Origin of the sequence: Pseudomonas sp. NPDC007930, from assembly GCF_042958985.1 — a bacterium.
GTDB lineage: Bacteria > Pseudomonadota > Gammaproteobacteria > Pseudomonadales > Pseudomonadaceae > Aquipseudomonas.
Map to the genome: position 1 here is coordinate 112,925 of NZ_JBIBKC010000004.1, position 110,666 is coordinate 223,590.

The following is a 110,666-nucleotide window of genomic DNA, read 5'->3' on the forward strand; positions in this document are numbered from 1 at the left end:
GGGCTTTGTTCGGACGGGAAGTGTTGGCCATCGGACGTATGCGTTACGACGCGCTTTTCCCTTGCGTGGTTGCGGCAATCGTTGCTGACCAAGTGGGGCAAGCCTGGGGAGTGGTTCATACGCATTACGTCATTGGCGAAGTGGTTCCCGTGCAGCTCTGGAGCGTCATGGCTGTGGTAGCTGCAGGAATTATCTTCGGCCTCACTGGCCTTCTATTCGCGACGGCCACCCATAAGCTCGGAGCTTTCGTTAAACGACTTATCTCCTATTCGCCACTACGCCCCTTCGCCGGAGGCCTGCTGATCGCAGTCGCCGTGTGGGCGCTCAGTGGTAACCATTACATCGACGTCGATAAATACATCGGACTGGGCATTCCGAGCATCGTCCAATCCTTTCACATGCCAATGGATCCTTGGGACTGGCTTGGAAAGATGTTGTTCACCGTTGTCTCCCTGGGGACTGGATTCAAGGGCGGCGAAGTCACTCCGCTGTTTTACATTGGAGCGGCCTTGGGGAACGCGCTAGCGCCCCTCTTACATCTCCCCTTCGGCATGCTGGCTGGTATCGGTTTTGTGGCCGTCTTCGCTGGCGCAGCTAATACGCCACTGGCAACCATTGTCATGGCCATGGAGCTCTTCGGCCCTGAAATTGCTCCGCTTGCAGCCATTGCCTGTATCGCAAGTTACCTCGTATCCGGGCATACCGGGATCTATCACGCCCAGCGCGTGGGTCACAGCAAACATCACCGTCCTCTGCCGGAGGAAATCCGGCTCTCCGATATCAAGCAATTTCATGCTCAAAGTGAATCTGCCAGCGAGCGGAAAGTGGCTCCTATAGGGGAAGAGAAATGACCGGACATCGCCAAGATCGCCTGACAGTTTTGCAGCTCTATGTCCCTGGTGCTAGCCGGGCTCGAGTTACAAATTTCTGGCACCACCTGAGTGTGCCCGCGCTTGCCCAACACCTTCTTAAAGTCGCCCAAAAAGATAAGATTGAGCAGATGATGCTCAAGCCGATTCTGCAGGCTATTTACCGGGCCAAGCATTTCCCATCATTACCCAGAGCTCGGTGATATGCGTCATCACGATGAAACGCTGCGCACCGTTGTGCAACCACGCTGACGAGTTGCGCAGGGTGCGAGCTCCCGCGCTATGACTCGCTCAGATTCAGCATTTTTTGAAAACTGCAAGGGACTGGAGCAAGGTAAACGGGTGAAGATAGGGCGTTGGCGTCACGCAGATGAGGTGCGGGAAGAGATTCGTGAATCGGTAGCGGCGTACAACCTGCAGAGGGAGGCTTCCAAGTAGTGTTACTCAATCAGAAGAGCGCAGATCAGGAAATTTCTCTGAAGGAAAGAGAAGACTTTTTGCTGCTGCCGAAAATTGCTGAATTGACGCGCTGGGTAACGGCCCAGTCAACGGGCGAAAGAACATTACCGTATTTCGATCCGCTGGATGGTGGCGTCTTCGCAAGGGTATTGATTTTGTTGGAATCGCCCGCTCGAACGATCAGTCTTCCACGGTACGTGTCAAGAGACAATGCGGGGCCTGCACAACGCAACCTCAAAGGTTTCATTGAGCAGGTTGGACTGGCACGTCACGAAACCGTCCTTTGGAATTTGTACCCTTGGCTACCAGATCTCGAAAAGCCCAAGGGTGCGCTCCGCAGAGCGCAAATCGACGAAGGTATCGAGATGCTGATCACGCTACTGACGCTTTTCCCTGATCTCGTCACTATCGTATTTGCCGGACGTGTTGCCCAGAAAGCCATACCGCGTGTTCGGCTCGCCTTCCCTGATTTTTCATTGCTGAAAATGCCACACCCCAGTCCCCTTTCTGTTTGCACTCACCCGAATGTTAGGCAGCGCATTTTGTCCACATTGCGTCACGCCAAACAGTCGATCGAGTAGCCAAAGGTTCAGGTTTTGCCCGCCTTGTTCAGTGAGGCAATACACGGCGAGACGAACAAGTTGCCGCGATAGGCACCCGCCAGGGTTTTGGCCGCGACGATCATCCACATGACGGTGAGCATCAACACCAGTGCCACGCCAAAGAAGCTAAAGAACGTGAGGTGCAGCATAGCGCCCAATTTGAGGGTTGTTACGGCGTACACTCCCAGCGGAAAGGTGAAGCCCCACCAGCCGAGGTTGAAAGGGATGCCCTCCCTAAAGTAGCGCCCGGTAATTAGCAGCGCCAATACCATCCACCACAATCCCAGCCCCCAGAACAGCACACCACCGATCAAGCCGATGCCCTCGGCTACGACGCCGATGCTTGCCATTCCATGAGCAGCAAAGATCGCTGGAGCATCGTTGCCCAGCACCAACATCCCCAAAGCTCCGGTACCGATCGGCCCTAAAGACAGCCAGCTCGATGCTGCCATGCTTTCATGAGGTAGTTTGTGCAGCGCCATGCGCAGTAACAGGATCACCAGGATGCTCAAGGCGACGGGCACCGAGTAGGCCCACAGCACGTAGCTGGTGATGAGCATGGTGAACTGTGCGCTAGCGTCAGCGAGGTGCGGAGCCAATAGACCGCCACTCGCGGCAGCCACCTCAGCCGCAACTACTGGCAGCAACCATACCGCTGTCATCTGATCGATGCTGTGCTGCTGGCGGGTAAACATCATGTACGGGATCAGCACCCCACAGGCCAATGCCATGGCGACATCAATCCACCACAACACTTCCGCTAAAGCGACTACCCCATCCCCCCAGCGTGGCAAACCATAAAGGAGAAAACCGTTGATGATGGTCGCCAATCCCATGGGGATGGTTCCAAAAAACATCGATACAGTGGAGTGGCCGAAGATCTGTTTGGCCTCATCGAAGAACAACACCCAACGGCTCGCGTACATCAGCGTGAACAGGCAAAACAGCACGATATTAAAAAACCACAAAGCTTCCCCTAACGCTTTGGGCCACTGCGCAGCAAAAGGCAGTTGGCCCAGAGCCAGAGCCAGAATCCCGGTGCCCATCGTGGCGGCGAACCAGTTGGGTGTGAACTGCCGGATCGCTTCTCGTGGATTGGACAAGGCCGCCAAGGGATGGCTGCCGCCCATGATAGCTGCGAGTCGTGTATCACTCATTTTCGCGCTCCCGCTTCAGTTTGCCGTCAATATGACATGGCTGAAGTATAGGTTGGTGGGCATAGCGGTAAAAACGGATAGTATAGGTTTACATTACCTATTAAGAAGGTAGATCCCTTGAAGCTTAGCCTGCGTCAGCTACAAATTTTCTGCGCCGTCGCGCAACACGGTAGCACCACCAGCGCAGCCATTTCGGTGTCACTGTCCCAATCTGCAACCAGCGCCGCACTCAACGAGTTGGAAAACGCCTTGGATACCAGGCTGTTCGACCGTGTCGGCAAGCGTTTAGTGCTGAACGATAACGGCCATGCCTTACTGCCTCAAGCCAGAAGGATACTTGAGAATGCACAACAGATAGAGGCCAGTTTCTTACCAGGCCATGCCGGTCTGAAAACACGCTTGCGGGTAGGATGCAGTACCACGATAGGCAATTATGTTCTGCCATTGATTCTCGGTGAGCTGCGTCAATCAACACCACATTTGAGGGTCGATGTCGACATGGCCAACAGCATGGCTATCGCAAGAAGAGTCGCTGATTTCGAGATTGATATGGGCCTGATCGAGGGGCCTTGCCACCTGCCCGAACTCAGTGCCGAGCCTTGGCTTGTTGATGAGTTGCTTATTGTCGCAGGCCAACGGCATCCCTTGGCACTAAAGCAGCAGGTCACACTTGATGATCTTCGTACCGCCGAATGGCTACTGCGCGAGCCAGGTTCTGGTACCCGCGAAGAAGTCGAACAATTGCTGCTGCGTCATCTGCACGATCTCGCCGAAACGCGCCAGATTGGCAGTTCAGAGGCTATCAAGCATACCCTCGCACAAGGCATCGGCATGAGTTGCCTGTCCCGCTGGGTCGTTCGGGATCTACTGGCCTCTGAAGTCCTGGTTGAACTGCCGCACGCCTTGCCTGCACTGACTCGACGTTTTTTTCTGATCCGCCACCGGGACAAATTCATATCGCCTGGGCTTGAGCGATTCTGGGAGAGCTGCAGTCAGTTCTTGAGCCAGAAATAGCCAGACCTATTTATAAAACAGGTAAGAGCTACCAAAACAAGTTGTTTCCGGAATTTATCAAATACGCATAAGGTCAACTCATAGCCCTGCAGCGATGAACGAGTTGTCTTTGCCAAGGCGCGAGTGGATGCTTGGCTTACCCTTATGAGGAAACCCTGATGAATGTGATAAAGAAAACCATCACAGCCCTGACGTTGGGTGTTGCGTTGGCCACAACGATGAGCGCGTTGGCCGCGGACGATCGCTGGACGTTCGACGGCGATATTCACAACAACTCGCTGGCTCTCAGCCCTGATGAAACGACGGCGGTGGTCTCTTACAGTCAGCGTCCAGATGTAGTGGTTTATGATTTGAAAACCGGAAAGGTTCGCCAGGTTCTCACCGGCTACGTCACGCCGCGAAATATTGTGTTTTCGCCAACTGGCGATGTGTTCTACCTCTCCGACAGCAGTTTGGGGGTCGTGCGCAAGATTGACACCAAGACTTTGAAAGTGATCGCAGATATTCCGTTGGGCGCAGGTGCTTTTGGTACCACACTCAGCAAGGACGGAAGCCTGCTCTACGTCAACAATGAAGCGGCCAGCACGCTGTCGGTCATTGACCTTGATCACCAGCGGCCAGTAGCTGTGGTACCTGGCTTCTCCCAACCGCGCCAAGGTATCCGGGTAAGCCCTGACGGCAAAACCGTCTATGTCACCAACTTTCTTGGGGACAAAATTACCCTGGTCGACAGCAAGACCAATATGATTGAAGGTGAGATCACTGGCTTCAACAAGTTGCGCGCCATCTCCATATCGGCGGACGGCAATACGCTGTACGCGGCTAACAGCGGCAGTAACAGCATCGCAGTTGTCGACACTCAAAAACGCGCCATTACAACCACCGTCATGGTGGGCAAAGACCCCTACGGCGCAGCACTTACTCCAGACGGGCTGCACGTCTACTCGGGTAACCTCGGTGACAACAGCCTTTCAGTGATCGACACCAAAACGCTGAAAGTGACCACCACTGTGACCGGTTTGAAGGCACCCCGCCAGGCCATTGTCTTCACCAAAGACAAGTCGAAGGCGTATGTCCTCAATGAGGACTTGAGTATCTCCACAGTCGATCTCGCCAGCAACAAGGTGGTGTCGACGCTAAAGCCCGACTGATTGAACAGCGCAGGCCTTCATGGGGGCCTGCTGATACTCCACGACCAAGTGAATAATAATGAGTGAACGTGATGAGTTCTGGATGATGAATCGCCATCGCTCATCGAGATGAGCTAGTGATGCTTGACCGTGAGCGTCGCTTTGCTAAATTGAGTAAAGCACAGGGTCGGGGGAGCTCAGGATTCCAGCAAAAAATGATACCGGGACGTTTTTTCTACAGAGTCGAATAAAACTGTTTGTGGCTCGTCTACTGTCTGATGGCTTGCTGTTTCCAATAGCAGGTGAGCCTTCTAAAAATTAAAAAACACCAAAGGAAATACGTATGTTCAAAAAGATGATTCTCTCCGTCGCTGTTGCCGCCTGCTGCATGTCGGGTTTGGCGTTCGCCGATGCGCCAGTCAAGGTTGCTGAAACGGATAAGGGAAAAGTACTCGTAGATGCGAAAGGAATGACTCTTTATACCTTCGGTAAGGACACCTCGGGCAAGTCGGTCTGCAATGGGCCATGCGCTGCAAACTGGCCACCTTTGCCGGTATCCGCAGATGCGAAAGCGGGTCATGATTACTCTGTCGTCACTCGAGACGATGGCACAAAACAATGGGCATACAAAGGCATGCCACTTTACAGCTGGGTCAAAGATACCAAGCCAGGGGATACAACCGGTGACGGCGTCAACCAAGTCTGGCACGTTGCCAAGCCGTAACGTCAAATAATTAATAGGCTGGCTTGCGCCAATGGCTTTGTCAGTGGCGCAAGCCAGAAGAGTACGCACTTGACATTTTCGCCAAGTTCTACTCGAAAAAATCGAACGTAGGGCAAGCGTGGACACTCTTGCTGCGCTGATCGCTATAGTGGCCGAAGCGGATCATCTGGGTAGAAAAACTGCTGCTATCAAGGCAGCAGCCCTTTTACACTAAGTGCTTCTAATGCTGGCGATGGAGCTTCAGGCGCGCGGTGTTACCGTTGGCCTGATCGATTGGCTAGCGTTGAACGTCTTACCTCGTGTCGTACCTGCCCACTTGCATATCTGGATAAGCAGCGCTGCCTACATCCACGCGTATGCACATCTGAACACCGTGGTTTACCAGCATCCGGAAAAGGGGGGAAAAGTTTTGTCCTGGAAGTCTCCTACCAGACTGATGTGCAAGCTGCTTACCGGAGATATGGGAATTGACGTTTTGCACGCAATGCGTGCCGCAGTTAGAGTTGCGGACGGACATATCGAAGGTTGAGGTTCATTTAAGAAGCAGCGACACCGCAAGATCAGCACTCGCCAGCTTGCATGTGATCGACGATTTGGCGTCTAGTTGTTTCCCATGGACTCCCCATCTGACCCGGCTCCGGTATTGGCGATCCCCCATACGTCGCCAAGTCCGCTTGCGATATGATGCAAAGCACATATCAACACAAGCAGCTTGGGAACAGTTGAAAGGCCGGGGCCTTATGGCTTTTATTTCACAACACAGGAACGTGTTCTATGCCAGTCGGTGCCCCCCCATTTGCCCCTCAACCACGACTGCCTGTAATTCCTCTTCCACCCACGTACGGAGGGCAGCAGGCATATCTTCCACCAGGTGCTAGTGAGTGGATGCCGCTGACAGCTGAGGCTTATCAAGTCCTGAAAGGCGTCGAGCCTGATGATGAAAATGTGATCAGCTCGAACAGGAATAGGCTTAGCGAGATGTTTTCGTCTGCTCTTCAGGTACCTAACTTAGGTTTTTTGCTGGAAGCGGTACATCTTTAGGTAACCCAGGCGGGCCTAGCATGTGGACGCTATGGCAAGACTCGACGTGTGACCCGCAGACCCATGCGCTGACAGCTGCTGGCCAGCAGGTTACTGAGCGTGTCCGTTACGCCGAGCGCGATAATCCGAACATTGAGCATTTCTTGTCACAGTGCGATGCCTACCTGGCGTTCAATGACGACCCAGTCGTTGAAGAGTTTGTCGCACGCGTGAAGGAGCACATCCCACACGCTTGCTCAACGTTCATTACCCTGCCCACTTCAGACATATCGGCATATCGTGAACTCCTCCAGAAGCTGGCTAGGAGGAGGGTTCGTGACCCGCGCCTGAATGTGTTTACGACGAACTATGACATGTGTTTTGAAACGGCAGCGTCGGAACTGGGTATGGTCATTATTGACGGATTTTCTTACACCCGCAGACGCCGGTTTGACGGCAAGCATTTCACGTACGACATCGTACGCAGGGAGGCAGACAGCCACGAGTTTGCTGAAGGCATTTTTCAACTGCTGAAGCTGCACGGATCAGTCAGCTGGAGCCGAGAGGGTCATGAAGTCTATGAGGACAGCCGACCGACGCCGGAAAATGCGTGCCTGATATATCCCGCAAAAGGAAAATACCAGCAAGCGTTTCTTCAACCTCACTTGGAGCTGCTTTCAAGATTTCTGGAGTTTTTGCGTCAACCAAATAGCTGCCTAGTTGTGTCAGGATTCGGGTTTAACGATGACCATCTTTCCGAACCGATCTACTCAGCTTTGCAATCCAACCCAAGCCTGAAGCTGATTCTTTGCGACTACAACGGCATCAGCCATGTCCACAACCGTGGGGATAATGGATCGAGCCCCTACTGGGGAAAATTCCGCGATCTTGCTCAGCGCGGGTGCTGGATCTCAACACAGATATCCGATGATACAGCTTGAGAAATTACTCCGGCCACCTGCATGGGTAACGCTATAAACCATTAGAGGCTGTAGTCTCACCTTATCGCTGACGTAGACTCTGGGGATGACGTCCCACTACCGCGAGATCACAGTCATGGCAACAGACATAACTCCCACAGGAGGCTGCGAGCGCGCGGCAGCTCTGTTAGAGGTCTACGGGCGCACGGCCAACGGGCAATTTCTCCCTCGGCTCGCATTGGCAAACAACCTGCTCAAAAGCGTGAACGTCGGAATCACGAACATTCAGGTCAATGTCGCAAGTCCGCCTGATCTGACTCCAGTGTTTGATGCGTTAAGGGCGCTGCCACAGCTGCTGCAGGACAAAACTCTTCAGAAGAACTACAGGGCTGTGCTCAACCACTACGAAAACTACCTCCATCACGGGGACGAGCTCTATCTCAAGGATGTGCTACTGCGCTGCGCCACCGAGGTTCCAGATTTCGAGTCTGCGCTGGAAGAAACGCTGAAGGCTCTAGCACCAGACCCGTATGATTATCGCTTTGCCCCAAAAAAACTGGAACCGCTTAAAAGCCTCTGCAACTCATACCTCGGCATGCTGGCTTACAACTTCCATGCCGTGACGATCTATCATCCAGACACAGCAACTGACGAGACAGCGATTCAGGTCAAAACCCGACACCATGCAACAGTCCACACCGGCTACTCGCTGCCGAACCGCGCCATCGCCAAATCCACGAAACTGCGAAACATCGGCGTCATGCGCCGATCTTGGGCATACAGGAGATTGGGTGAGCCGGTCAGTATCGCGTACTGAGGCAGTAGCACAGCCAAGGAGCCTTTATTCAGTGCGTCACTGGCCAGCTCTTGGGGCTGGAGCATCACACCAATCCGGGTTCGAAATTAAGCTGATAAAGCGTATACTTCGACTCTCAAAACGAAGCTGAAAAGGCCAAAAGTATACGTTTTCACCTGAGCGTACCGGCTAAGAATTTATGAAATCCCCGTTAACACTGGCCTGTGCGAATGTATACGTAGACCTATATGAATACTATGCCAATAAGGGCTGAGCGGTAGACCAGAGGCGCCTTCGGGCGCCTCTTTTCGTTCATGGCCGGGCTGCTTGATCAGCGGTATACTCAAGGTTCAGCGACGGGGAACACTCACCATGCCTACATCCCTTGAGGCCAAGCGCGCCTACTACGCACGTACTCGCCGGTCCAACTACGAGGCCAGCCTGAGGCTCGAAGGCTTCGATACCAGTGAAGAAGACGCCAGCAAGGCACTGCCCAGCCGGGAAGAAGTGCTCAAGCGTTATCGCCAACACCGCCAAGCGTGACGATCGATAAATACGGCGCAGGCCAGGACCCTTACTGCTACCCCGGCACCGACGTGCTGCGGAATCACCTGGGCCTGAAGGATGCCCTGCTCTTGCAGGAGGCAGAACGCGATCTTTCGCGCATCGCGGCCGCAGAAATCGAATTCCAGCCCCCGCCTTACGGCCGAGGCTATCTGCGAACCTTGCACAAACAGCTGTTTCAGGACCTCTACGACTGGGCGGGCGAATGCCGCTCGGTGGACATCTCGAAAGACACCACGCGTTTTTGTACGGCCAGCCGAATCATTCCAGAAGGGAACAAGCTTTTCGCACAGATGGAACGGGCAGGCTGGTATGAGGGGCAGCCCCGCGAAGCCGTAATTCCGGCCCTAGCCGAGGTGTTTGGCGAACTCAACATGGTGCACCCGTTTCGTGAAGGCAATGGCCGTGCACAACGCTTGCTCTTTGACCACCTGATCATCAATCTCGGCCTTGAGATCAACTGGTGGTCGGCAACCGCCGACGAATGGATTCAAGCCAATATCAGCGCCGTTCACTGCGACTACTCGCCCCTTGCCCGCATCTTCTCGCGTTGCATCGGTGGCAGCATCGATTAACCCCTCCCTTGGCGCTTGTACCTGGCGGCAAAAACACTATATGGTGTGCCCCAAGTCAATAAGCAGCACTACATATTGCCTCACGCTCTACCTGCCGTGATTGCCGGTGGCGCGGTTTTTTACCGAGCCGCACGCGCATTCGAGGAAGCTTTTCCGTATAATAATTGCCCCCGCCCAGGAAGCCCCGAGGGCACCGGGCAACACAATTCCAGGGCGCTTGAACCACCCGGGCATGCCCGGTTCAGGCGCCGACGAACACTCTTTCAAACATCCAACGGTTGCTACCAGGTAACCCTCGAGCAGGAGCACATCACCATGCTGAGCTGGGACGAATTCGACAAAGACGACACCGACACCCCCGCCGCCACCGGCAACGCGCAACAGGCCAAGGCCTCGGCCGCTGGCATCGACAAGCTCGACAGCGCCGGCGATGCCGCCGCCCACGAAGCCCGTGAAATCGCCGCCGACGACAGCGCCGCGGTTGCCCGCGCCAAGGCCGCGCTGAACGACCTCGACATCGCCGAGGGCCTGGCCGAGCTCGAAGGCTCCGCCGCCCGCGTGACCGTCGACTCCAAGCGCATGATCAACTGCCGCGCCGACCTCAACCAGTTGGTGCCGTTCAAGTACGACTGGGCCTGGCAGAAGTACCTCGACGGCTGCGCCAACCACTGGATGCCGCAAGAGGTCAACATGACCGCCGACATCGCCCTGTGGAAAAGCGCCGAAGGCCTGACCGACGACGAACGCCGCATCGTGATGCGCAACCTGGGCTTCTTCTCCACCGCCGACTCGCTGGTGGCGAACAACCTGGCCCTGGCCGTGTACCGCCTGATCACCAACCCGGAGTGCCGCCAGTACATCCTGCGCCAGGCCTTCGAAGAGGCGATCCACACCCACGCCTACCAGTACTGCATCGAGTCGCTGGGCATGGATGAAGGCGAGATCTTCAACATGTACCACGAGATCCCGTCGGTCGCGAAAAAAGCCGCTTGGGGCCTGAAGTACACCCGCGCGATTTCCGACCCCGAGTTCGACACCGGCACCCCGGAAACCGACAAAGAACTGCTGCGCAACCTGATCGCCTACTACTGCGTGCTCGAAGGCGTGTTCTTCTACTGCGGCTTCACCCAGATCCTCTCGATGGGCCGCCGCAACAAGATGACCGGCGTCGCCGAGCAGTTCCAGTACATCCTGCGCGACGAATCCATGCACCTGAACTTCGGCATCGACGTGATCAACCAGATCAAGATCGAAAACCCGCACCTGTGGGATGCCGAGATGAAGGAAGAAGCCACGCAGATGATCCTGCAGGGCACCCAGCTGGAAATCGAATACGCCCGCGACACCATGCCGCGCGGCGTACTGGGCATGAACGCGGCGATGATGGAGGACTACCTCAAGTTCATCGCCAACCGCCGCCTGACCCAGATCGGCCTGAAAGAAGAGTACCCTGGCACCAACAACCCGTTCCCGTGGATGAGCGAGATCATGGACTTGAAGAAAGAGAAAAACTTCTTCGAAACCCGCGTGATCGAGTACCAGACCGGTGGCGCGCTGAGCTGGGATTGATCCCGGCGGCCACGGCCCAGCACTAAAAAACACCCCATGAGGCGCCCGCCCATGGGGTGTTTTTTTATGCGCCGCAACCCGTGCTTCAGAGCACTTTGCCCGGCACGGCCGTGAGGCTGTTCGCTTAAGCAAAAAAGGACACTGTAGGAGCCGCTGGTCCGGCATCCCGGCTTGCGCGCGAGGGCGTACTTCATCACGCCCTCACGATGCCGTTGAAATACCTCATAAACACGCGGTGTTGCGGGTATTCCAATTCATTTTTCGCACCGCCGCGTCGGCCCCCCCCGCGCGCGCAAGCCAGGATACCGGAGGGACCAGCGGCTCCTACAATCATTCCAAATGGCTTAAGTGAACAGCATTACGGCTGTGCCGGGCGAAGGGCCGGTAGCAACTACACTTACCTAGCCCCAATACACGCCCAACCAGGCTTATCCACGGTGACAGATACCTCTCTACTAGCGAAGCTAAAAGCCGAAAACGCCCGCTTGGTCGCTTTGCTCGAGGCTCACGGCATCGACTGGCGCCCGCCTGCCAAACCTGAGCTGATACCGCTCGCGCCAGCAGAACAGCCCGCCCTCGGCACCCAAAGCAAGATCGCCCTGTTTCGCAAACTCTTCAAAGGCCGTAGCGATGTTTACCCCCTGCGTTGGGAAGGCAAGAGCGGCAAGGCGGGCTATGCCCCGGCGTGCGCGAACGAATGGCGCCCCGGCGTCTGCGAGAAACCGCGCATCAAATGCAGTGAATGCAACCAGCGCCAATTGCTCCCGGTGACTGATGAAGTCATTTATCGCCACTTGGCGGGTGCTGCGGTGGTGGGGGTGTATCCACTCTTGGCAGATGACACTTGCCACTTTCTCGCGGCGGATTTCGATGAGGCAGAGTGGCGCGATGATGCACGAGCATTCGTGCAGTCCTGCCAGGTGCTCGGCGTGCCCGTGGCGCTTGAAATCTCACGCTCTGGCAACGGCGCACATGCCTGGGTGTTTTTTGAAAACAAGGTCGCGGCCAGCGACGCCCGCCGGCTGGGCGCGGCCATCATTAGCCACGCCTGTGAGCGTACCCGGCAATTGGCGTTTAGCTCCTACGACAGGCTGTTTCCCAACCAGGACACCCTGCCTAGGGGCGGCTTCGGTAACCTGATCGCATTGCCGCTGCAAAAGCGCGCCAGGGCTCTTCATCGAAGCGTATTCGTCGACGAGTCGCTAACGCCCCACCCCGATCAGTGGGCTTTTCTCGCTTCTCTGAAGCGGATGGCACCCGAAAACATCCAGGCAGTCATCACCCAGGCCATCGGTAACCGGGACCCAGTGGCAGTCGCCTACGTAGAGGACGACGAAACCAACGCCGAGCCATGGAAGGATCAACCGCCGTCAGCGCAAAAGCTCATGGGTCCACTGCCGACAGTGCTGAACATCACCTTGGCGAACCTCATCTACTTCGAAAAAGCACAGCTGCCTCAACCACTGGCCAATCAACTGATCCGCCTCGCAGCCTTTCAGAATCCAGACTTCTACAAGGCCCAGGCCATGCGCCTGTCGGTGTGGAACAAGCCAAGGGTGATCGGTTGTGCGCAGAATTTCCCGCTGCACATCGCCTTGCCGCGGGGCTGCTGGGATGCCGTGCAGCGTTTGCTTGAAACCCATCAGATCACCCCGTCGATCCAGGATGAACGCTTCTCGGGTAGCCCACTCAGGGTCGAATTCATGGGCACCCTGCGCGCGGACCAAGAGGCGGCTGTCAACGCCTTGTACGCTCACGACAACGGCATCCTCTGTGCCCCTACCGCCTTCGGTAAAACCGTCAGTGCCGCCGCGCTCATCGCCAGGCGCGGCGTTAACACGCTCGTCCTGGTACACAGGACTGAACTGCTCAGGCAGTGGCAGGAGCGCCTGCAGGCATTTCTCGGTGCCGGTAAAGAAGTGGTCGGTACCTTGGGCGGCGGCAAACCCAAGCTCACCGGCCAGATCGACATCGCCGTGATGCAATCGCTGACACGAAAAGGCGAGATCAGCGACCTGCTCAAAGGCTATGGGCAGATCATCGTCGACGAGTGCCACCACCTCTCGGCGGTGTCGTTCGAAGCCCTGCTGCGTAGTGCACCGGCCCGCTATGTGATAGGTCTTACCGCCACCCCGGTACGCCGTGATGGGCAGCAACCGATCATCTTCATGCAGTGCGGCCCCATCCGCCACACCGCTGCGCGGCCAGAGAGCGCACCGCACGACTTGTCGGTGATCCCCCGTGTACTACCCGGCCCAATACACGCACCTGAGGGGGCGGGGATCCAGGACATCTTCCGGCAACTGGCAGCAGACTCGGCGCGGACCTCAACCATCGTGACCACAGTGGTGCGTGCTTATAGCCAAGGCAGGAAGGTGCTGGTCCTCACCCAGCGCACAGAACATGTCGAAGCGCTGGACGCCGCGCTAAACGCACACGTTGCCAACCTCTTCACCCTCCACGGGCGCATGCCCAAGAAGCAACGGGCAACACTGATCAGCACGTTGGAGGCCCTGGATGCAAAAGCGCCCCGGGTGCTGCTGGCCACCGGCACATTGATTGGCGAAGGCTTCGACCATCCGCCGCTGGATACGCTGGTGCTGGCCATGCCCATTTCCTGGCGGGGCATCCTTCAGCAATACGCTGGCCGCTTGCATCGGGCGCACGCCGCCAAGGCCGACGTGCAGGTGGTCGACTTCGTGGACGAGGGCAATGTCGCGCTGTTGCGAATGTGGGAAAAACGCAAGGCGGGCTATCGGGCCATGGGCTACAGGCTGGTGGATGGGGTGGGGACGATGTCGTTGTTGTAGCCGCCGGCCCTGGGGTGACCCTAAGGGCTCATCGCCCGGCACAGCCCTAATGCTGTTCACTTAAGCAATCAAAGCGCTGATTGAGGATAAAAAGCCCTGATTTTTTAGGTGGTTTTACCGAGCGCATGACCTGACTGGCCCATCGCCCGGCATAGCCGCTGTGCCGGGCGATGGGCCAGTCAGGCCAATACCCTCACCGCAACAGCTTCTGGTCAGCAATCACAAACCCCCGGTAATGCTCGTCGATAAACGCCTTCACCTTGGCCCCGGTGAGGTACTCGGCCAGCAGCGCCACGCGCGGGTCTTGCAGCTGTTCGTTGCGGGCGTAGATCAGGTTGGCGTAGGGGTTGGCGGTGCTGTGCTCGCGCACCAGCGCCTGGGCGGGGTCGACGCCGTTGGAGAGCGCCACGTCGCCGTTGATGAAGCTGGCGTCGGCGTCAGGCAGGGCTTTGGCGCGCAGCACCGTGTCGGTGGGGATCAACTGCAGGTGGCGGGGGTTGGCGACGATGGATTTTTCGCTCACGGCAATGGCCGCTGGGGAGTCATCCAGGTGCGCCACGTTGAGGCTGATCAGGCCCAGGTCCTGGAGGATGAACAGCGCCCGCGGCAGGTTGGTCTGCTCGTTGGGCACCAGGATCTTCGCGCCGTCGGGCAGCGCCTGCGGGGTTTTGTACTTCACCGAATACAGGCCGAAGGCGTTGACCAGCACCGTGGCCTTGCCGTCGAAGTTGTTCAGTTTCGGGTGGGCGGCCTTCCAGGCATTCACATAGGGCTGGTGGCCGGTGAACACCACGTCGGTGTCGCCGTTGGCCAGCAGTTCGTAGGAATCCAGCGCGCCGCTGCCGCCACTGGTGGTCAGCGCCAGCTTGAGGCCGCTGCCATCGGCGGCGGCAAGCTTCTGCACGTACTTGATGATGTCGCCCTGAGGCGAGGCGGTGGCGTAGACCTTCAACGGCGTGCTGGGCACTTCGGCGGCCTGGGCGGTGGGCAACAGCGCCACCGCGAGCAGGGCCAGCCAGCCTTTGATCAAGCGTTTACCGGGGGTATTGCCCATTGCAGTGTTTCCTTGTGTAGGTCGAAAAAACCGGTCAACGTTTGTGCCGGCGCGCGCGCACCCAGGCATCGCCGCTGAGCTGCAGGGTTTGTACGATGATCACCATCGCCAGCACCGAGATGAACATCAGCTCGCTGTAAAAGCGCTGGTAGCCGAACTCGATGGCAAAGTCCCCCACCCCGCCGGCACCCACCGCGCCGGCCACCGCGGTGCCCTCGACGGTGCCCACCAGCACGATGGTGATGGCGTTGAGCAGGCCGGAGAACGACTCCGGCAGCAGCACGCGGAAGATCAACTGAACGCGCGTCACGCCCATCGCCCGGGCGGCATCGATGCGGCCTTGGTCGAGCTCGCGCAGCGCCGCTTCCACCAGCCGCGAGAAGAACGGGCTGAAGCCCAGCACCAGCGGCACGATGGCGGCGATCGGGCCGAGGGTGGTGCCCACCGCCGCGCGGGTGACTGGGATCAACAACACGATGAGGATCAGAAACGGAATCGAACGCCCCACGTTGACCAGCGTGGTGAGCGCGTAGTACAGCGCCGGGCGTGGCGCGACCGACTGCGGCGCGCTGAGGTACAGCGTGGTGCCCACGGTGAGCCCCAGCAGGATGATGCACGGGCCGGCGATGGCGACCATGTACAGGGTTTGCCCCAGCGCGGCCCAGAAGTCCGGCAGGTAGTCTTGCCACGGCAGTGTGTTCATTCAGGCAACTCCAGAAATCGGTTCAGGCGCCGGCGGCGAGCATCGCCGCGGCGAGGTGCTCGCGCACCTGCGGCAGGTCGACCCGGGCGCCGCCCTGGCGCGGCTGGAAGCGCACCCGAAAGCGCGCGATCGGCTGCTGGCCAAGGTGGGCGACCTGGCCGCAGAGCACTGCGTAGTCCATGCCCAATGCATTGCCCACCGCCGCCAGCAGGCCAGCCTGCTGCTCAGGGTGTTCGAAGATCAGGTCGAGGGTGTCGGGGCCGTGCTGCCAGGCGGCATTGGCCTCCAGCGGCAGCAGGTGGTCCTTGAGCACCGACTGGTCGCGCTGGATCACCTCGCGCAGGCTGCCGGCCTCGACGATGCGCCCGTGCTCGATCAGCACCGCGGTATCGCAGGCGTGGCGCACCACCTCCCAGGCGTGGGTGATCAGCACCACGGTGAAGCCGTAGGCGTGCTTCAGTTCGATCAGCAGGTCGAGGATCATCCGCGTGGTCTGGCTGTCCAGCGCGCTGGTGGCTTCGTCGCAGAGCAGCACCTGGGGGCCGGTGATCAGCGCCCGGGCGATGCCCACGCGCTGCTTCTGCCCACCCGACAACTGCGAGGGGTAGTGGCCTTCACGGCCCTCCAGGCCAACCCGCGCGATCAGCTCGCGGCCCCGGCGCAGGCGCTCGGCCTTGGCCACGCCACGGATTGCCAGCGGGAAGGTGACGTTTTCCAGCACGGTTTGCGCGTGGAACAGGTTGAAGTGCTGAAAGATGGTCGCCACGTGGGAGAGGTAACCGCGCTGCTCGGCAGCGTTCAGTTGGGCGAGGTCCTGGCCGTTGAACTCGATGACCCCGGCGCTGGGGGTGTCGAGCAGGTTGAGCAGGCGCAGCAAGGTGCTTTTGCCGGCACCGGAGGTGCCCACCACCCCGACGAACGCCCCGCGCGGCACGCTCAGGTCGATGCCGTCGAGGGCCATAACGGTGGTGCCCTGGCGGGTGAAGGCTTTGCTCACCCCGCGCAGGCGGAAGATCGGGCTGGTCATGCAGGCTCCCAGGTGGTGAAACGCACTGTGGGGGCCAACATAGAGGGGCGCGCTAGCGCGCTGAATGATCGATTGGGACTAGGGTTATAACCAACCTATGGGTGCATTCTCTTAGGGCCTATCGCCCGGCACAGCCGGCCTCCCACCAGATTTGTGTTAGTGCTTGATTTACAAGGCAACACAGAGCCCGTGGGAGGCCGTGGTCCGGCACTCCGGCTGTGCCGGGCGAAGGGCCCTCAACTTATTCACCAGCCGTCACCACCCGCCCTACTCAAACAATGCCTGAACCCGAGCAAGAGCATCTTCGATGACGACCTCAGGCACAGCCTCGACGCGTTTGGCCTTGCGGGCCTCAAGGTCCAATGAGCGAATCTGGTTACACAGAACAACGCCTTGGGTTTGCGTACCGCCACCACACAAAGGCACCGCGAAGCCTGCATAACGCGCGTGGTCACCGCCCTGTGTAATGGGCGCTACCACAGCAAGGCCTGTAGCGTTATAGGCCGCCGGAGTCAGCACCAATGCTGGGCGGAAGTCTCCTTGCTGCTCACGCCCCTCCGTGGGGTTCAGGTTGACCCGAACAATATCTCCGCGGGCAAACTTGGCTCGTTTCACGCTTCACGCCCTACCGGCTTGATTGCATTCCAATGGGCCAACTCAGCGGGTTCAGCCGCGTTCAAATCGCATTGGGCCATTAACTCAGCCAGGCTGTAATGGGGCTTCGGCCTGGCCGGGCGCAGCGTCAGCTCCTCCGCTGAAGCAGTGACTACCTGAAGCACATCCCCCAGCGCCAAACCCATTTGCCTTAGCAGCGCAGCAGGCACACGAATCGCTGCGCTGTTGCCCCACTGCTGAATTTTCACATCCATGGCACACCTCTCGGCCCACGCATTAAGTAGATACATTGTATAAACAATTTGCTGGCCAGCAACCCCCAATGCGTTGCAATCGATGTATGGCCCCTCACCACCCACCCCGCCAGCGCGCCACCACATGGTCGACAAAACACAAAATCCGCGCCGCCAGCGCGGTGTTGCGGTAATACACCGCGCTGATCGGCTGGCGCACCTCCAGCACCTGCTCCGCCAACACCTCCAGCAATTGCCCGGCTTCGCGGTCGGCGGCGGTCATGAAGTCCGACAGGCAGACGATGCCGTTGCCGGCCAGGGCGAGGTGGCGCAGGGTTTCGCCGCTCGAGGAGGCCACGCTTGGGGTGATGTGCAGCGGCGTGCCGTCGGCGCCGCGCAGGGGCCACTGGTTGAGTGACTCTGGCTGGCTGAAGCCCAGCAACGAATGCCCGGCCAGCGCCGCGGCATCGGCCGGGGTGCCGTGGTGGGCCAGGTAGGCGGGGCTGGCCAGCAGGCGGATGCGGCTGCTGCCCAAGGGCCGGGCGTGCAGGGTCGAGTCTTTCAGCGCGCCGATGCGAAACGCCACGTCGGTGCGTTGCTCGATCAAATCGACGATGCCCTCGTTGGAGTGCAGCTCCAGTTGCACCTCGGGGTATTGCTGGCGAAAGCTCTCGGCCAGCGGCACCAGCACGTGCAGCATGAACGGCGTGGCGGCATCCACCCGCAGGCGGCCGACCGGGCGCAGCCGGCGCGCGGCCATCTGTTCCTCGGCCTGGCCCACCGCCGCCAGGATGCCCTGGGCGCTGGCGAGAAACGCCGCGCCCTCTTCGGTCAGTTCCAGGCGCCGGGTGGTGCGCCGCAGCAAGGTGGTGGCGAGTTTGTCCTCGAGCCGGGCGAGGGTCCGGCTGGTGGCGGAGATGGTCAGGCCGATGCGCTCGGCGGCGGCGGTGATCGAGCCGGTTTCGACCACCGCCACGAAGGCCTGCATTTCATCGAGGGTGGTTTTCATCGTTCAGAACCCGGCGGCAAAAGTGCGCCCAGTGTAACGCCGCCTAACCGGGCGGCAACTCGAAGCCCTCGATCACCCGGCCCAGCCGCTGCGCCTCGGTGTACAGCACGCGCATCATCTGCACCGCCACCTCGGGCAGCGGTTCGAAGCGCGAGTAGACGAAGCTGATGTCGAAGTGAATCTCCTCGGCCAGCGGCACCACCACCAGGCCGCAATCCTGGGCGACGAACTCGTCGATGATGCTGATGCCCATGCCCTGCTTGACCAGCGCCACCGCCTCTACCGCGTTGGTGAAATCCAGCACGGTGCTGAACGGCAGCTCGCGCCGCTCGAAGTGGCTGGCCAGCAGCCGGCCAAAGGGCATGTCGCTGCGAAACAGCAACAGCGGCTCAGCGGCCAGCTCGTGCAGCGCCAGTACCGGCCGGCTGGCCCAGGGGTGCCCCGGCGGCAGCACGCAGACCATCCGCCCGCGCATGAACGGCAACGAATGCAGGTGGTCGTGGTGCACCGGCAAGGCGGCCACCGCCAGGTCGACCTTGCGCCCGAGAATCTGCCCGGGCATGTCGCTGATCAAGGTGGTTTGCCACTGGATGTTCAGCCCCGGCAGGTCGCGCTTGAGCCGCGCCAGGGCGAAGGGGATCAACACCGTGGCCAGCGAGGCGCTGCAGCACACCCGCAGTTGCCGGCTGGGGTGGGTGGCCAGGGCCTGGGCGCATTCGTTCACTGCCTGCGCCGCCAGGTACACCCGTTCCACTTCACGGTACAGGGTGTGAGCCTCGGCGGTGGGCACCAGGCGGTTGTTGATGCGCTCGAACAGCCGGTAGCCCAGGCGGCTTTCAACATACGCCAGCAGCTTGCTCACCGCCGGCTGCGACACGTACAGCAGCTTGGCCGCGGCGCTCACCGAGCCGGTGAGCATCACCGCGCGGAACACTTCCATGTGCCGCAGCTTGAACACCCACTGGGCGGATTCGGGGGTCGTCATGGTAGGCCTTAACCCTTGGTTATCGTTTTCGCCATCTGGCTATGAGCGCATTCGCGTTGGCGGTTGTAGGGTAAGGGCAGATCACCAGAACACCGCTGGCACACAATAACAAAGCCCAAAGGCCTGCCCCATGAGCATCTTCGACGAGCCCAAGATCGATTGCCATAACCACCTGTTCGACCCGCTGAACTTCCCTTACCGGGACGGCACCGTATACGCCCCCAGCGGCCAGGAAGTCGCCCCGCAGGCGCAGTTCGAACGGGTGCTCGACGCCTACGGCGTGAAGCACGCCTTGCTGGTGGGCCCCACCAGCGGCTACCGCACCGACAACCGCTGCCTGCTGCACGCCCTGGCCAGCGGCGCCGGGCGCTTCAAGGGCATCGCGGTGGTCGAGCACAACACCGGCCTCGACGCCCTGGCGGCGCTGCAGGCCCAGGGCGTGGTGGGCGTTGCCTTCAACCCGGCGCTCGAAGGGGTGGCGGTGATGAACGACGCCGAGCCGCTGTTCGGGCGCCTGGCCGAGCTGGGGCTGTTCGCGCAGATCCAAGTGCAGGGCGACCAGTTGACCGAGCTGCAGTGGCTGCTGCAGCGCACCCGCGCGCGGCTGTTGATCGACCACTGCGGCCGCCCGGCGCTGGCCGGCGGCCTGGCCCAGCCGGGCTTTCAGGCGCTGCTCGGGCTGGCCGCCAGCGGCCGCGCCAGCGTCAAGCTCTCGGGTATGCAGAAGTTCGCCGCCCTCGACCACCTCGAGGCCCAGGCCGGCCCCTACGTGCAGGCGCTGCTCGAGGCGTTCGGCGCGCAGGCCTGCCTGTGGGGCTCGGACTGGCCGTTCATCCGCGAGCCGTCGCGGGTCGACTACGGCCCGCTGCTCAAGCTGGCCGAACGCTTGATGCCGGATGCCGCGGTGCGCCAGCAAGTGATGTGGCACACCCCGCGCCAGTTGTTCGGTTTTACCGGCCGTTGATTCAGCGCCACACCCATAACAACAAGAGGCTTTGCCATGACTACGCCTTCCCGGGTGCTCAGCACCCCCGCTAGCCACGCCCGCCGCACCCGCACGCGCTTCATGATCCTGGCGCTGGTGTCTGGCGGGACCATGATCAACTACCTCGACCGCAGCGTGATGGGCATCGCCGCGCCGGCGATCAGCGCCGACCTGGGGCTAAACGCGGCGATGATGGGGCTGATTTTCTCGGCCTTCTCCTGGACCTACGCCGCTTCGCAGATCCCCGGCGGCATCCTCATCGACCGCCTCGGCACCAAGCTCACCTACTGGCTGGCGCTCACCCTGTGGTCGCTGTTCACCGGCCTGCAGGGCCTGGCCCAGGGCTTTGCCTCGCTGCTGGGGCTGCGCCTGCTGGTGGGCGCGGCCGAGGCGCCGTGCTTCCCGACCAACAGCCGGGTGGTCGCCACCTGGTTCCCGCAGAGCGAGCGCGCCCGCGCCACCGGCATCTACACCTTCGCCGAATACGTCGGCCTGGCGTTTCTCTCGCCGCTGTTGTTCTGGGTGCTGCACGCCTACGGCTGGCGCGTATTGCTGCTGGCGGTGGGCGCGGTCGGCGTGCTCTACGGCCTGCTGTGGTGGCGCAAGTACCATGAGCCGCACCAGTCGAAAACCGCCAACGCGGCGGAGTTGGACTACATCAAGGCCGGTGGCGGCGTGGTCGATGGCGGCCAGCAAGCCACGCGCTTTGCCTGGTCGCAGATCCCGGCGCTGCTCAAACACCGCAACATGCTCGGCATCTGCCTGGGGCAGTTCGCCTGCAACTCGACCAACGTGTTCTTCCTCACCTGGTTCCCGACCTACCTGGTGACCGAGCGGCACATGCCGTGGCTGAAGGTCGGCTGGGTCGCGGTGCTGCCGTTCATCGCCGCCTCGCTCGGCACCCTGGCCGGCGGCTGGTTGTCCGACACCCTGCTGCGCCGCGGTTACTCGCTGAACGTGGCGCGCAAGCTGCCGGTGATCGCCGGGCTGCTCACCGCCTCGGTGATCGTGCTGGCCAACTATGTGGAATCCGACGCGCTGGTGATCGCCATCCTCTGCGTGGCGTACTTCGCCCAAGGGATGTCGGCGCTGGCCTGGATGATCGTCTCCGACATCGCCCCCAAAGGCCTGCTGGGCCTCTCCGGCGGGGTGTTCAACCTGTTCGCCAACGCCGCCGGCATCGTCACCCCACTGACCATCGGGCTGATCGTCTCGGCCACCGGGTCGTTCGTCTGGGCGCTGGCCTTCGTGGCCTCGATCACCGTGCTCGGCGCGCTGTGCTACCTGTTCATGGTGCGTGACCTCACGCGCCTGCCTTCCATCACTACCCCCTGACCAAGGAGCCCCCATGAGCCTCTACCTGCAAGGCCAAACGGCCATCGTCACCGGCGGCATGCGCGGCATCGGCCTGGGCATCGCCAAGCGCCTGCACGCGGCCGGCGCCCGTATCGTGATCTGGGACCTGGCCGTAGACAGCTGGGCCGCCGACGCCGGCTTCGAACCGGTGCTGCGCCAGGCGGTGAACGTCGCCTCGCTGGCCTCGGTACAAGCCGCCTTCAAAGAGGCGGTGGAGCAACTGGGCCAGGTGCATATCCTGGTCAACAACGCCGGCATCAACGGCCCGGTGATCCCCTGCTGGGAGTACCCGCCCGAGGCCTGGGACCAAGTGCTGGCGGTAGACCTGAACGGCGTGTTCTACGGCTGCCGCACGGTGATCCCGCACATGCGCGAACACGGCTACGGGCGCATCGTCAACGTGGCGTCGATGGCCGGCAAGGATGGCGTGCAGTACATCTCGGCCTACTCGGCGGCCAAGGCCGGGGTGATCGCCTTCACCAAGGCGGCGGCCAAGGAGCTGGCCCAGGACGGCGTGCTGCTCAACTGCGTGGCCCCTGCCATGGCCGAAACCGCGCTGATGGCCGAGATGACCCCAGAGCACATCACCGCCAGCAAGGCGAAAATCCCCATGGGGCGGTTTTTGCAGATCGAGGAAATCGCCAACATGGTGACCTGGATCGCCGGGCCCGAGTGCAGCTTCACCACCGGCTTCGTGTTCGACCTCAGCGGCGGGAGGGCCACCTATTGAGCGGCCTCGGCATCGCCCACCTCAGCGCCCTGGCGCTGGCCCCGGCCGAGCTGGTGCGCCAGGCCGGGCGGGCCGGCTTCAGCCACGTTGGCCTGCGCCTGCACCCGGCCAGCGCCGGCGGCATCGCCTACCCGCTGCGGCCCGGCAGCCCTGAGCTGCTGGCCCTGCAGCAGGCGCTGGTGGAGTACCCGGTGGCGGTGAACGACATCGAGTTCATCGAGCTGACCCCGCAGGTGAACGTGGCGGCCTTCGACGCCATGCTCGAGACCGGCGCCCAGCTTGGCGCGGCGAGCCTCACGGTGAGCGGCGACGACCCCGAAGCGCAGCGCCTGGCAGCGAACTTCGCCGCCCTCTGCGAGCGCGCCGAGGGCTATGGCATCCGGGTGAATCTGGAGTTCATGCGCTGGCGCGTGGTCGGCAACCTGCAACAGGCGGTGGCGGTGCTCGAGGCCGCCGGGCACGGCAATGGCGGCTTGCTGGTGGATGCCCTGCACCTGTTCCGCGCGGGCAATACTCCGGCGCAACTGGCGGCGCTGAACCCGGCCTGGTTGAAGGACGTACAACTGTGCGACGCGCCGCTGCAGGCACCGCCGGAGGCGTTGATCATCCAGGAAGCGCGCCAGGGGCGCTTGCCGCCCGGGGAAGGCGAGCTGCCGCTGGCGGCGCTGATGGCCGCGCTGCCCCGGGAGGTGCGGGTGAGTGTGGAGGTGCCGATGCCGGGGGTCGCGGTGGAGGTGTTGTTCAAGCGGCTGATGGTGCCTCGCCCGGCATAGGCGTAGTGCTGTTCACTTGAGCCATTTCAGGGCTTCATAGAGGGGATCAATCTGTGAGCTCTGCTGGTTTCATGCATGGGCTTCAGGGCCCATCGCCCGGCACAGCCGGCCTCCCACCAGATGTGTGTGATCCTTGATTTCCGGGACAATACACATCTGGTGGGAGGCCGGCTGTGCCGGGCGAAGGGCCCTAAGCACCCTCAGCGGCTGCGCAACCGCCGCACATAGCGGTCGCCCACCCACTGAATGCCGCACACCAGCACAATCAGAATGGCGATCACCCAGGCCATCACCACCGTGTCATAGCGCTGGTAGCCGTAGCGGATCGCCAGGTCGCCCAGGCCACCGGCACCGATCGCGCCGGCCATGGCCGAGGCGCCGATCATCGCCACCACCGTCAGGGTGAAGCCGCCGATGATCCCCGGCAGAGCTTCGGGCAACAAAACCTTGAACAGAATGTGCCGGCGCTCGCAGCCCAGCGCCTGGGCCGCTTCGATCACCCCGTGGCTAACCTCGCGCAAGCTCACCTCCGCCACCCGCGCGAAGAACGGCGTGGCGCTGAGGGTGATCGGCACCACCGCCGCCCACACCCCGATGGTGGTGCCCACCAGCACCCGCGTGAGTGGGATCAACGCCACCAGCAGGATGATGAACGGCGTGGCGCGGAAGCCATTGACCAACCCACCCAGCACCCGGTTCAGCGCCGGCGCGCTGAAGATCGCCCCCCGCGCGGTGGTCACCAGCACCATGCCCAAGGCGATGCCGGCGAACCAGACGATCGCCGCCGACACACTGACCATCGTCAAGGTGTCGAGCAACGCCTTGCACAGCGCCTTGAACATGAACTCAGACATGGCCCACGACCTTCGCCGCGCTGAACACCCCGCTCAAGCCCAAAAACTGCTCCAGCTTGGCCGGCGCCGCGCGCACCGCCAGCAGCAGCCGGCCCTGGGCATGGCCCTGGATGCGCTCAATGGCGCCGTGCAGCAGCTCGATGTCGCGGCCCAGGTGCTGGGCAATCGCCGCCAGGTCCGGCTCGGCGGCGGTCTGCCCGTCGAAGGTCAGCTCCAGCACCGCGCGCTGGCCATTGCCGGTGGCCAGGCGGGCTTCGAGGTCTTCGGGCACCTGGGTGGCCAGCGGCGCCAACAGCGCGCGGGTGGCATCGGCCTGGGGCTGGCCGAAAATCTGCCACACCGGCCCCTGCTCCACCACCCGGCCGCGCTCGAGCACCGCGACCCGATCGCACACCTGGCGCACCACCGCCATCTCGTGGGTGATCAGCACGATGGTCAGGCCCAGCTTGCGGTTGATCTGCTTGAGCAGCGCGAGAATCTGCTGGGTGGTTTCTGGGTCCAGCGCGCTGGTGGCCTCGTCGCAGAGCAGGATGCTCGGTTCGAGCATCAGCGCCCGGGCAATCCCCACCCGCTGCTTTTGCCCGCCCGACAAGCGCGACGGGTACACCTGTTCCATGCCCTTCAGGCCCACCAGGGCCAGCAGCTCGCGGGCGCGCTGCTCGATGATCGCCCGGCTCACGCCGGCAGCCTGCAGCGGCAGCGCAAGGTTCTCCAGCACGGTTTGCGAGGCCAGCAGGTTGAAATGCTGGAAGATCATGCCGATGCGCCGGCGCAGCTTGACCAAGCCACTGGCCTGCAGTGTGCCGATGTCTTCACCTTCGATCAGCACCTGGCCTTCGCTGACATCCTCCAGGCGGTTGAAGGTGCGGATCAAACTCGACTTACCGGCGCCGCTGCGGCCGATGATGCCGAAAATCTCACCGCGCTGGATGGTCAGGTCGACCCCGCTCAAGGCGGTCACGGCCTTGCGCCCGGCGAGGTAGGTTTTGCCCACCCCGCGCACTTCGATGTGCACCGGCGCGCTGTTGGCCTGGGGTTGTACGGTCGGCGCAGCGGCGCTGCGCAGGGGAATCACCTGGCTCATCGGGTAGCCTCCTGCTGGGCCGGCAACCAGGCCAGCGCGTAAAGTTTAGGGTTGCCATAGGCCTTCTCGATGGCCGCGCGCACTTCGGGGGCGTTCTGGAAAATATCGATAAAGGTTTTGATGGCCGGGTTGTTCACGTTCTTGCGCGCCACCACAAAACGCAGCGCATAGAGGTGCCCGGTGGCCTCGTCCTGGCTGAACAGCAGCGCGCTGCCCGGGTCCGCCGTGCCGGCGGCGAGAATGTGCGAGGGGTAGCTCTGGGCGATGGTCACGTCATCGAGCACCCGCGCCAGCTGCGGGCCGGGCAGCTCGATGAACTTCAAGTGGTGTGGGTTGGCGGTCACGTCCTGCAGGCTGGCCTTGGGCCCGGCGCCGTCACGCAGGGTAATCAGCCCGGCGCGCTGGTACAGGTTCAGGCCGCGGCCCTGGTTGACCGGGTCATCGGCCACCGCCACGGTGGCGCCGTCTTTCACCTGGTCGAAGGCGGTGACTTTCTTCGAATACAGCCCGACCTTGTTCTCCACCCCGTAGGCCAGCGGCACCAAGTCATAGCCATTCTGGGCGTTGGCGTTTTCCAGGAACGGCTGGTGCTGGAAGTAGTTCAGGTCGATGTCGCCATTGGCCAGCGCCAGGTTAGGCGTGTTCCAGTCGGAGAACGACACCACCTCCACGTCGATGCCCTTGGCCTTGGCCAACTGCGCGGCCAGCTCGATGGCGGCGTTCTGCGGGCTGTCGTTGATGCCGATCTTGATGTGCTGGGCCTCGGCCGCGTGGCTGAGCCCGGAAGAAAACAGCGCCGCCGCCAGCAATGCGGGGCGCAAAAAAGAGGGTAGGCGCATGGGGGCGACTCCTTTGTGGTGGTGAGGAGCCGTCTCCGGTAGCCCGGTCGAGCGGTGATGGGATGTACGTTAGCTCAATAACCTGCGGGTATTAAATATGAATTTTTCATAACCATATTCATGTATGAGTGGTGGGTTGGAGGGCCCTTCGCCCGGCACAGCCGGCCTCCCACCAGATTTGTATAAGTACTTGATTTACTGGACAACACAGAACCCGTGGGAGGCCGGCTGTGCCGGGCGATAGGCCCTCAATCTAAGGCCACTGCCCCCCCTCCACCGCCAAATGAATCAAATACACCGACGTATTCGCCGCAATAAACAACTGGTTCCTGCGCGGCCCACCAAAGGTCAAGTTCGCCACCTTCTCCGGCAACAGTATCTTCCCCAGCAACGTGCCATCCGCTGCGAAGCATTGCACGCCGTCCCCGGCGCTGGTCCACACGTTGCCGCGCACATCCACCCGCAAGCCGTCGGGTATCCCTGGTTCGATCTCGGCGAACACGCGGCTTTCACCCAGGCGGCCGCCGTCGAGCACGCGCAGGGCGCGGATATGGTGGGGGGCGTTGGGGTCGTGGGAGCGGGCCGAGTCGGCCACGTACAGCCACTGCCCGCAGGCGGAAAACGCCAGGCCGTTGGGTTGCGCGAAGTCTTCGGCCACGCAGTTGATCTCGCCGCTGGCCGGGTCTACCCGGTACACGTAGCGGCCGGGTTGTTCGGGCTCGGCGCGGTTGCCTTCGTAGTCGCTCATGATCCCGTAGGTGGGGTCGGTGAACCAGATCGAGCCGTCGCGGTGCACCACCACGTCGTTGGGCGAGTTGAGGCGGCGGCCCTGGTACTGGTCGGCGATCACCGTCAGGCTGCCGTCGGGTTCGGTGCGGGTCACCCGGCGGGTGCCGTGTTCGCAAGTGACCAACCGGCCTTGTAGATCGCGGGTGTTGCCATTGGCGAAGTTCGAGCCGCTGCGGTACACCGATACGCCCTGTTCCGGGGTCCAGCGCAGGATGCGCTGGTTGGGGATGTCGCTGAACAGCAGGTAGCCACCGTCGTTGAACCACACCGGGCCTTCGGCCCAGCGGCAGCGGTCGTAGAGGCGCTCGAGCTGGGTGTTGGGCAAGGTCAGCTCATAGAAGCGCGGGTCGCAATACTCGTAACGCGGTTCACTCATGGACAACACGGCATTCATTGGCGGCCCCCTTGTTGGCGTGCGCTCACAGCAATAATCACGGCGATGATGATCACCCCGGTGCAGATCAAACGGATGCCGGCGCTGGCCCCGAAGGTGTTGAGCATGCTCACCAGCAGGTAGAGGAACAGCGCCGCCCCCCATAGCCCCGGCACGTTGGAAAAGCCCCCGGCCACCGAGGTGCCGCCGATCACCACCACAGCGATCGAGGCCAGCAGGTACTCCTCGCCCATGGCCAGCGAAGCGCCGCCGGAGAAGCCCGCCAGCAGCACCCCGCACAGCGCGGCAAAGGTGGCGCTGAGCACGTAGGTGGCAAAGCGCACGCGCTCGACCCGCCCGCCGGCCAGCTCCGCGGCACGGGCGTTCTGGCCGATCGCCAGGGCCCAGCGGCCGTAGCGAGTGCGCGCCAGCACCACGGCCATGGCGGCGGCCAGCAGCACCACCGCCACGGCCAGGTACGGCACGCCGAGCAGGCGCCCGGTGCAGAAGTCATAGAACAGCGCCGGCGGCTGGATGCGCACGCTGCGCCCGTAGGCGATGGCCAGGGATTGAATGATGAAACTGGCCGACAGCGTGGCGATGATCGGCGGGATTTTCAGCACGCGGATCAACCCATAGTTGGCGCAACCGATCAGCACCCCGGCGAGCAACACCGCCAGCACCGCGGGCAGGATCATCCCGGCGTCGCCGCCCATCAGCTTCATGCCCAGGGCGCCACACAGGGCGATGTTGGCCGGGATCGACAAATCGATGTTGCCCGGCCCGGTGCTGATCACGAACATCTGCCCGAGGCCGACGATCACGAAGAACGCCGAGAAACTCAGGGCACTGGAGAGCAACCCGCCGCCGCCCTGGCCACCGGTGAAGGCGATGGTCGCCAGCCAGATCAACCCGGCGGCGATGAACGACCACAGCCACGGCTTGCCCGCCATGCTCACGCGCAAGGTACTCATGGGCGGGCCTCCAGGCGGTTGACGCCGGCGCGCAGGGCCAGCACCACGATCAAGATCGCGCCCTGGGCGCCGATCTGCCAGTCGGGGGAAATCCGCAGGAACGACAACAACGAGCCAGCCAGCACTAAGGTCAACGCGCCCAGCACCGCGCCAATCGGCGACACCCGGCCGCCGACGAACTCGCCGCCGCCGAGGATCACCCCGGCAATCGACAACAACGTGTAGCGCAGGGCGATGTTGGCGTCTGCCGAGGTGGTCAGGCCCACCAGGAACAACCCCGAAAGCACCCCGAAGGTGCCGGCCAGGCCATACAGCGCGGCCTTGATGCGCAGCAGCGACCAGCCGCGCCGGCCGATGGCCTGGGGGTTGCCGCCGGCGCCACGGAGGATCACCCCGAGGGTGGAGCGGGCCAGGAACGCGTGCATCACCAGCGCCAGCACGATGCAGACGAAAATCGCCAGCGGCAGCAGTGGGGTTTTGATTCGCACCAGGCCCTGCAGCCACTGTGGCGCGGCGCCGCCCGGCGAGGGCAGCAGCAGGATCGCCCCGCCCATCCAGATGAACGACATCCCCAGGGTGACCACGATCGCCGGCAGGTTGCGGCCGTGGATCAACGCGCCGAGGGCGGCGTACACGGCGATGCAGCCGAGCAGCGCCAGGCTGCCGAGAAACGGGTGCGGCCCCAGTACGGTAGCGGCCACGCAAGCGACGAAGCTGATGAAGCTGCCCAGCGACAGGTCGAGGTCGTTCACGGTGATGATCAGCATCTGCGCCATGGTCGCCAGGGCGATCGGCACGGCGAGGTTGAGCATCAGGTTCAGGCCCAGGTAGCTCATGGCCCGCGGCTGGAGGATGAAGATCCCCACCAGCAGCACCGCCAGCGACACCCCGGGCAAGGCGCTGCGCAGCAGCCGCGCGCGGTCGCGTGGGGCGGCGGGGGTGGCGGCGATCAACGGCATTGGGTTACTCGCGTTCATGCACTGTGCTCCTGGAAAGACCCGCGCAAGATGCGCTCCTCGGTCAGCTCGCCGCGCGGCAGGTCGAGCACCGCCTGGCCGTCGCGGAACACGTAGACGTGGTCGCAGTACTGCAGCTCTTCGAGCTCGGTGGTGTACCAGATGAACGTGCGGCCCTTGGCCGCCTCGGCGGCGATGATTGCGTACACGTCGCGCTTGGTGCCCACATCGACCCCGCGCATGGGGTCGTCCATCAGGATCAGCTCATGGGCCGAGGCCAGCGCCCGGGCGAACAGCGCTTTTTGCTGGTTGCCACCGGAGAGCGAGAGGATCGGCGCGGCCATGCTGGGGGTGCGGATGCCCATGCGGGTTTGCCACTGGGCGGCCAAGGCGTGCTCGGCCTCGGCGGCGATCAGGCCGTGGCGGCGCAGTTGCGCGAGGGAGCCAACGCTGATGTTTTCGGCGATCGACCACAGCGGGAATACCCCATCGGTTTGCCGGTCACCGGCCACCAGCGCCACGCCCTGGCCGCCACGCACGCGCTCGCGCAGCACCTGCAGCAGCAACTGGCTCTGGCCATGGCCGGCGAGCCCGGCCAGGCCGACGATTTCCCCGGCGAAGGCGCGCACGCACTGGCCGTCGGCCTGGCGCTTGGGCCGCGCATCGACCACCGGTGCGCCGTGCCGGCGCGAAACGAACGTGCGTTGCTCCTCGGCGGCCTTGGCCGCGTGGCCCATGCACTCCACCAGTGACTCATGGGTGAACGCCGCGGCGGCACGCACCTGCACCACCTGGCCGTCGCGCATCACCGCGATGCGGTCGCAGGTGGCGAGCATCTCGCCGAGGATGTGGCTGATCAACACGATGCTGCCGCCGCCTTCGACGAAACGCCGCACAAAGCGCAGCAGTTGCGCCGCCACCCGGGCGTCGAGCGACGAGGTGGGTTCATCGAGGATGACCAACGCCAGGCGCTCGCCGGCGCAAACAAACGCACGGGCAATCTCGACCATCTGCCGCTGGCCGATTGGCAAGTCGGCGACGATGTCGTCCGGGTGGATGCCATGGCCGGGGAAGATCGCCTCCAACTGCTCGCCGATCGCCCGCCGCGCCTTGGCCCGCCAGCCCCAGCCGGCCAGGCCCGGGCACATCAGCCGGGTGTTCTCGGCCACGCTGAGGTTGGGGCACAACGACAGCTCCTGGAACACGCAGCGGATGCCATGCTCGCGGGCCAGGCGCACGCTGTAGTGGGCGCGCAGGTCGTGGCCGTCGATCAGCAGCGCGCCCTGGTCGGCGGCCAGGGTGCCGGCCAGCACCTGCATCAGGGTGGATTTACCGGCGCCGTTATGGCCGATCAGGCCCAGGCATTCGCCGGCGTGGAAGCTCAGGCTGACCCCTTCCAGCGCGCGCACCGCGCCGAAGGTTTTGCCCGTGCCTTCAAAACTCAACAAGGTGCGCGCGGCCACGGCCATCGGCATCCCTCCCGGTCAGTTGGCGGCCGTGGTCGCGGGCTTGAGGCGGGCGACGTCGTCGACGCTCACCGGCTGGCTGACGATGCTGCCCTTGGCCAGGCCCTTGAGGCTGGCGTCGAGGGTGGCCTGGGTGACGGTGGCCGCCGGGGATTCCAGGTCATGGGGCAGTTGCTTGCCGTCGAGCAGTTGCTGCGCCACCCAGAAGGCCAGGCTGGAAATACTCGGCGCGCTGGAGATGGAAAAACTCTGGTAGCCGTTGGCCTCGTGCTGTTGCTTCCACCACGAGAGTTCTTCTTCGCGGTTGCCGAAGATGATCACCGGTGTTGGCCGGCCAGCCGCGCTGAACGCCTGGGCGGCGCCGTAGCCGTCGTCGCCCTGGGTGACCACCGCATCGACCTTGGGCAGGCTTGGCAGGATCCCCGCCACGGCCTTTTGCGCGGCGGTTTGCGACCAGTTGCCGTTGACCGCGCCGACGATCTTCAAATTAGGGTGCTTCTGCGCCCCGGCAACCACCCCGGAGTGGATCAGCTCATCCACCGACACCCCGGCCAGGCCGCGGATTTCCAGCACGTTGGCGCCCTGGGGAAAGCGCTCGGCGAGGTAGTCCATCTGCTCGACGCCGCTTTGCTTGAAGTTCATCGAGATGCGGTACGCGCACGGCTCGCTGACCACGCCATCGAACGACACCACCACGATGCCGGCGTCGCAGGCCTGCTTGATCGCGCCGTTGAGCGCGGTGGGCGAGGCCGCGTTGACGACGATCGCGTTGTAGCCCTGGAGGATCAGGTTCTGGATTTGCGCGGCCTGTTCGGTGGCTTGGTTTTCAGCAGTGGTGAAGGCGTCTACCTGGGCCACCACGCCATCCTTGACCGCCTGCTTGCCGGTGGCATCCCAACTGGCGAGCATGTTCTGCCGCCAGGCGTTGCCGGCGTAGTTGTTGGTCAGGGCAATGGTTTTGTCGGAGGTGTCGGCCTGGGCCAACAGCGGCGAAAGCGACAGGGCAGCGCACAGCAACGCGCGGTGAAACGAATGACCTTTCATGAGCAATCCCTTTTTATTGTTGTGGGGCTCCGGCGGCGCCAAGTGGCAGGCCGCACGTACATCGTTCGAGGCTGAGTGTGCTACCGGCGCCGGGCGGCGTCTTGGGCCAATGGCGCAGACTTGCCGCCAAATCACGCATGCACTGTGCGGGATCCCGCAAGCGCGGCGGGCCTTGGCGCCGCACACTGGGGCCAAGGTTCGCGCTATGCTCAGCACAACAATAAAGGCGGGTACGACCGTGCAACGTCCGAGCATCCAGGCCGAGGATGTGCTGCATCACTTCCTTGGCATTTCCAGGGCCCTGGCTGGGCAGCTGGATTTCCAATCGATGATCGAGGCCATCTCCCGCGAGGTGTGCTTCATCCTGCCCCATGATCACCTCGACGTGAGCCTGCTGCTGCACGGCGGCCAGCACCTGCACGCGTTCGAAACCGGGCTGCACACCTCCTGGGGCGACTTCGCCGAGCTGAGCATGCCCACCGCGCACAGCCCGATCCGTGCGGTGCTGCTGGGCGAGGTGGCGTTCCTGCTCAGCGGCGATGCGATGAACGACCCGCGCTTCGCCTTCCCCGAGGCGTTCAACCGGCCGATCTTCAACGCCCAGCTGCGCAGCCGCCTGCACGTGCCGCTGCGCGCCCGCGGCGAGATCATCGGCGCGCTGAGTTGCTCCAAGCACGCCGCGCACTTCTACACCCTCGATGACGTGCGCCACACCCAGCATATCGCTGACCTGCTCGCCTCTTACCTGTATGCCCTGCGCCAGACCGAACAAGCGACCAAGCTGGCGGTGGCCGAGGAACGCCTGCGCGCCCGTGAAGAAGGCCTGCGCCTGGGCGCCTCGCGCTTGACCGACACCCTCGAGAACGAGCGCCAGCGCATCGGCATGGACCTGCACGACCAGACCCTCGCCGACCTCACCCGCCTGCACCGGCGCCTGGCGCGGCTGCGCAAGCAAGGCAGCCTGAGCGGCGATGACCTGCAGCCGGTGTGCGACGGCCTGCAGGAGAGCATGCAGGAACTGCGCGGCATCATCGACGCGGTCAAGCCCACCGTGCTGCAGTTGTTCGGCCTGGAAGAAGGCCTGGAAGACCTACTGCTGCGCAGCGTGCACAACAGCGGCCTGCGCATCCGCACCAAGCTGCAGGACCACTCCGGCGGCGCCGCCAACCGCCTCGCCGAGGCGCAACAGATCGCCCTGCTGCGGATCATCCAGGAGGCGGTGAACAACGCCATCAAGCATGCCCGGCCACGGGCTATCCGCATCGACATCCGCGCCGAGGGCGGCCAATTGGCGCTGAGCGTGACCGACGACGGCGTCGGCCTGGGCGAGGCCGGCGCGCGGGAAACCGGCGGCATCGGCAACATGCGCATCCGCGCGCAACTGCTCGGCGCGCGGCTCGAGCTAGGGCCCGGCAGCGGCGGGCGCGGCACCTGCGTGAGCGTCAGCCTGCCGCAGCATGCCCTGGCCAGCGTGCCGGCCGAGGAGGTACCGCTGCCATGAACGTGTTGATCGTTGAAGACGACCCGGTGCACCGGGCATTTCTCAAGGAAGTGATCGAGGCCGCGCTGCCGGAGTGCTCGCGGCTGCTGGAGGCCGAAGACGGCCGCATGGGCGAGCGCCTGGCCCATGAGCACGCGGTGGGCTCGGTGGTGATGGACCTGCAAATGCCCGCCCGCACCGGCGTGGAAGCCGCCCGCGGAATGTGGCGCGAACGGCCCGACACGGCGATCCTGTTCTGGTCGAACTACGCCGATGAAGCCTATGTGCGCGGCATCTCGCGGATCGTGCCGCAAGGCGCGGCCTACGGCTACGTGCTGAAAACCGCCTCCGAAGAACGCCTGCGCTTGGCCCTGCGCAGCTTGTTCATCGAGCAGCAATGCGTGATCGACCGGGAAATCCGCGGCGTGCAGCAAAAGGCCCAGGACCGCCTGCTGGGCCTGACCGACGTGGAATACGCCGTGCTGCAAGACATCGCCCTGGGCCTGACCGACCGTACCATCGCCCAACGCCACAACCTCTCGCTGCGCAGTGTGCAGAACCGCCTGCAGCAGTTGTATGAAAAACTCGGCGTGTACCCCTTGGGCGAAGACTGCCCCACCTTCAACCTGCGCGCCCGCGCGGTGAACATCGCGCTGCTGCGCAAACTGCTCAACCGCACCGCGCTGGAGCAGGCGGAGGATGAATTGCAGGAGTGGTTGAGCCGCAGGGGGGCTTGAAGGGCCCCTCGCCCGGCACAGCCGGCCTCCCACGGGTTCTTTGTTGCCCCGTAAATCAAGTACTTACACAAATCTGGTGGGAGGCCGGCTGTGCCGGGCGAAGGGCCAGCCAGATCATGCGCTCAGTAAAACCACCTGAAAAAATCAGGGCTTCTCTCCCTCAAGCCGACTGCCGCACCACCCCTTCCCGGCCCGCCGCCGCGCGCAGCTCCAGCAACAACTGCGCCTGGGCCAGTTCGCGGGCGGCCTGTTCGGCCTGGGTGTCGTGCTTCATGGCCTTGTACAGGCCCCAGATAAACACCGCCAGCACCACCGAGAACGGCAACCCGGCCAGCACCACCATGGTTTGCATGGCCTCGAAGTTACCGGCGAACAACAGCCCCACGGTGACCAGGGTGATGATCGCCGACCAAAGGATACGCAACCAATGCGGCGCATCTTCGTCGACCTCGCCGCCCTTGCACGAGAGGTTGGCCATCATCACCGCGCCGGAGTCTGCCGGGGTAAGGAACAGCACGAAGCCGACGAACACCGCCACGCCGACCACGATCTTCGCCGCTGGGTAGAACTCCAGCAGTTGGTAGATCGACATCGACGGCTCGCTCAAGGCGGTTTTGCCCAGCGCCACCGCGCCGTGGTTCATCACCAGGTCCAGCGCGGTGTTGCCGAAGATCGACAGCCAGGCCAGGGTGAAGCCCAGGGGGATCAACAGCACCCCGGCGACCACTTCGCGCACCGTGCGCCCGCGGGAAATCCGCGCGATGAACATGCCCACGAACGGGCCCCAGGAAATCCACCAGGCCCAGTAGAACACCGTCCACAGGCCCAGCCAGCGCTCGCTCTTGGCGGGGTCGGCCTGGTACACGTAGAGGTCGAAGGTTTTCAGCACCACGCCGTTCAGGTAGTCGCCGATGTTCTGCACGAAGCCATTGAGCAGGTGCAGGGTTGGGCCGTTGAACAGCACGAACAGCAGCAGGCCGCTGAACAGCACGATGTTCAGGTTCGACAGCCGGCGGATGCCGTTCTCCACCCCAGACACCGCGGCGATGGTCGCCACCGTGCTCATCACCAGGATCACCAGCAGCAGGTTGGTGTTGCTGTGGGGCATGCCGAACAGGTACTCCAGCCCCGAACTCACCTGCATCGCGCCGATGCCGAGGTTGGTCACCAGGCCCAGCAGGGTCACGAACATGCCGAACACATCCACCAGGTTGCCGGCCGCGCCCTTGACCCAGCGCTCGCCCATCAGCGGGTACAGCGCCGAGCGCAGCGCCAGCGGCTGGCCATGGCGGTAGGCGAAGTACCCCACCGCCAGCCCCACCACGGCGTAAATCGCCCAGCCGTGCAGGCCCCAGTGGAGGAAGGTCAGCTGCAGGCCCTCACGGGCCGATTGCAGGCTGGCCGGGGTGCCCTCGGGCGGGTTGAAGTAGTGATCCAGCGGCTCGGAAGCGCCGAAGTACAACAGCGAAATACCAATGCCGGAAGAAAACAGCATGCCGGCCCAGGCGCCGTAGCTGAAGTCGGGGGTGTCGTCCGGGCCACCCAGCTTGAGCCTGCCGTACCCGGAAAAGGCGATCGCCAGCACGAAGACCAGATAGCCCCCGATCATCAGCATGTAGTACCAGCCAAAACTTCGCGACAACCAGGCCTGGGCCTGGCCCAGCAGGTGGCCGGCGGTGTCGGGTGCAGCGATCAGCAAGGCAGTTAACAGCAGGATCAACGCGGCCGAGGTGAAGAACACCTCGCGGTTGAGCCGGACCTTCTCGGTGGAGGTCTTGTTCAGGGCGGAACTCATTGAGCGCAGGCTCCCAGCAGTGCGAGCAGTGGAGAAAGCAGGCCGTTGATCACAGCGCCATGGCTGGGCCCGTCTTCTCTTGAACGCTTGCCAAGCACACGGCAAGGGTTCTGGCGCGGGCCTCTCAGGGCGCTACGGTCCACCACGGGGCGGGCCGTGAAGGCACCTGGCGTGGCAGATTGTCGCAGAGCTTAGTCTTTGTTGATTGAACGTTCAATCTAAATAAAATAGACTGAATTCATCGGCCCGGCGCCTGGGTGCGCCATGCCATCACCCATTGTTCCTGCGAGGACCCCCATGGCCCGTTTCGAGACGCAAAAACTCTACATCGACGGCGGCTACGTCGACGCCAGCGGCAGCGAGACCTTCGACGCCATCAACCCGGCCACCGGTGAAGTGCTGGCCAAGGTGCAGCGCGCCACCGCCGCCGACGTAGAGCGCGCGGTCAAGAGCGCCGAAAAGGGCCAGAAGGTCTGGGCCAGCATGACCGCCATGGAACGCTCGCGGGTGCTGCGCCGGGCGGTCGACATCCTGCGTGAACGCAACGACGAACTGGCCCAGCTCGAAACCCTCGACACCGGCAAGGCCTACTCCGAAACCCGTTATGTCGACATCGTCACCGGCGCCGACGTACTGGAGTACTACGCCGGCCTGGCGGTGGCCATCGAAGGCGAGCAGATCCCCCTGCGCGACACCTCGTTCGTGTACACCCGCCGCGAGCCGCTGGGCATCACCGCCGGCATCGGCGCCTGGAACTACCCGATCCAGATCGCCCTGTGGAAGTCCGCCCCGGCCCTGGCCGCCGGCAACGCGATGATCTTCAAGCCGAGCGAAGTCACCTCGCTGACCACCCTCAAGCTGGCCGAGATCTACACCCAGGCCGGCCTGCCCGACGGCGTGTTCAACGTGCTCACCGGCAGCGGCCGCGACCTCGGCACCGCGCTGACCGAACACCCACTGATCGAAAAAATCTCCTTCACCGGCGGCACCGACACCGGCAAGAAGGTCATGGCCAGCGCCTCGGCCTCGAGCCTGAAGGAAGTGACCATGGAACTGGGCGGCAAGTCGCCGCTGATCATCTTCGAAGACGCCGACCTGGATAAGGCCGCCGACATCGCCATGATGGCCAACTTCTACAGTTCCGGGCAGGTGTGCACCAACGGCACCCGAGTGTTCGTGCCGGCCGCCCTGAAGGCCGCCTTCGAGGCGAAGATCGCCGAGCGCGTGCAGCGCATCCGCGTGGGCGACCCCACCGACGAAAACACCAACTTCGGCCCGCTGGTGAGCTTCGCCCACATGGAAAGCGTGCTGGGCTACATCGCCAAGGGCAAGGAAGAAGGCGCACGCCTGCTGTGCGGCGGTGAGCGCCTGACCACCGGCGCCCTGGCCAACGGTGCCTACGTGCCGCCGACGGTGTTCACCGATTGCACCGACGCCATGACCATCGTGCGCGAAGAAATCTTCGGCCCGGTGATGAGCATCCTCAGCTACGAAAGCGAAGAGGAAGTGATCCGCCGCGCCAACGCCACCGACTTCGGCCTGGCCGCCGGCATCGTCACCCAAGACCTCACCCGCGCCCACCGCGTGATCCACCAGCTCGAAGCTGGCATTTGCTGGATCAACGCCTGGGGCGAGTCGCCGGCGCAGATGCCGGTGGGCGGCTACAAGCAGTCGGGCGTGGGCCGTGAGAACGGCATCCTGTCGCTGGCCCAGTACACCCGGGTCAAGTCGGTGCAGGTCGAGCTGGGCAACTACGCGTCGGTGTTCTAAGTGGCCGTGAGCCGCCAGCGCTAAGCCACACGCGGCACGTGGCACTGCGGTGCCCAGCCCATTTTGTTGATCCCGCCCCTCCGCGCTTGGCGCTTGAAGCTTGCCGCGGGGGGGCCAGGAGGCCCCCATGAAAGAATTCGACTACATCATCGTCGGCGCCGGCTCGGCCGGTAACACCCTGGCCACCCGCCTGACCGAAGACCCCGGCGTGACCGTGCTGCTGCTCGAAGCTGGCGGCCCGGACTACCGCCTGGACTTCCGCACCCAGATGCCGGCCGCCCTGGCCTTTCCGCTGCAGGGCCGGCGCTACAACTGGGCGTATGAAACCGACCCCGAGCCGCACATGAACAACCGCCGCATGGAGTGCGGCCGCGGCAAGGGCCTGGGTGGCTCGTCGCTGATCAACGGCATGTGCTACATCCGCGGCAACGCCATGGACTTCGACCAGTGGGCCGAACAACCCGGCCTGGAAGACTGGGCCTACCTCGACTGCCTGCCGTACTTTCGCAAGGCTGAAACCCGCGACATCGGCGCCAACGACTGGCACGGTGGCGAGGGCCCGGTGAGCGTGACCACCCCCAAGGCGAACAATAACCCGCTGTTTGCGGCGATGGTCGAGGCCGGCGTGCAAGCCGGTTACCCGCGCACCGAAGACCTCAACGGTTACCAGCAGGAAGGCTTCGGCCCGATGGACCGCACCGTGACCGCCAAGGGCCGCCGCGCCAGCACCGCCCGGGGTTACCTGGACACCGCCAAGCAGCGCAGCACGCTGACCATCGTCACCCACGCGGTGACCGACCGGGTGCTGTTCGACGGCAAGCGCGCCGCCGGTGTGCGCTACCTGGTGGGCAGCGGCAACACCGCCCATGAGGCCCGCGCGCGCAAGGAAGTGCTGGTGTGCGCCGGTGCCATCGCCTCGCCGCAACTGCTGCAACGCTCGGGCGTGGGCCCGGCGGCGCTGCTGGCCGAGCACAACGTGCCGCTGGTGCATGACCTGCCCGGCGTGGGCGAGAACCTGCAGGACCACCTGGAGATGTACATCCAGTACGCCTGCACCCAGCCGGTGTCGCTGTACCCGTCGCTGCTGCTGCACAACCAGCCGGCGATCGGCGCCGAATGGTTGTTCAACGGCACCGGCATCGGCGCCAGCAACCAGTTCGAGGCCGGCGGGTTCATCCGCACCCGGCCGGAATTCGAATGGCCGAACATCCAGTACCACTTCCTGCCGGTGGCGATCAATTACAACGGCAGCAACGGGGTGAAGGAACACGGCTTCCAGATGCACGTGGGCTCGATGCGCTCGCCCAGCCGCGGCCGGGTGCAGATCAAATCGAAAGACCCGCACCAGCACCCGAGCATCCTGTTCAACTACATGGCCACCGAGCAAGACTGGCAGGAGTTTCGCGACGCGATCCGGATCACCCGCGAGATCATCGCCCAGCCGGCGCTGGACGCCTTCCGCGGCCGCGAGATCAGCCCGGGGCTGGAGGTGCAGACCGACGAACAGCTCGACACCTTCGTGCGTGAGCATGCCGAAACCGCGTTCCACCCCTCCTGCTCGTGCAAGATGGGCACCGACGCCATGGCGGTGGTCGACAACCAGGGCCGGGTGCACGGCCTGCAAGGCCTGCGGGTGGTGGATGCGTCGATCATGCCGGAAATCATCACCGGCAACCTCAACGCCACCACCATCATGATCGCCGAGAAGATCGCCGACCGCATCCGCGGCCGCCAGCCCCTGCCACGCAGCAACGCGCGCTACTTCAAAGCCAACGGCGCGCCCGTGCGCAACGCGCCGCTGCGCCAGACCGAGCACACCACGCCAGTGAGCGTGGCGCCGGGGGTGAAGGTGGCGGAGCCAGTGATGCATTGATCGGGCTGGCTGGCCCTTCGCCCCGGCTGTGCCGTAATGCTATTCACTTAAGCCATTTCAGGGCTTCATGGACGGGATCGATCTGTGAGCCCTGCTGATTTCGTGCATGAGCTTCAGGGCCCATCGCCCGGCACAGCCGGCCTCCCACGGGTTCTGTGTTGCCATGCAAATCAAGTACTTACACAAATCTGGTGGGAGGCCGTGGTCCGGCACTCCGGCTGTGCCGGGCGATAGGCCAGCTGCGTTTACACAAATCTTAAATATTTGTTCATCAATTTAACGCAACAATATAACATCCGTATTTTCTAATACGCCCTGCCACGGATGTTCCCCATGCCCCCTGCCCTCTCTGCCGCGCCGGATCGCGGCCAGCGCCTGCTCGCCATCGACGCCCTGCGCGGCCTGGTGATGCTGTTCATGCTGCTTGACCACGTGCGCGAAACCTTCTTTCTGCACGTGCAGGTCAGCGACCCGATGGATGCCCACAGCGTCGCCCCCGAACTGTTCTTCACCCGCGTGTCGAGCATGGTCTGCGCGCCGGTGTTCGTATTCCTCACGGGCCTGTCGGCCTGGCTCTACGGCCAGCGCCACAGCCGCCGCGACACCTGCGCATTCCTGCTCAAGCGCGGGGTGTTTTTGGTGCTGCTGGAGCTGACCCTGGTGAATTTCGCCTGGAACGCCACCTTTGTGCCGGCCACCTTGTGGCTGCAGGTGATCTGGGCGATCGGCCTGTGCATGATCATCCTCGCCGGCCTGCTCTACCTGCCGCGCCCGGCGCTGCTGGCGCTGGCGGTTGTGATCATCGCCGGGCACAACCTGCTCGACGCGGTGGTGGTGCCGGCGCAATCGCCTTGGCAGCCACTGTGGGCGGTGCTGCACCAGCGCGCGTACATCCCCCTGGGTGAACTCACCCGCGCCCGCACCACCTACCCGATTTTGCCGTGGATCGGCGTGATCGCCCTGGGCTATGCCGCCGGGCCCTGGTTCAGCCTGGCCCGCGCGCCACGCCTGCGCCGGCTGTGCGGCTGGGGCCTGGCGCTGCTGGCCGGCTTTGTGGCGCTGCGCTACCTGAACGCCTACGGCGACAAGCCCTGGGCCAGCCTGGAAACGCCCGTGCGCACGCTGATGAGCTTCCTGGCACTGACCAAGTACCCACCGTCGCTGTTGTTCCTGATGCCCACCCTCGGCGTGGGCCTGCTGTTGCTCGCCGCCGGCGAACGCCTGGGCGATGGCCGGGCGCTGCGCGTGCTGGGCCTGTACGGCGGCGCGCCGATGTTCTTCTACCTGCTGCACCTGCTGCTGCTCAAGGCCTGCTACCTGCTGGCGGTGCAAGCCTTTGGCCTGAACCAGGGGCGCTACTACGGCTTCGACCACCTCTGGGCCATCTGGCTGTGGGCGGTGGCCCTGGCCGCCCTGCTGTACTGGCCCACCCGTGCCTTCGCCCGGCTCAAGCAGCGCCGGCGCGATGTTGCCTGGCTCAAGTATTTCTAAGGGGTTGGCCATGGCAAAACCACTACCTGCCCTGCTGCTGGCCGGGCTCCCGCTGGCGGCGGCGAACGCCTACGGTGAAACCGAAGGGTTTCTCGAGGGTAGCCGCTGGGACCTGCTCAACCGCGTGGTCGAAGACCGCCGCGACTACCGCCACGGCAGCCGCAACAGCGCCGCGCGCAACGCCTACAAGCCACGCGCGGCGCGCAGCGACCGCGCCGAGGAGGCTGCCTACGGGCTGATGGCGACCTTTACCTCGGGCTTTACCCCGGGCCCGCTGGGCCTGGGGCTGGACGCCCACCTGTACAGCGGCCTGATGCTCGACAGCGGCGGCGGCCGCGCCGGCAAGGCGCGGCTGTTGGCGGTGGACAACAGCGGCCAGCCGCAACCCGAGTACAGCCGCGCCGGCGCCGCGGCCAAGCTGCGCCTGGGCGGCACCGAGGTGCGCTACGGCGAGCAGCGGGTGAAAACCCCGGTGTTCAGTTCATCAGACAGCCGCCTGCTGCCGGAAACCGCCACCGGCTGGTGGCTGAGCAACACCAGCGTGCCCGGCCTGGCGCTCAATGCCGGGCACTTCAGCGCCAGCACCGACCGCAACGCCAGCGGCCATAACGGCGCCTTTGTGGTGAACTACGCCAGCGCCCGCCAAGGCAGCGCCTACAACCTGCTGGGCGGGCGCTGGGTGGCCAGCCCGGCCTTGACCCTGAGCCTGTACAGCGGCGAGTACACCGACACCTGGCGCCAGCACTATGCCGGGGCGCTGTACAGCCTGCCGCTGTCGGCCACCCAGGCGTTGGCCTTCGACGCTAACCTGTACCGCACACAGAGCACCGGCCAGGCTCGCGCCGGGCGCATCGACAACACCGCCGGCAGCCTGCTGGGCAGCTACAGCCAAGGCAGCCACAAGCTCACGCTGGGGTACCAGAAGGTGCGCGGCGATACCCCGTTCGACTACGTCACCCGTGGGGCGATCTGGCTGGGCAACGCGGTGGCGCTTTCTGACTTCAACGGCCCCGGTGAGGCCTCCTGGCAGTTGCGCTACGACCTCGCCATGGCCGCATACGGTGTGCCGGGGCTGAGCCTGAGCGCCGCCTACGTGCGCGGGCGCGGCATCGACGGCCGAGGCGCCGACCCCACCGGTGGCTATGCCTACCTGGGTTACGGCGAGGGCGGCCGGCATTGGGAGCGAGACCTCGAGGCCCGCTATGTGGTGCAACGCGGCCCGGCCAAGGGCCTGACCCTGGCCGCCCGTTACGCGATGCACCGAGGTAACAGCGCCCAGGCCGAGCTGGATGCGGACCAGCTACGGTTGGCGTTGGAATACCCGCTCAAGGGGGCCTGGTAGGGCGGTTCAGGTAATCGCGCCAATCTGCCACGGCACGAACTCGTTCTGCCCATAGCCATGCTGCTCGCTCTTGCTGCGCTCGCCCGAGGCGATGCGCAGCATCATCGCGAAAATGTACGCCCCGCGCTCTTCGATGGTGGTGCTGCCGTCGGCGATGCCGCCGCAGTTCACGTCCATGTCGTCTTCCTGGTGCTCGAACAAGCGCTGGTTGGTCGCCAGCTTGATCGACGGCGACGGCGCGCAGCCATAGGCCGAGCCGCGGCCGGTGGTGAAGGCGATCAGGTTGGCGCCGCCGGCGACCTGCCCGGTGGCCGATACCGGGTCATAGCCGGGGGTGTCCATGAACACCAGGCCGCGGGCGCTGACCGGCTCTGCGTATTTGTACACATCGACCAGGTTGGTCGAACCGGCCTTGGCCACCGCGCCGAGGGATTTTTCCAGGATGGTGGTCAAGCCGCCGGCCTTGTTGCCCGCCGAGGGGTTGTTGTTCAGCTCGGCGCCCATGCGCTGGCAGTATTCTTCCCACCAGTGAATCCGCTCGATCAGCTTCTCGCCCACCTCGCGGCTGACCGCGCGGCGCGTGAGCAGGTGTTCGGCGCCGTACACCTCGGGGGTTTCCGAGAGGATCGCGGCGCCGCCCGCGGCCACCAGGCGGTCGACCGCGTTGCCCAAGGCCGGGTTGGCGGTGATGCCCGAGTAGCCGTCCGAGCCCCCGCACTGCAGGCCCACCACCAAATGCCGCGCGCTGACCGGCTCGCGCCGCACCTGGTTGGCCTCGGCGAGCAGGGACTTCACCTGGGCGATGCCGCTGGCGATGGTCTTGGTGGTGCCGCCGGTGCCCTGGATGGTAAAGGTGCGCAGCTGGTGGCTGGCCTTCAGGCCCTGGGTGGCGAGCAGGTCTTCGATCTGGTTGGTTTCACAGCCCAGGCCGATCATCAGCACCGAGTGGAAGTTGGCGTGTACCGCGTAGCCGCCCAGGGTGCGCTGCAGCATCGCCAGCGCTTCGCCCTTGGCATCGACCGCGCAGCCGGCGCCGTGGGTCAGCGCGACCACGCCGTCGACGTTGGGGTACGGTGCCAACGCCTCGGGGTGGATGTCGCGCCGGAAGTGGTCGGCGATCGCCCGCGCCACGGTGGCCGAGCAGTTCACCGAGGTGAGGATGCCAATGTAGTTGCGGGTGGCCACGCGGCCGTCGGCGCGCACGATGCCCTGGAAGCTCGCCTCGGTGGCCGGCGTGTCGCGGCGGTCAACGCCAAAGGCGTAATCGCGGGAAAAATCCCCCATCTCCACGTTGTGTACATGCACGTGCTCGCCGGCGGCGATCGGCTGGGAGGCAAAGCCGATGATCTGCCCATAGCGGCGCAGCGGTTCGCCCTGGGCGATGGCGTGGGTGGCAACCTTGTGCCCAGCCGGGATCGGCTGGGTGACGGTCACCCCTTCGCCATCGAGGTGCATCCCGGCGCTCAGCGGCTGGCGCGCGATGAGCACGTCGTCCAGCGGGTTCAGGCGGATGAAGGCGCTGGCAATGCTCTGCTCAGCCACGGTCTTGGTAATCAGTTCCATCACGGGTACCTCTTTTATTCTTGTGAAGGCTCAGGCCAGGGCCCGCTCCCGGTAGTCGATCAAGCTGGAAAACAGCATCAGGCCCATGGCCATGACCACGAAGAAGATCAGCGCCAAAAAGTACGAGCCGGTGAACTGCACGATCAGGCCGATGAGGATCGGCACCACCACCCCGGCCATGTTGCCCCAGAAATTCATCGCCCCGCCCAGCACGCCGGACCGCGAGCGGCCACCGAGGATCGCCGGCAGGCACCAGTACATGCCGCACCAGCGGATGAAAAACAGCGCCACGCACAGCAGCGCCACCACCCAGGCCGCGCTGGCAGTGTAGGCCACCGCCAGGATGCAGGCCGCCGCGACCAGCGCCGAGCCGCTGAACAGCGTGCGCATCACCCGGTTCGGCGCGCCGCCGGCGGCCTTCCATTTGTCGGCGAGGGTGCCGCCGACCAGTTCGCCAATGAAGCCGCACATGAAGATCAGGAAGGTCGCGCCGCCCATGGCCTTGATGTCCAGCCCGTGGGCCTGGTGCAGGTAGCTGGGCATCCAGGTCATCAGGCCGTAGAACACACTGTTGTAGCAGGCGTAGCCGGCGAACATCGCCAGCACCGAACGGTTGGCGACCAGCTCGCGAAAGCTCGGCTTGGGCCCCTGGGCGGCGTTCACCGCCGGGTTGCCGGCCTGGATGTGCGCCAGCTCGGCGGCGTTCACCCCGGCATGCTGGTGCGGGTGGTTGCGGATGTACCACCAGGCGCAGATGCCCGCGACGATGGTGCCCACCCCGGCGATCACAAAGGCGATGCGCCAGGAGCCGAACCAGCCGATCAGCGCGGTGGTGATGATCGCCCCCAGCGCGGTGCCCAGCGGTGCGCCGCCGTCGACCAGGGTGGCGCCACGGCCGCGCTCGTTGGCGGTCAGCCAGTTGCCATTGAGCTTGGCCCCGGCCGGCATGATCGGCGACTCGGTCACGCCCAGGCCGATGCGGGTGAACAATAACGTGACCCAACCGGTAGCCAGCGCCCCCACCGCCTGGAACGCGCCCCAGCCGATGGTCGCCACGCCGACGATGCCGCGGGCATTGAAGCGGTCGAGCATCAGCCCGGCGGGGATCTGCATCAGCGCGTAAGACCAGAAAAACGCACTGAGCATCAACCCTTCGAGGGCCGGGGTCATCTGGAACTCGGCGCTGATCAGCGGCATCGCCACCGACAACGAGGCGCGGTCGATGTAGTTGATCGACGCCAACACCAACAGGATGATAAAGATCCGCCAGCGCACACGGCTGGCCTGCAGGGTGGTGGCGTGGGCCACCGGTTGCGCCAGGGGCGCCTGTGCCTGTACGGCCTTCATGCTGTGGTCCTCGTTTTTTATGGTTGTTATTCGTTGGCTCGCCCGGCCCTTACAACGCCCGCACCTTACCCACCCCCATGCGCGGGCTGGTGACCCGAATGCCATTGGCCAGCGGCGCGCCAAATTCATCCAGGGCGATCTCGAAGCGGTCCCCCGGCTGGGGCTTGATGCCCTCTGCGAATGAGAGCGTGGCGGTGCCGAAAAAGTGCACGTGCACATCCCCCGGGCGCAGGAACTGGTCGTACTTGAAGTGGTGGAATTCGAGGTTGTCGAAGCTGTGGCACATGTTCGCCGTGCCGCTGGCGAAGGCTTTTTCCCAGAGCAGTTGGCCGCCGCGGTAAATACGGCTGTAGCCGTTGAGGTCGGCCGGCAGCTCGCCCACGCGCAGCTCTGGGCCATAGCTGCAAGCGCGCAGCTTGGAGTGGGCCAAGTACAGGTAGCTGCGTTTCTCCATTACATGGTCGGAGAACTCATTGCCCAGCGCATAGCCCAGGCGGTAAGGCTGGCCGTCGTCGGCAATCACGTAGAGGCCGGCCAACTCGGGCTCCTCGCCGCCATCTTCGGCGAACTCCGGCATCGGTAGGTCGGCCCCCGGGGCGACCACGATGGCGCCGTCACCCTTGTAGAACCACTCCGGCTGCGCGCCTACCTGGCCGGCGGCCGGTTTGCCGCCCTCCACGCCCCACTTGAACATCCGCGCGGTGTCGGTGAGGGCGCTTTCGTCAGCCTGGGCAGCCTTGGCCTTGTGCATGGCGTCACGGGTGGAGGCGCTGCCCAGGTGGGTCAGGCCGGTGCCGGTGACCAGGCAGTGGGCCGGGTCTGGGTGGTCCAGCGGCGGCAGCACCCGGCCGCTGGCGAGCAATTCGGCGTAGTCAGGCCCGGGTTCGCTGCCCAGCGCGGCCACCTGCTCGGCCAGGCTGCGCCCGGCGCGGATCGCCTCGAGGGCGAGCTCGCGGGTACTGCTGGCATGGTTGACCACCCGCAGGGTGCCGCCGTCTACGTGGGCCACCTGGCGCTGGCCGGTGGCACTGTGGAACTGGATCAGTCTCATGGCGCGGCTCTCTTGTCGTTATTGGCTTATGACTTTACAAAGCCCCCGCCGGCCTGCCTAATGACAACCCCTGATGCCGTGATAACCAATGGTCATCACCCGTGACGATTCCCTCCCTCAGCACCCTCGCCTCACGCCTGCGCATGCGCCAGTTGCGCCTGCTGATCGCGCTGGATGACCACGGCTCGCTGCACAAGGCCGCCGAGCAGGTGGCGATCACCCAGCCCGGCGCCACCAAGGCGCTGAACGAAATCGAAGCGACCCTCGGCGTGCAGTTGTTCGAGCGCTCCGCCAAGGGCCTGGCCGCCAATGACCTGGGCCGCTGCGTGATCCGCTACGCGCGGTTGATCCACACCGACCTGGCCCATTTGCGTGAAGAGATGCTCGGCATCCTTCAGGGCGAAGGCGGCCGCCTGGCGGTGGGCTGCATCATGGGCGGGGTGCCGATGCTGCTGGGCGCCCTCGCCCGCCTGCGCGCGCGCCAGCCGGCGCTGGCGGTGGAAATCATCGAAGACACCAGCGCGCGCCTGCTGCCGCTGGTGGACCAAGGCCGGCTCGACCTGGCCATTTGCCGCAGCAGCGTCAGCCCGCGGCCAGACGACTACAGCGTGCAGTCGCTGCACCAGGAACAACTACGGGTGGTCGCCCACCCCAGCCACCCACTGGCCGCCAGCCGGCGCCTGCAACTGGCCGACCTGCACCACGCCACCTGGGTGGTGTACCCGGCGAACATGCCGATGCGCCTGCTGCTGGAACGGGAATTCCGTGAAGCCGGGCTGGAATTCCCGCGCTACCCGATCGAAACCGCGTCAACCTTCTCGACCCTCATGCTGCTTGAGCAAGACCCTACCCTGGTCGCGCTGATGCCCAGTGACGTGGCCGAATATGCCGTGCGCAAGGGCCTGCTGTGCTACCTGCCACTGCCGCTGCGCTCGGCCACCGAGCCCTACGCCGCGCTGACCCGCCGCGGCGCGCAGTTGAGCGCGCCGGCGGCGATGTTGCTCGAAGCGCTGAACGGCTGAGCGCCCGCGCTACACCCGCACTACCTGCCCGCTGCGCGCTGCCTCGGCGATGGCCTCGGTGATCAGCAAATTGCGCAGGCCGTCGCGTACGCTCACCAAGGGTTCGGCCTCGCCACGGATCACCGCGCAGAAGTGCGCCAGTTGCTCGCGCAACGGGTCAACCTCCTCCAAGGCCACCTGCTCACGGCTGAACGGCGTGAACCACGAGCGCTGTTCAGCCCCTGGGTAGGTTTTCAGGCGCAGGCTGGGCACCGCCAGCGAGCCATGGGTGCCGGCCACCAGGTAGCAGTCTTCATCGCGGTCGCGGGCGTAGTCGGGGTTCTCGCCGCTGGTTTGCTCCCAACTGCGCGCGGTGGCGGCGGTGTCAGACAACACAAAGCTGCCCAGGGTGCCGTTTTCGAAGGTGAAGGTCATCGCCACGCTGTCTTCCACGGCAAAGCCACGCACCGCGTTCGAGGCTTGCGCCTGCACACTGGCGATCTCGCCGCAGAGCGCGCGCAGGTTGCCCACCTCGTGGATCATGTTGAGCAGGATCGGCCCACCGCCGGGCTGGGTGCGCCAGGGCCCGGCGGCAAAGTAGTCCGCCGGTTTATAGAACTGCGCGCTGCCCATCACCGTGACCAGCCGGCCCAGCGCGCCGCTGGCGATCACCGCGCAGGCCTGGCGCATGATCGCGCTGTGGGCGCGGTGGTGGCCCACCAGCAGGCGCGCGCCGGCCCGTTCAGCGGCGGCGAGCAAGCGCTGGCCTTCCTCAACGCTGTGCGCCACGGGTTTTTCGATCAGCGCCGGCAGGCCGCGCTCGATACAGGCCAGCGCGCCGCTCACATGCAAGGCGTTGGGGGTGGCGAGGATCACCCCGTCAACCAGCCCCTGGGGCAGCGCCTCGAGGTTGGCGAACCAGCGGCAGCCGAGGCTGCTGGCCAAGGCCTGGGCAGCGGGCGTGGGGTCGATGATGGCGGCCAGGGTGCAGCCGGGGCTGGCCTGGATGTGTTCGATGTGGCGCCGGCCAATCAGGCCCGCGCCGGCGACGGCGAGGTGTACGGGGTTCATGCGGCTTCTCTCTTGTTTTTAGTCGGCCGTTAGGCTGCAAGAGAGGCTAGCGAAAAAACCCTGCGGCGGTGGCTAGCGCCCTGGAATGCGGGCGGTCACCGCACACAACTGTGGCTCAATGGCCTTTGCCGCAGCCTTTACCATCGCCAAGCGGTGGCACGCGCAGCGGGTACTTGATCAGCGTCCAGGCCAGGCACGCGACCCACAGCACCTGCACGCCGTAGCCGAAGCGCTGGTACAGGCCGAAGTTCTGCTCCATCTGCGCGGCGGCGGCCATCCACGGCACGCTGGCGGCGGCGGCCACGGTGAGGATCAACGAAATAAAGCCAAAGCCGCGCAATGGCAAACGGAACGCCAGCCAGGCCCAGATGCCGCTGGCCAGCAGCAGGCTGAGCAGCATCACCGCGCCCGCCAGGTTGTGCAGTTGCTGCGCTTGGCTAGGCACATCGGGCTTGCACAGCGCGTCGCAGGGGAAGGCCCCCGCCATCAGGCTGGCCACGCCGTGCAGGCCGATCAACAGCGCCGATAAGCGCCCCAAACGCGGCAGCCCCGGGGTGAAATACACCGCAATGGCGAACACCACGAACATCAGCCCGAGCGGGTAATTGTTCAACAGTGGCGACAGCACCTGGGTGGGTGCGCCCACCGCGCCGAGCGCGCTCATGGCCTGGGCCATGTGGCTGTAACCGGGGTAGAAGCTGGCGGTGATCGCCACCCCCAGCAACAGCCAGAGGGGAATCACGAAGCCCAGCAGGTAGGCGGGGGTGCGGCCATGAAAATGCATTGCGGCGGATCCAGCATGAAAATGGAAGCCGACCTTACAGCAGGGGGCTGGCGCTGTAAAACCACGCGGTGGCGTTACACTGGTGGCCCTCTTTCAAGGAGCACCGCAGCGGCCATGCCCAGCCCCATTGTTTGCCGCCTGCCGGCGCCGCACAAACCCTTGCTCGACAAGTTCTACAAGGCCCAGCGCATGCCCATGAAGGCACAGCCCTCGGCGGCCTGGTGGGTGGTGCGCGCGCCCGAGGTGGTGGCGGCGATGAACCTGCAGCCGCTGGCCGAAGGCGGGCACTGGCTGACCGGCTTGCTGGTGGCCAGCGAGCACCGCGGCCAGGGTTTGGCACGGCGCTTGCTGGAACACGGCTGCGCCGGCGCGGGGCCGGTGTGGCTGTTTTGCCAGCCGGGCCTGGAGGGGTTTTATCAGCGCTTGGGCTTTGCGCAGGTGGGCGAAGCGCTGCCGGCAGGGTTGCGCGAGCGCTTGCAGCGGTATCGGCGCGGTAAGGCGTTGCTGGCGATGGGGGGTGAGTTTGGGTAGGCCTTTGCGCAGGAGCTTCAGGGCCTATCGCCCGGCACAGCCGGAGTGCCGGACCACGGCCTCCCACCAGATTTATGTGGTCCTTGATTTCCTAGGCAATACAGAACCCGTGGGAGGCCGGCTGTGCCGGGCGATAGGCCCTGACGCTCATGCACAAAATCAGCAGAGCTCACAGATTGATCCGCTCCATGAAGCCCTGAAATTGCTTAAGCGAACAGTATTGCGGCACAGCCGGCCCACCAGATGAGGTGAACTGGAGCTATAGGAAAGGCATGGGGGTTGCTTTGCTCTTGCTCTTGCTCTTGCTCTTGCTCTTGCTCTTGCTCTTGCTCTTGCTCTTGCTCTTGCTCTTGCTCTTGCTTTTGGTGCGCGATCGTCCAGGCGCCGCCGAACGCGCGATTCGGGAGGCCGAGTGGAGGTGTCGCGGAAGGGGTCGAGGCGCAGGGATGCGCCGAGAGCGGCGATTGGCCAGGGATGGCCCTTCGCCGCGGGCCCCTGGAGCGGCGCCGGAGCGAGGGAACCCCCGCCGTAGGCGGGGGCCGGACGATTGAGCGCAATGCCTTTTGGTTACTTTTGGGCGAAACCAAAAGTAACCCGCCGTAAGGGCGGAAAGGTGAAGTGATGTCGCCGCAGGAAACGGATCAGCTCACTTGTTCAAAACCATAGAATCTCCCACCAGATTTACGTGGTCCTTGATTTCCTAGGCAATACAGAACCCGTGGGAGGCCGTGGTCCGGCACTCCGGATGTGCCGGGCGATAGGCCCTGACGCTCATGCACAAATCAGCAGAGCTCACAGATTGATCCCCTCCCTGTAGCCCTGAAATTGCCTAAGCGAACAGGCAAAGAAAAAGCCCGTATCTTTCGATACGGGCTTTTCAGAGATGGTGCACTCGACAGGATTCGAACCTGTGACCGCCCGGTTCGTAGCCGGGTACTCTATCCAGCTGAGCTACGAGTGCACGTTGGTGTTTTTAGCCAGACCACCGCTGGTGTATCTGAAGCCACCTAAAACTAGGCTAGCTGACTTCTGATGTGGTGCACTCGACAGGATTCGAACCTGTGACCGCCCGGTTCGTAGCCGGGTACTCTATCCAGCTGAGCTACGAGTGCATATTTGGAGCCGCGCATTCTATTTGATTTCAGCTTTATGTCAACCATTTTTCTAAGCAATTTCAACTACTTAGCGCAACGGTTGTTGTTGCTTCAATCAGCGCGTAGAGAACTCTACGCGGTACAGAATAATGGCGGAGAAGGGGGGATTCGAACCCCCGACACCCTTTTGAGGTGTACTCCCTTAGCAGGGGAGCGCCTTCGGCCACTCGGCCACCTCTCCGCAACACGGGGCGTATATTAACCAGCCTTTTCCCCGTTTGCAACCTAAAAAACGATAAAAATTAAAGGCTTGGTTCTTCGTCTTTCTCTTTACGGATGCGCTGGTAAATTTCCTCGCGGTGAACCGAGACTTCCTTGGGCGCATTGACCCCAATCCGCACCTGGTTGCCCTTCACACCCAGCACGGTGATAGTGATTTCACCGTCGCCAATCACCAGGCTTTCCGCACAGCGGCGGGTCAGAATCAGCATTACAACTCTCCTTACGTACTACTGTCGGAACGACACGTCTGCAATAAAGGGCCTCGCGGCCCGCACGGGTGGGCCTGCGCCCGCCGCCGAAACACAAAAAAAAGCGCGGCCGCTGGGCCGCGCTGTTGCCGCTGCCGGAGTTATTCGCCCTGGCAGTTACCGGCGTCGAGGTCGAAGGCGGTGTGCAGGGCGCGCACGGCCAGCTCCAGGTACTTCTCTTCGATCACCACACTGACCTTGATCTCGGAGGTGGAGATCATCTGGATGTTGATGCTCTCCTTGGCCAGCGCTTCGAACATGCGGCTGGCAACGCCGGCATGCGAACGCATGCCCACGCCGACGATCGAGACCTTGGCGATCTTGGTGTCGCCGATCACTTCACGGGCGCCGATTTCACGGGCAGTGGCTTCGAGCACCTGCTGCGCCTTGACGTACTCGTTGCGGTGCACGGTGAAGGTGAAGTCGGTGGTGTTATCGTGCGAAACGTTCTGCACGATCATGTCGACTTCGATGTTCGCCGCGCTGATCGGGCCGAGGATCTTGAACGCCACGCCAGGAGTGTCAGGCACGCCACGGATCGTCAGCTTGGCCTCGTCGCGGTTGAAGGCGATGCCGGAAATGATCGGCTGTTCCATGGTTTCCTCTTCATCGATGGTGATCAGGGTCCCGGGACCCTCTTGGAAGCTGTGCAACACGCGCAGCGGGACGTTGTACTTGCCAGCGAATTCCACGGCGCGAATCTGCAGCACCTTGGAGCCGAGGCTGGCCATCTCGAGCATTTCTTCGAAGGTGATCTTTTCCAGGCGGCGGGCCTGGGCAACCACCCGCGGGTCGGTGGTGTACACACCATCGACGTCGGTGTAGATCTGGCACTCGTCGGCCTTGAGCGCGGCGGCCAGCGCCACGCCGGTGGTGTCAGAGCCACCACGGCCGAGGGTGGTGATGTTGCCGTGTTCGTCTACACCCTGGAAGCCGGCGACCACCACCACACGGCCTTCTTTCAGGTCGGTGCGGATACGCTGGTCGTCGATCTGCACGATACGGGCTTTGGTGTGGGCGTCATCGGTGAGGATGCGCACCTGGTTGCCGGTGTAAGACACCGCCGGCACGCCACGCTCGATCAGCGCCATGGCCAGCAGGCCGATGGTCACCTGCTCGCCGGTCGAGACGATCACGTCGAGTTCGCGCGGGGTCGGCTGGTCGCTGATCGCTTTGGCCAGCGCGATCAGGCGGTTGGTTTCGCCGCTCATGGCCGAAACCACCACCACGATGTCATGGCCTTCGGCGCGGAATTTCTTGACCTTCTCGGCCACCTGCTGAATGCGCTCGACGGTGCCGACGGAGGTGCCACCAAATTTTTGTACGATCAAAGCCATTTCATTGCCGCCTCAAGCCCGTGAAGGGCGCCCATTTAACTACCAAATGCTACAAAGCCAAAGCCCGGCGTTGTGCCGCCGGGCCTGGCCAGGGTGGGTTACAGCCCTTGTTCGACGAACGGCACGGCCAACGCCAGCGCCGCGTCCAGCGCGCCGGCGTCGACGCCACCGCCCTGGGCCATGTCCGGGCGGCCACCGCCCTTGCCGCCCACGGCCGCGGCCGCTTGTTTCATCAGGTCGCCTGCCTTGACCTTGGCCGACAAGTCCTTGGTCACGCCGGCCACCAGCACGACTTTATCTTCGTGCACGCCGCCGAGCAGGATCACGCCCTGGCCGAGCTTGTTCTTCAGTTGGTCGACCAGCGCCAGCAGGCCCTTGCCGTCCACGCCGTCGAGGCGGGTAGCCAGTACCTTGACGCCCTTGACCTCCAGCGCCTGGCCAGACAAATCGTCGCCGGCGGCGCTGGCGGCCTTGGCCTGCAACTGCTCGAGTTGCTTCTCGAGCAGGCGGTTGCGCTCGAGCAGGGCCGAGAGTTTGTCGACCACGCTGTCGCGGCTGCCCTTGAGCAGGCTGGCGGCTTCCTTGAGTTGCTCTTCGGCGCTGTTCACCCAGGCCAGCGCGGCCGCGCCGGTGACCGCTTCGATGCGGCGCACGCCCGAGGCCACGCCGCCTTCGCTGACAATCTTGAACAGCGCGATGTCGCCGGTGCGCTTGGCGTGGATACCGCCGCACAGCTCGACCGACCAACCGTCGCCCATGGTCAGCACGCGCACGCGCTCGCCGTATTTCTCGCCGAACAGCGCCATGGCGCCCTTGGCCTTAGCGCTTTCGATGTCCATTTCCTCGATGCCCACCTGGGTGTTACGGCGGATTTCGCGGTTGACGATCTCTTCGAGCACTTTGATCTGCTCGGGCTTGATCGCTTCGAAGTGGCTGAAGTCAAAGCGCAGGCGCTGGCTGTCGACCAGCGAGCCCTTTTGCTGCACGTGCTCGCCGAGCACTTCGCGCAGGGCGGCGTGCAGCAAGTGGGTGGCCGAGTGGTTCAGCGAGGTGGCCTGCTGCAGGTCGCCTTCAACCTGGGCCTGCACCGCTTCACCGACCTTCAGCCCACCCAGGGCAACCACACCGTGGTGCAGGAAGGCACCGGCGGTTTTGGTGGTATCGCTGACCTGGAAGCGGCTGTTCGGGCCCTGCAGGTAACCACGGTCACCGACCTGGCCACCAGACTCGGCGTAGAACGGCGTCTGGTCGAGGATCACCACGCCCTCCTCGCCTTCGGCCAGCGCGTCGACTGCTTGGCCGGCCTTGTACAGGGCCAGTACTTTGCCTTCGCCGCTGTGGCTGGTGTAGCCGAGGAATTGCGTGTCTTGCTCGACCTTGACCAGGCTGTTGTAGTCCATGCCGAAGCTGCTGGCCGAACGGGCGCGCTCGCGCTGGGCGTTCATTTCACGCTCGAAGCCGGCCTCGTCGAGGGTCAGCTCGCGCTCACGGGCGATGTCGCCGGTAAGGTCCATCGGGAAGCCGTAGGTGTCGTACAGCTTGAAGATCACCTCGCCCGGGACCACGCTGCCGTTGAGTTCGGCGAGGTCTTGCTCGAGGATTTTCAGCCCCTGCTCCAGGGTTTTGGCGAACTGTTCTTCTTCACCTTTGAGCACGCGCTCGATGTGCGCCTGCTGGGTTTTCAGTTCCGGGAAGGCTTCGCCCATCTCGGCCACCAGCGCGGCGACGATCTGGTGGAAGAAACTGCCCTTGGCGCCCAGCTTGTTACCGTGGCGGCAAGCGCGGCGGATGATCCGCCGCAGCACGTAGCCACGGCCTTCGTTGGACGGCAGCACGCCGTCGGCGATCAGGAAGCCGCACGAACGAATGTGGTCGGCCACCACCTTGAGCGACGGCTGGGCGGCGTTCTCGCAGCCAATCGCCTGGGCGGCGGCGGCCAGCAGGTTCTGGAACAGGTCGATCTCGTAGTTCGAGTGCACGTGCTGCAGCACCGCGCTGACCCGCTCCAGGCCCATGCCGGTGTCTACCGACGGCGCTGGCAATGGGTGCAGCACGCCATCGGCGGTGCGGTTGAACTGCATGAACACGTTGTTCCAGATCTCGATGTAGCGGTCGCCGTCTTCTTCTGGCGAGCCGGGTGGGCCACCCCAGATGTCGGCGCCGTGGTCGTAGAAGATCTCGGTGCAGGGGCCGCACGGGCCGGTGTCGCCCATGGTCCAGAAGTTGTCGGAGGCGTACGGCGCGCCCTTGTTGTCACCGATGCGCACCATGCGCTCGGCCGGCACGCCGATCTCTTGGGTCCAGATGTCGTAGGCTTCGTCGTCGGTGGCGTACACCGTGACCCAGAGTTTTTCCTTGGGCAGGTTCAGCCAGTGTTCGCCGGTGAGGAAGGTCCAGGCGAAGGTGATCGCGTCACGCTTGAAGTAATCACCGAAGCTGAAGTTGCCCAGCATTTCGAAGAAGGTGTGGTGGCGCGCCGTGTAGCCGACGTTTTCCAGGTCGTTGTGCTTGCCGCCGGCACGCACGCACTTCTGGCTGCTCACCGCGCGGGTGTAGGCGCGTTTTTCCTGGCCGAGGAAGCAGTCCTTGAACTGGTTCATCCCGGCGTTGGTGAACAGCAGGGTGGGGTCGTTATTGGGGATCAGCGAGCTGGAGGCGACACGGGTGTGGCCTTGCTCTTCGAAGAAGCGGAGGAAGGCTTCACGGATTTCTGCGCTTTTCATAGGTTCTTCCACAAAGATCAGGCCGCAGGTGCGGGCACAACGCCGGGCAAATTAACGGCAAAGGGCCGCATTATATCTAGGGTTGTCAATTTATGGGTAATTCGAACGTGGCCAATTTATCGATAAACCACGTTCTACCTCCCCGTGTGCCATCAGCCGCGCGGCACGCCTTGGGCAAACTGGCCGAACACCTGCAGCACATGCTCGATATGCGCGGCATTAACGTCCAGGTGGGTGACCATCCGCAGCCGCGCCGCGGCGCTCAGGCGCACCCCACGCTCGGCGGCAAACGCGCGCAGGGCCTCAGCCCGCTCGCCCACCTGCACATAGACCATGTTGGTCTGCACCGGCTCGACTTCATAGCCTAGCTCAACCAGCCCGCTGGCCAGGCGCTGGGCGTTGTCGTGGTCCAGGGCGAGGCGCTCCACCTGATGCTCCAGCGCGTACAGCCCGGCCGCGGCGAGGATGCCCGCCTGGCGCATGCCGCCACCGACCATCTTGCGCAGCCGTGTGGCCTTGGCGATAAACCCCTGGGCGCCCAGCAGCACCGACCCCACCGGCGCGCCCAGGCCCTTGGACAGGCACACCGAGACCGAGTCGAAGTGCTGGGTCACCTGCCGCGCGTCTACCCCCAGGCGCACCGCCGCGTTGAATAAACGCGCGCCGTCCAGGTGCAGCGCTAGGCCGTGGGCCTGGGTGAACTGCCGGGCCTGGGCGAGGTAAGCCAAGGGCAACACCTTGCCCTGCATGGTGTTTTCCAGGGCCAGCAGGCGGGTGCGGGCGAAGTGGAAGTCATCGGGCTTGATCGCCGCTTCGACCTCGGTCAGGGCGAGGCTGCCGTCGGCCTGCACCGGCAACGGTTGCGGCTGGATCGACCCCAGCACCGCGGCGCCGCCACCTTCGTATTTGTAGGTGTGGGCCTGCTGGCCAACGATGTATTCATCGCCGCGCTCGCAGTGGGCCATCAGCCCGAGCAGGTTGCTCATGGTGCCGCTGGGCACGAACAGCCCGGCCTCGAAGCCCAGGTGCTCGGCCAACTGCGCCTGCAGGCGGTTCACCGTCGGGTCTTCGCCGTACACGTCATCGCCGGTCGGGGCACGGCCCATGGCCGCGAGCATGCCGGTGGACGGTTGGGTAACGGTGTCGCTGCGCAGATCGATAACACTCATGGGGCCCCCAATAGGCACGGGTCAGGTGAACAGTTGACCATTACTGCGGGCAATGCGCGGAAAATCAACCCACCGCGGGGCGTGCACAGGCTTTGAAAAGTGTGGTAATAATTGCCCGCCGCCGCGGTGTTGACCGCACGGCACACGTTCTCAGGGCGGGGTGCGATTCCCCACCGGCGGTAATGGCGCGCCATGTGCCTAGCCCGCGAGCGCTCGTTTACGAGGTCAGCAGACCCGGTGTGATCCCGGGGCCGACGGTTAAAGTCCGGATGAAGAGAGAACGGGATTCACGCCCAAGGGCCGCCTGCGCGTACCCTTAGATCCCATTCGATCCGATTGCCCTGTTTGTCTTATAAACAGGAGATCCATCAATGCAACCCACCTCGATCGACAGCAAGCACGAGCGCATCGCGTTTATCCAGGCCTGCTGGCACAAAGATATTGTTGACCAGGCCCGCAAAGGCTTTCTCGACACCATTACCCAACTGGGCTACAGCGAGCAAGACGTCGACTTCTTCGAAGTGGGCGGCGCGTTCGAGATCCCGCTGCACGCCAAGCTGCTGGCCAAAACCGGCCGTTACGGCGGCGTGATCGGCGCCGCGCTGGTGGTCGACGGCGGTATCTACCGCCATGACTTCGTGGCCCAGAGCGTGGTGGGCGCGCTGATGCAGGTGCAACTGGACACCGAAGTGCCGGTGTTCTCGGTGGTACTCACCCCGCACCACTTCCACGACGGCAAGGAACACCACGACTACTTCTTCCGCCACTTCGAGCACAAGGGCCAGGAAGCGGCCCGCACCTGTGCCGACACCCTGGCCAAGGTGCGCGGGTTGCGCCGGGCGCAGGTGCAGCAGAAGGTCGCGGTTTAAGTTCGAGGGCCTATCGCCCGGCACAGCCGGAGTGCCGGACCACGGCCTCCCACAGGTTGTGTATTGCTGCGTAAATCAATGGCTTACACAAATCTGGTGGGAGGCCGGCTGTGCCGGGCGATAGGCCATAAAGCCGGGCGCTAGGCGGGCACCACCACCCACCCAGCGCCCCCCGCCGCCTGCGCAAACACGATGCGTGCGTGGTCTTGCTCCACCAACCAGCGCGTATGGCTGCCGTCTACCGCCAGCAAGGTGCCGCGCGCCAGCTCGGTGAAGTTGGCCAGCCCTTCCGCCAGCCGCAGGCGGAAATCCTCGGTGCGCGGGGTGATGTCCTGGCTGGCGCGGAACGCTTTCAGCGCCCCGGCGCCGGCTTCATCGATCGCCACCTCCCCGGTTTCGATGACCCGCGCCACATCCCGCAGCAGCCGCTGCACGCTGGCCTCACGGCTGAATTCCAGGCTGTAGGCCATGGCCCCCAGGCGCTCGCCGGTGTACCCGGTGAAACTGCAACCTGGCTGGCCCTGTACCAGCACCGCGGCCATCCCCAGGTAGGCCAGGTGCTGCCGTTCAGGCTCGGCAAGCCCGGCCGGCGCGGCACAGAGCGCGAACGGCTCGAGCAGCGAGCCGCGCCCGGAGCTGTACAGGTCGTAATGCAGCCCTACCCGCTCAGCCGAGGCCGAAAAGAAACTCGCCGCCAGCCGCTCCAGCTCACAGGCGCGCATCGCTTCCTCGCCGCTGCTCAGCTCGTGGCGGCCGTTGAACAGGCTGTTGAGGCTTTGCTGGCGGTAGCGCACCCCAGCGCGAATCGCCGCCGGGTTGCCGAACAGGAACAACAGCCGTGCCCGCGGCAGCAAGGTGCCGCGGGCGATGGCGTGGACCAGCTCATCGAGCGCTTCGATCGGCGCGACGTCGTTGCCATGCACGCCCGCCGAGAGCAGCACATCCAGGCCGCTGTCGTGCTGCGGCGCCGGGGTCACCTCCAGCGCGCCGCAGGCCAGCCAACGCACGCGCGTGCCGCCTGGGGTCATCTGGGTTTTTTGCGCAGGCTCACGGTCGGCCAGGGTCAGTTCGAGCAGTTTGCCGAGCGATAGCATCAGGCCAATCCTTCTGCCAGGGAGCTGGGATCAGTGGTGGTGGCCGCAGTCAGGCCCGTGCACGTGGCCGTCTTCGTCATCGGCGGGCAGCGCGTCGGCCGCTTCCATCTCCAACTGCAGGCTGACCAGGTTGGTGGCCATCGGCCGCAGCACCAGGTTGGCGTACTCGGTGTCGCCCTCCTCGACGTCTACGCCGATCAGCAATTGGCCCGAGCCGTCTTGCTGGATCCACAGTTCCTTGCCCTGCCACACCACCGCCAGGCGCGTGCAGGAAGTTTCCAGTTGGGTGCCGTCATCGTCTTCGAGGATCAGGCGCAGCGCATCGGACATGGGGGAGGTTCCTGTGTAGTGATCATTGAAAGGGATAAACCGCGCCCAGCCGCAGCAGGGTGGTCAGTTCATCCAGTGCCGTACAGCTTTCGCGCAGCAGCTGCGGGTCGGCGAGGTCCGCTTCGCCGAGGCGATCACGGTAGTGCCGGTGCACCCACGCCACCAACTGGCGGTACAGCGTCGCGGTCATCATAACGCCTTGGTTCATCGCTGCCATCTCTTGCGCGTTCAGCTCGACCCGCAGGCGCAAACAGGCCGGCCCGCCGCCGTTGCGCATGCTTTGCCGCAGGTCGACCACGCGCACCTCGGCAATCGGCCCGCCAGCGGCCAGCAACGCCTGCAACCAAGCCCACACCTGGGCGTGCTCGCGGCACTCGCGTGGCACCAGCAAGAGCATCCCTCCGGCGCCGCGGCTAAGCAGTTGGCTGTTGAACAGGTAGCTGCCCACCGCCGCCTCCACCGGCAGCTCGCTGCGCGGTACCTCGATGGGTTGCAGGCAACCGCCACGGGCGGCGAGTTTTTCCGCCAGTTCCGCCAGCACCCGCGGGCTGTCGAGAAAGGCATCCTGGTGGTAGAACAGCACCTGCTCATGGCCCACGGCAATCACATCGTTGTGAAACACGCCCTGGTCGATCACGTGGGGGTTCTGCTGGGCGAACACCACCCCGGCGGCGCTGAGCCCGTGCAGCCGCGCCACCGCTTGCGAGGCTTCGAGGGTTTGCCGCGCTGGGTAACGTTGCGGCGTGGGCCCTTGGCCGGAAAACGCACTGCGGCCGTACACGAACAGCTCAACCCCTGGGCTGCCGGCGGCGCGGCACAGCCGGGTATGGTTGGCCGCGCCTTCGTCGCCGAACTGCGCCACCGGTGGCAGCGCCGGGTGGTGGGCAAAGTGCTGCGGGGCGCCGAACATCGCCGCCAGCACGCGGCCGGTGGTGGGGTGTTCGAGGCTGCGATGAAACGCGCAGTTGAGGTTGGCCGGGGTGAAGTGCACACGGCCGTCGCCGCTGTCGGCGCTGGGGGTCACGGTGGCTGCATTGGCCACCCACATGCTCGAGGCCGAGCTGCTCGCGGCCAGCAGCGGCATGGCCTGGCGCGCGGCCTCGGCCAGCACCTCGGCGTCGCTGCCGGTAAAACCCAGCCGGCGCAGGCTGGCGAGGTCCGGGCGCAGTTGGGGCGGCAACACGCCCTGGGGGTAGCCCAGGTCGAACAGCAGCTTCATCTTCGCCAGCCCTTGCAGCGCCGCCTCCCGCGGGTTGGCCAGCAAGTGGCCGTTGCGCTGCGAGGCGACGTTGCCCTGGGCCAGCCCACCGTAGTTGTGCGTGGGGCCTACCAAACCGTCAAAGTTGACTTCGATCGCACCCATGGCATGGCTCCGGCCTAAGCGGTAACGCAGGTTCAGTACGGCGGCGGCTTCAGGTGGCGTTGGCCCTGCGCGCGTCGGCGGCCAGCGGTACGGCGCGCACCTGGTCGCCGGCGTAGAGGTCCAGGCGGCGGGCGGTGGCCGGGTCGACCACCAGCGTACCCGCCGCCAACCGCGCCGGCGCGACGATGATCCGCGCGCCTTCGCAGAGGCGGTTGTGAATCAGGAACGGCTCGGCCTCGTCGCCGGCGGTGCCGGTGGCGAGGATCAGCACCTGGCTGTCGCGCACCGCGCGGATGCGCGCGGTTTCGCATTCCACCGCCGGGCCGGCGTCGAAAATATCCACATAGCCCTGGTAGCTGAAGCCTTCGGCCTGCAGCATGGTCATCGCCGGCTCGGTGTTCGGGTGCACCCGGGCGATCACCTTGCGCGCTGCGTCAGACAAAAAACAGGTGTACAGCGGAAACTTGGGCATCAGCTCGGCAATGAAGCCGCGGTTACCCACCCCGGTCAGATAGTCGGCCTGGCTGAACTCCATCTTGAAAAAGTGCCGGCCCAGGCTCTCCCAGAACGGCGAGCGGCCGTTTTCATCGAGCATGCCGCGCATCTCGGCCATCACCTTGCGGCCAAACAGCTCGGGGAACTGCGCCATGAACAGCAGCCGCGCCTTGGCCAGCAGGCGGCCGTTCAGGCCGGTGCGGTGGTCTTCACGCAAAAACAGCGAGCACAGCTCGGAGTTGCCGGTGAGGTCGTTGGCCAGGAACAGCGTGGGGATTTCGCGGTACACGTCGAGCTCACGCGAGGCGCTCACGGTGAGGCCCACGCGGTAGTTGTACCAAGGCTCGCGCTGGCCCACCGCGGCGATGATGCCGCTGGTGCCGACCAGCTCACCGGCGTCGGTTTCCATCACGAACAGGTAGTCGGCATCGGCCCGCGAGGCTTCGCCGCGGAAGGTCCGCTCGGCGGCGGCCACGCGCTGCGCCAGGCGCTCTTCGCTGTTGGGCAGGGTGGTCAGGCCGGCGCCGGTATTGCGGGCCAGGTCAAGCAACGCGGGCAGGTCAGTGCCGCGTACAGGGCGAACGATCATGCTTTCTCCTCGAGCGCGCCAACGGCGGGCTTCACACGGCCACCAGGCGCAGGTTGTCGCCCTCGCCCACTTTCAATGCCGCGGCCAGCGCCGGGGCCAGCACCAGCGGCTGGCCCGGGGCCCAATCCAGCTCGGCGACGGTGGCGCGGTAGTCTTGCAACTGCCCGTTGCTCAACAGCCACGGCCGCCCGCCACTGCTGGCGGCACTGCTGACCTGCAACGGGGCCACCTGGCTCTGGGCGATCGAACGGATGCTCGACACCCGCGCGTGCAAGGTCGGGCCACCGTCGAACACATCGATGTAATGGTCGGTTTCAAAGCCTTCGCGCATCAGGATGTCGAAGGTGATCTGCGCGCGCGGGTGTACCTGGCCCATCGCCTCTTGGGCGGCGTCGGGCAGCAACGGCACGTAGATCGGGTAATGGGGCATCAGCTCCGCCAGGAAGGTGCGGCTTTTCAGCCCGCACAAGCGTTCGGCCTCGGCGTAGTTGACGTTGAAGAAGTTGCGGCCGATCGCATCCCAGAACGGTGAGTCGCCGTTCTCGTCGCTGTAGCCGACGATTTCGGTTACCACCGACTCGGCGAAACGCTCGGGGTGGGCGGCCATGAACAACAGCCGCGCGCGCGAGTTGAGCTCTGACCACGGGCTGCGCACCAACTCCGGGACCACATAGAAGCTGGTCAGCAGGCTGTTGCCGGTAAGGTCATGGCACTGCGACAGCACGTGGATCTTGTTGTGGATTTTCAGCTCGCGCGAGGCGTGCACGAAGGTTTCGTTGCGAAAGCTGTAGAACGGCTCGGAGTACCCCGCCGAGGCGACGATCGCCGAGCAGCCGAGCAGGCGGCCCGCGGCGAGGTCTTCGAGCACAAAAAAGTAGCTTTCTTCGCCGTTGAAGATCACTTCGGCGGCGAACGACGCCTCGGAGGCGGCAATCTTGTCACTGAGCCGGCCCGCGTCATCGGGCAGCGAGGTGACACCGATCGGGCTGTCGGCGGCCAACCGCTGCACTTCGCTCAGGTCGGCCATTTGCGCAGGGCGCATCACCAGCATGGTGCCACTCCTTGAAAACTCGTGAAGCCGGGCGCCCTCGCGAACGCCCGGGGGCCCGCCTCAGGCGCCGGTCAGCTCGGCGACCACGCGCTCGAAGCGGTCCAGGCCTTCGTCGATGTCGGCTTTGTCGATCACCAGGCTCGGGGCAAAACGCACCACGTCGGGGCCGGCCTGGAGGATCATCAGGTCGTGTTTTTCCGCGGCGTCGAAGAACGCTTTGGCCTTGCCCTTCCAGGCCTCGCTGAGCACGCAGCCGATCAACAGGCCCATGCCACGCACCTGGCTGAACACGCCATAACGCTCGCCGATGGCGCGCAGGCGGCTCATGAACTGCGCCGAGCGCGCTTGCACGCCTTGCAGCACCTCAGGGGTGTTGACCACGTCGACCACCGCCTCGGCCACCGCGCAGGCCAGCGGGTTACCGCCGTAGGTAGTGCCGTGCACGCCCACACTGAAGTGCTTGGCGAGTTCCTCGCGGGTGAGCATGGCACCGATCGGGAAGCCGCCGCCCAGGCTCTTGGCGCTGGAGAGAATATCCGGGGTCACGCCGTAGTTCATGTAGGCGAACAACTGGCCGGTACGGCCCATGCCGCTTTGCACTTCATCGAACACCAGCAGGGCGTTGTGTTGGTCGCACAGCGCGCGGGCGCCTTCGAGGTAGGCCTGGTCGGCCGGCAGCACGCCGCCCTCGCCCTGGATCGGCTCGAGCACCACGGCGCAGGTTTTGTCGGAAATCGCCGCTTTCAACGCTTCGAGGTCGTTGTAGGGGATGTGGGTGATGCCTTCGATTTTCGGGCCGAAACCATCGGAATACTTCGCCTGCCCGCCCACGCTCACGGTGAACAGGGTGCGCCCGTGGAAGCTGTTCAGCGCGGCGATGATTTCGTTTTTCTCGGGGCCGAATTTGTCATGGGCCACACGGCGCGCCAGCTTGAAGGCAGCTTCGTTGGCTTCGGCGCCGGAGTTGCAGAAGAACGCCCGGTCGGCAAAGGTGGCCGCAACCAGCTTCTTGGCCAGGCGCAAGGTGGGCTCGTTGGTGAACACGTTCGACACGTGCCACACCTTGTGCGCCTGCTCGGTGAGGGCCTTGACCAGCACCGGGTGGGCATGGCCCAGCACGTTCACGGCGATGCCGCCGGAGAAGTCGATCAGTTCTCGGCCCGCCTGGTCCCAGACGCGCGACCCCGCGCCTCGCACGGGGATGAACCCGGCCGGGGCGTACGTGGGGACCACTACCTGGTCGTAATCGGTGCGTTGCACCGCAGCGTGCTCAACGGACATCAGCGTCTCCTGAAGCAAAGCGCCAGCCAGGGTGGCCGGCCTTGGGGGATTGTAGGGGCTGCCTGGGCCGTGACCTTGCCGCCAGGCGACAACTTGTTACAGCCTGCACCCGCCGCCCGGCGATTGTGTCAACCAAGCGACATAAACCTTCGTGAATGCGTAGTTTAAACGTTGCGGCGGCGGTTTTGAATCACCCGATCAGGGCGCCATCCGCGCGGCAACCTCGCGCCAACGCAGCGGGCCTGAACGGCAGCTGAAGGGCCACGCTAAAGCCCGCTGCATGGCTTGACGGCACCTGGCCATTACCGATGTAATCTGGGTGCCTAATTACAATTAACACTGACACTGAAGGTTGCGCGATGCCGCATCAGCCCCCCTGCCCGGCCCGTGAACGCCCTGCCACGCTGTGGCGCCAGGTGGCCTGCCACATGCTGCGCCACCGCTGGGCCGAAGTGGCCCGGGTGTATGACGGCGAGCTGATCGCGCTCACCCAGCGGTGTTCACGCTGCGGCGCCGAACGGCGGCAGATGAGTTACCAGTAACCCCTAGCCCAACACCACGTGCGGCAGGAAGCGGCTGGTGTCCTTGGTGATCAGGCTGTCGTCTTCACGGATGCCAATCCCGGCCGGTACGTCCCCCACCACCCAACTGCCCACCAGGGTGTAGCTGCCGCCAAAACGCGGCAGCGGCGAGAACGCCTGCAGAATATACGGCGCGTCGGTGTAGGGCCCTTCTTCCATGACCAACTCCCCACTGGGGGTACGCAGTTCGATGTTCGCCCCTTCGCGGGAGAAGAACGGCTTGCGTACCCAGCCGTTCGGCACGGCTTGGCTGGGGGCTGGGTCGAACACGGCAGGCAACAGGTTGGGGTGGCCGGTGTGCCACTGCCACAGCAGCGGCAACAGGCCCTTGTTGCTGACGATGGCCTTCCAGGCCGGCTCGACGAACTGGGTACCGGAGCCCGCCACCGCCTGGCCAAACGGCTCGAGGAAGATGTGCTCCCAGGCGTGCAGCTTGAACAGCCGCTCGATGCGCCGGCCTTGCAGGTCAACGAACTGGCCGGCGGGGTTCAGGCCGATGTCTTGCACGTCGATGTGGCGGCTTTCAATGCCGGCATGGCCGGCCATGCGCCGCAGGAAGTCGGTTGTGCCGCGGTCTTCGACCGAGCCGGCGATGGCGCTGAAGTAGAACACCGGCGTGGCCGGGAAGGTGCCGAAGGCGCGCACCAGGTCTTCGGCCAGGGTGTTGAACTGGTTCGCCTGGGCCGGCAACGCGCCGCGGGCGATCTGCTGTTCGAGCCAGAGCAACTGCACCGAACCGGCCTCGAGCAGCGAGGTGGGCGTGTCGTAGTTGGCCTCGAGCAACTTGGCCGGGCCGTTGCCGTGGTAGGCGAAATCGAAGCGACCATAGAGGTGAGGCTGGCCTTGCTTCCAACTGCTTCTGACCATGTCGAAGAACGCCGGCGGGATCGCCAAGCCCGCCAGCAAGGCCTCGCTGTCGACCACCCGGGCCACGGCGTCGAGGCACATCTCGTGCAGTTCACGGGTAGGTGCTTCGAGGTCGCCGGTGACCTGCGCCTCGGTGAACTGGTAGTACGCCCGCTCGTCCCAGTAGTGCTCGCCGCCAATTGTGTGGAAGGCAAAGCCCTCCGCTTCGACGGTGGCCTGCCAGCCTGGGCGCTCGGCGATCTCGACTCTTTGCATGCTTAACCGCCGGCGCTGAAGCCGCCGCTTTTGCTGCTCCAGCCACTGCGCGCGGTGGCCTGGCTGCCAAAGCCGCCGCGGGAGATGGTCGAGCCTACGCTCGAACCGCTGCCCAGGCTTTTCGCCAGGGTACTTTGAGTGTACTGGCCGCCGCCGGCACGGGCCTGGGTGGAACGGCCGAAGGTTTTGCCGTTTTCCATCTGCGACGGCAAGGTGGCGCTGCCATAGCCACCCTGGCGGTTGCGCGTGTCGTAGATGGGCTGGGAGTAGTAGCTGGGGCGGTTGCCGCTGAGCAGGTTGCCGATCAGCAGCCCGGTCAGGAAGCCATTGCCGCCATCGCCCTGGCCGCGTGCCTGCTCGGCCTGCTCACGGGGCACTTCACCGGCCATGGCCAGCTCAAAGCCACCCAGCCGTGGCGTGAACTGCCCGTTGGAGGTGGCCTGGCAGTAGCCTTCGACGAAGTCCGCGTCGCAAGCGGCCTGGTCATCGTAGGTGGGGGCGATGCGCTTGTGGTCGGCCAGCGCCGCCATGTAGGCGTCTGAACACACATCTACCGGGAACTTGGCGTCGGCGCATTCCTGCACCGTCTTGAAGTTCTGCCGGGCGGTGACGTTCACCGTGTCGGGCTGGTTGCAGCCGGCCAAGGCCAGCGGCAAGGCGCCAGCCAACACCAGCGTCACGGAACTGCGGGTTCTCATGGGGTTCTCCTTGCCCGGGCTCAGGCCGATGGCGTCATGCAGGCCGAATTGAGCAGGCCCACGCTGATGGCCACCGCCGCCGAATAGATGGCCGCGGCCATCTCGCCCCGGGCGATGCGCGCCGAAAGGTTTTTCAGCACCAGGCTGGTACCGGCGAAGGCCAGCAACTGCACCACCGCGGCGATCAGCACCCACACCACGAAATCCAGCACGCTGACGCTGTAGGCGATGATGTTGCTGGCCGGCAGCGCGAAGCCCACCAGCGAGCCGGCCAGGGCGACCGCGGCGGCGGTATTGCCCTCGCGGATCAGCTCGAACTCCTTGTGCGGCGTGAGGCGGGTGTAGATGAACTGGAACAGCGCGAACAGCAGCACCGCCACCACGATGTAGATGATGAAACCAGACACGGCCGTGGCGTTGAGCGACAGGGCGAGCGCAGCGAGCATGGGGATGTCCTTGTCAGAGTACCTTGATGTCAGGAAGGTGCAGGCTGACCCCGACCGCGGTGGTCAGGGTCACGTTGCCGGCTTCGTCTTCCTCGACCGAAAACAGCAGGAATTCACGGCGGTTGACCAGGCCGATCTCCCGGGCATAGAGCATGCTCAGGTGTTCGACCCGGTAACTGCCTTCGGGGCTGGCGACACACTCCTCGAACGGCACGAACTCGGCCTGCCCTGCCTCGGTGCCCCACTGGCGCTCGAACACCTCGCCGTCGTGCTCGATCGTGGGCAGGCCCACCCGCGCGCCCGGGCCGGCCAGGCGTAGCAGTTCGGCCTTGCTGGTGACTGGGGTGGCGGCGAAGTAGCCGAACAGGATCACCTCTTCGATGTCGTCGCTGCCAGGGCCGTTCATCAGCACCTGGAGGAAGTAGTCTTCGTCGTCGAGGTAATACCGGCGCATGCGCATCGCCTGGCCGAGGTCGATCAGGCCGCAGGCCCAGATTTTTTCGTCGCCCGGCAGTTGCACATGGGAGTGGCCATCGAGCAGCAGCTTGAGTGAGGGGTCGAGGCAGAGCATGCGGCCCTGCCCCAATTCCAGCGGCGCGGCGGCGGGTGCCGCGGTGCGCGGCGCCGAAGCCGAGGGCAGCGGCGCCTCCAGGCCCATCCAGCGTTTGATCACACCCATGTGCACACTCCCTTATTGCGGTGGGTTCTGCCGCGCCTTCAGGCGCGCGAGCACGTCGGCACCACCGGCCTGGCTGGCGCCGATGCCGGCCTCGCGCAGGCGTTTTTCGAGGTCACCGCCGTTGGCGGCATTGGCCAGCTCTTCGGCCGCTTCCAGCTTGGCGTCGCGTTCGTCCTGGCGTTGCTTGATGCGGGCCAGGGAGTCTACCGCGGTTTCGAGCTTGCCGCTGGCGCCGCCGGTGGCCGCGGCGGTGGCCACGCGGGCCTGCTGCACGGTTTCACGGGCCTTGGCCATTTCAACTTGCTGCTTCAGGCCCTTGATCTGCGCGTCGGCCTTGGTGACCTGGGCGTGCAAGGCGTCGACCTGCTTGCCGAACTGTTCGGCCAGGACCTTCTCCTGGTCACGCTGGCCTTCGATTTCAGCCACCTTGTTGGCGCACTCGCCGGCCAGGGCCTCTTCGCCCTTGCCCAGCGCGGCCAGGGCCTTGCCTTCCCAGTTGGCGATGTCGGCGTCGTAGCCGGCCAGGCGCTGCTGCGACAGCTTGTGCTTGGCCTTGATCTCGACCAGGCCGTTGCGCGCCTTGAGCACGGCGGCTTCGGCGTCGCGTTGCTCCTGCTCGAGAATGCGAATGGCGTTGGCGTCGACGATGGCTTCGCCGACTTCCGATGCGCCGCCACGGATGGCGGTTACGACTTTTTTCCAGATGCTCATCGTGTTGGCTCCAGGTTATGCGGTGAAGTGATCTTCGAAGGCCTCGACGGCCCGCACCATGTTCTCGGCCAGGGTGTTCACCTCATGGACGATCACGGTCAGGCTCGACGCGGCGCTGAGGGCGCCGAACATGCAGTAGATTTCAGTGCCATCGACCTGCTCGATGCCCACCGACGACAGCGGGAAGAGGTCACGGCTGCGCAGCACGGCGTCGTTGAAGGCGGCGCGATCCTTGATTTTGCCCGCTTCGATCAACGAGGCATCGACCAGCACCTGCTCGCCGGCGACGGCGATGTACACCGGCATGTCGCCGTAGTCGCGCAGCTTGATCTCGATGCTGGGCTGCTCGCCGGGCAGCAACTGCAGGGCGAATTCACCGGAGGTGGCCAGGTCAAGCTCGGCCAGGGCGGTGAACAGGCTGTTGGTGGTCCAATTGCTGAGTTGCGTCATGTAGTCCTCCAGTTTGACCTTGGTGCCCAAAAATGGCTGGCGCAGCGCCTTTTCAATCCCTCTGAGCGCGGCGACGTTTTCCGGCAACACCCAGAATTCGCGCTTGACCAGCCCGGCATCACGCAGGCGCTCGCGCATTTGCCGCACGTAGTCGGCAGAGGTTTTGGGCGTACCGGCCGGGTTGGCCGTGGTGGGTTTGCGCGGCATCGCCGTGCTCCATAGACCTTACATGTAAGAAAATCTACGCCCAATGCGGGCGGCCCGCAACGGCTTACATGTAAGAATATGCAACAGGGAAAGACAGCCTCGTGACAACGCCGCTCAGCCGCGCTCGGCGGGCACCGAGGCCAGCTCGAAGGGGTTGCCGCCGCGGCGCTGGTTGCGGTCTTCGCGCGGGGTGGCACCGAAGAAGTTACGGTAGGCGCTGGAGAAGTGCGGCCCCGAGGAGAACCCGCACGACAACCCGATCTGAATGATCGACTTGCTGGTTTGCAGCAGCATTTGCCGCGCCTTGTTCAGCCGCAGCTCAAGGTAATACTGGCTGGGCACGCGGTTCAGGTACTGCTTGAAGATCCGCTCGAGCTGGCGCCGCGACACGCACACATGCTGGGCGATTTCGTCGGTGGTCAGGGGTTCTTCGATGTTCGCTTCCATCAGCAGCACGGCCTGGGTGAGCTTGGGGTGGCTCGAGCCCAGGCGGTTCTGCAACGGGATGCGCTGGCGCTCGCCGCCCTCGCGGATACGCTCGACCACCAGTTCTTCGCTGACCGCCCCGGCCAGCTCGGCGCCGTGGTCACGGGCGAGCATGGCCAGCATCAGGTCGAGCACCGCCACCCCGCCACAGGCGGTGAGGCGGTCGCGGTCGCAATCGAACAGGTGGCTGGTGGCGATCACCTTCGGGTAGCGCTCGGAGAAGTCGTCTTGCCAGCGCCAGTGCACCGCGGCGCGGTAGCCGTCGAGCAGGCCCAGTTGCGCCAGCGGGTAGATACCGGCAGACAACCCGCCCATCACGCAGCCGCCGCGGGCCAGTTGCTTGAGCGCCATGCCCAGCGCCGAGGGCAACGCCTGGGGCGCTTCGTCAGCCACCAGGAACAACCGCTGGCAGCGCTCGAGGCGGCCCTGCCAGGGTTCGCCGGGCACCACCACGCCATCGGCGACGTCGGCCTGCAGCATCAGCGCCTCGTAGCTCACCTCTGGGTGGACCTTGCACGCAACCTCGAGCGCCTCTTCGGCCAGGGCCAGGGTCAGTGGCCTGGTACCGGGCCAGATTAGAAAACCGATTCGCTGGGGCGTCATGGGGGCGGTCACGCTCGCAAGGCTGAAGGCAATTACTTAAGACTACCGGATAGAAACTGGCGCAGGCGATCGGATTGCGGGTTCGCCAGCACTTCGCGGGGGTTGCCCTGCTCTTCGATCAAGCCCTGGTGGAGAAACACCACCTGGTTCGACACCTCGCGGGCAAAGCCGATTTCGTGGGTGACCACCAGCATGGTACGGCCTTCGGCGGCCAGCGCCTGCATCACTTTGAGCACATCGCCGACCAGTTCCGGGTCGAGCGCCGAGGTGGGCTCGTCGAACAGCATCACCTCCGGCTCCATCGCCAGCGCCCGGGCGATCGCCACGCGCTGTTGCTCACCGCCCGACAGGTGCCCCGGAAAGGCACCGGCGCGATGGGCCACGCCGACCTTGGCCAGGTAATGCTCGGCGCGCTCGCGGGCCTCGGCCTTGCGCAGGCCGAGCACGTGGGTGGGCGCTTCCATCACGTTCTCCAGGGCGGTCATGTGCGCCCACAGGTTGAAGTGCTGGAACACCATCGCCAGCCGTGCGCGCATGCGCTGCAGTTGGCGGGGGTCGGCGGCGCGCAGGGCGCCGTCCTTGCCGGGCACCAGGGCGAGGGTTTCATCGCCCAGGGTGATGCTCCCGGCATGGGGTTGCTCGAGCAGGTTGATGCAGCGCAGCAGGGTGCTTTTTCCCGAACCGCTGGAGCCGATCAGGCTGATGACATCACCGGCCTGGGCCGCCAGCGAAACGCCCTTGAGCACCTCGTTGGCGCCGTAGCGCTTGTGCAGGCCCTGCACGTGAAGCTTGTACATAGCAAATTCTCAACTTAAGGCTCAGTCGCTGAGCAAACGGCCCTGGCGGATCGGATCGGCGCCGGCCACCTTGGCCAGCCACACGCCCGGCTGGGCGTAACGCACACGCTCGATGGCGTAGAGCACACCGCTGATGCCCGAACGCACCACGCTCACCTGCCCGGCAAGTGGGTCGACCACCTCGAACAGTGGCTCGTCACGCTCGATGCGCTCACCGGGCTGGCGCAGGAAACTCACCACCCCAGGGTGCGGAGGGTACAGCAGTTGCGTGCCTTCGAACGGCAGCCCTTCACAGGGCGCCTGGGCCGCGGGCGGGAAGTCGCCGGCGATCAGCCCCTGTTCGGCGAGGAAGGCCAGGATGCCCGCAGCATGGGCCTGGGCCTGGGCCGGGGTGGTGTCGGCCTGGCCACCCAGCTCGAGGGTGGTCGCCAGGCACGCCAGCGGCACGTGCTCGAAGCGCCGCGCCAGGCGCAGCCAAGGCAGCGAGCAGGCTTCATCGAAGCTGCTGCCGCCGGAATCCTCGGCCAGCAGGCCCACAGCCATGCCCAGGTGCGCGGCCAGCGAGCGCCATTGCGGCCAGTGTTGCGGCAGCGCGTACATGTGCAGCGCGGCGTCGGCGTCGCAGTGCAGGTCGAGCACCACGTCGGCGTCGCAGGCATGGCTGAGCAACAGCCGTTGCAAGCCCTGCAGGGCGTTGGCCGCGGCGGGCAGCTCGGCCAGCGCCTGGCGCATGGCCTGGCGGATCAACTGCACGTTGGCGTGCGGGTCGTCGCCCAGTTGCCCGGCCAGCGCAGCGGCCACCGGCTCGCTGAGCTCGAAGAAATCGCGGTTGAAGTTGCGCCCGCTGGCCAGCTCGAAACGGCCCTGGTGCAGGCCCTGGAGCATCTGCCCCAGGCCCAGCGGGTTGGCCACCGGCACCAGCTCGATCACCCCCAGCAGGCGGCCGGCGCGCTCCAGCGCTTCGAGTTGCTGGCGCAGTTCCCAGGCGGTGCGCATGCCGGGCAGTTCATCGGCGTGCAGGCTGGCCTGCAGGTAAGCCTTGCGCTCGCCGCTGCCAAAGCGCAGCACGCTCAGGGTGTGGGTGCAGCCCAGCGGGCTCCAGGGTAATGGATGGTCGATGCGTTGCATGGTTCAGCCCTTACGCGGTGCGAGGTACGCCAACCACCGGCGCTCGGCCAGGCGGAACAGGCGCACCAGGATGAACGTCAGCACGAGGTAGAACGCCCCGGCGGTGACGTAGGCTTCGAATGGCAAATAATACTGTGCGTTCACCGCGCGCGCTGCCCCGGTGAGGTCCAGCAGCGTGACGATCGAGGCCAGGCTGGTGGTTTGCAGCATCATGATCACTTCGTTGCTGTATTGCGGCAAGGCGCGGCGCAGCGCCGACGGTAACAGGATGCGCCGGTACATCAATGGCGCCGACATGCCCATGGCCCGCGCCGCGTCGATTTCCCCAGGCGGGGTGGCGCGCAGGCTGCCGGCGATGATCTCGGCGGTGTAGGCGCTGGTGTTCAGGGTAAAGGCCAGGCACGCGCAAAAGGTCGCGCTGGCCAGCCACGGCCACAGCAGGCTTTCGCGCACCACGGCGAACTGCGCCAGCCCGTAGTAGATCAAAAACAGCTGCACCAGCATCGGCGTGCCGCGGATCACATAGGTGTACAGCCACGCCGGCAGGCTTAGCCAACGCTTGGCCGACACCCGCGCCACCCCCAGCGGCAGCGCCAGCAACAGGCCGAACGCCAGGGAAATCACCAGCAACTTGAGGGTTTCAAGCAGGCCGGCGGCGTACAGCGGCAGGCTGCTCCAGACCACGGTGTAGTCAAAAATCACAGTTTCACCTCGCGCACACCGGCCGAGTAATGCCGCTCCAGCCACTTCAGCAGCAGCAGCGACACGCTGGTGATGGCCAGGTACAGCGCGGCCACTGCCAGGTAGAAAGTAAACGGCTGGCGGGTGGCATCGGCGGCCTGCTTGGCGCTGAACATCATGTCTTGCAGGCCCACCACCGACACCAGCGCGGTGGCCTTGGTCAGCACCAGCCAGTTGTTGGTGAAGCCGGGGATCGCCAGGCGCACCATTTGCGGCACCAGCACCCTGAAGAACACCTGGCGCGGGCGCATGCCATAGGCCAGCCCGGCTTCGGCCTGGCCGGCGGGGATGGCCAGGAAGGCGCCGCGGAAGGTTTCGGTCAGGTACGCACCGAAAATCACCCCCAGGGTGAAGATGCCGCTGGCCAGCGGGTCGAGGTCGATGTAGTCGTCGTGCCCCAGCAGCGGCGCGGCACGGTTGAGCAGGTCCTGGCCGCCGTAGAAGATCAACAGGATCAACACCAGGTCAGGGATGCCGCGCACCACCGTGGAGTACAGCTCGCCCAGCCAGGCCAGCGCGCGCACCGGCGACAGCCGCAACGCCGCGCCGAGCAGGCCGAGGGCGACCGCCAGCGCCATCGACGCCAGCGCCAGTTGCAGGGTCAGCCCTACGCCCCTGAGGATGACCTCAGCGTAACCGTTCAACATGGCCGATCACTGGCCGTAGATGTCGAAGTCGAAGTACTTGGCGTCGATCTTCTGGTAAACGCCGTTGGCGCGGATGGCATCGAGGGCGGCGTTGAGGCGCTCGAGGTTGGCGCTGTCGCCCTTGCGCACGGCAATGCCGACGCCGTCGCCGAAGTACTGCGGGTCGGTGAAGGCCGGCCCGGCGAAGGCGAAGCCCTTGCCGGCGTCGGTTTTCAGGAAGCCATCCTGCAGCAGGGTGGCATCGGCCAGGGTGCCATCGATACGCCCGGCGGCGAGGTCGAGGTAGATCTCGTTCTGCGAGCCGTACGGCACCACTTCGGCGCCCTTGGCGGCCAGCACGTCACGGGCGTAGCGCTCGTGGATGGTGCCGCGCTGCACGGCGATCTTCTTGCCGGCCAGGGCGGCCAGGTCGTCGCCCACGCTTACGCCGCTCTTCATCACCAGGCGCGCCGGGGTGTTGTAGTACTTGTGGGTAAAGTCGACGGACTTCTTGCGGTCGTCGGTGATCGACATCGACGAGAGAATCGCGTCGATCTTGCGCACTTTCAGCGCCGGGATCAGGCCGTCGAACGCTTGCTCCACCCATTGGCACTTGACCTTCATCTGCTCGCACAGGGCGTTGCCGATGTCGTAGTCAAAGCCCTGCAGGCTGCCGTCCGGCGCCTTCGAGGCGAACGGTGGGTAGGCCGCTTCGATACCAATGCGCAGGGGTTTTTCATCGGCAATGGCGTGCAGCGGCAACGCGAACAGCGCCAGGGCGCCCAGCAGTGCGAGCTTTTTCATGGGTGGGGGTAACTCCAGGGAACGGGCAGTGTGCGGCCAAGCGGCCGGCGAAAGGCGCGCATTCTAGCGGGGGGTGGGGGTGGGGTCTAGCGGGTGGGGGTGTGGGGCGACGGGGGGCCGGGTGTGGCTTGCCCTTCGCCTGGCATCCCACAGGTGTCGCAACGTGGAAGGCCGGCTGTGCCGTAATGCTGTTCACTTAAGCCATTGCAGGGCTTCATGAAGGGGATCTGTGAGCTCTGCGGATTTTGTGCATGAGCTTGAGGGCCCTTCGCCCGGCACAGCCGGCCTCCCACCAGATTTGTGTAAGCCATTGATTTACGAGGCAACACAGAACCTGTGGGAGGCCGTGGTCCGGCACTCCGGCTGTGCCGGGCGAAGGGCCTGTAAGCCTTACGCGGAAGCCTTGTTCATCTGCCGATGGGTTTCGATCAGGTGCTGCACCACGCCCGGGTCGGCCAAGGTCGAAATGTCACCCAATGCGTCGTACTCGGCGGTGGCGATCTTGCGCAGGATGCGCCGCATGATCTTGCCCGAGCGGGTTTTCGGCAGCCCCGGGGCCCACTGGATCACGTCCGGCGAGGCGATCGGGCCGATCTCTTTGCGCACCCAGTTCTTCAGCTCCATGCGCAGCGCCTCGCTGGGCTCTTCGCCGCCGTTGAGGGTCACGTACACATAGATGCCCTGGCCCTTGAGGTCGTGGGGCACGCCCACCACCGCGGCTTCGGCGACCTTCGGGTGGGCGACCATCGCGCTTTCGATCTCGGCGGTGCCCATGCGGTGGCCCGACACGTTGAGCACGTCGTCGACCCTGCCGGTGATCCAGTAGTAGCCGTCTTCATCGCGGCGCGCGCCGTCGCCGGTGAAGTACATGCCGCGGAAGGTCTTGAAGTAGGTGTCGACAAAGCGGTCGTGGTCGCCATACAGCGAACGCGACTGCCCCGGCCAGGAGTCGAGGATCACCAGGTTGCCCTCGGCGGCGCCTTCGATGATGTTCCCGAGGTTGTCGACCAGCCCCGGCACTACGCCGAAAAACGGCTTGGTCGCCGAGCCCGGCTTGAGCGCGGTGGCGCCCGGCAGGGGGCTGATGAGGATGCCGCCGGTTTCGGTCTGCCACCAGGTGTCGACGATCGGGCAGCGCTCCTGGCCCACGGTCTTGTGGTACCAGCCCCAGGCCTCGGGGTTGATCGGCTCGCCCACCGAGCCGAGCAGGCGCAGGCTCGAACCGTCGGCGCCTTCGACCGCGGCGGTGCCTTCGGCCATCATCGCGCGCACGGCGGTGGGCGCGGTGTAGAGGATGTTCACCTTGTGCTTGTCGACCACCTTGGCCACCCGGGTGATGTCCGGGTAGTTGGGAATGCCTTCGAACAGCACGGTGGTGGCGCCGTTGGCCAGCGGCCCGTAAACGATATAACTGTGACCGGTGACCCAGCCGACGTCGGCGGTGCACCAGTACACTTCGCCCGGGCGGTAGTCGAACACCCGCTCGTGGGTCAGCGCGGCATACAACAGGTAGCCGCCGGTGGTGTGCAGCACGCCCTTAGGCTTGCCGGTAGAGCCGGAGGTGTAGAGGATGAACAGCGCCTCTTCGGCGCCCATTTCCTTCGGCGCGCAGGTGCTGGAGGCCACTTCGAGCAGGGCGTGGTACCAGATGTCGCGGTGGCGGTTCCACTCGATGTCGCCACCGGTGCGGCGGCACACGATCACCTGCTGCACGCTGGCGGTTTCAGGGTTGGTCAGGGCCTTGTCGACGTTGGCCTTGAGCGGGATCTTCTTGCCGCCGCGCACGCCTTCGTCGGCGGTAATCACCACCTTCGACTTGCAATCGATGATGCGCCCGGCCAGGGCCTCGGGTGAGAACCCACCGAACACCACCGAGTGGATGGCGCCAATCCGCGCACAGGCGAGCATGGCCACCACCGCCTGGGGGATCATCGGCATGTAGATGGTCACCACATCGCCACGGTGCACGTCCTGGCCACGCAGGGCGTTGGCGAACTTGCACACTTCTTCGTGCAGTTCACGGTAGGTGATGTGCTTGCTGTCCTCGGGGTTGTCGCCTTCCCAGATGATCGCGGTCTGGTCGCCACGCTCGGCCAGGTGGCGGTCGAGGCAGTTGTAGGCCACGTTCAGGGTGCCGTCGGCAAACCATTTGATGTCGACGCGGTGGTCGTCGAACGAGGTTTCCTTGACCTTGGTGAAGGGCTTGATCCAGTCGAGCCGCTGGGCCTGCTCGCGCCAGAAGCCATCGGGGTTGATCACCGACTGTTGATACAGCGCCTTGTAGGCCGCTTCGTCGGTCAGGGTGTTCTTCGCCACCTCGGGAGGCACGGGGTACAGGGAGGCCGCACTCATCATTACTTACCTCGGGCAATCATTGTTCTTGTATGGCCCCCGTTGTAGCGGAGTTTGCTGCCCGCGGGCCATTCGACGATGGTCTTACGATCACCCAGAGGATAGACCAGTTCCCCTTGCGCCGCCGCCCGCGCAGCCCACATGGATTGTTACAAACCGAGGCAAACTGTTTATCAAAAGTATTTCTGTGCGGCGTATTTAGCGAGGCATAAACTTCGCCTCGCCAACCGGCAATCTACACCTGAGCAACAACTTCTTACTTGCAAACACACTTCGCGCGCCCCTACCCGGCGGCCGCGAGCGCGGCTGCCTGCCTATCCGGCGCGGCGGCCAACTGACCAACGAGAGGCGTAAACATGAAAGTTGCACTGTGGGCGTTCGCATTCTGTGGCCTGAGCAGCGTGGCCCTGGCGGATCAACCCTCGGCTGAACCGGCGGTAGAGCATTACCACTACGGCATGGCACTCGACATCGCCCAAGTGGTGGCCCGCGACAAGGTACCGGCGGTGTGCGCGGTGGTGCCGGTGCGCATGACCTACCTCGACTCGCAACAACAGCGCCACGTGCTGGAGTACCTGGTGATGGGCGACGGCTGCGGCAACGGTTAAGGCCCACGCGCACAGCCATTAAACAAAGTACCCAAGCCTCAAACTTAATTATTCCTGAAGCCGCGCCGGCCGTTATTAACGCGCTCAGCCGGCGCCCAACTTTCCAGCGAACATAAAGAGCAACTTCTGTTTTACACGGTACTCCGTTATTCGATCATTCAACGGCTCAAAAGGCCCGTCGCCCTCCCCTGCTGGGGGGGCGACGGGCCTTTTGAGCGTAATAAGCTAGAGTTAGGAGTAACCCACGCCGTACAGGGGGAGCCCCATGAACACCACTCTCGGCAGCCCGCCGGCCTACGTCGCCCGCCCGCCAGATGCCCACGGCTACGTGGCCTACAGCGACGAAGAACACCGCGTGTGGCACACCCTGTTCAGCCGCCAGCGCCAACTTCTGCCCGGGCGCGCCTGCCAGGCTTACCTCGACGGCATCGAGCAATTGCGCCTGCCCGCCAATGAAATCCCCCAGTTGCCGGCCATCAACCGCGTGCTGCGCGCGGCCACCGGCTGGCAGGTGGTGCCCGTGCCGGCGTTGATCCCGTTCCAGACCTTCTTCGAATTGCTGGCCAGCCAGCGCTTTCCCGCGGCCACCTTCATCCGCCGCCGCGAGGCCCTGGACTACCTGCAAGAGCCAGACATCTTCCACGAGCTGTTCGGCCATTGCCCGCTGCTGGCGAACCCTGCCTTCGCTGCCTTCACCCACACCTATGGCCAGTTGGGCCTGGCCGCCAGCCCGGCGCAGCGGGTGTACCTCGCCCGCCTGTACTGGATGACGGTCGAGTTCGGCCTGGTGCAGACCGAAGCCGGGCTGCGCATCTACGGTGGCGGTATCCTCTCGTCACCGAAGGAAACCCTTCACGCGCTCAGCGATGCGCCGCGCCAACTGCCCTTCGACCCCGTGGAGGCGATGCGCACGCCGTACCGGATCGACATCCTGCAACCGCTGTATTTTGTGCTGCCTGATATGCAGCGCCTGCATACCCTGGCCCGCGAAGACCTGCTCGGCCATGCCGCCGAGGCCCAGCGCCTGGGCCTGCACGCGCCGCTGTTCTCGCCCAAACCCACCCCTGCTGGCCTGGAGGCCCCATGACCGACCTGCACCACGCCCACTGCGAAGCCTGCGATGCCGGCGCCCAGCCGCTGACCGACGCCGGCGCTGCGGCGCTGCTCGAACACCTGCCACAGTGGCGCATCGAAAGCCCCGAGGGCATACCCCGGCTGGTGCGCAGCTACCCGTTCAAGAACTTCCGCCTGGCGCTGGCCTTCAGCAACGCGGTGGGCGCTGCCGCCGAAGCCGAGGGCCACCACCCGGCGCTGTTGACCGAATGGGGCAAGGTCACGGTGAGCTGGTGGAGCCATTCCCTGGGCGGCCTGCACCGCAATGACTTCGTCATGGCCGCGCGCACCGACGCGCTGGCCGCCAACGCCTGAGCTAAACCGGCCCACACAAGCGCGGCACAGGCGGCTATCATAGCCGCCTGCGTTCGTGCCACCTTGTGGATACCCCCATGCCTGAGCATTCCCCTTCATCACTGGCCATCACCGGGCGAGTGGTGTCGATCGTCCTGTTTACCTTCATCGGCTACCTCAACATCGGCATTCCCCTGGCCGTGCTGCCCGGCTTTGTGCACACCACCTTGGGCTACGGCGCGGTGCTGGCGGGCCTGGTGATCAGCGTGCAGTACCTGGCCACGTTGGTCAGCCGGCCCTACGCGAGCAAGATCATCGACAACCTGGGCAGCAAGAAGGCCGTGATTTTCGGCCTTTATGGCTGCGCCGCCAGCGGCGTGTTCATGTTGCTGGCGGCCTTGCTGTGGCAGTTCCCGGCGTTCAGCCTGGGCTGCCTGTTCATTGGCCGGGTGGTGCTGGGCACCGCCGAAAGCCTGGTGGGCTCCGGCTCGATCGGCTGGGGCATTGGCCGGGTGGGCGCGGCGCACACCGCCAAGGTGATCTCCTGGAATGGCATCGCCAGCTATGGCGCGCTGGCCATCGGCGCGCCGTTGGGGGTGGTGCTGGCCGGGCACCTGGGCCTGTGGAGCATGGGCGCGAGCATTTTGCTGATTTCCAGCGCCGGCGTGGCCCTGGCCTGGAAGCGCACGCCCGCGCCGATCGTCAGCGGCGAGCGGCTGCCGTTCATCCATGTGCTGGGCAAGGTGTTGCCCCATGGCATGGGGCTGGCGCTGGGCGGCATTGGTTTTGGCAGCATCGCCACCTTCATCACCCTGTACTTCGGCACCCAGCAATGGAGCAACCCGGCGCTGTGCCTGTCGCTGTTCGGGGGCAGTTTCATCTGCGCGCGGCTGCTGTTCGGCAACATGATCAACCGCCTGGGCGGGTTTCGCGTGGCGATTGCCTGCCTGACCGTCGAAACCTTCGGCCTGCTGCTGTTGTGGCTGGCGCCCACGGTGGAATGGGCGATGGCCGGCGCGGCCCTCACCGGGTTCGGCTTCTCGCTGGTGTTCCCGGCCATTGGCGTGGAGGCGGTGAACTTGGTGCCGGCCGCCAGCCGTGGCGCGGCGGTGGGCGCCTATTCGCTGTTCATCGACCTGTCACTGGGCCTGACCGGCCCGCTGGCGGGGGCGGTGGCGGCGCACTTTGGCTTTGGCTCGATTTTCCTGTTCGCGGCCGTGATGGCGGCGCTGGGGCTGGGGTTGTGCGTGTGGCTGTACCGCCAGGCCAAACCGCGCCATGAAGAAGTGCGGTTGTAGGGCCCATCGCCCGGCACAGCCGGAGTGCCGGACCACGGCCTCCCACCAGATTTGTGTGATCCTTGATTTCCGGGACAATACACACCCGTGGGAGGCCGGCTGTGCCGGGCGATGGGCCAGTCAGGTCATGCGCTTGATAAAACCGCCGGGAGAGATCAGGGCTTTTTAACCTCGACTTAGCGCTCTGATTGCTTAAGTGAACAGCATTACGGCACAGCCGGGCGGGGGGCTGATGAGCCTAGCCCTTAAAAATCAACCTTGCCGCGCCCCGCCTTGATCCCGGCACGGCGGCTTTTGCCGTCGAGGCGGCGGGCCTTGGAGGCTTTGGTCGGTTTGGTCGCGCGGCGCGCCTTCTGCACCGCGGTGGCGGCGAGAATCAGTTCGCGCAGGCGCTCGAGGGCGTCCTGCAGGTTTTTGTCCTGGGTGCGAAACTGCTGCGCCTTGATCACCACCACGCCGTCTTCGGTGATGCGGCTGTCGCGGTGCGCCAGCAGGCGTTCCTTGTAGAACGGCGGCAGGCTCGAGGCGTGGATGTCGAAGCGCAGATGCACCGCGCTCGACACCTTGTTCACGTTCTGCCCACCGGCCCCCTGGGCGCGGATCGCCGACCATTGCAGTTCATGGTCGGCAAGGCTTACCAGGTTGGATATCTGCAGCATCAGGGGCGTGGCTTGCGCTTGCCGCGTACGTCGCTCGGGCGTTCGGCAACCTGCGAACCGCGCGGCTTGGGCGCCGGCTTGCGGGCCGCTTTACCCTCGGCGGCCGGCTTGGCCGGGCGCTCGGCGCGGGCGTCGCCGTCGTGGGCCGGGCGCAGTTGGCGCACGCGCTCGCCACGGCCCAACGGGCGCGAGGCCTTGCGTTGCAGGCGCTCGAGCTTTTCCTTGTCCTTGCCGCTCTGGGCCGGCAGGGCCACCGGCTTGAGGCCTACTTCAGCGGCGAGGATGTCGATTTCGCCCTGGCTCATTTCGCGCCAGCGGCCCATCGGCAGGTCGGAGTTGAGGAACACCGGGCCGAAGCGCACGCGCTTCAGGCGGCTGACCACCAGGCCCTGGGATTCCCACAGGCGGCGTACTTCGCGGTTACGGCCTTCCATCACCACGCAGTGGTACCAGTGGTTGAAACCGTCGCCACCAGGGGCCTGCTTGATGTCAGTGAACTTCGCCGGGCCGTCTTCGAGCACCACGCCGGCCTTGAGCCGCTCGAGCATCTCGTCGGTGACCTCACCGCGCACGCGCACGGCGTATTCGCGGTCCATCTCGTAGGAAGGGTGCATCAGCCGGTTGGCCAGTTCACCGTCGGTGGTGAACATCAGCAGCCCGGTGGTGTTGATGTCCAGCCGGCCGACGTTGATCCAGCGGCCTTCGCGCGGGCGCGGCAGGCGATCGAACACGGTCGGGCGGCCTTCAGGGTCGTCACGGGTGCAGATTTCGCCGTCGGGCTTGTTGTACATGACCACGCGGCGCACGTTTTCCGTGGTTTTTTCGCGTTTGATCAGTTGGCCGTCAACGCTGATGGCATCGAGCGAATCGACGCGCTGGCCAAGGGTGGCGACCACGCCGTTGACCTTGATGCGGCCTTCGCTGATCCAGGCTTCGACGTCGCGGCGCGAGCCCACGCCAATGCGTGCCAGGACCTTTTGCAGTTTTTCGCCCGCGGGCGGGATGACAGCGCTGTTGTCGTCAGGGTGTTGTTCAGTCATGCCGAGGCACCTCCCGGTGTAGTGGATGAGAAGAAAGGGGGCGGAAGATACACGGGTAGTGGGGATTTTGCACGGGGGAAGTGATGGGGGGTAGAAGCAGGGGGAAGGGGCAAGCGACAAGCGGCAAGTAAAAGCGCCGCCGCCCAGTCTTGCAGCTTGGCGCTGGAATCTTGGTCCTGCTGCGCTCAGTCTGGCAGCTTGTCGCTGGAATCTTGGTCCTGCTCTTCCTGCTCTTCCTGCTCTTCCTGCTCTTCCTGCTCTTCCTGCTCTTCCTGCTCTTCCACCCAATCCGTAAACGAGGTCTTGAGCCCCTGCTCCATGGCATCGAGCTCCAGCAACAGGCTGCGAAAGCTCGCTTGCTCGCGGCCTTCGGCGGGCGCTTCGCCCACTTCTTCGCCCTCCAGCGCCAGGCTGGCGTCGGCCAGGGCCTGCAGGTGCGCCGGCACCGGTGCGTCTTCGTCGTCGATCGGCGGCTCTTCCGGCTCCAGCTCACGCAGCTCGGCCAGGGTGGGCAGTTCGTCGAGGTTCTTCAGGTTGAAGTGGTCGAGGAACGCCTTGGTGGTGGCGAACATCGCCGGCCGCCCAGGCACGTCGCGGTAGCCGACCACGCGGATCCACTCGCGCTCCACCAGGGTACGCACAATGTTGCTGTTCACCGCCACGCCGCGCACGTCTTCGATTTCACCGCGGGTGATGGGCTGGCGGTAGGCGACCAGCGCCAGGGTTTCGAGCAAGGCGCGGGAGTAGCGCTGGGGGCGTTCTTCCCACAGCCGGCCGACCCAGGGGGCGAATTTTTCGCGGATCTGCAAGCGGTAACCAGAGGCCACCTCGGCCAGCTCGAAGGCACGGTTGTCGCAACTTTTGCGCAGGTGCTCCAACGCCTTTTTGAACACCGCCGGGGCCGGCCGCTCGGCTTCGTCGAACAGCTCGTAAAAGCGTTCCAAGGATTGCGGTTTGCCAGAGGCCAGCATAAAGGCTTCGAGCAGGCTGGCCAGCTCGCGCGCATCGTTCAGGTTCATCGGGTCACTCGGTGGGTTCGGCCAGGGCGTCGCGCTCGTCTACCCGGGCGCGCACGTGGATGGCGGCAAAGGGCTCATTCTGCACCAACTCGATCAAGGATTCCTTGACCAGTTCGAGAATCGCCATGAAGGTGACCACCACCCCCAGCTTGCCCTCTTCGGCGGTGAACAGGCTCACGAACGGCACGAAGGCGCCATCGCGCAACCGCGCCAGCACCTCGCTCATGCGCTCGCGGGTCGACAGCGCCTCGCGGCTGACCTGGTGGCTTTCGAACAAATCGTTGCGCCGCAGCACCTCGGCCATCGCCAGCAGCACCTCCTGCAGGGCCACCTCCGGCAACAGCTTGCGCGCTTTGGCCTGGGGCGCGTCGAGGCTGGGTACGACGATCTCGCGGCCCACCCGCGGCAAGCCGTCGATGCCCTCGGCGGCGGCCTTGAAGCGTTCGTACTCTTGCAGGCGGCGGATCAGCTCGGCGCGCGGGTCGCCTTCTTCTTCCTCGACCTGCGCCGAACGCGGAAGCAACATCCGTGATTTGATCTCCGCCAGCATGGCGGCCATCACCAGGTACTCGGCGGCCAGCTCAAGCCGCACGGTTTTCATCAGCTCCACATAGCCCATGTACTGGCGGGTGATTTCTGCCACCGGGATGTCGAGGATGTCGACGTTCTGCTTGCGGATCAAATACAACAGCAGGTCGAGCGGCCCCTCGAAGGCTTCGAGGAACACCTCCAGCGCGTCGGGGGGGATGTACAAATCCTGCGGCATTTCGGTGAAGGCTTCGCCGTACACCAGTGCCAGTTGCAGCTGAAACGGCGTTTGCTTGTCGGCCGCCTCGGCGGTGGGTTCGCTCACGCCTTCACCCTGAACGGTGCCGGGTCGCCACAGCCTACCCGCACCACGTCGGGCTCATCGCCGCTCATGTCGATCACGGTGGAGGCCGCATGGCCGCCGGCGCCGCCGTCGATGATCAAATCGACGAAGTGCTCGAGGCGCTCGCGCATCTCGGCGGGGTCGTTCAGCGGCTCTTCATCGCCCGGCAGGGCCAGGGTCACGCTCATCAGCGGCTCGCCGAGCTCTTCGAGCAAGGCCAGCGCGATCGGGTGCTGCGGCACCCGCAGGCCGATGGTGCGGCGCTTGGGGTGCAGCAGCAGGCGCGGCACCTCGCGGGTGGCGTTGAGGATGAAGGTGTACGGCCCGGGGGTGTAGGTTTTCAGCAGGCGGAACTGGCGGGTGTCGACCTTGGCGAACAGCCCCAGTTGGGACAGGTCACGGCACAACAGGGTGAAGTTATGCTTGTCGTCGAGCTGGCGCAGGCGCCGCACCCGTTCGATCGCGCTTTTGTCGCCGATTTGGCAGCCGATCGCGTAGGAGGAATCGGTCGGGTACACCACCACGCCGCCGCGGCGGATGATGTCCACAGCTTGCTTGATCAACCGCAGTTGCGGGTTTTGCGGGTGGATCTGGAAGAACTGGCTCACGCACGCTCCCCTGCTTCGGTGGAGGCCGGCCGAAACCGCGCCGCCAGGGGCGCCAGGTCTTCGGGCAACGGCCGGTAACTGCCGATTTCACCCCACAGCCCGGGGCCGTGGAAGTCACTGCCGGCGCTGGCGAGCATGCCGAACTCGCGCGCCAGGATGGCCAGCGTGCCAACCTGCTCGGCGGCTTGCTGGCCGTTGACCACTTCCAGCGCGTGGCCGCCGGCCTGGAGGAAGTCCGCCACCAGCCGGCGGCGCTTGCTGCGGGTGAAATCATAGTGCATGGGGTGCGCCAGGCTGACCCAGGCCCCGGCCTCGCGCAGCGTGTGCACGGTGGCCTCCAGGGTGGGCCAGTGCTGTTTCACGTCGCCCAGCTTGCCGGCGCCCAGCCAGCGCTGGAAGGCCGCGTTGCGGTCCGGGACGAAGCCGGCCTGCACCAGGTACTCGGCAAAATGCGGCCGGGCCGGCGCGTTGGCGCTGTCGCCCAGGGCCTGCTGCACCGCGCGGGCGCCGGCGAGGGTGCCGGGCATGCCCTTGGCCGCCAGCCGCCGGTCGATTTCCTCGGCGCGCAACCAGCGCCCGCTGTGCAAGGCCTCGAGCGCGGCCAGCAACGGCGGGGCATCCAGGGCGAAGCCGTAGCCCAGCACATGGATGGTCGCGCCGCCCCAGGTGCAGGAGAGTTCGACCCCACTGACCCAGTGCATGCCCAGCGCCAGCGCCGCATCGCGCGCCTGCGGCAGGCCCTCGAGGGTGTCGTGGTCGGTCAGCGCTAGCGTCCGCACGCCCCGCTCGAACGCGCGCGCGACCAGTGCTTGCGGGGCAAGCAGGCCGTCTGAGGCGGTGCTGTGGCAGTGCAGGTCGACGATCATCAGTGGCGCTTTCGCAGGTAACAAGGTTTGCTATTATGCCGCCACGACCCGTTGCTGGCTGCTACCGTGAAACAATTAATCGATTTCATCCCGCTGTTGCTGTTCCTCTGCGTGTTCAAAACAGACCCTCGCACCCTCGACATCGCCGGCCATGTGGTGAATGTGGGCGGTATCTTCAGTGCGACCTGGGTACTGGTGATCAGTTCGCTGATTGTGTACGGGGCGTTGTTCCTGCATCAGCGCAAACTGGAAAAAGGCCAGTGGGTCACGCTGCTCGGGTGCCTGGTGTTCGGCGGCCTGACGCTGGCCTTCCACAGCGAAACCTTCCTTAAATGGAAGGCGCCAGTGGTCAACTGGGTGTTCGCCCTGGCCTTTCTCGGCAGCCACTTCATCGGCCAACAGGTGCTGGTGAAGCGCATCATGGGCCATGCCCTGAGCCTGCCGGAGCCGGTGTGGGTGCGGCTGAACGTGGCCTGGATCATCTTCTTCATCTTCTGCGGCGCCGCCAACCTGTTCGTCGCCTTTACCTTCGAGAGCATCTGGGTCGACTTCAAGGTTTTCGGCAGCCTGGGCATGACGCTGCTGTTCCTGCTCGGCCAGGGCCTGTACCTGTCCCGCCACCTTCACGACACTGACGCCAAGCAGGAGAAGTAACCGTGCTGTATGCCATTTTCGCCACTGATGTGGCCGACTCGCTGGAAAAACGCCTGAGCGTGCGCCCGGCGCACCTTGAGCGGCTCAAGGCCTTGCAGGCCGAAGGCCGCGTGGCCCTGGCCGGCCCGCTGCCGGCGGTAGACAGCAACGACCCGGGCAGCGCCGGCTTTACCGGCAGCCTGATCGTCGCCGAGTTCGCCTCGCTGGAAGCGGCCAAGGCCTGGGCCGCCGCGGACCCTTACATCGAAGCCGGTGTCTATGCCGATGTAGTGGTCAAACCGTTCAAACAGGTATTGCCGTAAACATGAGCGAAGTGCTGCTGATCGACGACGACATCGAGCTGTGCGAGCTGCTCGGCAGCTGGCTCACGCAAGAGGGCTTCAGCGTGCAGGCCTGCCACGATGGCGCCAGTGCCCGCAAGGCTCTGGCCGAGCAGGCGCCGCAAGCGGTGGTGCTCGACGTGATGCTGCCCGACGGCAGTGGCCTGGAGGTGCTCAAGCAACTGCGCAGCGAGCACGCCGATCTGCCGGTGGTGATGTTGTCGGCCCGTGGCGAGCCACTCGACCGCATCCTCGGCCTGGAGCTGGGCGCCGACGATTACCTGGCCAAGCCCTGCGACCCGCGCGAGCTCACCGCGCGGCTGCGCGCGGTGCTGCGGCGCAGCCACCCGGCGGCCACCTCCAGCCAGCTGGAGCTGGGCGACCTGGTGTTCAGCCCGGCGCGTGGGGTGGTCACGGTCGAACAGCACGACATCGCCCTGACCCTCTCCGAAAGCCGCCTGCTCGAAGCCCTGCTGCGCCAGCCCGGCGAGCCGCTGGACAAACAAGAGCTGGCGCAATTGGCGCTGGGGCGCAAGCTCACCCTTTACGACCGCAGCCTCGACATGCACGTGAGCAACCTGCGCAAGAAAATCGGCCCCCACGCCGATGGCCGCCCGCGCATCGTCGCGCTGCGCAGCCGTGGGTATTTCTACAGCGAGTAAGTGGAGGGCCCTTCGCCCGGCACAACCGTAATGCTGTTCACTTAAGCAATCAGAGTGCTAATTCGGGGTTAAAAAGCCCTGATTTCTTCAAAGGGTTTTACTGAGCGCATGACCTGACTGGCCCCTCGCCCGGCACAGCCGGCCTCCCACCAGTTCTGTGTTGCCCCGTAAATCAAGTACTTACACAAACCTGGTGGGAGGCCGGCTGTGCCGGGCGATGGGCCCTGAAGCTCATGCACAAAATCAGCAGAGCTCACAGATTCATCCCTTCTTTAAAGCCGTGAAATGGCTTAAGTGAACAGCATTCCGGCACAACCGGGCGAGCGGCCCCTCAGCCTTTACCCTCCCTTTACCTAGCCCTGACCGCGCCTGACTTTCCCCTCGGTAGTCTGTACTCATCCGGTGAACGCAATGAAGCCGGCACAGACCACCTAAAGGAACTACACCATGCGCAAGAAACTGATCGCCCTGATGTTCGCCGCCACCCTGCCCGCCGTTGCCATGGCCGCGCTGCCCCAGGGCGGCCCTGATCAAGGCCCGGGCTTCGGCCGCGGCGAGATGATGGAACACGGCCACCGCGGCGGCCCCGACCTGTTCGGCCGCCTCGACCTGAACCGCGAGCAACGCCAGCAGATCGGCAAGCTGATGGGTGAGCAAATGAAGCAGCGCCACGAAATCACCGAGGCGTTCCTGAAGAAACTCCCGGCCGCCGACCAGAAGGCCCTGCAGGACCAGCTCAAGGCCAGCGAAGACAAAAGCCGCGCCGACGTGCGCGCCGTGCTGACCCCCGACCAGCAGAAGCAGTTCGACGAACAGCAGAAGAAGCAAGAGCAACGCCGCGCCGAATGGGCCGAATTCCAAGCCTGGAAAGCCCAAAAGGACAAGAAAGCCCAGTAAACTGCCGCTTCTGTCCATACCCGCCCGGCCCCTCGCAAGGGGGCCGGGCCGCTTGCGTTCGAGGTGCCACTTGCGATCATTGTTCTGGCGCATCCTGGCCAGCTTCTGGCTGGCCATCGCCCTGGTAGCGGGGTTGTCCGTGCTGATGGGGCACGTGTTGAACCAGGATGCGTGGATCCTCAGCCGCCACCCGGCGCTGAAAGACTTCGCCCAGCAGTGGGTGGAGGTGTACGAAACCCAGGGCGCCGATGCCGCCCAGCAGTTGCTCGAACAACGCAAGCGCCAGTACCGCATCGACACCCAGGTGCTCAACGACAGCGGCGAGCCGGTGGTGCCGGGCACCTTCCCGCGCCGCGCGCAGGCCTTCGAAGCGCGCAGCGACGATGACCGCCAGTTGCCCTGGCGGCGCCTGACCGCCGAATACACCAGCGCCAACAGCCAGGACACCTACCTGCTGATCTACCGCATCCCGCACCCGCTGATCGACGCCTGGCACCGCGAAAGCCTCTCCGGCCCGCTCAGCGCGCTGGGCATCGCGCTGGTGGTGCTGACCCTGTTCAGCCTGCTGGTCACGCTGTCGATCACCCGCCCGCTGAACCGCCTGCGCGGCGCGGTGCACGACCTGGGGCAAACCTCCTACCAGCAGAACAGCCTGGCCCAACTGGCCGGGCGCGGCGATGAGTTCGGCGTGCTGGCCAACGACTTCAACCGCATGGGCTCGCGCCTGCAGAGCTTGATCGGCAGCCAGCGCCAGTTGTTGCGCGACGTGTCACACGAGCTGCGCTCGCCGCTGGCGCGGCTGCGTATCGCCATGGCCCTGGCCGAGCGCGCCGAAGGCCCGCAGCGCGAGCAACTGTGGCCGCGGCTGACCCGCGAGTGCGACCGCCTGGAAGCGTTGATCAGTGAAATCCTGGTACTGGCCCGGGTCGATGCCGAACAGGCCGCGGCGGAAACCGTCGACCTACCCTTGATCCTCGGTGGCATCCGCAAAGACGCCCAGCTCAGCGCGCCGCAGCAGCCGTTGCAGTTGGAGGTCGAGCGCGGCCTGCAGCTTGAGGGTTGGCCGACCCTGGTGGAACGCGCGCTGGATAACCTGGTGCGCAACGCCCTGCGCTTTACCCCCAGCGACCAGCCGATCGAAATCGACGCCCGCAGCGAGCCCGAACAGGTGGTCATCAGCGTGCGCGACCACGGCCCCGGCTGCCCGCCGGAGCACCTGGCGCAGTTGGGCGAGCCGTTCTACCGGGCGCCGGGGCAAAGCGCCGCCGGCCATGGCCTGGGCCTGGCCATCGCGCGCCGCGCCGCCGAGCGCCATGGCGGCAGTTTGGTGTTCAGCAACCACCCCAATGGCGGGTTTCTCGCCCGGATGGTGCTGCCCAAGGTGCCCGGCGCGCCCACCTGATGGGCGTTACCAGCGGCTGACGAACCCGGAGAGGTCTGCCGGCTCGACCGCGCGGGTGGGTTTTTCCGGGGTGCCGAGGTAGATGAAGCCAATCACCTGCTCATGGGCGGCCAGGCCCAGGCCCTTGGCCACGTGGGGCGAGAACGACAGCTCGCCGCTGCGCCACATGCCGCCCAGGCCCAGGGCGAATGCCGCCAGCAGCAACCCATGCACCGCGCAGCCGGCGGCCAGCAACTGCTCGCTGCCGGGCACTTTCGGGTGCTCGTGAATGCTGGCGATGGCCGCCACCACCAAGGGCGCGCGCAGCGGGTTGGCGCGGGCCTTGTCGACCGCCGCCTGCGGCGCGTTCGGGTCATCGAGCAGGGCCGCCTCGGCGAGCAGCTCACCGAGGGCGTGCAAGCGCTCGCCTTCGATGGTCAAAAAGCGCCACGGCCGCAGCAGCTTGTGGTCCGGCGCGCGCATGGCGGCCTGGAAGAGGATTTCACGCTGCTCGGCGTTCGGCGCGGGCTCGACCAGGCGCCCGACCGACACCCGCTGTTGCAGCAATTGAAGTGCGTCCATCACTCTCTCCTGTAGTCATGTGCCGGGTAGTCTAACGTTTGGCGCACGGCGCAGGTAAAATGGCCGGCCTTTTCCCTCGCTCGTGAGCAGTATGACTTCGCCGACCTTCAGGATCATCGGCTTCATCATCGGTATCTTCCTCATCACCCTGGCCGTGAGCATGGTGGTGCCGATGTTCACCCTGGTGGCGTATGGGCGGGCATTCGAGCTGCGGCCGTTTCTCTGGGCCAGCGCGCTGACCTTCGTCGCCGGCGCGGCGCTGGTGCTGCGCGGCCGCCCCGAGCAGGTGCACCTGCGCCCGCGCGACATGTACATGCTCACCGTGAGCAGTTGGGTGGTGGTGGCGGTGTTCGCCGCGCTGCCGTTCCTGTTCACCCAGCACATCAGCTACACCGACGCGTTCTTCGAGAGCATGTCGGGCATCACCGCCACCGGCTCCACCGTGCTCAGCGGGCTCGACAGCATGAGCCCGGGCATCTTGATCTGGCGCTCGCTGCTGCACTGGCTGGGCGGCATTGGCTTTATCGGGATGGCGGTGGCGATCCTGCCGATGCTGCGCATCGGCGGCATGCGGCTGTTCCAGACCGAATCCTCAGACCGCTCCGACAAGGTGATGCCGCGCTCGCACATGGTCGCCAAGTTCATCGTGCTGGTGTACGTGCTGTTCACCCTGCTCGGCACCCTGGCCTTCTGGCTGGCCGGCATGAGCGGTTTCGACGCGGTCAACCATGCGATGTCGGCGATCTCCACCGGCGGGTTTTCCACCTCGGACCAATCCCTGGCCAAGTGGCAGCAGCCAGCGGTGCACTGGGTCGCGGTGGTGGTGATGATCCTCGGCAGCCTGCCGTTCACCCTCTACGTTGCCACCCTGCGCGGCAACTACCGGGCGCTGTGGCGCGATGAACAAGTGCGCGGCTTCATCGCCCTGCTGCTGGTGTGCTGGGCGGTGCTCGGCACCTGGTACTGGGCGCACAGCAACGTGCCCTGGTACGACGCGCTGCGCCACGTGGCGTTCAACGTGACCTCGGTGGTCACCACCACCGGCTTTGCCCTGGGCGACTACAGCCTGTGGGGCAACTTCGCACTGATGTTCTTCTTCTACCTGGGCTTCATCGGTGGCTGCTCGGGCTCTACCGCCGGGGGCATCAAGATTTTCCGCTTTCAGGTGGCGTACATCCTGCTCAAGGCCAGCCTCAACCAGTTGATCCACCCGCGCGCGGTGATCCGCCAGCAGTACAACCGCCACCGCCTGGACGAAGAGATCGTTCGCTCGGTGCTCACCTTTTCGTTTTTCTTCGGCGCCACCATCGGCCTGATCGCCCTGGCCCTGGGGCTGATGGGGCTGGATTGGATGACCGCGCTGACCGGCGCGGCCAGCACGGTGTCGGGCGTGGGCCCGGGCCTGGGTGACACCATCGGCCCGGCCGGCACCTTCGCGCCGCTGCCGGATGCCGCCAAGTGGCTGCTGTCGTTCGGCATGCTGGTGGGCCGGCTGGAGATCGTTACCGTGCTGGTGCTGTTCATGCCGGCCTTCTGGCGGCACTGATGCTTACCGCAAGGACGCCCATGACCCCACGTACCGCCCTCACCGCCCTGCATGCCGGCGCCTTGCTGTTTGGCCTGTCGGGGATTTTCGCCAAGCTGGCCCAGGCTTCGGCGGTGTTCATCACCTGCGGCCGCGCGGCGTTCGCGGTCGCCGCCCTGGGGCTGTTCCTCGCCCTGGCCCGGCGCGAGCGCTGGCAGCCCTTGAGCCGCGGCAACGCGGCGCGGCTGTTGCTGGCCGGGCTGTTGCTGGCGGCCCATTGGGTGAGTTTTTTCCAGGCGATCAAGGTCGGCGGCGTGGCCATCGGCACCCTCGGTTTTTGCAGCTTCCCGGCCTTTACCGTGGTGCTCGAGGCGCTGCTGTTCCGGGAGAAGGTGCGGGCGCTGGAAATCGCCCAGGTGCTGATGGTCAGCGTCGGCCTGGTGTGGGTCACCCCGGCCTTTGACCTCGCCAGCGGCGCGACCGCGGGGCTGCTCTGGGGCGTGGCCTCGGGCCTGTTGTTCGCGCTGCTGTCGCTGCTCAACCGGGCCCGGCCCAAGGCCATTGGCCCGGTGCAGGCAGCGCTGTGCCAAAACGCGGTGGTGGCCGCCTGCCTGCTGCCTTGGGCAGTGCCGCAGGCGGCCCAGGTGCCGGCGCTCGACTGGCTGTGGATCGGCCTGCTCGGGGTGTTCTGCACCGGGCTGGCCCATGGTTTGTTCGTCGCCAGCCTGGGGGTGATCAAGGCGCGCACCGCGGCGGTGGTGTTCGCCATGGAGCCGGTGTACGGGATTTTCTTCGCCTGGTTGGTGTTCCGCGAGCAGCCCACGGCGATGATGCTCGCCGGCGGGGTGTTGATCATCGCCGCAGCGCTGGCGCCAGGGCTGCTGCGCCGTTAAGCCACGGCCGGCGGCTGCAGCACCGCCGCGCGGATCGCCGCCAGCAGGCGCAGCATCGCCGGGTTGTCGTTATCGCTGCGCCACACCAGGTACAGCTCGGTCTGCACGCCGTCTTCCAACTCGATCGGCCGGAACACCACCTCACGGAACGCCACGCTCGCCGCGCAGCGCGGCACCAGCGCCAGGCCAAGCCCGGCGTTGACCAGCGCCAGCATGGTCAGCGACGACCCCAGCCACTGCACGTAGGCCGGAGTCACCCCGGCGGAGCGGAACATCCCGGTGAGCAACTCGTTGAACGGCGCGTAGGCGGCGTGGGAATACATCAGGAACGGCACGCCGTGGAGGTCGGCCACGCTCACCTCGGCGGCCTCGGCCAGCGGGTGCTGGCGCGGCACCGCCAGCACGAACGGCTCGCGCACCAGCCGCTCGCACGCCACCCCCGGCGCTTGCAGCGGCGAGCGCACGATACCCAGGTCGATCCGCTGGGCGCGCAGGGCCTCCTGCTGCTGGGCGGTGTTCATTTCCATCAGGGTGATGTGCACGTTGGGCTGGTGCTCGCGGGCCTGGGCGATGACCTTCGGTAAAAACTCGTACACCGCGCTGCCGACAAAACTCACGTTCACCGAGCCGATGTCGCCCTGGGCGAAGCGCCGCGCGGCGCGGGCGGCCATGTCGGCGCGCTCGAGCAAGTTTTGCGCCTCGATGAAAAACGCCCGGCCGGCGCCGGTGAGCTTGACGCTGCGGGTGTTGCGGGTGAACAGCTCGATGCCCAACTGGTGCTCGAGCAACTGCACCTGCCGGCTCAGCGGCGGTTGGGTCATGTTTAGCCGCTGGGCGGCGCGGCGGAAGTTCAGCTCAGTGGCCACGGTGACAAAACAGCGCAGTTGGGACAGTTCGAACATTGATTCAACCCGGGTATCAATTGCATGCCTATCTAAAATAGACGACAACAATCCGCCGGTCCATGATCACCCCAACAACAAAAGCCCGGAGTGCCCCGCGTTGAAAATCACCCGTGTGACCGTCACCCCCATCGCCTTTCGCGACGCCCCGTTGCTCAATGCCAGCGGCATCCACGAACCCTATGCGCTGCGCTCGATCATCGAGATCGAGAGCGACAACGGCTACATCGGCCTGGGCGAAAGCTACGGCGACGCCCCGGCGCTGGCGATCCAGAACGCGGTGAAAGACCAACTGATCGGCCTCGACCCGTTCAACCTCAACCAACTGCGCAAGGTGGTGCAGGCCACCGTGGCCCAGCACAAGCCGCAAAGCGTGGCCGGCGCCGAGCTGGCCCCCGGCTCCCACGCCAGCAAGGCCGTGAGCAACGCCTATTCGGCCTTTGAGGTGGCCTTCCTTGACCTGCAGGCCCACTCGCTGAACCTGCCCCTGGTCGACCTGCTCGGTGGCAAGGCCCGCGACGAGGTGCCGTTCAGCGCCTACCTGTTCTTCAAGTACGCCGAACACATTGACTCGCCCTACCCGGCAGACAGCTGGGGCGAGGCGCTGAGCGAGGCGCAGATCGTCGCCCAGGCCAAGCGGATGATCGACCAGTACGGCTTCAAGAGCATCAAGCTCAAGGCCGGCGCGCTGGAGCCGGAACATGAAGTGAACTGCATCAAGGCGCTACACAAGGCCTTCCCCGGCGTGCCGCTGCGCATCGACCCCAACGGCAACTGGTCGCTGGAAACGTCGATTCGCATGGCCGAACTGCTGGGCGACAGCCTGCAGTACTTCGAAGACCCCTGCCCAGGCCTGGAAGGCATGGCCGAGCTGCACAAGCGCACCGGCTTGCCGCTGGCGACCAACATGGTGGTCACCGACTTCGACGAATTCCGCCGCAGCGTGGCGCTGAACAGCGTGCAGATCGTGCTCGCCGACCACCACTACTGGGGTGGGCTGCGCGACACCCAGGTGCTGGCGCACATGTGCAGCACCTGGGGCCTGGGCGTGTCGATGCACTCGAACTCGCACCTGGGCATCAGCCTGATGGCCATGGCCCACGTCGCCGCGGCCTCGCCGAACCTCGACTACGCCTGCGACACCCACTACCCCTGGCAAGAACCGGACGAAGAAGTGATCAAGGGCGGCAAGCTGCCGATCGTCGGCGGCGCGGTGAAAATCAACAGCACCCCCGGCCTGGGCCTGGAGCTGGACCACGACCAGTTGGCCAAGCTGCACGAGCAGTACCTGCGCTGCGGCATTCGCTCGCGCGACGACGTGCGCCAGATGCAGCGTTACAAGCCGGACTGGAAGCAGGTCAAACCGCGCTTCTGAACCGTGCCTGAACCGTTCGCCGTGGCCGCGGCGAACGGCCATGGCATCCTGCTATGATCTCTGGGCACTGGCCCGGGCCTGCCATGGGTGGCCGGGTTTACCTTTCGTCCTGCCCTCGAGATCACTGCCATGGCCGCTAAACACCCCCTCGATTCCGTCGCCCAACACTTTTTCGGCAAACGCGCCCACGCGCTGGAGCCTGAAGAAATCCACGTGCTCGAACAGATGAAAGAGCACAGGCCGGTCAGCCGGGACGCGGCCGATGCCTCCGACGACGTCGCCACCTTCGGCGACCGCTTGGCCGACAAGGTCGCGGCGGTAGGCGGTTCGTGGGCGTTCATCATCACCTTCAGCGTGATCCTGCTGGGCTGGATGCTGCTCAACTCCGACGTGCTCGAACATTTCGGGCTGGTGTTCGACCCCTACCCGTATATTTTCCTCAACCTGATGCTCTCGACCCTGGCGGCGATCCAGGCGCCGGTGATCATGATGAGCCAGAACCGCCAGTCGGCCAAAGACCGCATCGCCGCCAGCCTGGACTACGAGGTCAACCTGCGCACGGAGATCGAGATCATGCGCCTGCATGACAAGATCGACAGCTTGATCGTCGAGCGGCTGGACCGGGTGGTGGCGCAGCTGGAGCGCCGGGCGACTCAGGAGTAACGGCTACTGGCCCCTGCGTAATGCTGTTCACTTAAGCAATCGGAGCTAAAATTGAGGGTGAAAAGCCCCGACTTCTCTCGATGGTTTTACCGAGCGCATGACCTGACTGGCCCATCGCCCGGCACAGCCGGCCTCCCACAGATCTGTGTAAGTACTTGATTTACGAGGCAACACAGAACCCGTGGGAGGCCGTGGTCCGGCACTCCGGCTGTGCCGGGCGAGGGGCCGGTGAACTCAGCCCCAGAACCGCGGAAAAATCTCATCCCGGGTCAACGGCGCCAACGGCAGTTGCTGGGCCTGTTGCAACGTCACCCAACGCGCTTCAGCGATTTCCGCCGCCGGCGCCACGGCGCTCGCGCTGCGCACCTCGAACAACTCACAGCACACCTCGAAGCCCGGCTCGTTCACCGCCGGCGCGCGCACCTGGGCGAGAAACCGCGCCTGCTCCGGCGCCAGCCGCAGCCCCAGTTCTTCGTGCAGCTCGCGCAGCAACGCCTGCACCGGTGGCTCGCCGGGTTCGAGCTTGCCACCCGGCTGCATGAAGGCCGTGGTGCCGCGCTTGCGGACCAGCAGGGTGCGGCCCTGATCGTCGAGCAACAGCGCCGCGGCGATGTGGATCACCGCGCTCATCCGCCGCTGCTCGGCATGGCCAGCCAGCGAAAGCCCTGCAGCACCTGGCGGAAGGCGGCGATGTCCTCTTGCTGGTGGTCCGGGGTGGTGTGCAGCTCGGCGCTGTAGACCACCCCAGTGTCGTCGCCGTCGGGGCGGTATTGCACCATCAGCACCGCCAGGTCGCTGCCGTCGCGCCATTGCGCCTGTTCCGCCGGCTTGCCGGCCCATTGCGCGGGTTCGCGCTGGGCGTCGTCGCCATGGGCGGTGTAGCCCAGGCGGGTGGTCATCGCCTCGCGGGTGTCGCTGTCGTCGGTGCTGTAGCCGGCCACCAGGTTGATGGTGCGCTGGTCCCCAAGCAGCACCAACAGGCCGTCATCGTTGCTGTTGCCCTGGTAGGCCGGGCCCGGCAGCGCGCCCAGGGCAAAGCCCAGGTCGGGGTTCTGGTAGGGTTGGGCCGGGTCAAGGGCGAGCATGCCATCGACATGCTGCTGCTCCCACGCGGTGAGGGCGGCCGGGGCGGCGGCAAAGGCGGCGGTGGGTAAACTCAGCGCCGCGGCCAACAGGGCGCGGGAAAAATACGAACGTGGCATGTACATTCCTTAAACGCCCAGGCGTGCCTTGCCGTAGCTGGGCCGGTCCATGTCGACGATCTCTACGCCAAACTGCACATCCAGCCCCGGCGGCCATGCCGCAGCGCCCTGCAGCACCTCGAGCATGGCGTCGGACAAGGCCTTTTTCACCGCATCCGGGCGGCCGCTGAGGATTGCCAAACGGGCATAGACGAACGCCCGCTCCGCCGGCGCCGTGCCCACCTGGTACACCTCCAGGGCGCTGGCGCGGGCCTTGATGTCTGCCTCGCTGGCGAATTGGCCGGTGGCCATCAGGGCGTGGTTGAGCCGCAGCAGCAGCTTGCGCGGCTCCAGTTCGGCCAGGTTGGCGGTGTATTCCACGTGCAGGTGCGGCATGGGGGCCTCGTCTCGGTCGATGGCGCCAGGCGCCGACCGTCACAGGATACACAATCGGCGCGGAACGAACTGGCCCCGGCGCACAGTCCAAGCTTCGAATCAGGGGCTATCCTGAGTGTTCGAAACCTACCCAGAGGTGATGCCATGCCCGTCAAGCACAATCTGTTCGAAGATTTGAACGTCAGCAAAGAGGCGGTTGCCCAGCGCAGCCAGCAAGACCCCAAGCTGGCCAAACTCCTCGAAGCTTACGCCGACATCGACAACCAGGTGGTAGACGCCGAAAACGCCAGTGCCGCCGACGACGAGGTGCGCAAGCTCAAGGAGCTGCGCCTGTTGACCAAAGACAAGATCGTGCAACAACTGGAGTACCCCGGTACCCGCGGGGCGGCGAAAAACTTCTGACCTCAGCCGTGGGTCGCCACCAGGGCGATCGCATCGTGCCGCCAGTATTCAAGGTCGCAATCGATCACCTGGCCCTGGCGGTCACGGTTTACCCTGACGATGCGCAAGCCCGGGCTGCCCGCCGACACCTTCAACGCCGCCGCGGCCTGGGCCCCCAGCGCGGTCGGCGCCACCTCGAAACGCACCTGCCCGTACTCGATCCCGTACTGCCGCGCGTACAGTTCGGTCAGCGGCTGGCTGAGGTCATGCTCGAGCAGCTCGGGGAAGAACGCGGGGTTCAGGTGGTGCTCTACGTACAGCACCAAGCGGCCATCGATGCGCCGCCGCCGGCAAATGCTGAACACCCGCGACAATGGCGCCAGCCCGAGGTGCCCGCACACCGCCGCCGAAGCCGGCTGGGCCTGGGCGCTGAGCAGTTCGGTGTGAGCGTTGCGGCCCTGGGCCTGGACCATCGCATGGAAGTGGCTGCGGGCGTTGAGGTCGTAGCGCAACCGCGGCGGTGAAATGAACCAGCCGCGGCGCTCTTCGCGGTACACCAGGCCGCGCGCTTCCAACTGCACCAACGCCTCGCGCAGGGTGATGCGGGTGGTGGCAAACACATCGCTGAGCTTGCGCTCGGCCGGCAGCTTGTGGCCGGCCTGCAACAGGCCATGCTCGATCTGTTCTTCCAGTGCCTGGCAGATGGCGGTGACCGCCCGTGGTGCACTGTCGCGCATACCGGTTCCTTGTTGGTCTAGACCAGTGCACGGCAACCGCTGCCGAGCACTGCCCCTGCAGCCTAGCCCGGCTAAATGAACGGCCCATGACAGCCCAGCGGCAAAGCCTTGCCGGGCGCGGGCTGGGCGATCGTCTACGCTGGCTTTGAAGCGCTGAAGCAAGCTTCGTACCGCGGCCGGTTACATCAAATTGTCACCTGCTGGGCCTAAATTGGCTCAGGTATTGCTGACCTAGACCAGCGCCTCCCCCTGATAGCAAGAAAAGACGCCACCCAAGGAGCAACGGATGAAAAAGCTTTTCCTGGCATCACTGTTAGGTTCGACCATCGCCCTGTCCCACCTAGCCCTGGCCGCGGACGGCGATGTACAGGCGCTGGAAGCGGCGGCCAAAAAGGAAGGCCAGGTCAACAGCGTCGGCATGCCCGACAGTTGGGCCAACTGGAAAGGCACCTGGGATGACCTGGCGAGCAAGTACGGCATCAAGCACATCGACACCGACATGAGCTCGGCCCAGGAAGTGGCCAAGTTCGACGCCGAGAAAGACAACGCCAGCGCCGACATCGGCGACGTCGGCGCCGCCTTTGGCCCGATCGCCAAGGCCAAGGGCGTGACCCAGCCCTACAAGCCCAGCACCTGGGACCAGGTGCCTGACTGGGCCAAGGACAAAGACGGCCACTGGGCGCTGGCCTACACCGGCACCATCGCGTTCATCATCAACAAGCAGCTGGTCAAAGACGCCGACGCCCCGAAAAGCTGGCACGACCTGGAAAACGGCAAGTACAAGGTCGCCATCGGTGACGTGAGCACCGCCGCCCAGGCCGCCAACGGCGTGCTCTCGGCCGCCATCGCCTACAAGGGCGACGAAAGCAACCTGGCCCCGGGCCTGGCGCTGTTCACCAAGCTGGCCCAGCAAGGCCGCCTGTCGCTGGCCAACCCGACCATCCAGACCCTCGAAAAAGGCGAAGTCGAAGTGGGCGTGGTGTGGGACTTCAACGGCCTGAGCTACCGCGAACAGATCGACCCCAAGCGCTTTGAAGTGCTGATCCCCTCCGACGGCTCGGTGATCTCCGGCTACACCACGATCATCAACAAGTACGCCAAGCACCCTGAGGCGGCCAAGTTCGCCCGCGAGTACATCTTCAGCGACGCCGGGCAGATCAACCTCGCCCGCGGCAACGCCCGGCCGATCCGCGCCGAACACCTGAAGCTACCCGCGGATGTGCAAGCCAAGCTGCTGCCCAACGAGCAGTACAAGAGCGTGAAGCCGATCAGCAACGCCGAGGCTTGGGAAAAGAGCTCCAAGGCCCTGCCGCAGCAATGGAACGAGCAGGTTATCGTTGAGATGAAATAACCCCCTGGGCCCATCGCCCCGGTGGGAGGCCGTGCTCCGGCACTCCGGCTGCGCCGGGCGATGGGCCAGGCGCCTCCCACCCTACCCTTCTGAGGCCCCAGGCATGCCCCACAAAGTAATACTGGTGATCCTCGACGGCCTGGCCTACCAGGTCGCCACCCACGCGATGGGCCACCTGCAGGCCTACGTGCAGGCCGGCCGCGCCCAAGTCTACCGCCTGCAATGCGAACTGCCGGCGCTGTCGCGGCCGCTGTACGAATGCATCCTCAGCGGCGCCGCGCCGATCGACAGCGGCATCGTGCACAACGACGTCACCCGGCTGTCGAACCAGCGCAGCCTGTTCCACCTGGCCCGCGCGGCCGGGCGCAGCACCGCGGCGGCGGCGTACCACTGGGTCAGCGAGCTGTACAACCGCTCACCGTTCGACGCCGTGCGCGACCGCCACACCGAGGCGCCGGAATTGCCGATCCAGCATGGGCACTTCTACTACGCCGACCACTACCCCGATTCCCACCTGTTCGTCGATGCCGAAAGCCTGCGCCTGCGCCACGCGCCGGATGTGCTGCTGGTGCATCCGATGAACATCGACGACGCCGGCCACCAGCATGGCCTGGACAGCCCCCAGTACCGCAACGCCGCGCGCCGCGCTGACATCCTGCTGGCCGACTACCTGGCCGGCTGGCTGGCCGCCGGCTACCAGGTGCTGGTCACCGCCGACCACGGCATGAACGCCGACCGCTCGCACAACGGCCTGCTGCCTGAAGAACGCGAGGTGCCGCTGTTCGTATTCGGCGAGGGGTTCTCGCTGAACCCCAACGCCCGCCCCCGGCAAACCGAGCTGTGCGGCACCGTCTGCAGCCTGCTCGGGATCCCCCACACCAAACCCCTGTGCCAGGAGCTGCTACGGTGAAAGGCCCGTCCCAAGGCAAAGGCTGGGCACTGCTGTGCCTGCTGCCGTTTGCACTGTTCTTCTTCGTGTTCCAGATCGCCCCACTGCTGTGGGTGGCGCTGCACAGCGTGCAAACCGACGACGGCTGGAGCCTGGCCAACTTCACCCGGGCGTTCGGCTCGAAGTTCTACCGCCAGGCCATGCAGTTCAGCATCGAGATCAGCGTCTGGTCGAGCCTGCTCGGGCTGCTGATCGCGCTGGTCGGCAGTATTTCACTGAGCAAGGTCGATTCGCGCCTGCGCAACTTCGTCAACGCCTTCGCCAACATGACCAGCAACTTCGCCGGGGTGCCGCTGGCCTTCGCGTTCATCATCCTGCTGGGCTTCAACGGCGCGATCACCCTGCTGCTCAAGCAAAGCGGGCTGATCGACGATTTCAACCTGTACTCCAAGGGCGGCTTGATCCTGGTGTACACGTATTTTCAGATTCCCCTTGGGGTGCTGCTGCTGTACCCGGCGCTCGACGCCCTGCGCGATGACTGGCGCGACGCCGCCGCGCTGCTCGGTGCCAGCCCCTGGCAGTACTGGCGGCACATCGGCCTGCCGGTGCTGACCCCGGCGCTGCTGGGGACCTTCGTGATCCTCCTGGCCAACGCCCTGGGCGCCTACGCCACGGTGTACGCGCTGACCACCGGCAACTTCAACGTGCTGCCGATCCGCATCGCGGCGATGGTCGCCGGAGACATTTCGCTGGACCCAAACATGGCCAGTGCCCTGGCGATCATCCTGGTCGGGATGATGACCCTGGTCACCCTGGTCCACCAATGGATGCTGCGCAGGAGCTACCATGTCGCGCGCTGAAAAAGCCCCGCAGCGGCTGTACCACCAGGTGGTGGTGTGGTTGCTGTTCCTGATCCTGCTGCTGCCATTGGCCGGCACCCTGCTCTACTCGCTGGCCACCAGTTGGTCGGCCACCGTGCTGCCCAGCGGGCTGACCCTGAAGTGGTACCTCACGCTGTGGAGCGACGCGCGCTTTCTCACCGCCTTCGGCCATTCGCTGCTGGTGTGCGTGGGCTCGCTGGTGCTGGCCACGGTGCTGATCCTGCCGCTGCTGTTCGTGGTCAACTACCACTTCCCGCGGCTCGACGGGGTGATGAACGTGCTCATCCTGCTGCCGTTCGCGGTGCCGCCGGTGGTCTCGGCGGTGGGCTTGCTGCAGTTGTACGGCTCCGGGCCGCTGGCGATGGTCGGCACGCCGTGGATCCTCATCGGCTGTTACTTCACCGTGGCGCTGCCGTTCATGTACCGGGCGATCAGCAACAACCTGCAGGCGATCAACCTGCGCGACCTGATGGACGCCGCCCACCTGCTCGGCGCCAGCACCTTCCAGGCCGCCGTGCTGGTGGTGCTGCCCAACCTGCGCAAAGGCCTGATGGTGGCGCTGCTGCTGTCGTTTTCGTTCCTGTTCGGCGAATTCGTGTTCGCCAACCTGCTGGTGGGCACCCAGTACGAAACCCTGCAGGTGTACCTGAACAACATGCGTAACAGCACCGGCCACATCAACAGCGCGCTGGTGATCTCTTACTTCTTCTTCGTGCTGGTGATGACCTGGCTGGCCACCTTCCTGAACAAGGACAAACACTGACATGAGCTTCGTCACCGTCCGCAACCTGCAAAAGCACTACGGCGACACGGCCGTGTTCAGCGACATCGACTTCACCATCGCCAAGGGCGAGTTCGTCACCCTGCTGGGCCCCTCGGGCTGTGGTAAATCCACGCTGCTGCGCTGCATCGCCGGGCTGACCGGGGTGAACGCCGGGCAAATCCTCCTCGATGGCCAGGACCTGGTGCCGCTGGCGCCACAAAAGCGCGACATCGGCATGGTGTTCCAGAGCTACGCGCTGTTCCCCAACATGACCGTCGAGCAGAACGTCGCTTTTGGCCTGCGCATGCACAAGGTGCCCGGCGAGCAAGCCTGCGAGCGCGTGGCCCAGGTGCTCAAGCTGGTGGAACTCGACACCTTCGCCGGGCGCTACCCGCACCAGATGTCGGGCGGGCAATGCCAGCGCGTGGCCCTGGCCCGCTCGCTGGTCACCCGGCCGCGCCTGCTGCTGCTCGACGAGCCGTTGTCGGCGCTGGACGCGCGCATCCGCAAGCACCTGCGCGAGCAGATCCGCCAAATCCAGCAGGAGTTGGGCCTGACCACCATCTTCGTGACCCACGACCAGGAAGAAGCGCTGACCATGAGCGACCGCATCTTCCTGATGAACAAAGGCCAGATCGTTCAGAGCGGCGATGCCCAAGCGCTCTACACCGCGCCGGTGGATGCCTTTGCCGCGGGGTTTATCGGCAACTACAACCTGCTGGCCAGCGAAGACGCCAGCCGCCTGCTCGGCCGCCCGGTGCACAGCCGCCTGGCGATCCGCCCCGAGGCCATCGGCCTGACCCCGGCCGATGCCGGCGAGGCGCAGATCACCGGGCACAGCCTGCTGGGCAACGTGATCCGCTACCGGGTCACCGCCCACGGCGTGGCGCTGGTGGTCGATGTGCTCAACCGCAGCGCCGCGGACCTGTATCCTGATGGCCAACGCGTGCACCTGGCGATCGAGCCCGGTGAATTGCGCGAAGTGGCTTGAATCACAAAGGAGAAACCGATGGCCCTGGCAATATTCGACCTGGACGACACCCTGATCGACGGCGACAGCGCGGCGCTGTGGAACGAACAGATGGGCCGGCTGGGTTGGGTCGACAACGAGGCCTTCCTGCGCCGCAGCGAAGAACTGATGGCCGCCTACAGCCGCGGTGAGCTGGCCATGGATGAGTTCATGGCGTTTGCCCTGGAGCCATTGATCGGCCGCACCGAGGAAGAAATCGAACACCTGGTCGAGCCGTGGGTGGAAGAGGTGATCGAGCCGCTGATCCACAGCGACGCCACCCGCACGATTGCCCAGCACCGTAGCCTGGGTAACCGCATCCTGGTGATTTCCGCTACTGCGCGGTTCATCGTCGCGCCAATCGCCGCGCGCATCGGCATCCAGGAAGTGCTGGCCATCGACACCGAGATCGCCCATGGCGTGTACAGCGGGCGCACCGTCGGCACCCTGACCTACCGCGAAGGCAAGGTCACTCGGTTGATGCAATGGCTAAAGGAACAGGGCGAAACCCTGGAGGACGCCAGCTTCTACTCCGACTCGCGCAACGACCTGCCGCTACTGGAGCAGATCGCCCGGCCCAATGCGGTCAACCCTGACCCAGTGCTGCGCGCCCACGCCGAACAGGCCGGCTGGCCGATTCATCACTGGCGCTGATGGTTGCGCGCGTAGGTGGCCGCGCCCATGGCGTTGATCTGCCCCTCGATCAGTGCCTCGAACGGCCGTAGCAGCGCCTGGTAGCTCGCTGGCGCCTCAAGGGTTTCCAGGGCCTGGGTGACCGCCTCGATGGTCGCCAGCGCCCCGGGGCCCGGTGCCTTGCGCAGGCGATAGTTAGACGCCCCCGCCTCGCCCAGGCTAACCCGCGGCAACGCCGCCAGCGCCGGGTTCAGGTGCAGCAGCTTGCGCGCCTTGCGCCAGGTGCCGTCGGGCACGATCAACAACCGCGGCGGGCCGCCAGCGGCCAGCGGCAGCGCGCCCTCGCCCGGGAACAGCACGCAGGGGCTGTAACCGGCCTGCTGCCACAGCGCCGGCTCGAACTGCTCGCCCACCTGCAGCGCCGCGTTGGCCAGGCCCAGCACGGCCAGGCGCCCGGTGTTCAGCGCGTGGTCCGCTTCACTGGGGTGCTGCAGCACCAGCACGCGGGTGCGGCTGGCCAGTTGCGGGATCAACCCGCACAGGCAGTGCCCGGCTGGGCGCCGGCAGCGTTCACAACGCGGGCGCATGCTAGATCAGCGGCGCCACGGCAGGCTCGGTGTTCTTCGGCCAGGCATCGAGCACCGCCTTGAACAGGGTAGCCAGCGGGATCGCGAAGAATATCCCCCAGAAGCCCCACAGCCCGCCAAACAGCAGCACCGCGCAGATGATCGCCACCGGGTGCAGGTTCACCGCCTCGGAAAACAACAGCGGCACCAGGATGTTGCCATCCAGCGCTTGGATGATCCCGTACACCACCATCAGGTAGATGAACTGGTCGCCCCAGCCCCACTGGAACAGCGCGATCACCGCCACCGGCACGGTGACCACCACCGCGCCGACGTAGGGCACCACCACCGAAATGCCCACCAGCATCGCCAGCAGCGCGGCGTAGTTCAGGCCCAGGGCGACGAACGCGATGTAGGTGGCGATACCGCAGATGAAGATCTCGATGACCTTGCCGCGGATGTAGTTGGCGATCTGCCGGTTCATTTCCATCGCCACGCGGTTGAGCAGCGCGCGCTGGCGCGGCAGGTAGCCGCTGATCCAGTGGCCGATCATTTCGCGGTCCTTGAGGAAGAAGAACACCAGGATCGGCACCAGCACGAAGTAGATCATCACGCTGACCAACAGCGGCAGGCTCGACAGCGACAGGGTGAGCGCCCACTGGCCGAACTTGCCGATCTGCCCGCGTGCCGCTTCCATCACCGCCAGCACCTGTTCATCGGTGACCAGGTGCGGGTAGCGCTCCGGCAGCAGCAACAGCAGCGACTGGCCCTTGCCGAGCATGCCCGGCAACTCGTTGAACAGCGTCATCAACTGGTGCCAGAGCAGCGGCACCAGCACCAGCACGAACAGCGCCAACGCCGCCATGAACAAGCCGAACACCAGCGCCACCGCCACCGCGGGCGGCACCCGCAGGCGCTCCAGGCGCGCCACCAGGCCGTGCATCAGGAACGACAGCACCATGCCCGCCAGCACCGGCGCGAGCATGCCGCCCACGGTGAGCACCGCGGTGAAGGCCAGTACCAGCAGCACCACCAGCGCCACGGCTTCTTCGTCGGAGAAATAACGCTGGGTCCAGTCTTGCAGCAGTTTGAACATCGGAGGTTCCGTGCGGTGGGGTCAGGCCTTCCTGAGCCAGTAAGTAAAGCTCGCGCCGTCGCTGTGCTCCCGTAGCAGCGCATGCCCGGAGAGTTGCGCGAACGTGCGAAAATCCCTTTGCGAACCGGCATCGGTGGCGGTCACCTTGAGCACCGCGCCACTGGCCAGCCGGTTCAACTCCATCTTCGCCTTGAGCAAGGGGAGTGGACAATTCAGACCGCTGGCATCCAGCTCGGCGTCACATTCGGGGAGGTCATTCATCGGCTTTCGGGGATCATCCAGGTTCAAGGGCGGCGCAGGCACCGGGTTGCACGCTTCAACTGGCAAGCTTAAAGCAAGCCGCGCCGGGCATGAACACGCGCCGCAATGGCTTGGCGCTTGAAGCTTACCGCTGGAAGCTTCTAAAGTGCTTCCTTTCTCGCCAGAGTTCGTTGCATGACCTTCCTGCGCCCTACCCTGCTCACGCTGGCCTGCCTGCTGGCCTTCCCCACCGCCCAGGCAGACGACCTGCCCTCGCTGGGCGATGCCAGTTCGGCGATCGTGTCCCCGCAGCAGGAGCACGACCTCGGCCGCGCCTGGCTGAGCGTGCTGCGCGGGCAGGTGGGGCAGCTCTCCGACCCGCTGCTCAAGGACTACGTCGAAAGCAGCGTGTACCGCCTGGCCGAAAGCAGCCAAGTGCAAGACCGCCGGCTCGAGTTCATCCTGGTCGACAGCAAGGAGCTCAACGCCTTCGCCGCCCCTGGCGGGATCATCGGGGTGAACGGCGGGTTGTTCCTCGGCGCCCAGACCGAAGGCCAGTACGCCGCGGTGCTGGCCCACGAACTCGGCCACTTGTCCCAGCGCCACTTTGCCCGTGGCCTGGAAGCGCAGCAGCAAATGAGCATGCCGCTGATGGCCGGCCTGCTGGCCGGGGTGGTGCTGGCCGCGGCCGGCGCTGGCGAGGCCGGCATGGCGACCATTTTCGGCACCCAGGCGGCGGCGATCCAGAACCAACTGGGGTTCTCCCGGCAGAACGAAGCCGAGGCCGACCGCGCCGGTATTCAAACCCTCGAGCGGGCCGGCTACGACCCGCGCAACATGCCCAACATGTTCGAGCAACTGGCCAAGCAGTACCAGTACGGCGGCAAGCCGCCGGAATTCCTGATGACCCACCCGGTCACCGAATCCCGCATCGCCGACACCCGCAACCGCGCTGAAATGGCCAAGCCCGGCGGCAAGGAAGACAGCCCCCAGTACCAGTACATGCGCGCCCGTGTGCAGTTGATCTACGAAGACTCCCCAGGCATGGCGACCAAGCGCTTCCGCGCCCGCCTCGACGAAAACCCCAAGGACGACGGCGCCCGCTATGGCCTGGCGCTGTCGCTGACCAAGGCCGGGCAGCTCAATGAAGCCCGCGCCATGCTCAAGCCGCTGCTCGACACCTACCCCGACGACCTCACCCTGAACCTGGCGCAGGTCGACCTTGACGTCACCAACAACCGCGTGCCCGATGCCCAGGCGCGGGTAGACCGCATGCTCCAGCAGTACCCCGACAGCTACCCGCTGAACCAAACCCGGATCAACCTGCTGCTCAAGCAGAACCGCGCCGGCGATGCCGAACAGGGCCTGAACAAGCTGCTCGAACGCCGCCCCCATGACCCCGACGTGTGGAGCCTGGTCGCCGATGCCCGGGGCATGAACGGCAACATCATCGGCTCCTACCAGGCCCGCGCCGAATACCTGGCGCTGACCGGCGACTACCGCGGCGCCGAGCAGCAACTGGAATTCGCCAAACGCCGCGCCAGCAGCAACTTCCCACTGGCCTCGCGCATCGACGCGCGGGAGAAGGAACTGCGTGATCAGGAGCGGATGGCGAAGGATATGATGCGTTGAATACGCTGGGCTTGGCTGAGGCACCTGACGGTTATTCCGTTTGGCTAGCTTCGTTGAAAACCCGCGTACTGGAGGCACAACTGCGTGCCTCCTGGGCCGTGAACCAAGAGCTGATCAGGCTTTATTGGCACATCGGAAAGGATATTCTTACCCGGCAGGCTGAACACGGCTGGGGGGCAAAGATCATTGATCGCCTGGCGCAGGACTTGCGAAGCGCATTTCCTGAGATGAAAGGCTTATCTGCCCGCAACCTTAAGTATATGAGGGCGTTTGCCCACGCGTGGCCTGACGGTCAGTTTGTGCAAGAGACGCTTGCACAATTGCCTTGGTACCACCACCTAGCATTGCTGGAAAAGCTGGGTACCCGTGAAAGCCGGATATGGTATGCCGCCAAAGCGCTTGAAAATAATTGGTCCCGCAACGTATTGGTAGTGCAAATCGAGAATCGGCTCCTGGAACGCAGTGGCTCCGCGGTGACCAATTTTGAAACCTGCCTACCCAAGCCTCATTCAGACCTGGCGCGGGAATCGCTCAAGGACCCTTACAGGTTCGACTTCCTCGGGCTGGGGGAGAAGGTTCAGGAGCGTGACATCGAGCAGGCACTGGTCAGAAACGTCACTGAATTCCTGCTCGAATTGGGCGCTGGCTTTGCGTTCGTGGGCAGGCAGGTACTGCTCAGCGTGGGCGAGGACGACTTCTATATCGACCTGCTGTTCTATCACCTGAAGCTACGATGCTATGTGGTGATCGAGCTGAAAACTGGAAAATTCAAACCCGAACACCTAGGGCAATTGAGTTTTTACCTCACCGCGGTCGACCGCCAAGTCAAGAACGACCTCGACAACCCTACTATCGGCTTGCTGCTGTGCAAAAGCCGAAACAAAATCGTCGCAGAATACGCGCTGAGCGATAAGTCCCAACCCATGGGCATCGCCGAATTCAAATTGCTGGAGGCCTTACCCGCGGAGCTACAAACCAATCTGCCAAGTATCGAGCGGCTCCAGCGAGAACTGAGCGAGGGGTAACCTTGCGGTGAAGTGCCCCCTCTTGTGGGAAGTCAGCAATTGCCGGGCGGCAGGCCCTAAGCGCTAGCGCCGCCCCCGCCGGCTGATCCACACCGACAACACGATCACCCCGCCCCCCAGCGCCAACCGGCCCAGCGGCTCGGCGTGGTTCCACAGCAGCAGGTTGAGCAACAGCCCCACCGGCACGTGGAGGTTGTTCATCACCGCCAGGGTGCCGCCGTTGACCTGGCAGGCGCCGCGGTTCCAGGCGTACATGCCCAGCGCGGTGGCGACCCAGCCGAGGAACACCAGCACACCCCATTGCAGCGGCGTGCTCGGCAGGTGGCTGTAGTTGCCGAAGGCCAGCCAGGCCGGCAACGCCACCAGCAAGGCGCCGACGAAGAAGTAACCAAAATGCCGGTACTGCGGGGTGCCGTCGCCATGGCGGGCCATCAGGTGCTTGTACAGCACCTGCCCGGCGGCGTAGGTGAAGTTGGCCAACTGCAGCAGCAGGAAGCCGCCGAAGAACCCGGCGCTGACCCGGTCGAAGCGGATTACCGCCGCCCCGGCGACCGCCACCAGCGCCGCGAGCAAGGCCCAGCCATTGAAGCGGCGGTTGAGAGCGTCTTCGATCAAGGTCACGTGCAACGGGGTGAGAATGGTGAACAACAGCACCTCCGGCACCGTGAGCACCCGGAAGCTCAAATACAGACACACGTAGGTCACGCCGAACTGCAGCGCACCAATCAGCAGCATGCCGCGCAGCAACTCAGGCTTGAGCCGCCGCCATTGGGTCAGCGGCAGGAAAATCAGCCCCGCCAGCAGCACCCGCGCCAGTACGGCAAAGTAGCTGTCTACCTGGCCCGCCAGGTACACGCCGATCAGGTTGAAGGAAAACGCTTGGATCAGCGTCACGAGCAGCAAAAAGGGCATGGCAGGGCCTCGGGTGGCAGGGCGGCAGACCATAGCGCCTGCGCCGGGCTTTGCCAAGCGGCGCCCTAGGCGGGCCTCGATAGAACAGACAGAAAAACCAGATGCAAACCATCGAAAATTTTGTTTTATTGGGGCCACTAGCCAGTAGGAGCCCCCGATGAAAGCCCCGCGCGTGACCCTCGACCAATGGCGCACCCTGCAAGCGGTGGTAGACCACGGCGGCTTTGCCCAGGCCGCTGAGGCCATGCACCGCTCGCAAAGCTCGGTGAGCTACACCGTGGGCCGCATGCAGGAGCAATTGGGGGTGCCGCTGCTGCGCATCGACGGCCGCCGCGCGGTGCTGACCGAGGCCGGCGAGGTGCTGCTGCGCCGCTCGCGGCAGCTGGTCAAGCAGGCCAGCCAGCTCGAAGACCTCGCCCAGCACATGGAACAAGGCTGGGAGGCCGAAGTGCGCCTGGTGGTCGACGCCGCCTACCCCAGCGCGCAGTTGGTGCAGGCGCTGACCGCGTTCATGCCGCAAAGCCGCGGTTGCCGGGTGCGGCTGCGCGAGGAGGTGTTGTCCGGGGTTGAAGAAGTGCTCAAGGAAGGCACCGACCTGGCCATCTGCGGCTACAGCATCCCCGGCTACCTGGGCACCGAGCTCAACGTGGTCGAGTTCGTCGCCGTCGCCCACCCCAGCCACCCGCTGCACCAGTTGGGCCGCCAACTGACCTTCCAGGACCTCGAAAGCCACCTGCAAGTGGTGATCCGTGATTCAGGCCGCGAACAACCCCGGGATGTCGGCTGGCTCGGCGCCGAACAGCGCTGGACGGTCGGCAGCCTGGCCACCGCCGCCACCTTCGTCGGCAGCGGCCTGGGCTTTGCCTGGCTGCCGCGGCACATCATCGAGCGCCAATTGGCCGAGGGCATTCTCAAGCCGCTGCCGCTGGAGCAAGGCGGCAGCCGCCACCCGGCGTTCTACCTCTACGCCAACAAAGACAAACCGCTGGGCCCGGCCACGCAGATTCTCGTCGACCTGCTGCGCCAGTTCGATGGCCCGCCGCGGGAAGCGGCCAACGCGGCAGCGGCGGGCCCGGCGCTGGTCTAGGGTGAAGGGGTCCCCGCAGAAGGCCCCCGACCATGCCGCACTTCGACCACCACGGCTGCAGCCTGCACTACACCGACCACGGCCAGGGCACCCCGGTGCTGCTGGTGCATGGGCTGGGTTCGTCACTCGATGACTGGGAATACCAAACCCCGGCGCTGCTGGCCGAGCACCGGGTCATCTGCGTCGACGTGCGCGGCCACGGCCGCTCGGCCAAGCCGCGCGAGCGCTACAGCGTGGCCAAATTCGCCGCCGACACCGCCGCGCTGCTGCGCCACCTGGGTTGCGGCCCGGTGCATTACGTGGGGCTGTCGATGGGCGGCATGATCGGCTTCCAACTGGCGGTGGACCACCCAGCCCTACTGCGCAGCCTGTGCATCGTCAACAGCGGGCCGCAGCTGGTGCTGCGCGGCCCGGGTGATTACTGGCAGTGGTTCAAGCGCTGGAGCCTGCTGCACCTGGTAAGCATGCGCCGCATCGGCGAGGTGCTCGGCGCGCGGATGTTCCCGCTGCCGGCCCAGGCCAGCCTGCGCCAGCGGGTCGCCGAGCGCTGGGCGGGCAACGACAAGCGCGCCTACGTGGCCAGCTTCAATGCGCTGGTGGGCTGGAGTATTCAGGAACGCATTGGCGAAATAGGCTGTCCCACCCTTATCGTCAGCGGCGACCGGGATTACACCCCGGTCGCCTTGAAAGCCCGCTACACGGCAATGATGGCCCACGCACGGCTGGAAGTGATCGCCGATTCCCGGCACGCTACGCCCCTGGACCAGCCCGAGCGGTTCAACCACGTGCTGCTGCAGTTCATTGCCGCGGTCGATTCCACTTTCAAGGATCCGTGAATCCATGCTGAAGAACCTGTTTTTCGCTGCCTGCACCCTGGTAGCCTCCACCGCCGCGCTGGCCGACGCCCAGCACCCGCATGTACAATTGGTCACCGATTTTGGCCAGATCACCCTTGAGCTCGATGCGCAAAAGGCCCCGATCAGTACCGCCAACTTCCTCAAGTACGTTGACTCAGGCTTCTACAACAACACGATCTTCCACCGCGTGATCCCCGGCTTCATGGCCCAGGGCGGCGGCTTCACCCGCGACATGAACGAAAAACCCGCCCAGGCGCCGATCAAGAACGAAGCCGACAACGGCCTGCACAACGTGCGTGGCACCCTGGCCATGGCCCGTACCCAAGTGGTCGACTCGGCCACCGCGCAGTTTTTCATCAACGTCAAGGACAACGACTTTCTCGACCACGGCGGCCGCGATTTCGGCTACGCCGTGTTCGGCAAGGTCACCGAGGGCATGGATGTGGTCGACCAGATCGTCAACGCGCCCACCACCACTCGCCGCGGCATGAGCAACGTGCCGTCTGACCCGATCATGATCAAGAGTGCCAAGCGCCTCGACTGATCGGCT

Annotated in this window: 111 protein-coding genes, 3 tRNA genes, 2 pseudogenes and 1 riboswitch; of the genes and pseudogenes, 52 read left to right on the forward strand and 64 right to left on the reverse strand. The window is 64.8% G+C overall.

All coding sequences use genetic code 11. The features are described 5' to 3' along the window. The 4 genes and pseudogenes from ACFZCE_RS10865 to ACFZCE_RS10880 form a co-directional block, all read left to right on the forward strand. Window positions 1-851: pseudogene (locus tag ACFZCE_RS10865) on the forward strand (chloride channel protein); the annotation flags it as partial. Continuing rightward, window positions 848-1,072 (forward strand): hypothetical protein, encoded by a 225-nt coding sequence (locus tag ACFZCE_RS10870; protein ID WP_296253016.1) that lies wholly within the window; start codon window positions 848-850, stop codon window positions 1,070-1,072. The pseudogene ACFZCE_RS10865 and the gene ACFZCE_RS10870, both read left to right, overlap by 4 nt. Before the next feature lie 83 nt (window positions 1,073-1,155). Then, a pseudogene (locus ACFZCE_RS10875) lies at window positions 1,156-1,307 on the forward strand (inorganic pyrophosphatase); the annotation flags it as partial. Then, on the forward strand, window positions 1,307-1,909 hold the full coding sequence (locus tag ACFZCE_RS10880; RefSeq protein ID WP_049860740.1) for a uracil-DNA glycosylase: 603 nt from the start codon (window positions 1,307-1,309) through the stop codon (window positions 1,907-1,909). The pseudogene ACFZCE_RS10875 and the gene ACFZCE_RS10880, both read left to right, overlap by 1 nt. A gap of 8 nt (window positions 1,910-1,917) precedes the next feature. On the opposite strand, the gene ACFZCE_RS10885 is transcribed toward ACFZCE_RS10880, so the two are convergent. Then, a complete protein-coding gene (locus ACFZCE_RS10885; protein WP_049860739.1) occupies window positions 1,918-3,087 on the reverse strand; it encodes a TDT family transporter in 1,170 nt (389 codons plus the stop codon). A gap of 117 nt (window positions 3,088-3,204) precedes the next feature. On the opposite strand from ACFZCE_RS10885, the gene ACFZCE_RS10890 reads away from it, so the two are divergent. The 9 genes from ACFZCE_RS10890 to ACFZCE_RS10930 all read left to right on the forward strand — a co-directional run bounded on the left by ACFZCE_RS10890 (window position 3,205) and on the right by ACFZCE_RS10930 (window position 14,209). Continuing rightward, the gene (locus tag ACFZCE_RS10890; RefSeq protein ID WP_049860738.1) at window positions 3,205-4,101 is read left to right on the forward strand and encodes a LysR family transcriptional regulator; all 897 of its coding nucleotides are present in this window, start codon (window positions 3,205-3,207) and stop codon (window positions 4,099-4,101) included. Window positions 4,102-4,259: 158 nt separating this feature from the next. Next, window positions 4,260-5,252: a beta-propeller fold lactonase family protein gene (locus tag ACFZCE_RS10895; RefSeq protein ID WP_049860737.1), complete on the forward strand. Its 993-nt coding sequence runs from the start codon at window positions 4,260-4,262 to the stop codon at window positions 5,250-5,252. 322 nt (window positions 5,253-5,574) lie between these two features. Beyond that, window positions 5,575-5,955 carry a hypothetical protein gene (locus ACFZCE_RS10900; RefSeq protein WP_049860736.1) on the forward strand — a complete coding sequence of 127 codons (381 nt, stop codon included), beginning with the start codon at window positions 5,575-5,577 and terminating at the stop codon, window positions 5,953-5,955. 1,061 nt (window positions 5,956-7,016) lie between these two features. Beyond that, window positions 7,017-7,916, forward strand: a complete 900-nt coding sequence (locus tag ACFZCE_RS10905; protein ID WP_236690505.1) for an SIR2 family protein — start codon at window positions 7,017-7,019, stop codon at window positions 7,914-7,916. A gap of 85 nt (window positions 7,917-8,001) precedes the next feature. After that, the gene (locus tag ACFZCE_RS10910; RefSeq protein ID WP_390938779.1) at window positions 8,002-8,712 is read left to right on the forward strand and encodes a hypothetical protein; all 711 of its coding nucleotides are present in this window, start codon (window positions 8,002-8,004) and stop codon (window positions 8,710-8,712) included. Window positions 8,713-9,063: 351 nt separating this feature from the next. Further along, complete coding sequence (locus tag ACFZCE_RS10915; protein ID WP_390938781.1) at window positions 9,064-9,234, forward strand: YhfG family protein; 171 nt, start codon at window positions 9,064-9,066, stop codon at window positions 9,232-9,234. Beyond that, a complete protein-coding gene (locus ACFZCE_RS10920) occupies window positions 9,231-9,830 on the forward strand; it encodes a putative adenosine monophosphate-protein transferase Fic (protein WP_390938783.1) in 600 nt (199 codons plus the stop codon). The genes ACFZCE_RS10915 and ACFZCE_RS10920 overlap by 4 nt, the downstream gene beginning before the upstream one ends. A gap of 315 nt (window positions 9,831-10,145) precedes the next feature. Then, window positions 10,146-11,399 (forward strand): ribonucleotide-diphosphate reductase subunit beta, encoded by a 1,254-nt coding sequence (locus ACFZCE_RS10925; protein ID WP_390938785.1) that lies wholly within the window; start codon window positions 10,146-10,148, stop codon window positions 11,397-11,399. Between the two features lie 437 nt (window positions 11,400-11,836). Continuing rightward, the gene (locus ACFZCE_RS10930) at window positions 11,837-14,209 is read left to right on the forward strand and encodes a DEAD/DEAH box helicase family protein (RefSeq protein WP_390938787.1); all 2,373 of its coding nucleotides are present in this window, start codon (window positions 11,837-11,839) and stop codon (window positions 14,207-14,209) included. Window positions 14,210-14,402: 193 nt separating this feature from the next. On the opposite strand, the gene ACFZCE_RS10935 is transcribed toward ACFZCE_RS10930, so the two are convergent. From ACFZCE_RS10935 to ACFZCE_RS10965, 7 genes are all read right to left on the reverse strand, one after another. Then, window positions 14,403-15,263, reverse strand: coding sequence for a MetQ/NlpA family ABC transporter substrate-binding protein (locus ACFZCE_RS10935; RefSeq protein WP_390938789.1), 861 nt, complete (start codon window positions 15,261-15,263; stop codon window positions 14,403-14,405). A 34-nt stretch (window positions 15,264-15,297) separates the two neighbouring features. Continuing rightward, window positions 15,298-15,966: an ABC transporter permease subunit gene (locus tag ACFZCE_RS10940; protein WP_390938791.1), complete on the reverse strand. Its 669-nt coding sequence runs from the start codon at window positions 15,964-15,966 to the stop codon at window positions 15,298-15,300. 22 nt (window positions 15,967-15,988) lie between these two features. Next, window positions 15,989-16,993: an ATP-binding cassette domain-containing protein gene (locus ACFZCE_RS10945; RefSeq protein ID WP_390938793.1), complete on the reverse strand. Its 1,005-nt coding sequence runs from the start codon at window positions 16,991-16,993 to the stop codon at window positions 15,989-15,991. A 267-nt stretch (window positions 16,994-17,260) separates the two neighbouring features. Then, window positions 17,261-17,608, reverse strand: coding sequence for a type II toxin-antitoxin system ChpB family toxin (locus ACFZCE_RS10950; protein WP_390938795.1), 348 nt, complete (start codon window positions 17,606-17,608; stop codon window positions 17,261-17,263). Continuing rightward, on the reverse strand, window positions 17,605-17,862 hold the full coding sequence (locus tag ACFZCE_RS10955; RefSeq protein WP_390938797.1) for an AbrB/MazE/SpoVT family DNA-binding domain-containing protein: 258 nt from the start codon (window positions 17,860-17,862) through the stop codon (window positions 17,605-17,607). Before ACFZCE_RS10955 ends, ACFZCE_RS10950 begins: the two co-directional genes overlap by 4 nt. A 94-nt stretch (window positions 17,863-17,956) precedes the next feature. Further along, entirely contained in the window at window positions 17,957-18,850 is an 894-nt protein-coding gene (locus tag ACFZCE_RS10960; protein ID WP_390938799.1) for a LysR substrate-binding domain-containing protein, read from the reverse strand. A gap of 43 nt (window positions 18,851-18,893) precedes the next feature. Beyond that, window positions 18,894-19,835, reverse strand: a complete 942-nt coding sequence (locus ACFZCE_RS10965) for a LysR substrate-binding domain-containing protein (RefSeq protein ID WP_390938801.1) — start codon at window positions 19,833-19,835, stop codon at window positions 18,894-18,896. A 130-nt stretch (window positions 19,836-19,965) separates the two neighbouring features. On the opposite strand from ACFZCE_RS10965, the gene ACFZCE_RS10970 reads away from it, so the two are divergent. The 4 genes from ACFZCE_RS10970 to ACFZCE_RS10985 are packed head-to-tail and all read left to right on the forward strand — an operon-like array spanning window position 19,966 to window position 23,679. Then, on the forward strand, window positions 19,966-20,799 hold the full coding sequence (locus ACFZCE_RS10970) for an amidohydrolase family protein (RefSeq protein ID WP_390938803.1): 834 nt from the start codon (window positions 19,966-19,968) through the stop codon (window positions 20,797-20,799). Between the two features lie 36 nt (window positions 20,800-20,835). Beyond that, window positions 20,836-22,155, forward strand: coding sequence for a D-galactonate transporter (locus ACFZCE_RS10975; RefSeq protein ID WP_390938805.1), 1,320 nt, complete (start codon window positions 20,836-20,838; stop codon window positions 22,153-22,155). Window positions 22,156-22,168: 13 nt separating this feature from the next. Beyond that, on the forward strand, window positions 22,169-22,906 hold the full coding sequence (locus tag ACFZCE_RS10980) for an SDR family oxidoreductase (protein ID WP_390938807.1): 738 nt from the start codon (window positions 22,169-22,171) through the stop codon (window positions 22,904-22,906). Next, entirely contained in the window at window positions 22,903-23,679 is a 777-nt protein-coding gene (locus ACFZCE_RS10985; protein ID WP_390938809.1) for a TIM barrel protein, read from the forward strand. Before ACFZCE_RS10980 ends, ACFZCE_RS10985 begins: the two co-directional genes overlap by 4 nt. Window positions 23,680-23,879: 200 nt before the next feature. Here the strand turns inward: ACFZCE_RS10985 and ACFZCE_RS10990 are convergent, their stop codons facing one another. The 8 genes from ACFZCE_RS10990 to ACFZCE_RS11025 form a co-directional block, all read right to left on the reverse strand. Then, a complete protein-coding gene (locus ACFZCE_RS10990) occupies window positions 23,880-24,533 on the reverse strand; it encodes an ABC transporter permease subunit (protein ID WP_390938811.1) in 654 nt (217 codons plus the stop codon). Then, on the reverse strand, window positions 24,526-25,617 hold the full coding sequence (locus ACFZCE_RS10995) for an ATP-binding cassette domain-containing protein (protein ID WP_390938813.1): 1,092 nt from the start codon (window positions 25,615-25,617) through the stop codon (window positions 24,526-24,528). The genes ACFZCE_RS10990 and ACFZCE_RS10995 overlap by 8 nt, the downstream gene beginning before the upstream one ends. Next, entirely contained in the window at window positions 25,614-26,456 is an 843-nt protein-coding gene (locus ACFZCE_RS11000) for a MetQ/NlpA family ABC transporter substrate-binding protein (protein WP_390938815.1), read from the reverse strand. The genes ACFZCE_RS10995 and ACFZCE_RS11000 overlap by 4 nt, the downstream gene beginning before the upstream one ends. Before the next feature lie 253 nt (window positions 26,457-26,709). Beyond that, window positions 26,710-27,621: an SMP-30/gluconolactonase/LRE family protein gene (locus ACFZCE_RS11005; protein WP_390938817.1), complete on the reverse strand. Its 912-nt coding sequence runs from the start codon at window positions 27,619-27,621 to the stop codon at window positions 26,710-26,712. Window positions 27,622-27,635: 14 nt separating this feature from the next. Continuing rightward, window positions 27,636-28,592, reverse strand: a complete 957-nt coding sequence (locus tag ACFZCE_RS11010; RefSeq protein WP_390938819.1) for an ABC transporter permease — start codon at window positions 28,590-28,592, stop codon at window positions 27,636-27,638. After that, window positions 28,589-29,569 carry an ABC transporter permease gene (locus ACFZCE_RS11015; RefSeq protein WP_390938821.1) on the reverse strand — a complete coding sequence of 327 codons (981 nt, stop codon included), beginning with the start codon at window positions 29,567-29,569 and terminating at the stop codon, window positions 28,589-28,591. The genes ACFZCE_RS11010 and ACFZCE_RS11015 overlap by 4 nt, the downstream gene beginning before the upstream one ends. Then, window positions 29,566-31,017 (reverse strand): ATP-binding cassette domain-containing protein, encoded by a 1,452-nt coding sequence (locus tag ACFZCE_RS11020; protein WP_390938823.1) that lies wholly within the window; start codon window positions 31,015-31,017, stop codon window positions 29,566-29,568. The genes ACFZCE_RS11015 and ACFZCE_RS11020 overlap by 4 nt, the downstream gene beginning before the upstream one ends. Window positions 31,018-31,032: 15 nt before the next feature. After that, a complete protein-coding gene (locus tag ACFZCE_RS11025) occupies window positions 31,033-32,058 on the reverse strand; it encodes a substrate-binding domain-containing protein (RefSeq protein WP_390938825.1) in 1,026 nt (341 codons plus the stop codon). A 238-nt stretch (window positions 32,059-32,296) separates the two neighbouring features. On the opposite strand from ACFZCE_RS11025, the gene ACFZCE_RS11030 reads away from it, so the two are divergent. Further along, a complete protein-coding gene (locus ACFZCE_RS11030) occupies window positions 32,297-33,559 on the forward strand; it encodes an ATP-binding protein (RefSeq protein ID WP_390938827.1) in 1,263 nt (420 codons plus the stop codon). Then, window positions 33,556-34,275: a response regulator gene (locus ACFZCE_RS11035; RefSeq protein WP_390938829.1), complete on the forward strand. Its 720-nt coding sequence runs from the start codon at window positions 33,556-33,558 to the stop codon at window positions 34,273-34,275. The genes ACFZCE_RS11030 and ACFZCE_RS11035 overlap by 4 nt, the downstream gene beginning before the upstream one ends. 160 nt (window positions 34,276-34,435) lie before the next feature. On the opposite strand, the gene ACFZCE_RS11040 is transcribed toward ACFZCE_RS11035, so the two are convergent. Continuing rightward, window positions 34,436-36,016, reverse strand: a complete 1,581-nt coding sequence (locus ACFZCE_RS11040) for a BCCT family transporter (protein ID WP_390939317.1) — start codon at window positions 36,014-36,016, stop codon at window positions 34,436-34,438. 351 nt (window positions 36,017-36,367) lie between these two features. Here ACFZCE_RS11040 and betB point away from each other — a divergent pair, with 351 nt between their 5' ends. The 4 genes from betB to ACFZCE_RS11060 all read left to right on the forward strand — a co-directional run bounded on the left by betB (window position 36,368) and on the right by ACFZCE_RS11060 (window position 42,546). After that, the gene (gene betB / locus ACFZCE_RS11045) at window positions 36,368-37,840 is read left to right on the forward strand and encodes a betaine-aldehyde dehydrogenase (RefSeq protein WP_390938831.1); all 1,473 of its coding nucleotides are present in this window, start codon (window positions 36,368-36,370) and stop codon (window positions 37,838-37,840) included. Between the two features lie 127 nt (window positions 37,841-37,967). Continuing rightward, window positions 37,968-39,713 carry a choline dehydrogenase gene (betA, locus tag ACFZCE_RS11050; protein ID WP_390938833.1) on the forward strand — a complete coding sequence of 582 codons (1,746 nt, stop codon included), beginning with the start codon at window positions 37,968-37,970 and terminating at the stop codon, window positions 39,711-39,713. Between the two features lie 333 nt (window positions 39,714-40,046). After that, complete coding sequence (locus tag ACFZCE_RS11055) at window positions 40,047-41,204, forward strand: heparan-alpha-glucosaminide N-acetyltransferase domain-containing protein (RefSeq protein WP_390938835.1); 1,158 nt, start codon at window positions 40,047-40,049, stop codon at window positions 41,202-41,204. Between the two features lie 10 nt (window positions 41,205-41,214). After that, window positions 41,215-42,546, forward strand: coding sequence for an OprD family outer membrane porin (locus tag ACFZCE_RS11060; protein WP_390938837.1), 1,332 nt, complete (start codon window positions 41,215-41,217; stop codon window positions 42,544-42,546). A 6-nt stretch (window positions 42,547-42,552) separates the two neighbouring features. Here the strand turns inward: ACFZCE_RS11060 and ACFZCE_RS11065 are convergent, their stop codons facing one another. From ACFZCE_RS11065 to araD1, 3 genes are read right to left on the reverse strand one after another with little or no spacing between them, the layout of a single operon-like run. Further along, window positions 42,553-44,109, reverse strand: coding sequence for a UxaA family hydrolase (locus tag ACFZCE_RS11065; RefSeq protein WP_390938839.1), 1,557 nt, complete (start codon window positions 44,107-44,109; stop codon window positions 42,553-42,555). Between the two features lie 30 nt (window positions 44,110-44,139). After that, window positions 44,140-45,456, reverse strand: coding sequence for an MFS transporter (locus ACFZCE_RS11070; protein ID WP_390938841.1), 1,317 nt, complete (start codon window positions 45,454-45,456; stop codon window positions 44,140-44,142). A 49-nt stretch (window positions 45,457-45,505) separates the two neighbouring features. After that, window positions 45,506-46,507: an AraD1 family protein gene (gene araD1, locus ACFZCE_RS11075; RefSeq protein ID WP_390938843.1), complete on the reverse strand. Its 1,002-nt coding sequence runs from the start codon at window positions 46,505-46,507 to the stop codon at window positions 45,506-45,508. Between the two features lie 143 nt (window positions 46,508-46,650). Here araD1 and ACFZCE_RS11080 point away from each other — a divergent pair, with 143 nt between their 5' ends. After that, window positions 46,651-47,529 carry a LysR substrate-binding domain-containing protein gene (locus ACFZCE_RS11080; RefSeq protein ID WP_390939319.1) on the forward strand — a complete coding sequence of 293 codons (879 nt, stop codon included), beginning with the start codon at window positions 46,651-46,653 and terminating at the stop codon, window positions 47,527-47,529. Between the two features lie 9 nt (window positions 47,530-47,538). On the opposite strand, the gene ACFZCE_RS11085 is transcribed toward ACFZCE_RS11080, so the two are convergent. Together ACFZCE_RS11085 and ACFZCE_RS11090 are read right to left on the reverse strand one after the other, a co-directional pair. Beyond that, the gene (locus ACFZCE_RS11085; RefSeq protein ID WP_390938845.1) at window positions 47,539-48,579 is read right to left on the reverse strand and encodes a Gfo/Idh/MocA family oxidoreductase; all 1,041 of its coding nucleotides are present in this window, start codon (window positions 48,577-48,579) and stop codon (window positions 47,539-47,541) included. Between the two features lie 115 nt (window positions 48,580-48,694). Continuing rightward, window positions 48,695-49,363: a DUF998 domain-containing protein gene (locus ACFZCE_RS11090; RefSeq protein WP_390938847.1), complete on the reverse strand. Its 669-nt coding sequence runs from the start codon at window positions 49,361-49,363 to the stop codon at window positions 48,695-48,697. A 114-nt stretch (window positions 49,364-49,477) separates the two neighbouring features. Here ACFZCE_RS11090 and ACFZCE_RS11095 point away from each other — a divergent pair, with 114 nt between their 5' ends. After that, window positions 49,478-49,894, forward strand: a complete 417-nt coding sequence (locus ACFZCE_RS11095) for a GNAT family N-acetyltransferase (protein WP_390938849.1) — start codon at window positions 49,478-49,480, stop codon at window positions 49,892-49,894. Between the two features lie 884 nt (window positions 49,895-50,778). Here ACFZCE_RS11095 and ACFZCE_RS11100 read toward each other — a convergent pair. From ACFZCE_RS11100 to ltaE, 7 genes are all read right to left on the reverse strand, one after another. Further along, window positions 50,779-50,855: transfer RNA gene (locus ACFZCE_RS11100), tRNA-Arg, on the reverse strand. A 74-nt stretch (window positions 50,856-50,929) separates the two neighbouring features. Continuing rightward, window positions 50,930-51,006: transfer RNA gene (locus tag ACFZCE_RS11105), tRNA-Arg, on the reverse strand. Between the two features lie 132 nt (window positions 51,007-51,138). Further along, window positions 51,139-51,229: transfer RNA gene (locus tag ACFZCE_RS11110), tRNA-Ser, on the reverse strand. 61 nt (window positions 51,230-51,290) lie between these two features. After that, window positions 51,291-51,479 (reverse strand): carbon storage regulator CsrA, encoded by a 189-nt coding sequence (gene csrA, locus ACFZCE_RS11115; RefSeq protein WP_390938851.1) that lies wholly within the window; start codon window positions 51,477-51,479, stop codon window positions 51,291-51,293. A 140-nt stretch (window positions 51,480-51,619) separates the two neighbouring features. Beyond that, window positions 51,620-52,855 carry an aspartate kinase gene (locus ACFZCE_RS11120; protein ID WP_390938853.1) on the reverse strand — a complete coding sequence of 412 codons (1,236 nt, stop codon included), beginning with the start codon at window positions 52,853-52,855 and terminating at the stop codon, window positions 51,620-51,622. A gap of 98 nt (window positions 52,856-52,953) precedes the next feature. Then, on the reverse strand, window positions 52,954-55,578 hold the full coding sequence (gene alaS, locus ACFZCE_RS11125) for an alanine--tRNA ligase (RefSeq protein ID WP_390938855.1): 2,625 nt from the start codon (window positions 55,576-55,578) through the stop codon (window positions 52,954-52,956). A 152-nt stretch (window positions 55,579-55,730) separates the two neighbouring features. Then, entirely contained in the window at window positions 55,731-56,747 is a 1,017-nt protein-coding gene (gene ltaE, locus ACFZCE_RS11130; RefSeq protein WP_390938857.1) for a low-specificity L-threonine aldolase, read from the reverse strand. A 142-nt stretch (window positions 56,748-56,889) separates the two neighbouring features. Then, window positions 56,890-57,033, forward strand: a riboswitch (FMN riboswitch). Window positions 57,034-57,118: 85 nt separating this feature from the next. Here ltaE and ACFZCE_RS11135 point away from each other — a divergent pair. Continuing rightward, the gene (locus ACFZCE_RS11135) at window positions 57,119-57,616 is read left to right on the forward strand and encodes a 6,7-dimethyl-8-ribityllumazine synthase (protein WP_390938859.1); all 498 of its coding nucleotides are present in this window, start codon (window positions 57,119-57,121) and stop codon (window positions 57,614-57,616) included. Window positions 57,617-57,756: 140 nt separating this feature from the next. Here the strand turns inward: ACFZCE_RS11135 and ACFZCE_RS11140 are convergent, their stop codons facing one another. From ACFZCE_RS11140 to ACFZCE_RS11165, 6 genes are read right to left on the reverse strand one after another with little or no spacing between them, the layout of a single operon-like run. Beyond that, the gene (locus tag ACFZCE_RS11140; protein ID WP_390938861.1) at window positions 57,757-58,710 is read right to left on the reverse strand and encodes a succinylglutamate desuccinylase; all 954 of its coding nucleotides are present in this window, start codon (window positions 58,708-58,710) and stop codon (window positions 57,757-57,759) included. Between the two features lie 30 nt (window positions 58,711-58,740). Continuing rightward, entirely contained in the window at window positions 58,741-59,040 is a 300-nt protein-coding gene (locus ACFZCE_RS11145) for a topoisomerase II (RefSeq protein WP_390938863.1), read from the reverse strand. Window positions 59,041-59,062: 22 nt separating this feature from the next. Then, window positions 59,063-60,403: an N-succinylarginine dihydrolase gene (gene astB / locus ACFZCE_RS11150; RefSeq protein WP_390938865.1), complete on the reverse strand. Its 1,341-nt coding sequence runs from the start codon at window positions 60,401-60,403 to the stop codon at window positions 59,063-59,065. Between the two features lie 49 nt (window positions 60,404-60,452). Further along, entirely contained in the window at window positions 60,453-61,487 is a 1,035-nt protein-coding gene (astA, locus tag ACFZCE_RS11155) for an arginine N-succinyltransferase (RefSeq protein ID WP_390938867.1), read from the reverse strand. A gap of 31 nt (window positions 61,488-61,518) precedes the next feature. After that, complete coding sequence (aruF, locus tag ACFZCE_RS11160; protein WP_390938869.1) at window positions 61,519-62,538, reverse strand: arginine/ornithine succinyltransferase subunit alpha; 1,020 nt, start codon at window positions 62,536-62,538, stop codon at window positions 61,519-61,521. Window positions 62,539-62,598: 60 nt separating this feature from the next. Continuing rightward, window positions 62,599-63,819 carry an acetylornithine/succinyldiaminopimelate transaminase gene (locus ACFZCE_RS11165; protein WP_390938871.1) on the reverse strand — a complete coding sequence of 407 codons (1,221 nt, stop codon included), beginning with the start codon at window positions 63,817-63,819 and terminating at the stop codon, window positions 62,599-62,601. A 359-nt stretch (window positions 63,820-64,178) separates the two neighbouring features. Between ACFZCE_RS11165 and ACFZCE_RS11170 the strand changes: the two genes are divergently transcribed. After that, on the forward strand, window positions 64,179-64,361 hold the full coding sequence (locus tag ACFZCE_RS11170) for a hypothetical protein (protein WP_390938873.1): 183 nt from the start codon (window positions 64,179-64,181) through the stop codon (window positions 64,359-64,361). Between the two features lie 3 nt (window positions 64,362-64,364). On the opposite strand, the gene ACFZCE_RS11175 is transcribed toward ACFZCE_RS11170, so the two are convergent. From ACFZCE_RS11175 to acs, 13 genes are all read right to left on the reverse strand, one after another. Next, a complete protein-coding gene (locus ACFZCE_RS11175) occupies window positions 64,365-65,522 on the reverse strand; it encodes a glutathionylspermidine synthase family protein (RefSeq protein WP_390938875.1) in 1,158 nt (385 codons plus the stop codon). Between the two features lie 2 nt (window positions 65,523-65,524). After that, window positions 65,525-66,220, reverse strand: coding sequence for a DUF1190 domain-containing protein (locus ACFZCE_RS11180; protein ID WP_390938877.1), 696 nt, complete (start codon window positions 66,218-66,220; stop codon window positions 65,525-65,527). Between the two features lie 20 nt (window positions 66,221-66,240). After that, window positions 66,241-66,666 carry a DUF350 domain-containing protein gene (locus ACFZCE_RS11185; RefSeq protein ID WP_390938879.1) on the reverse strand — a complete coding sequence of 142 codons (426 nt, stop codon included), beginning with the start codon at window positions 66,664-66,666 and terminating at the stop codon, window positions 66,241-66,243. A gap of 13 nt (window positions 66,667-66,679) precedes the next feature. Continuing rightward, window positions 66,680-67,345 carry a DUF2491 family protein gene (locus ACFZCE_RS11190; RefSeq protein WP_390938881.1) on the reverse strand — a complete coding sequence of 222 codons (666 nt, stop codon included), beginning with the start codon at window positions 67,343-67,345 and terminating at the stop codon, window positions 66,680-66,682. A gap of 12 nt (window positions 67,346-67,357) precedes the next feature. Then, window positions 67,358-68,056 carry a PspA/IM30 family protein gene (locus ACFZCE_RS11195; protein ID WP_390938883.1) on the reverse strand — a complete coding sequence of 233 codons (699 nt, stop codon included), beginning with the start codon at window positions 68,054-68,056 and terminating at the stop codon, window positions 67,358-67,360. 15 nt (window positions 68,057-68,071) lie between these two features. Further along, window positions 68,072-68,713, reverse strand: coding sequence for a DUF2170 family protein (locus tag ACFZCE_RS11200; protein ID WP_390938885.1), 642 nt, complete (start codon window positions 68,711-68,713; stop codon window positions 68,072-68,074). A gap of 114 nt (window positions 68,714-68,827) precedes the next feature. Continuing rightward, window positions 68,828-69,802 carry a transcriptional regulator ArgR gene (argR, locus tag ACFZCE_RS11205; RefSeq protein ID WP_390938887.1) on the reverse strand — a complete coding sequence of 325 codons (975 nt, stop codon included), beginning with the start codon at window positions 69,800-69,802 and terminating at the stop codon, window positions 68,828-68,830. Window positions 69,803-69,834: 32 nt separating this feature from the next. Further along, window positions 69,835-70,599 (reverse strand): ATP-binding cassette domain-containing protein, encoded by a 765-nt coding sequence (locus ACFZCE_RS11210; RefSeq protein ID WP_390938889.1) that lies wholly within the window; start codon window positions 70,597-70,599, stop codon window positions 69,835-69,837. A gap of 21 nt (window positions 70,600-70,620) precedes the next feature. Continuing rightward, entirely contained in the window at window positions 70,621-71,727 is a 1,107-nt protein-coding gene (locus ACFZCE_RS11215) for a succinylglutamate desuccinylase/aspartoacylase family protein (protein WP_390938891.1), read from the reverse strand. Window positions 71,728-71,730: 3 nt separating this feature from the next. Continuing rightward, window positions 71,731-72,429, reverse strand: coding sequence for an ABC transporter permease subunit (locus tag ACFZCE_RS11220; protein ID WP_390938893.1), 699 nt, complete (start codon window positions 72,427-72,429; stop codon window positions 71,731-71,733). Beyond that, a complete protein-coding gene (locus tag ACFZCE_RS11225) occupies window positions 72,426-73,115 on the reverse strand; it encodes an ABC transporter permease subunit (protein ID WP_390938895.1) in 690 nt (229 codons plus the stop codon). The genes ACFZCE_RS11220 and ACFZCE_RS11225 overlap by 4 nt, the downstream gene beginning before the upstream one ends. A 6-nt stretch (window positions 73,116-73,121) precedes the next feature. Next, window positions 73,122-73,898 carry a lysine/arginine/ornithine ABC transporter substrate-binding protein gene (locus ACFZCE_RS11230; protein WP_390938897.1) on the reverse strand — a complete coding sequence of 259 codons (777 nt, stop codon included), beginning with the start codon at window positions 73,896-73,898 and terminating at the stop codon, window positions 73,122-73,124. A gap of 390 nt (window positions 73,899-74,288) precedes the next feature. After that, window positions 74,289-76,250, reverse strand: a complete 1,962-nt coding sequence (gene acs, locus ACFZCE_RS11235) for an acetate--CoA ligase (protein ID WP_390938899.1) — start codon at window positions 76,248-76,250, stop codon at window positions 74,289-74,291. 356 nt (window positions 76,251-76,606) lie between these two features. On the opposite strand from acs, the gene ACFZCE_RS11240 reads away from it, so the two are divergent. The 4 genes from ACFZCE_RS11240 to ACFZCE_RS11255 all read left to right on the forward strand — a co-directional run bounded on the left by ACFZCE_RS11240 (window position 76,607) and on the right by ACFZCE_RS11255 (window position 79,563). Then, window positions 76,607-76,858: a DUF2790 domain-containing protein gene (locus ACFZCE_RS11240; RefSeq protein WP_390938901.1), complete on the forward strand. Its 252-nt coding sequence runs from the start codon at window positions 76,607-76,609 to the stop codon at window positions 76,856-76,858. A gap of 265 nt (window positions 76,859-77,123) precedes the next feature. After that, on the forward strand, window positions 77,124-77,945 hold the full coding sequence (gene phhA / locus ACFZCE_RS11245) for a phenylalanine 4-monooxygenase (protein ID WP_390938903.1): 822 nt from the start codon (window positions 77,124-77,126) through the stop codon (window positions 77,943-77,945). Further along, on the forward strand, window positions 77,942-78,286 hold the full coding sequence (locus tag ACFZCE_RS11250; RefSeq protein WP_390938905.1) for a 4a-hydroxytetrahydrobiopterin dehydratase: 345 nt from the start codon (window positions 77,942-77,944) through the stop codon (window positions 78,284-78,286). Before phhA ends, ACFZCE_RS11250 begins: the two co-directional genes overlap by 4 nt. Window positions 78,287-78,363: 77 nt before the next feature. Next, on the forward strand, window positions 78,364-79,563 hold the full coding sequence (locus tag ACFZCE_RS11255; RefSeq protein WP_390938907.1) for an MFS transporter: 1,200 nt from the start codon (window positions 78,364-78,366) through the stop codon (window positions 79,561-79,563). Between the two features lie 245 nt (window positions 79,564-79,808). Here the strand turns inward: ACFZCE_RS11255 and arfB are convergent, their stop codons facing one another. The 6 genes from arfB to ACFZCE_RS11285 all read right to left on the reverse strand — a co-directional run bounded on the left by arfB (window position 79,809) and on the right by ACFZCE_RS11285 (window position 84,626). Further along, window positions 79,809-80,222, reverse strand: coding sequence for an alternative ribosome rescue aminoacyl-tRNA hydrolase ArfB (gene arfB / locus ACFZCE_RS11260; protein ID WP_390938909.1), 414 nt, complete (start codon window positions 80,220-80,222; stop codon window positions 79,809-79,811). After that, entirely contained in the window at window positions 80,222-81,262 is a 1,041-nt protein-coding gene (gene rluB / locus ACFZCE_RS11265) for a 23S rRNA pseudouridine(2605) synthase RluB (protein ID WP_390938910.1), read from the reverse strand. Before rluB ends, arfB begins: the two co-directional genes overlap by 1 nt. Before the next feature lie 185 nt (window positions 81,263-81,447). After that, entirely contained in the window at window positions 81,448-82,281 is an 834-nt protein-coding gene (gene scpB / locus ACFZCE_RS11270; RefSeq protein WP_390938911.1) for an SMC-Scp complex subunit ScpB, read from the reverse strand. A gap of 4 nt (window positions 82,282-82,285) precedes the next feature. Beyond that, window positions 82,286-83,014: a segregation/condensation protein A gene (locus ACFZCE_RS11275; protein ID WP_390939321.1), complete on the reverse strand. Its 729-nt coding sequence runs from the start codon at window positions 83,012-83,014 to the stop codon at window positions 82,286-82,288. Window positions 83,015-83,130: 116 nt separating this feature from the next. Next, window positions 83,131-83,760 (reverse strand): L-threonylcarbamoyladenylate synthase, encoded by a 630-nt coding sequence (locus ACFZCE_RS11280; RefSeq protein WP_390938912.1) that lies wholly within the window; start codon window positions 83,758-83,760, stop codon window positions 83,131-83,133. Next, window positions 83,757-84,626 carry a PHP domain-containing protein gene (locus ACFZCE_RS11285; RefSeq protein ID WP_390938914.1) on the reverse strand — a complete coding sequence of 290 codons (870 nt, stop codon included), beginning with the start codon at window positions 84,624-84,626 and terminating at the stop codon, window positions 83,757-83,759. Before ACFZCE_RS11285 ends, ACFZCE_RS11280 begins: the two co-directional genes overlap by 4 nt. 66 nt (window positions 84,627-84,692) lie before the next feature. Here ACFZCE_RS11285 and ACFZCE_RS11290 point away from each other — a divergent pair, with 66 nt between their 5' ends. The 5 genes from ACFZCE_RS11290 to ACFZCE_RS11310 all read left to right on the forward strand — a co-directional run bounded on the left by ACFZCE_RS11290 (window position 84,693) and on the right by ACFZCE_RS11310 (window position 88,561). Beyond that, window positions 84,693-85,280, forward strand: coding sequence for a septation protein A (locus ACFZCE_RS11290; protein ID WP_390938916.1), 588 nt, complete (start codon window positions 84,693-84,695; stop codon window positions 85,278-85,280). 2 nt (window positions 85,281-85,282) lie between these two features. Continuing rightward, on the forward strand, window positions 85,283-85,582 hold the full coding sequence (locus tag ACFZCE_RS11295; protein WP_390938918.1) for a YciI family protein: 300 nt from the start codon (window positions 85,283-85,285) through the stop codon (window positions 85,580-85,582). 2 nt (window positions 85,583-85,584) lie between these two features. Further along, a complete protein-coding gene (locus tag ACFZCE_RS11300) occupies window positions 85,585-86,262 on the forward strand; it encodes a response regulator (protein ID WP_390938920.1) in 678 nt (225 codons plus the stop codon). 447 nt (window positions 86,263-86,709) lie between these two features. Then, the gene (locus ACFZCE_RS11305; protein WP_390938922.1) at window positions 86,710-87,159 is read left to right on the forward strand and encodes a Spy/CpxP family protein refolding chaperone; all 450 of its coding nucleotides are present in this window, start codon (window positions 86,710-86,712) and stop codon (window positions 87,157-87,159) included. Window positions 87,160-87,229: 70 nt separating this feature from the next. Further along, window positions 87,230-88,561 carry an ATP-binding protein gene (locus ACFZCE_RS11310; protein ID WP_390938924.1) on the forward strand — a complete coding sequence of 444 codons (1,332 nt, stop codon included), beginning with the start codon at window positions 87,230-87,232 and terminating at the stop codon, window positions 88,559-88,561. A gap of 6 nt (window positions 88,562-88,567) precedes the next feature. Here ACFZCE_RS11310 and ACFZCE_RS11315 read toward each other — a convergent pair whose 3' ends face one another. Next, on the reverse strand, window positions 88,568-89,122 hold the full coding sequence (locus ACFZCE_RS11315) for an NAD(P)H nitroreductase (RefSeq protein ID WP_390938926.1): 555 nt from the start codon (window positions 89,120-89,122) through the stop codon (window positions 88,568-88,570). 91 nt (window positions 89,123-89,213) lie between these two features. Between ACFZCE_RS11315 and ACFZCE_RS11320 the strand changes: the two genes are divergently transcribed. Beyond that, entirely contained in the window at window positions 89,214-90,668 is a 1,455-nt protein-coding gene (locus tag ACFZCE_RS11320) for a TrkH family potassium uptake protein (RefSeq protein ID WP_390938928.1), read from the forward strand. Window positions 90,669-90,688: 20 nt separating this feature from the next. Next, complete coding sequence (locus ACFZCE_RS11325) at window positions 90,689-91,540, forward strand: EamA family transporter (protein WP_390938930.1); 852 nt, start codon at window positions 90,689-90,691, stop codon at window positions 91,538-91,540. Here the strand turns inward: ACFZCE_RS11325 and ACFZCE_RS11330 are convergent. Next, window positions 91,537-92,442: a LysR substrate-binding domain-containing protein gene (locus ACFZCE_RS11330; protein ID WP_390938932.1), complete on the reverse strand. Its 906-nt coding sequence runs from the start codon at window positions 92,440-92,442 to the stop codon at window positions 91,537-91,539. The genes ACFZCE_RS11325 and ACFZCE_RS11330 overlap by 4 nt on opposite strands. 100 nt (window positions 92,443-92,542) lie before the next feature. On the opposite strand from ACFZCE_RS11330, the gene ACFZCE_RS11335 reads away from it, so the two are divergent. Together ACFZCE_RS11335 and ACFZCE_RS11340 are read left to right on the forward strand one after the other, a co-directional pair. Next, a complete protein-coding gene (locus tag ACFZCE_RS11335; protein ID WP_390938934.1) occupies window positions 92,543-93,817 on the forward strand; it encodes an enolase C-terminal domain-like protein in 1,275 nt (424 codons plus the stop codon). Between the two features lie 129 nt (window positions 93,818-93,946). Continuing rightward, the gene (locus ACFZCE_RS11340; protein ID WP_390938936.1) at window positions 93,947-94,480 is read left to right on the forward strand and encodes a DUF1003 domain-containing protein; all 534 of its coding nucleotides are present in this window, start codon (window positions 93,947-93,949) and stop codon (window positions 94,478-94,480) included. Between the two features lie 234 nt (window positions 94,481-94,714). Here the strand turns inward: ACFZCE_RS11340 and ACFZCE_RS11345 are convergent, their stop codons facing one another. The 3 genes from ACFZCE_RS11345 to ACFZCE_RS11355 are packed head-to-tail and all read right to left on the reverse strand — an operon-like array spanning window position 94,715 to window position 96,057. After that, entirely contained in the window at window positions 94,715-95,110 is a 396-nt protein-coding gene (locus ACFZCE_RS11345; protein WP_390938938.1) for an NUDIX domain-containing protein, read from the reverse strand. Continuing rightward, complete coding sequence (locus ACFZCE_RS11350) at window positions 95,107-95,682, reverse strand: hypothetical protein (protein WP_390938940.1); 576 nt, start codon at window positions 95,680-95,682, stop codon at window positions 95,107-95,109. Before ACFZCE_RS11350 ends, ACFZCE_RS11345 begins: the two co-directional genes overlap by 4 nt. Before the next feature lie 9 nt (window positions 95,683-95,691). After that, a complete protein-coding gene (locus ACFZCE_RS11355; RefSeq protein ID WP_390938942.1) occupies window positions 95,692-96,057 on the reverse strand; it encodes a 5-carboxymethyl-2-hydroxymuconate Delta-isomerase in 366 nt (121 codons plus the stop codon). A 144-nt stretch (window positions 96,058-96,201) separates the two neighbouring features. Between ACFZCE_RS11355 and ACFZCE_RS11360 the strand changes: the two genes are divergently transcribed. Further along, window positions 96,202-96,459, forward strand: a complete 258-nt coding sequence (locus ACFZCE_RS11360; protein ID WP_390938944.1) for a DUF465 domain-containing protein — start codon at window positions 96,202-96,204, stop codon at window positions 96,457-96,459. A 2-nt stretch (window positions 96,460-96,461) separates the two neighbouring features. On the opposite strand, the gene ACFZCE_RS11365 is transcribed toward ACFZCE_RS11360, so the two are convergent. Beyond that, window positions 96,462-97,175, reverse strand: coding sequence for a UTRA domain-containing protein (locus ACFZCE_RS11365; RefSeq protein WP_390938946.1), 714 nt, complete (start codon window positions 97,173-97,175; stop codon window positions 96,462-96,464). 286 nt (window positions 97,176-97,461) lie between these two features. On the opposite strand from ACFZCE_RS11365, the gene ACFZCE_RS11370 reads away from it, so the two are divergent. The 6 genes from ACFZCE_RS11370 to ACFZCE_RS11395 all read left to right on the forward strand — a co-directional run bounded on the left by ACFZCE_RS11370 (window position 97,462) and on the right by ACFZCE_RS11395 (window position 102,722). Beyond that, complete coding sequence (locus tag ACFZCE_RS11370; protein ID WP_390938948.1) at window positions 97,462-98,526, forward strand: ABC transporter substrate-binding protein; 1,065 nt, start codon at window positions 97,462-97,464, stop codon at window positions 98,524-98,526. 103 nt (window positions 98,527-98,629) lie between these two features. Then, window positions 98,630-99,436, forward strand: a complete 807-nt coding sequence (locus tag ACFZCE_RS11375; protein WP_390938950.1) for an alkaline phosphatase family protein — start codon at window positions 98,630-98,632, stop codon at window positions 99,434-99,436. Further along, window positions 99,433-100,275 (forward strand): ABC transporter permease subunit, encoded by an 843-nt coding sequence (locus tag ACFZCE_RS11380; protein WP_390938952.1) that lies wholly within the window; start codon window positions 99,433-99,435, stop codon window positions 100,273-100,275. The genes ACFZCE_RS11375 and ACFZCE_RS11380 overlap by 4 nt, the downstream gene beginning before the upstream one ends. Then, window positions 100,262-101,059, forward strand: a complete 798-nt coding sequence (locus tag ACFZCE_RS11385) for an ABC transporter permease subunit (protein ID WP_390938954.1) — start codon at window positions 100,262-100,264, stop codon at window positions 101,057-101,059. Before ACFZCE_RS11380 ends, ACFZCE_RS11385 begins: the two co-directional genes overlap by 14 nt. 1 nt (window position 101,060) lies before the next feature. Further along, window positions 101,061-102,050 (forward strand): ATP-binding cassette domain-containing protein, encoded by a 990-nt coding sequence (locus ACFZCE_RS11390; RefSeq protein WP_390938956.1) that lies wholly within the window; start codon window positions 101,061-101,063, stop codon window positions 102,048-102,050. Window positions 102,051-102,068: 18 nt separating this feature from the next. Next, complete coding sequence (locus ACFZCE_RS11395) at window positions 102,069-102,722, forward strand: HAD-IB family hydrolase (protein ID WP_390938958.1); 654 nt, start codon at window positions 102,069-102,071, stop codon at window positions 102,720-102,722. On the opposite strand, the gene ACFZCE_RS11400 is transcribed toward ACFZCE_RS11395, so the two are convergent. The 3 genes from ACFZCE_RS11400 to ACFZCE_RS11410 are packed head-to-tail and all read right to left on the reverse strand — an operon-like array spanning window position 102,710 to window position 104,624. Further along, entirely contained in the window at window positions 102,710-103,288 is a 579-nt protein-coding gene (locus ACFZCE_RS11400) for a DTW domain-containing protein (RefSeq protein WP_390938960.1), read from the reverse strand. The two genes, ACFZCE_RS11395 and ACFZCE_RS11400, sit on opposite strands and share 13 nt — an antisense overlap. A 1-nt stretch (window position 103,289) precedes the next feature. Beyond that, the gene (locus tag ACFZCE_RS11405; protein WP_390938962.1) at window positions 103,290-104,363 is read right to left on the reverse strand and encodes an AI-2E family transporter; all 1,074 of its coding nucleotides are present in this window, start codon (window positions 104,361-104,363) and stop codon (window positions 103,290-103,292) included. Window positions 104,364-104,384: 21 nt separating this feature from the next. After that, a complete protein-coding gene (locus ACFZCE_RS11410) occupies window positions 104,385-104,624 on the reverse strand; it encodes a sulfurtransferase TusA family protein (protein ID WP_390938964.1) in 240 nt (79 codons plus the stop codon). Between the two features lie 174 nt (window positions 104,625-104,798). On the opposite strand from ACFZCE_RS11410, the gene ACFZCE_RS11415 reads away from it, so the two are divergent. Both ACFZCE_RS11415 and ACFZCE_RS11420 read left to right on the forward strand, forming a co-directional pair. Beyond that, window positions 104,799-106,235: a M48 family metalloprotease gene (locus ACFZCE_RS11415; protein WP_390938966.1), complete on the forward strand. Its 1,437-nt coding sequence runs from the start codon at window positions 104,799-104,801 to the stop codon at window positions 106,233-106,235. Next, entirely contained in the window at window positions 106,232-107,260 is a 1,029-nt protein-coding gene (locus tag ACFZCE_RS11420) for a PDDEXK nuclease domain-containing protein (RefSeq protein WP_390938969.1), read from the forward strand. The genes ACFZCE_RS11415 and ACFZCE_RS11420 overlap by 4 nt, the downstream gene beginning before the upstream one ends. A gap of 63 nt (window positions 107,261-107,323) precedes the next feature. On the opposite strand, the gene ACFZCE_RS11425 is transcribed toward ACFZCE_RS11420, so the two are convergent. Further along, window positions 107,324-108,172 carry a carboxylate/amino acid/amine transporter gene (locus ACFZCE_RS11425; RefSeq protein ID WP_390938971.1) on the reverse strand — a complete coding sequence of 283 codons (849 nt, stop codon included), beginning with the start codon at window positions 108,170-108,172 and terminating at the stop codon, window positions 107,324-107,326. 157 nt (window positions 108,173-108,329) lie between these two features. Between ACFZCE_RS11425 and ACFZCE_RS11430 the strand changes: the two genes are divergently transcribed. Genes ACFZCE_RS11430 through ACFZCE_RS11440 form a run of 3 tightly spaced genes read left to right on the forward strand, consistent with a single transcriptional unit; the run spans window position 108,330 to window position 110,660 of the window. Then, window positions 108,330-109,259, forward strand: a complete 930-nt coding sequence (locus ACFZCE_RS11430) for a LysR substrate-binding domain-containing protein (RefSeq protein ID WP_390938973.1) — start codon at window positions 108,330-108,332, stop codon at window positions 109,257-109,259. A gap of 32 nt (window positions 109,260-109,291) precedes the next feature. Beyond that, on the forward strand, window positions 109,292-110,095 hold the full coding sequence (locus ACFZCE_RS11435; protein WP_390938975.1) for an alpha/beta fold hydrolase: 804 nt from the start codon (window positions 109,292-109,294) through the stop codon (window positions 110,093-110,095). A 4-nt stretch (window positions 110,096-110,099) separates the two neighbouring features. After that, on the forward strand, window positions 110,100-110,660 hold the full coding sequence (locus tag ACFZCE_RS11440; protein WP_390938977.1) for a peptidylprolyl isomerase: 561 nt from the start codon (window positions 110,100-110,102) through the stop codon (window positions 110,658-110,660). Window positions 110,661-110,666 lie beyond the last annotated feature (6 nt).

Bases quoted from the DNA above. Each gene is read 5' to 3' on its own strand.
- ACFZCE_RS10870 (WP_296253016.1), top strand. From the start codon at position 848: ATGACCGGACATCGCCAAGATCGCCTGACAGTTTTGCAGCTCTATGTC.
- ACFZCE_RS10885 (WP_049860739.1), bottom strand. From the start codon at position 3,087: ATGAGTGATACACGACTCGCAGCTATCATGGGCGGCAGCCATCCCTTG.
- ACFZCE_RS10895 (WP_049860737.1), top strand. From the start codon at position 4,260: ATGAATGTGATAAAGAAAACCATCACAGCCCTGACGTTGGGTGTTGCG.
- ACFZCE_RS10900 (WP_049860736.1), top strand. From the start codon at position 5,575: ATGTTCAAAAAGATGATTCTCTCCGTCGCTGTTGCCGCCTGCTGCATG.
- ACFZCE_RS10905 (WP_236690505.1), top strand. From the start codon at position 7,017: ATGTGGACGCTATGGCAAGACTCGACGTGTGACCCGCAGACCCATGCG.
- ACFZCE_RS10910 (WP_390938779.1), top strand. From the start codon at position 8,002: ATGACGTCCCACTACCGCGAGATCACAGTCATGGCAACAGACATAACT.
- ACFZCE_RS10915 (WP_390938781.1), top strand. From the start codon at position 9,064: ATGCCTACATCCCTTGAGGCCAAGCGCGCCTACTACGCACGTACTCGC.
- ACFZCE_RS10925 (WP_390938785.1), top strand. From the start codon at position 10,146: ATGCTGAGCTGGGACGAATTCGACAAAGACGACACCGACACCCCCGCC.
- ACFZCE_RS10935 (WP_390938789.1), bottom strand. From the start codon at position 15,263: ATGGGCAATACCCCCGGTAAACGCTTGATCAAAGGCTGGCTGGCCCTG.
- ACFZCE_RS10940 (WP_390938791.1), bottom strand. From the start codon at position 15,966: ATGAACACACTGCCGTGGCAAGACTACCTGCCGGACTTCTGGGCCGCG.
- ACFZCE_RS10945 (WP_390938793.1), bottom strand. From the start codon at position 16,993: ATGACCAGCCCGATCTTCCGCCTGCGCGGGGTGAGCAAAGCCTTCACC.
- ACFZCE_RS10955 (WP_390938797.1), bottom strand. From the start codon at position 17,862: ATGGATGTGAAAATTCAGCAGTGGGGCAACAGCGCAGCGATTCGTGTG.
- ACFZCE_RS10960 (WP_390938799.1), bottom strand. From the start codon at position 18,850: ATGAAAACCACCCTCGATGAAATGCAGGCCTTCGTGGCGGTGGTCGAA.
- ACFZCE_RS10965 (WP_390938801.1), bottom strand. From the start codon at position 19,835: ATGACGACCCCCGAATCCGCCCAGTGGGTGTTCAAGCTGCGGCACATG.
- ACFZCE_RS10970 (WP_390938803.1), top strand. From the start codon at position 19,966: ATGAGCATCTTCGACGAGCCCAAGATCGATTGCCATAACCACCTGTTC.
- ACFZCE_RS10975 (WP_390938805.1), top strand. From the start codon at position 20,836: ATGACTACGCCTTCCCGGGTGCTCAGCACCCCCGCTAGCCACGCCCGC.
- ACFZCE_RS10980 (WP_390938807.1), top strand. From the start codon at position 22,169: ATGAGCCTCTACCTGCAAGGCCAAACGGCCATCGTCACCGGCGGCATG.
- ACFZCE_RS10990 (WP_390938811.1), bottom strand. From the start codon at position 24,533: ATGTCTGAGTTCATGTTCAAGGCGCTGTGCAAGGCGTTGCTCGACACC.
- ACFZCE_RS10995 (WP_390938813.1), bottom strand. From the start codon at position 25,617: ATGAGCCAGGTGATTCCCCTGCGCAGCGCCGCTGCGCCGACCGTACAA.
- ACFZCE_RS11000 (WP_390938815.1), bottom strand. From the start codon at position 26,456: ATGCGCCTACCCTCTTTTTTGCGCCCCGCATTGCTGGCGGCGGCGCTG.
- ACFZCE_RS11005 (WP_390938817.1), bottom strand. From the start codon at position 27,621: ATGAGTGAACCGCGTTACGAGTATTGCGACCCGCGCTTCTATGAGCTG.
- ACFZCE_RS11010 (WP_390938819.1), bottom strand. From the start codon at position 28,592: ATGAGTACCTTGCGCGTGAGCATGGCGGGCAAGCCGTGGCTGTGGTCG.
- ACFZCE_RS11015 (WP_390938821.1), bottom strand. From the start codon at position 29,569: ATGAACGCGAGTAACCCAATGCCGTTGATCGCCGCCACCCCCGCCGCC.
- ACFZCE_RS11020 (WP_390938823.1), bottom strand. From the start codon at position 31,017: ATGGCCGTGGCCGCGCGCACCTTGTTGAGTTTTGAAGGCACGGGCAAA.
- ACFZCE_RS11025 (WP_390938825.1), bottom strand. From the start codon at position 32,058: ATGAAAGGTCATTCGTTTCACCGCGCGTTGCTGTGCGCTGCCCTGTCG.
- ACFZCE_RS11035 (WP_390938829.1), top strand. From the start codon at position 33,556: ATGAACGTGTTGATCGTTGAAGACGACCCGGTGCACCGGGCATTTCTC.
- betB (WP_390938831.1), top strand. From the start codon at position 36,368: ATGGCCCGTTTCGAGACGCAAAAACTCTACATCGACGGCGGCTACGTC.
- betA (WP_390938833.1), top strand. From the start codon at position 37,968: ATGAAAGAATTCGACTACATCATCGTCGGCGCCGGCTCGGCCGGTAAC.
- ACFZCE_RS11055 (WP_390938835.1), top strand. From the start codon at position 40,047: ATGCCCCCTGCCCTCTCTGCCGCGCCGGATCGCGGCCAGCGCCTGCTC.
- ACFZCE_RS11060 (WP_390938837.1), top strand. From the start codon at position 41,215: ATGGCAAAACCACTACCTGCCCTGCTGCTGGCCGGGCTCCCGCTGGCG.
- ACFZCE_RS11065 (WP_390938839.1), bottom strand. From the start codon at position 44,109: ATGGAACTGATTACCAAGACCGTGGCTGAGCAGAGCATTGCCAGCGCC.
- ACFZCE_RS11070 (WP_390938841.1), bottom strand. From the start codon at position 45,456: ATGAAGGCCGTACAGGCACAGGCGCCCCTGGCGCAACCGGTGGCCCAC.
- araD1 (WP_390938843.1), bottom strand. From the start codon at position 46,507: ATGAGACTGATCCAGTTCCACAGTGCCACCGGCCAGCGCCAGGTGGCC.
- ACFZCE_RS11080 (WP_390939319.1), top strand. From the start codon at position 46,651: ATGCGCCAGTTGCGCCTGCTGATCGCGCTGGATGACCACGGCTCGCTG.
- ACFZCE_RS11085 (WP_390938845.1), bottom strand. From the start codon at position 48,579: ATGAACCCCGTACACCTCGCCGTCGCCGGCGCGGGCCTGATTGGCCGG.
- ACFZCE_RS11090 (WP_390938847.1), bottom strand. From the start codon at position 49,363: ATGCATTTTCATGGCCGCACCCCCGCCTACCTGCTGGGCTTCGTGATT.
- ACFZCE_RS11095 (WP_390938849.1), top strand. From the start codon at position 49,478: ATGCCCAGCCCCATTGTTTGCCGCCTGCCGGCGCCGCACAAACCCTTG.
- csrA (WP_390938851.1), bottom strand. From the start codon at position 51,479: ATGCTGATTCTGACCCGCCGCTGTGCGGAAAGCCTGGTGATTGGCGAC.
- ACFZCE_RS11120 (WP_390938853.1), bottom strand. From the start codon at position 52,855: ATGGCTTTGATCGTACAAAAATTTGGTGGCACCTCCGTCGGCACCGTC.
- alaS (WP_390938855.1), bottom strand. From the start codon at position 55,578: ATGAAAAGCGCAGAAATCCGTGAAGCCTTCCTCCGCTTCTTCGAAGAG.
- ltaE (WP_390938857.1), bottom strand. From the start codon at position 56,747: ATGAGTGTTATCGATCTGCGCAGCGACACCGTTACCCAACCGTCCACC.
- ACFZCE_RS11135 (WP_390938859.1), top strand. From the start codon at position 57,119: ATGCAACCCACCTCGATCGACAGCAAGCACGAGCGCATCGCGTTTATC.
- ACFZCE_RS11140 (WP_390938861.1), bottom strand. From the start codon at position 58,710: ATGCTATCGCTCGGCAAACTGCTCGAACTGACCCTGGCCGACCGTGAG.
- ACFZCE_RS11145 (WP_390938863.1), bottom strand. From the start codon at position 59,040: ATGTCCGATGCGCTGCGCCTGATCCTCGAAGACGATGACGGCACCCAA.
- astB (WP_390938865.1), bottom strand. From the start codon at position 60,403: ATGGGTGCGATCGAAGTCAACTTTGACGGTTTGGTAGGCCCCACGCAC.
- astA (WP_390938867.1), bottom strand. From the start codon at position 61,487: ATGATCGTTCGCCCTGTACGCGGCACTGACCTGCCCGCGTTGCTTGAC.
- aruF (WP_390938869.1), bottom strand. From the start codon at position 62,538: ATGCTGGTGATGCGCCCTGCGCAAATGGCCGACCTGAGCGAAGTGCAG.
- ACFZCE_RS11165 (WP_390938871.1), bottom strand. From the start codon at position 63,819: ATGTCCGTTGAGCACGCTGCGGTGCAACGCACCGATTACGACCAGGTA.
- ACFZCE_RS11170 (WP_390938873.1), top strand. From the start codon at position 64,179: ATGCCGCATCAGCCCCCCTGCCCGGCCCGTGAACGCCCTGCCACGCTG.
- ACFZCE_RS11175 (WP_390938875.1), bottom strand. From the start codon at position 65,522: ATGCAAAGAGTCGAGATCGCCGAGCGCCCAGGCTGGCAGGCCACCGTC.
- ACFZCE_RS11180 (WP_390938877.1), bottom strand. From the start codon at position 66,220: ATGAGAACCCGCAGTTCCGTGACGCTGGTGTTGGCTGGCGCCTTGCCG.
- ACFZCE_RS11185 (WP_390938879.1), bottom strand. From the start codon at position 66,666: ATGCTCGCTGCGCTCGCCCTGTCGCTCAACGCCACGGCCGTGTCTGGT.
- ACFZCE_RS11190 (WP_390938881.1), bottom strand. From the start codon at position 67,345: ATGGGTGTGATCAAACGCTGGATGGGCCTGGAGGCGCCGCTGCCCTCG.
- ACFZCE_RS11195 (WP_390938883.1), bottom strand. From the start codon at position 68,056: ATGAGCATCTGGAAAAAAGTCGTAACCGCCATCCGTGGCGGCGCATCG.
- ACFZCE_RS11200 (WP_390938885.1), bottom strand. From the start codon at position 68,713: ATGCCGCGCAAACCCACCACGGCCAACCCGGCCGGTACGCCCAAAACC.
- argR (WP_390938887.1), bottom strand. From the start codon at position 69,802: ATGACGCCCCAGCGAATCGGTTTTCTAATCTGGCCCGGTACCAGGCCA.
- ACFZCE_RS11210 (WP_390938889.1), bottom strand. From the start codon at position 70,599: ATGTACAAGCTTCACGTGCAGGGCCTGCACAAGCGCTACGGCGCCAAC.
- ACFZCE_RS11215 (WP_390938891.1), bottom strand. From the start codon at position 71,727: ATGCAACGCATCGACCATCCATTACCCTGGAGCCCGCTGGGCTGCACC.
- ACFZCE_RS11225 (WP_390938895.1), bottom strand. From the start codon at position 73,115: ATGTTGAACGGTTACGCTGAGGTCATCCTCAGGGGCGTAGGGCTGACC.
- ACFZCE_RS11230 (WP_390938897.1), bottom strand. From the start codon at position 73,898: ATGAAAAAGCTCGCACTGCTGGGCGCCCTGGCGCTGTTCGCGTTGCCG.
- acs (WP_390938899.1), bottom strand. From the start codon at position 76,250: ATGAGTGCGGCCTCCCTGTACCCCGTGCCTCCCGAGGTGGCGAAGAAC.
- ACFZCE_RS11240 (WP_390938901.1), top strand. From the start codon at position 76,607: ATGAAAGTTGCACTGTGGGCGTTCGCATTCTGTGGCCTGAGCAGCGTG.
- phhA (WP_390938903.1), top strand. From the start codon at position 77,124: ATGAACACCACTCTCGGCAGCCCGCCGGCCTACGTCGCCCGCCCGCCA.
- ACFZCE_RS11250 (WP_390938905.1), top strand. From the start codon at position 77,942: ATGACCGACCTGCACCACGCCCACTGCGAAGCCTGCGATGCCGGCGCC.
- ACFZCE_RS11255 (WP_390938907.1), top strand. From the start codon at position 78,364: ATGCCTGAGCATTCCCCTTCATCACTGGCCATCACCGGGCGAGTGGTG.
- arfB (WP_390938909.1), bottom strand. From the start codon at position 80,222: ATGCTGCAGATATCCAACCTGGTAAGCCTTGCCGACCATGAACTGCAA.
- rluB (WP_390938910.1), bottom strand. From the start codon at position 81,262: ATGACTGAACAACACCCTGACGACAACAGCGCTGTCATCCCGCCCGCG.
- scpB (WP_390938911.1), bottom strand. From the start codon at position 82,281: ATGAACCTGAACGATGCGCGCGAGCTGGCCAGCCTGCTCGAAGCCTTT.
- ACFZCE_RS11285 (WP_390938914.1), bottom strand. From the start codon at position 84,626: ATGATCGTCGACCTGCACTGCCACAGCACCGCCTCAGACGGCCTGCTT.
- ACFZCE_RS11300 (WP_390938920.1), top strand. From the start codon at position 85,585: ATGAGCGAAGTGCTGCTGATCGACGACGACATCGAGCTGTGCGAGCTG.
- ACFZCE_RS11305 (WP_390938922.1), top strand. From the start codon at position 86,710: ATGCGCAAGAAACTGATCGCCCTGATGTTCGCCGCCACCCTGCCCGCC.
- ACFZCE_RS11315 (WP_390938926.1), bottom strand. From the start codon at position 89,122: ATGGACGCACTTCAATTGCTGCAACAGCGGGTGTCGGTCGGGCGCCTG.
- ACFZCE_RS11320 (WP_390938928.1), top strand. From the start codon at position 89,214: ATGACTTCGCCGACCTTCAGGATCATCGGCTTCATCATCGGTATCTTC.
- ACFZCE_RS11325 (WP_390938930.1), top strand. From the start codon at position 90,689: ATGACCCCACGTACCGCCCTCACCGCCCTGCATGCCGGCGCCTTGCTG.
- ACFZCE_RS11330 (WP_390938932.1), bottom strand. From the start codon at position 92,442: ATGTTCGAACTGTCCCAACTGCGCTGTTTTGTCACCGTGGCCACTGAG.
- ACFZCE_RS11340 (WP_390938936.1), top strand. From the start codon at position 93,947: ATGGCCGCTAAACACCCCCTCGATTCCGTCGCCCAACACTTTTTCGGC.
- ACFZCE_RS11345 (WP_390938938.1), bottom strand. From the start codon at position 95,110: ATGAGCGCGGTGATCCACATCGCCGCGGCGCTGTTGCTCGACGATCAG.
- ACFZCE_RS11350 (WP_390938940.1), bottom strand. From the start codon at position 95,682: ATGCCACGTTCGTATTTTTCCCGCGCCCTGTTGGCCGCGGCGCTGAGT.
- ACFZCE_RS11355 (WP_390938942.1), bottom strand. From the start codon at position 96,057: ATGCCGCACCTGCACGTGGAATACACCGCCAACCTGGCCGAACTGGAG.
- ACFZCE_RS11360 (WP_390938944.1), top strand. From the start codon at position 96,202: ATGCCCGTCAAGCACAATCTGTTCGAAGATTTGAACGTCAGCAAAGAG.
- ACFZCE_RS11365 (WP_390938946.1), bottom strand. From the start codon at position 97,175: ATGCGCGACAGTGCACCACGGGCGGTCACCGCCATCTGCCAGGCACTG.
- ACFZCE_RS11370 (WP_390938948.1), top strand. From the start codon at position 97,462: ATGAAAAAGCTTTTCCTGGCATCACTGTTAGGTTCGACCATCGCCCTG.
- ACFZCE_RS11375 (WP_390938950.1), top strand. From the start codon at position 98,630: ATGCCCCACAAAGTAATACTGGTGATCCTCGACGGCCTGGCCTACCAG.
- ACFZCE_RS11385 (WP_390938954.1), top strand. From the start codon at position 100,262: ATGTCGCGCGCTGAAAAAGCCCCGCAGCGGCTGTACCACCAGGTGGTG.
- ACFZCE_RS11390 (WP_390938956.1), top strand. From the start codon at position 101,061: ATGAGCTTCGTCACCGTCCGCAACCTGCAAAAGCACTACGGCGACACG.
- ACFZCE_RS11395 (WP_390938958.1), top strand. From the start codon at position 102,069: ATGGCCCTGGCAATATTCGACCTGGACGACACCCTGATCGACGGCGAC.
- ACFZCE_RS11400 (WP_390938960.1), bottom strand. From the start codon at position 103,288: ATGCGCCCGCGTTGTGAACGCTGCCGGCGCCCAGCCGGGCACTGCCTG.
- ACFZCE_RS11405 (WP_390938962.1), bottom strand. From the start codon at position 104,363: ATGTTCAAACTGCTGCAAGACTGGACCCAGCGTTATTTCTCCGACGAA.
- ACFZCE_RS11410 (WP_390938964.1), bottom strand. From the start codon at position 104,624: ATGAATGACCTCCCCGAATGTGACGCCGAGCTGGATGCCAGCGGTCTG.
- ACFZCE_RS11415 (WP_390938966.1), top strand. From the start codon at position 104,799: ATGACCTTCCTGCGCCCTACCCTGCTCACGCTGGCCTGCCTGCTGGCC.
- ACFZCE_RS11425 (WP_390938971.1), bottom strand. From the start codon at position 108,172: ATGCCCTTTTTGCTGCTCGTGACGCTGATCCAAGCGTTTTCCTTCAAC.
- ACFZCE_RS11430 (WP_390938973.1), top strand. From the start codon at position 108,330: ATGAAAGCCCCGCGCGTGACCCTCGACCAATGGCGCACCCTGCAAGCG.
- ACFZCE_RS11435 (WP_390938975.1), top strand. From the start codon at position 109,292: ATGCCGCACTTCGACCACCACGGCTGCAGCCTGCACTACACCGACCAC.
- ACFZCE_RS11440 (WP_390938977.1), top strand. From the start codon at position 110,100: ATGCTGAAGAACCTGTTTTTCGCTGCCTGCACCCTGGTAGCCTCCACC.